Origin of the sequence: Paenibacillus sp. ClWae2A (genome assembly GCF_032452295.1) — a bacterium.
Lineage (GTDB): Bacteria > Bacillota > Bacilli > Paenibacillales > Paenibacillaceae > Paenibacillus.
Window position 1 is genome coordinate 115,344 of record NZ_JAULSQ010000010.1, and the last position, 92,476, is coordinate 207,819.

The following is a 92,476-nucleotide window of genomic DNA, read 5'->3' on the forward strand; positions in this document are numbered from 1 at the left end:
ATTAGCGAAGATGGGCGCGTGCTTAGTGTATCTGGCGGTACGGCGGTGATGAAGGATCGGGATGGCTATCGCAATATTCCAAAAGACTGGATTCAGGGCTGGGGTCAGGGCCTGGCACTCGCTTTTCTGTCCGATATGTTGAGATAGGGAGGGAACCCAATTGTCCAAACCAACGAAAGGCTCCTTTACACTACCGGGAGAATCCGGTTATGAGGCATTGACGCTGGAACTTGCCGATCGCTGGGGTGCCGATGTGATCCGTGACAGTGACGGTACAAAGTTGTCCGATGAGATTATCAATGCCGGATACGGCATCTATTCAACCATTTGCATTATTCGGGATCATAATGAGTGGGCATCCCGTAATCTGGATAAGCTGCAGCAATGTTTTCTCATTACGAATCCGAAGGTCGCTGTACAAGATTATGTATCCATCTATCTGATGGAGGACTTTTTTGCAGAACAATTTAAAGTGAATGATTCCAAAGAGGCATTTAAATATTGGCAAGTTTATGATCGAACGACTGGGAAAGAGGTACCTAGAGGACAGTGGAATTATGAAAGGGAATCAGGCAATGTTGTCATTACCGGCGTTGCTCCTTGGCATAAATACACGGTGAGTTTCATGGTCTATCGGATATGGGAAGAGATCTCCATGTACAATCATACGACGAATAACTGGGACAAAGAGCACCTGATGCAGATTGACCCGATCTATACGGACACACAAACGTATCTGCTGGATTGGATGGAAAAGTGGTGCCAAGACCACCCGGAAACAACGGTTGTACGTTTTACGTCCCTATTTTATAACTTCGCCTGGATCTGGGGCAGTGATGAGCGGAATCGCCATCTGTTCTCGGATTGGGGTTCATATGATTTTACGGTGAGTTCGAGAGCGCTGGATCTGTTTGCTCAAAAATATGGGTATTCACTCTCAGCCGAGGACTTTGTGAATGGTGGTAAATATCAGGTCACTCATATGCCTGCGGATCAGCGCAAACTGGACTGGATGGCATTTATCAATGATTTTGTCATTGAATTCGGTAAAAAGTTGATTGATATTGTGCACAAACATAACAAGCTGGCGTATGTCTTCTATGATGACAGTTGGGTGGGCATGGAGCCGTACAATGACCGCTTTGAGGAGTTTGGATTCGACGGCATGATCAAATGTGTGTTCTCCGGTTATGAGGCAAGAATGTGCTCAGGCGTTAAGGCTGATACCCATGAGATTCGCTTGCATCCCTATTTGTTCCCAGTTGGCTTAGGCGGGCTTCCTACCTTCAAGGAGGGCGGAGATCCTACCCTGGATGCGAAGAAATATTGGATTAATATCCGGCGTGCGCTGCTGCGTGAGTCGATTGACCGGATTGGACTGGGTGGATATTTGCATCTGGTTGAGCCTTACCCGGACTTTGTGGATTATATCGAGAAGATCGCCCATGAATTCAGGGAAATGAAAGAGCTGCATCAAGAGGGAAAACCGTATCAGATCAAGACAAAGGTAGCCGTTCTGCATAGCTGGGGCAAGTTAAGATCGTGGACCTTGTCCGGCCATTTTCATGAAACACATATGCATGATCTGATTCATGTGAATGAGGCATTAGCCGGGTTGCCTGTTGACGTACAGTTTATTGATTTTGATGATATTCGTCAGGGCGCATTGAAGGATGTAGATGTCGTCATCAATGCCGGCTCTGCAGGTTCTGCCTGGAGTGGTGGAGTGCATTGGAGTGACCACCAATGTGTAGACATCCTGACCCAATGGGTGTACGAAGGCGGTACATTTATGGGTATCAACCAGCCTTCAGCGGCCCACGGGTACGACAGCTTTTTCAGAATGGCACATGTGCTTGGGGTAGATGAGGATACAGGTGCAAGGGTAGTTCATGGAAAATGGTCGTATGAGGCTCACGATGAGCATAGTTTGGTGCCTGAGGGAGCCAACATACTTCCAAAAAATAACATTTATCTTACTGATGGATCAGCAGCTGTAGTGAGTGAAACGGATGGTCAGATCACACTGTCCACACATGCTTTTGGAAAAGGAAAAGGGATCTATCTGCCTTCCTTCGAATTCAGCTGGGAAAATACAAGACTACTTCTGAATTTGATCCGTTTTGCGGGCAATGAATTCCATGAAACAAAGTACATCACGGATAACTTGTATACGGAGTGCGCCTACTACCCTGAGAGCAACATATTGGTTGTGATCAATAATAGCGATCAGGTTCAGTCCACGACGATCAATACAGAGCATGGAAAACAGACCATGGAATTAGACCCGTATGATACGGTGATCACCAAAATTGGTTTAACAAAATCGGTATCCCCATAGAATGATGACTCGATAGACCGTATTCCTTAACCAGGAAGCGGTCTATTTTATTTATGAGTTGAATCAATTTCATTAACGTATATATTGCGGATCTTACAGAATCCCTGAACGAGAAAGCCCAATTCTTTAGATGTGGGATGAAAGTGAGGTCGGATACGGAGTATCACTATTGTGATGCTTCAAGTATCCGAAATGTCTGCCTTCTTAATTTTTTGGATGAAAGACAAAGACCACAAAGTCAGTCGTGAAATCGTTAATTTCGCAGTCGAAAATAAGACTTCTGTCATTCGCTTAGAGCAACTAACGAATATTAGGCAGACGACAAGAACAAGTCGTAAAAACGAAAAGAATCTACACACATGGTCATTCTACCGTTTGGCACAATTCATTGAATACAAAGCAAACATGGCAGGGATCAAAGTGGAATATGTGAACCCTGCATATTCAAGTCAAACCTGTCCAGAATGTTCAAAAAAGAACAAGGCGCAAGATAGAAGATATACGTGCCCATGTGGATTCAAGAGACATCGTGATATCGTTGGGGCGATGAATATTCGCTACGCAACTGTGATTGGCGGTAACAGTCAATCAGCCTAAGATGCTATATGCACTGTCTTAGGAGGGGTAATGGCATACCCTAATCTTAGCATCTGTCCAAAGCAGAAATGAAATGAGGACGTTAAGCTTAGCTAAGAATCCCAATCATTTTAGTGATCTTGCCCCTTTAGGGGTGGGAGTGTCAAAAGCGATCTGCTCTTGAATATTCAAAAGCTGTTAAAAGAAAAAAATGTAGAGCACTATTTGCTGGAAGTCATCCAATCCAACGAATCTGCAGTTCAGCTGTACAGTAAACAAAACTTCAAAATTCAAAGGGAATTTTCATGTTTCCAGTTGCAAAAAGATAAATTCATACCGCAAACGACCTGCACGGTGGAATGTGTGGAGAGAATCGATTTGGAGCAGTTTAAGGAATTTTGGGATGTGGAGCCCTCCTGGCAAAATTCAATTGATTCCATCTACGCTGTACCGGAGGCTTTTATCTATGTGGTTGCACGTCAGGATCACAGCATTATTGGCTATGGCATTATAGATAAAAAAACAGGTGATGTTCCACAGCTTGCAGTGAACCAAAATTACCGGGGCGTAGGTGTTGCAAGCAGCATACTGACAGAGATGGTCCAACGCACAGAATCACCTAGACTCAGTGTCCTCAATGTGGAATCTCATCTAAAACCGATGGAAGATTTCCTCCTGGTCAAATCAGGTTTTACGTATCATGTCGGCCAGTACGAAATGCTCTTGAAATTATAACGTGATCGCCGTTTCGACGTAGGATCAGATCGGGTTCAAACAAAAGTTGAATTAAAGGCCTCCGGAAATCCTGGATTGCAGTATCCAACCTTTCCCTTACTCGTTATAATAATATTGATATATGACATGGTTAGAGGAGACAAAGACATAACATGAGCCGCAAGACGTATTGTAAGCGTATTCAGTTTCTGGATGATTGGAGTCTCAAAACCAAGTTGTACATATTGTTCATTTTTTGTGTGCTGGTCCCGGTCCTGGTCACGAATACCGTGTTTTACCTAAGCATCAAAGGTAACATTGAGGAGAAGGAGCATAGCCGATTCAATGAAATGCAGCAAAGGATCAAGTTCAACCTGCGGAACAGTATAGATAATAGCTTGTATGTGTCCAATTTTCTCTATACCGATGGAACGCTGAACCGGTTCATGGAGTCCAAGTATCGCGATCAGGAAGACTATTATTCTGCCTACTATGATATGCTTAGCAACAACAATCTGGTTAGGTACTACTACAGCTACCAGCAGGTGAATCAAATTACGTTTTATGTTGGCAATGATACCTTCGTCAATGGAGGAAACTTCATTAAGCTGGATGATGAGGTGAAGAAAAGTGAATGGTATCAAGCGCTGATGAACACGAGCGACCATATCATGATCTATTCGTATTTTGACAAACAGCAGGCGGAGATGTCGCAAAGTCAGGGAGGACGCAAAGTAAGCATTATTCGTAAGCTGGATTACTTTGGGGAGCAGCAGGTTGAAAAGGTGTTAAAGGTAGATCTGGACTACGCTTTCATCAACAAATCGCTTAAAAATGAGGGAGCAAATGGGAAGGTGTATGTCGTTTCGGATGGCAGGGTCATTTTCTCGAACGATTCAAAAATGAACCAGACGCGCAAGCCATTTAATCTAATTGCGAACAGTCCAATTGACCCTGTTCAATCCATGCAATCGATTCCCGTCGTATCCGAGGATTGGCAGATTGTCGTCAGCACGGAGAAATTGGACGTTCTGTCGGAGATTGTTAATTCCAAGATTAATTTGACTTTGCTGATCATTCTTAATCTGTTGGTGCCCACACTGCTGATCTGGTTGATATCCAGATCACTGGTCATCAGAGTTGATCGAATAGCGAAGCATCTGGATCAAGTGAAGCATGAGAAATTTGAGGTGATATCGGGACCTGTAGGCAAGGACGAGATCGGCAGCCTGACCCATAGTTATAACATGATGGTCATCAAGATCAAGAACCTGATTGAGATTGTGTTTAAGGGTCAGGTGGAGCGGCAAGCCCTTGAGCTCTCCAAAAAGCAGGCGGAGCTTAAAGCCCTTCAGAGTCAGGTGAATCCCCATTTTATGTTCAACACACTGGAAACGATCCGTATGCGGAGCTTGATCAAGGACGAGCTTGAAACCTCCGATGTCATTCATAGACTGGCACTGCTGTTACGTCAGACGATCAATTGGGGCGATGATCTGATTACAATTGCAGAGGAAATCAATTTTGTGGAGAGTTATCTGAGTATCCAGCAGTACCGCTTTGGCGAAAAGCTGCAATTTGCAATCAGGATCACAGACGAATCCATTTCTGCCATGATGATACCGAAGCTAACCGTTCTCACCTTTGTGGAGAATGCTTGTATCCATGGCATTGAGGGGACATCGAATGATGGGGTCGTGGAGGTATTATTCGAAATTCGAAGTAATGAACTGTACATTTCCATTCGAGATACTGGAGTCGGTATGGATCAGGACAAGCTGGCCTCGCTCCGCAAAATGATGCAAGACCCGAGTATGGATCGGATGAGCGAGCTTAGCAGCATTGGTATGATGAATGCATATATTCGGCTGCGGATGTATTTTGATGATTTCGTTCAGGTGCACATATTCAGTGAAAAGGGGAAGGGAACAACGATTGGCATTCAAATTCCTCTTATGCAGGCATCTCAAGAATAAGGAGCGAGGATATGATCAACGTGCTGATTGTGGACGATGAGCCATTTATTCGCCAAGGACTTCTATTGCTAATTGATTGGGAGTCTTACGGTTTCCAGATTTGCGGCCAGGCTTCAAATGGCATGCAGGCATTGGAGTGCATACGCGATATGCAGCCCGATCTGGTGATTTCCGACATCAAGATGCCGGAAATGGACGGAATGCAGCTTGCCAAAACCTTGTATGAGCAATATAGCGGTGACATCAAGCTGATTCTTCTGAGTGGATTCTATGAGTTCGGATATGCCAAGCAGGCAATTAAATATCAAGTGGATGATTATATTCTCAAGCCTATTGTGAAGACCGAACTGGTTCAGGTGCTTGAGGAGTTCAGGGATGCATTCAATGCGCGAATGGAAGAGAAGCGATATCAGCAAAAAAAGGATCGAATGATTATGGCCCAGCATATGCAGTCGATCTTGCTTGGGGTGGCCGAGGAGGAAGCTGTTACGAGTCTGCAACCCTACTATCAAGATGCCGGCATACTGCGTTGTATCCTGATTGAGGCGGAAGGCGGTCCAGAACAGGGAACGGATTGGTGCGCTCGGGTTGAGGCATGGGTGGGCAAGCCCTTTCCGGGACAAATTTTGAAGCCGTTCACAGGTGATAAAAATGCGGTTCTGCTCATTGTTACGGACCTGATGATGAACCGTGAGGCAGTGACCTTGGAGCAATATTTGACTCGATTACATGCCGAGCTGAGCCACGGTCAAGAGTCAGCTATTGCTTGTTATGTCGGGAAGGAAGTACATGGGTTGGAGACGCTGCACGAGTCTTATCAATCCTGCGGCATAATGAAAAGCTTACGTTTCTTCACCACTTGTATGCCCATTTATTACTTTGAACTTATGGATACGACCTTATTTGTTAATCGGCCGGGACAGTTCGAAAAACAATTGTTTGATGGGTTAGTCAAGTCTATTGAGGAACAGCAAACGGATGAGTTATACAGTCATGCAAAGGCAATTTTTCAATTTTTTTTGGATGAGCGAATCGAGCCTGGTATGGTCCGTATCCACTTGCATTATTTGGCATACACTTTGCTGGATCTCGTGAATAACGATACGGTTACTCCAGATTCCGGGCTGATGGAATCGACTTTTCTGAAGGTGAACTACGCGATGTTATCCATGGAGGAAAACATCGAACATTTATGCGAGTTTTCGCTCATGTGCGCAGAGAAACTGAAGGAGCAGCAAAAGTCGAATGCAATGGGCGTATTAGCCAAAATTGAGGCTTTCATTCACGAGCATTACAGAGAAAATATCAGCCTAAAATTGCTGGGAGAGCAGTTTTACATGAACAGTGCGTATCTGGGTCAGATTTTCAAAAAGCATTACTCGATCAGCTTCAGTGATTATTTGAATCAATTGCGTATTGAGGAAGCCGCCCGGCTGTTGCGCAGAACAGATCAAAGAGTATACGAAATTGCAACAATGGTGGGATATCGGGACTCTGATTATTTTATTAGCCGGTTCGAGAAACTCATGGGGGAGACTCCTGCACAATATCGTAAAAGTGCCCATGCTGCGTACTCTCTTGATTAACATCCTGCACTCCTTGACGGAGCGGCGGGATATTTTTTTTCGCAGATGCTGGAATTAGTGGGATTCCATCTATAGTTTATCCCGTTGAGAGGGGCATGGAAGCATGATAATTTTAAGTCAGCCTTTGGAAAGCGCTTTCCAAAAAGCTTCTGTCAATATAATCGATGGAGGGGTCATGATGAAAAAGGATGCTAGAAAAAGAATCAAGTATAGTGCTCTGTTAGCTTTAATACTGGTCATCGCACTCACTGGATGTACACCGGGATCGTCCTCGAAAGGGGAAAAGACAGCAGATGGAAGGGAATTGAAACAATTTTCCGCATTTTTTGCTGTACCGGGGAAAATTGCGCCTGACGATAATCGGGTGCTAAAAGCTATTGAGGAGAAAACAGGCGTCAGAGTCACGATGGACTGGCTTACGGGCCAAACAGCCAAAGAGCGGATTGGTGTACTCATTGCAGGCGGCGAATATCCCGATTTTATCGATGGGAGTGATGGTACTCAGCAACTGGTAGCAGCAGGGGCGTTAGTACCACTGGAGGATTACATCGATAAATATCCCAACATCAAAAATTACCTGGGCGAAGACTGGAAGAAGATGAAAAATACGACGGATGGACATATCTACTTCATTCCTCAATTCGGCAATATACAAGAAAAGTCGATGAAAGTATCCCATGACGGAGAAGCGTTCTGGATTCAGAAGGCCGTACTGGAGTGGGATAATTATCCGACAATCAAAACGCTTGACCAATACTTCGACTTGATTGAACGGTATAAAGCAGCTCACCCGACTGTTGATGGTCAGCCAACAATTGGATTTGAAATTATCTCCTATGACTGGCGTTATTTCGCACTGGAGAACCCTCCGCTCTTCATGGCTGGTTATCCGAACGAAGGCGCAGCCATCGTTGATAAAGAAACGCTAACGGCTAAAAACTACAATACCATTCCTGAAGCGAAGGCATATTTCAAGAAGATCAATGAGGTATATCATCAAGGTCTGGTCGATAACGAAACTTTTACAGCAAACTATGATCAATATATATCTAAAATTTCAACCGGACGTGTGCTGGGCATGGTGGATCAAGGATGGCAGTTCCTTGACGCCGAGGCATCACTCGTGAAGCAAAAATTGTATGACAAAACCTATGTACCGTTGTCCATTACACTCTCCGAGGATGTTAAAGGGCGCTATCAGAACAATCCAATCCTTAACGTAAATGGTGGCTTGGCCATTACAAAGAGCTGCGAGGATATCGAGGGAGCACTTCAATATATTAATGATTTGCTGGACCCTGAGATGGAGGTATTGAGAACCTGGGGACAGGAAGGCGTGGATTATCAAGTCGATGACAAAGGCGTGTTCTCCAGAAATGAAGAGCAACGTGCGAATTCCAAAGATCCGGACTGGGTACTGGCAAACACGGGAAGCCCGTTGGTCTATTTCCCGCATCATGAAGGCATGACCGCTGACGGGAAGAATGCTCTCGATCCTAAGGAGCAGCCTGAGGAGTACCTTGCCACATTGAATGACATCGACAAAAAAGTGCTGAAGGCTTATGGATATACGAAATTTACCGACTTCCTTGAGCCTGCGGAGGAAAATGAGCCGTGGTTCCCAATCTATACCTATAATTTCGAACCAAATAAACCGGAGACCATCGCCAGACAGAAAATGGACGATGTAAAACGCAAATGGCTGCCAAAAGTGATTATGACTTCACCAGCTGAATTTGATAAGGCTTGGGAAGAATATCAAGCCACACTAAAGGAAAGCGCAGATATTAAAGCGTATGAAGATGCGTTGACGGAAGAAGTCCGCAGACGTATGGAACTGTGGGGATAAGGGCCTGTCACACAGAAAGGCTATGGGGAACCCCGTAGCCTTTCTTACACGCTAGATTCCGAGATTGGATAGGAATGAAATCGATTCATCCAGACTGGGTGATATAGATAAACTCGTAAGCAAGGAGAGAAAAAACATGGCCAAAAAGGAGTTGCAGCCTTCGTTAAAAACCAGCCATATCCCAGCGGGAACAAGCTGGATCGGGTACAACCTGTCCAGAATGAAAAGTCAGCGACAATTAATGTGGATGTCATTTCCGTTTATTGCGTTTATCGCTATTTTTGCGTATGGACCATTATGGGGCTGGTTGATGGCGTTTCAGAATTATAGACCTGGCATTGGTTTTATGGAGCAAGATTGGGTGGGGCTGGATCATTTTCGAACGTTATTCACGGACCCTACATTTTTACGTGTCATTCGCAATACGCTGGCGATGAGCTTGATCAGTCTGTTTCTGGGATTTGTCGGCTCGATTGGTCTGGCGCTCTTATTAAATGAACTGCGGATGATATTGTTCAAACGTGTGGTACAGACGGTTTCCTACCTTCCACATTTCCTGTCGTGGATCATCGTAACAGGTATCGTTGCGAATGTATTGTCAACGGAAACAGGAATTGTGAATGTGCTGTTGACAAAATTGGGCCTGATTGATGCACCGATCAATTTTTTTGCTGAACCAAAATACTTCTGGGGTATTGTGGGTCTGTCCAGCATGTGGAAGGAAATTGGCTGGGGTACGATTATTTATCTGGCGGCCATGGCGTCGATTAATCCGAGCTTGTACGAGGCAGCTTCCATCGACGGAGCCGGGCGGTTTCGTAAAATGTTCAATGTCACGCTTCCAAGCATCAAACCAACGATTATTATCCTGCTTATCATCAACGTTGGTAACGTACTGAACGCAGGTTTTGAGATTCAATATTTGCTGGGAAACGGACTTGTGCAGGATGTATCCGAGACGATCGACATTTTTGTTTTGAAATACGGGATTAATCTTGGTAACTACTCACTTGCCACCGCAGCAGGCATTTTCAAAAGTGTGGTCAGTCTGGTGCTCATATTTATCGCCAACGGGATTGCCAAGTCTCTTGGTGAAGAGCGATTGATATGATAAGGGGGCAGAGCTGTGAAGCGATTTAGTAGAAAACGAAACTTGGGAGACTCTATTTTTTCCATCACCAATGGCATATTTATGTTGCTTGTCATGGTTGTTACGTTATATCCTTTTTTAAACACCATTGCCGTATCTTTCAATAACGGGCTGGATACGATCCGCGGGGGGATCTATCTCTGGCCGAGGGAATGGACGCTGCAAAATTACGTCTCCGTATTCCAGAATCCGAATCTGACACAAGCCGCATTTATTTCGGTTGCCAGAACTGTGGTCGGAACGGTAGTACAGCTGTTCTGTACAGCTATGCTTGCCTATGTACTGAGCCGCAAGGAGTATATGTTTAACAAATTAGTCACGACGCTGTTCGTAATGACGATGTATTTCAGCGGAGGCTTAATTCCGGGATACATGCTAATCAAACAAGTGGGGCTGCTGAACAACTTCTGGGTATACATTATTCCAGGTTTGATCGGGGTGTTCAACATGATCGTCATTCGTACCTACATTCAGGGGCTGTCGGAGGGATTGATTGAATCCGCGAAGATGGATGGAGCCGGAGATTTTCGGATTTTCATGCGTATCGTGCTTCCCTTATCCAAGCCGGTTCTGGCTACGGTTGCACTGTTTATTGCTGTAGGTCAGTGGAACTCCTGGTTTGACTCCATGTTGTACACGGCAGGAAATCGGAATTTGACCACCTTACAGTATGAACTGATGAAATTGTTATCCTCTGCGACCTCACAGGGGGGAACCGTCAACGTGGATTCATTTAAAAATGTAACCAACATGGTGACGCCTGTATCCATTCGGGCAGCGATCACGGTTGTGACGGCCATGCCGATCGTTTTACTGTATCCGTTCTTGCAAAAATACTTTGTGACTGGACTCACCATTGGAGGGGTAAAAGAATGAAAAATGCAAATCAAAGCGAACAATGCACGTTTAACAATCCGATTATGCCCGGGTTTTATCCAGATCCGTCCGTATGCCGGGTGGGTGAGGATTTTTATCTAGTGACATCGACATTTGCCTATTTTCCTGGCGTTCCAATCTTTCAGAGCCGTGATCTTGTAAATTGGAAACAGATTGGCAATGTGCTGGACCGTCCTTCGCAATTAAATCTTCAGGGAGCAGGCCATTCACAGGGGATATTCGCTCCAACGCTTCGGTATCATGAAGGCACTTTCTATATGATTACAACCAATGTATCACATGGCGGCAATTTTGTTGTAACCGCTACCGACCCGGCTGGGCCATGGTCTGATCCTTATTTTATTGAAGGTGCAGAAGGCATAGACCCTACAATTTTCTTCGATGATGGCAAAGCATATTACCTTGGTACACGTCCTTGCTCTGAGGGAGTTCGTTATAATGGCAATTGGGAAGTTTGGCTGAGGGAGCTTGATCTGGGCAGTATGAAGCTGGTGGGAGACAGCTACGTTCTGTGGCGCGGGGCGATGGTGGATGTTATCTGGCCGGAAGGACCGCATCTGTATAAGATCGATGAATATTACTATTTATTGATTGCAGAGGGAGGCACAGGGCCAAACCATGCCGTGACCATTGCTCGTAGCAAAAGTTTGACCGAAGGATACGTTGGGAATCCGAATAATCCAATCATTACACATCGCCATTTGGGTAAACGTTACCCTGTTGTTAATGTAGGACATGCCGACTTGGTGCAGGCTGCGAACGGTCAATGGTTCATGGTCATGCTTGCTTCACGTCCATATGGAGGAAGCTTTAGCAATCTGGGGCGGGAGACGTTCCTTGCTTCTGTTGTTTGGGAGGACGGATGGCCTGTTGTTAATGAGGGCCGCGGAATCCTGGAGGAGCAGGGCACGTTGGATTTGAAGCCTGCTCCGGTAGAGCCGCAACTGCGTTTTGATCATTTTGACAGCGATCGTCTGGGCTTGCAGTGGATGTTTCTGCGCAATCCCCAGGAAGACCTGTATTCATTAACCGAGCGAAAAGGATATCTGCGACTGAAGCTGAAACCGCAAACATTGAAGGAAAAAGAAAATTCCAGCTTTGTTTGTCTGCGTCAAAGGCATATGGATTATGTCGCAGCTACAGCGATGGAATTTGTGCCCGGGAATGCCAACGAAACGGCTGGTCTTGTCGTCATTCAGAATGATCTGTATCACGTACGGATTGAGCGTGCTCTGGCCGAGAATCAGCAGGTGCTGCGTGTGCTGACCTGTATAGATGGTCAGGATACCCACATTGCGCAAATCGCGCTGGAGGGTGATGTATCGCGAGTGTATATCAAACTGGCGGCGACAGGTCAGCAACTAAACTTCTATTACAGCACGGATGGAAGTCAGTATCATTTGGTTGCAGAACAGGTGGATACAAGCAGCTTGAGCACCGAAGTAGCCGGCGGCTTTGTTGGCTGCTGTATCGGGATGTTTAGCAGCAGCAACGGGACTTCATCTGATCAGGTAGCGGACTTTGACTGGTTCGAATATGGTTCATACTAACGTAAATAAAAAGGGAAGCTCAATCCAGCAGCGATGCTAAGGGTTGAGCTTTTTTCTAGTCCGTTTATCTTATTATGAAGCATCCCCACAGGTATTGACCCGGTTTACATCCAAAATTTCGTTCACATGATGTTCTTCGAAACGGTCTAGCAGAGCGTCCAAACCATATTCTAGCTTGTGCTCAAGCTCCTCCAGGTAAATGGGGAGGACTGCGTAGAAGTGCACAGTCTGTCCATCTTCCATGTCGAGTGTCAGGAAATCCTCATCGGCCTCAAGCGGAGGCAGCAAGATAAAGGCACACATGTCTGTGTTATTGGAAAATGGCATTGCCGGATCACCATTCGGCACCGTATGCCCCCAACTTAGCCAGGTATCGTAGTCATGCGGCAAACGAGCCATCGTTTTTAACCAGCGTATTGGCCAGTAGTTGTCCGACTCCTCCAATTCCTCCTCTAATAGTGGCCAATCCGGCGGCAAACAAATCATCAGCTCTGCGTACTCATAGTCCTGTGCATCTTCAGGCGTGTTCATAGGCAAGGCGCTCATGCCTGTGGTGTACAATGTGTAATAATTTCGTTCTGGTGTTGGACGAATCATATGGACATCGATATGAACCTTGTCCGAGAGCAACTCATGGAATACAGACTCGGCTTCACCGAGATATTGGTCAGCATGTTTCTCGATTCGCTCCAGCCATTCGTCTTTTGCATAAGAAGTAGACTGCCACTCACGATTCATATCCTTATGACGAAAGATAGGAACGCCCGAGGGTGAATATTCGGATGGTTTGGACATGCTTACAGCTCCCCTGCACAGTATAATGTACTTGCTTTTTCATCTTATCATATCATGTGAGTTGAAGTCTGAACCTCGTTCTATGGTATGATATGAGCATGTTGACGAGTTCGATTGAAGGGGCATAGCGTATGAATCAGAGCATACAACAGTTTAAAGCGGATTTTTTCAAAGCGTTGGCACACCCGATGCGGATTCAGATTCTGGAGCTGCTGAGTGAAGGAGCCAAGAACGTGAATGAACTGCAAAGCATTCTGGGATCGGAAGGTTCTGCCGTTTCACAGCAACTGGCTGTATTGCGCAGCAAAAACGTTGTCCACGGAATCAAAGAAGGGACAACCGTCACCTATTCACTGCGTGATCCGCTGATTAAGGACCTGCTGGCAGTCACCAAACAGATTTTTGACAATCATCTGGTTGATGCCATTTCCATGCTGGAAGATATTCGTAAAGAGTCCTGACACAATAAACAAGAGCAACTGGGGTAATCACCGGAGGTTCTTGTTTTTTGTGTTAGGTGCCCGTTGGAATTGTGCGTAATCCGATTGACAGGACGTATGCAGGGGAGTAGTCTTTTAAATATATTCAAATATTCAAATATATGAAGAAAAGAAGGTTTTTGTACATGAGATGGATGGGGAGATATGCAGGGTATAATGCTGCCGCTTTTCGCAAGGATCTGTTATCGGGACTGATTGTAGGTATCATTGCGATTCCACTCGGTATGGCGTTTGCCATCGCTTCCGGGGTCAAACCGGAGTATGGATTGTATACCACAGTAATCGCAGGGATTCTGATTTCTTTGCTGGGTGGGTCCAAGTTCCAGATTGGCGGGCCAACGGGGGCATTCATTCCAATCCTCTTTGCCATTGTGATGCAGTATGGATATGAAAATCTGCTGATCGCCGGAATGATGGCTGGTTTGATGCTTGTACTTATGGGCGTATTCAAGCTTGGGGCGTTAATCAAGTTTATTCCAAGGCCAGTGACTATCGGTTTTACGGCGGGGATCGCCGTCATTATTTTTAGCGGACAAATTACGAACTTTCTGGGACTTCGAGGTATCGAGAAGCACGAGGATTTCTGGTCCAATATGAAAGAAATCGGGATGCATATCTCGACGATCAATATATACAGTGTGCTTACAGCTGGAATCTGTCTGGCTGTTCTTCTGCTTGTGCCCAAGTTTGCACCAAAGGTGCCTGCATCATTAGTGGGGCTGGTTCTTTCGACGGTAGTCGCAACATTCTTTTTTGAAGGGCAGGTGGCTACGATCGGTTCGTCCTTTGGCGCCATACCTAACTCTTTGCCTCAGTTTCATATGCCTGAGATCACTTGGGAACGTATCGGGAACTTGCTGCAACCTGCTTTTGTTATTGCCATGCTGGGTGGAATTGAATCGCTGCTATCCGCAGTTGTTGCCGATGGCATGACTGGAAGTCGGCATAACAGCAATCGAGAGTTGATTGGGCAGGGGATTGCTAATATAGTGACGCCGTTATTTGGTGGTATTCCTGCAACAGGAGCGATTGCACGTACAGCAACGAATATCAAATCCGGCGCAGTATCGCCATGGTCTGGTGTGATTCACGGTGTAGTGGTTTTGCTAGTACTTGTTCTCTTTGCGCCATATGCATCCCACATTCCTCTTGCCAGTATGGCTCCCGTTCTGATGCTGGTTGCCTGGAATATGAGTGAACGGAGATCCTTCATGCATGTCATGAAAACCAAAACGAGCGATTCACTCGTTCTGCTTATTACCTTTTTGCTGACCGTATTTACAAGTTTAACAACGGCTGTAGAGGTTGGGTTGATTCTGGCTGTCCTTTTATTTGTTAAACGCATGAGTGAGATGTTGAAGGTTGCCAAAGTGTTGCCCGATCCCGATCATAAACATGAGAAAGTCATGGCGCACATGGTTCGGGAAGGACATGACTGTCCGCAAATAAGCCTGTATACAATTGAAGGGCCACTTTTTTTCGGCGCAGCGGATATGTTCGAGAAGTCGGTCATGGATTCGATTCATCGGCGACCAGGCACTCTGCTGTTGCGCATGGGCAAGGTGCCTTTTATGGATACAACAGGTGAATCCAATCTGGCCCGTGTTGTCAAACATATGGAGAGATCCGGGGGCAGGGTTTTACTTTCAGGCATTCAGGCGCAACCGTTGGAGATGCTGAAGAGAACAGGATTGATTGAACGAATTGGTCTTGATCATATGTTTGAGCACACGGGTGAAGCCATCAATTATGCATTAGGGCATCTGGATGATCAGAAATGTAGGGGGTGCAAACATTTTGCCTTTCGTGAATGTGCTGCATTGTCGAGCGCTGGCACCGATCCAGAGCGTAATAACCTGCTGAAATCTGGAAAGCGGACCAATGCAAATAACCCTATCTAATCAGCAAAAGAGATCGTGTTAAAATGAACCTTGAATATGAATATAGCCTGATGGATGGACACTTTGAAAAAAGTGTCCATCCATCAGGCTAATTTCAGACGTGGGAGCAGGGTGCGCCCACGTCTTTTTTTATTTTTCATAAGATTAAGTAATAGACGGTCTAGATATCATTCCAATAAATTCCTATGTACGATATATTAAGAATATATTAATAGAGAAGGAAGGGAATAATGTGTTCTACCGAAAATGGTTTACCGTTTGCCTGACAATTGCGTTGGTGATGTCTTCCCTAGTATTCATTGAACCTACGTATGCTGATGAAGGACCTATCGTGGATGAAAGGTACGAACCGAACGAGGATGGTAGTATTTTTATTGAAGGTGTAGGTATTAATTCTCGAAACGAAATGGTCCGACTCGAAGTGAGTACAGGCGACTTTATTGAAGTTGGACATCGTAAAGAGTTTAAAAGTGTCACTTTATTTGAGGAAACGGTTAAGGCTAATAAAAATGGATATTTTAGTGTGACTACCTCGCCTATAGATCCTGCGCTGGTACAGCGTAATCAAATTACAATCTCTTTTTATGATGAGAGAGGAAAAGAGTCTAGTGTTTCACCACAATATCCTCTGCCCATGCCTAATCTGGATAAAAGTGCCTTATATGAAGATCCGGATATTATAAAAGAAGGCCCGTATGACAAGTATAAAGACGGTTACACTCCACCGGTTAAGAAAGAAATAGATTATACACAGTATGGTGTAGGTACAGCAGCACCCAAAGTAACTACAGCAAAGCAGATTAAACAAATCGTAAAACCTGTATCCGTAGCAGCAAGTAATACACATGTTATTGCTTTGGCAGCTGATGGTACCCTGTATGGCTGGGGAGATAATCTACATAACGAAATTAAAGATAGCGCTTATCCAGTACTGCCTGTGACAAAAATAAATAAGCTCTCGAATGTAAAGAAAGTAGGCGCCGGGGAACGGTTTTCACTGTATTTAACCAAGCAAGGCGAATTGTATGGTTGGGGAGATTTGAACTATTTAGGCGTCAAAATGAAAACAGGCACCCCTCAAAAAATTACACTTGTACCCGAGACAATAAAGGATTTAAGTGTTTATGGCAAAGGTGTCGTACTGTTGACAAATTCGGGGAATGTGTACCAGCTTGGAGGAGCCGGCGGTACAGGCATGAAACTCTTAAAGAATCATCACCGGAAAATTGCTATTAGAGATGTAGTGGATGTGACCATTGGTGATCTTGATCGTGCATACGCCGTTAAGAAGGATGGTACAGTCTGGTACTGGAACACCAATATGAAGGAGAAAGAAACTATAGCTACACAAATGCAGGGATTTAAAGACATTAAACAAATCTCTTCGGCTGGAGCTAACGGTCCTTACCTGATTGCCCTTGATAAAAAGGGGAACTTGTGGGCTTGGGGCAGTAATTCTTCACGCCAATTAGGCTTCAATGTTACCCAGAAGTTATATAAACCACTCATGATTAACAGGGGACCTATCCGACTTAGTGGTGAAGAAATGACCTACCCACGAGAAGATTTGGTGTACAAAACCATTTCCGCCGCGGATGATGGAGCATTGGTGGTCACTAACCAAAATGAAATGTTATTCATGGGATATGGTGCTGGGACAGTCAAATTTGCGAGTACGAAGGAAGCCCAAGACTCTTACAAGAACGTAACGCTCATTGAAACAAGTTATCAGAACATGTACTGGGTATCGAGTGGCAAGTTGTGGGCTGCAGGGTACCATAATGACTACGGTCAGCTCGGTTTCGGTGTTAAGTTGAATTAAATATCATTTCACAGTGAAGGAGCATACATATGTCCATTCAACCGACAGCTTTACGTTCAGTGCTTAACCCCAGGTACCTGGAGTCTGCATTGAGTGATCAGTATGACATTGGAACATGGGAAGAATGTTTGTTTTGGCTTAGAGGATTGAATGATACCTACCGGGTTCGCACGTCTAGTGGCATGTATATTCTCCGTATCTATCGTACTGAAATCACGGAGGCAGATGTTAAGTATGAGCTATCGTTATTGTCTCAACTGAAGAACGTTCTAACTTCTGCGGAACATACCGACATTGGAGAATACATCGAGAAGAAAGATCATACGGGATATACGGTGTTGGAGGCTGCGGAAGGCAAGCGGGTTGCTGTGATGTTTCGGTATATTGAGGGTACGGAGAACAACCTGGAGGATGAGGAGTCTTGTTACGCCTTTGGTCAATCTGCCGCTGAATTGCATAAGGCTATGGATCAGGTGATCGTGGGGCTTCCACGCTATGAGCTTGATTTGAAATTTCTCATCGACGAACCCCTTGAGCGAATTATCCACTATATCGGTGAGAACAATGCAGCAGCAGCATTTCTCCATACGTTTGCCACAACATTAAAAGAACGCATCGTTGCCATCTCCAGACAAGACCTGGACTTTGGTCTGTGCCATGGCGATATGCATGGGAATAACAATGTGTTTCAACAGGAACATCAGTTCATCCATTATGACTTCGAGTGGGCAGCGAAAAGCTGGCGTGCTTACGATCTGGCCCAAGTGAAGGTGCGAAAGAGACAGTCTGAAGATCAAAAGGCAGTATTATGGAAAGCACTCATGGCAGGTTATCGTTCAGTCAGAAGCTTCTCTGCCGAGGATGAACAGGCGGTTGATCTCTTTATTGTTGCTCGCCGATTCTGGGTGATGGGACTAGATGTTGCTTTTATTGAGAGTGATACGGGTGCGCTGGACTATGGTTCGGATTGGCTGGATAGTTTCGTGGAAGAATTCCGGGATATGGGTATTGTTGGTTAATCATTCAATGAAAAATAGAATATAGTCATCATCATCATCATGCCGCCAATCTGGCGGCTTTTTTGGTTTGAATAGAAATTACATATTTGTGCAGTAATACGTTTACTCGGCGAGTTCAATAGACTTGTCATTGAACTTGTACCCAACACCCCGAATTGTACGGATATAGTGTGGCTTGGCCGGATTTTTCTCCAGCTTCTTCCGCAGATTATAGATATGTACCATGACTGTATGTGTATCGCCCATATGTACATCATCCCAGAGCAGCGAGAAAAGCTGTTCATTTTTGTATACGCGATTAGGGTTTTTCGCTAGGTGGAACAGTAATTTGAATTCCTTGGCCGACAAAGCAATGGGTTTGTCACCTACGAGCACACGGTGGGTGGCTGGGTCGATGAGTAGTTGATCAAATACCAGTGTTTCATCCATCTGTTCCTCTGGCTTCTGTGGCATGTTGTTTCTCCGAATATGGGCCTTGACTCGTGCAATCAGCTCAATCGGACTAAATGGTTTGGAGATAAAGTCGTCCCCTCCCAGCCCAAGTCCGATGACTTTGTCTGTGGCTTCGTCCTTACAACTTACGAACAAAATAGGTACATTACTCGTTTTGCGAATCTCACTACAGATCTGGAAGCCATCCATCCCGGGCAACAGCACATCCAGCAGTACAAGATCCGGTGAGTGCTCCTCTGCGGCTCGAAGTGCTTCCACGCCAGTATAGGCAGACACGGTCTGAAAACCTTCCCGTTTCAAAGACATCGTCAATAATTCATTGATTTCATGGTCATCATCGACAATCAAAATCGTATTTTTCAAAGACATACGGCGTTCATTCTCCTTATGTTTATCGCTTTAGTCAAAGTCCGTATCCTTCCAATCGTTCGTCGAAATATGCAGAATCGTCATCCATGCTTTCTGTTTCAAGTATCGCATGTGGACCGGGATAAGTCGATTGGGTACACAAAATTTGATATGAAATTGAGGTTAACTTGAATTTCAATTTATGGTCTTGAGGATTAAGCTCCTTCTATAATTAATGATATTAAAACTTGTGCGTTCCAAGTTGATTTACTGGGGGGAGATAGTACTCGTGAATGGTATTGGGGGGAAACGCCTGAAATGGGTGTTGTGGAGTGTGGCAATGCTTGGTGCACTGGTAATCAGTGGGTGTTCATCCGACGCTGCGCCAGACCAGATCAGAGAAAAGACGCTTGGAAGCTCATCGAATGAAGTCATCGTCGGAGCGGTATGGCCTTTTGAAAAACAGAATGAACAATTCCGTGAAGGGCTTCAGTTGGCGCTGGAGCAGATTAACAAGGAGGGTGTTCTGGGAGGCAAGGAAATTAAATTGCTGGAGATGGACGATGGGGCTTCCACGACAAAGGGTATGGCCATCGCGCAGCAATTCGCCGATAATCCCTCCGTCAGTGCGGTCATTGGACATCGGGGATCTTCCGTAACCGTACCAGCTTCACGCATATATGCCAATGCTGGCATTCTACTGTTGTCCCCGGCATCGACATCGCCAAAATTGACCGATGTGAGCAGTCCTTATATTTTCAGGAATATACCGAATGATAATCAGATCGGGCAATCACTTGCCCTGTATGCTGCGGGCACGAAGCATCAGAATATTGCAATCTACTATACCGATGACGAGTATGGTAGAGGGCTCGCGAATGCGTTTGAACAACAGGTTACGTTATCCGGGCAGAATGTAGTTGACCGTGTATCCGGTTATAAGGACGGAGCAGATATGATGCGGATCGTGAATAAATGGGAGACCCTGGACACCGATCTGATCATGGTCGCGACAAGGGCGGACGAAGGAATTACGTTTGTCAAAGCGCTCCGCGCGGCGGGTATGAACACCCAAGTCATTGGTGGGGATGCGCTTGACTCTGCTGAATTTGCACAAGGTGGCGGGTCCGTAGAAGGGGTTATCGTGGCTTCCGTATATGATGACCAGGGGCAATCGACCATCAATCAGGATTTCCGATCCCTATACATTCAAGAATATGGAAAGGCGCCAGACAAATGGGCAGCACAGGCTTATGATTCCCTGAAACTGCTCGCTGCTGGTATAGATGAAGCAGGCTCCCGAAGTCCGAAGGATATAGCAGAAGCTTTATCCAACCTGACGTCCTGGGAAGGGGTGACGGGTGAACACTTCTTCGATGCCCGGGGCGATGTTCAGGGAATGAGCATTGTGATGAAGAAGTTACAGCAGGGCAAGTTTCAGACCTTGAATGAGACACCCGTTTCGGGTTCATCACGAGATTCAGCGAAGGGTTCAAGACAGGGAGGACAGGATGAATAAACAGGTTTTTCGAAAAGTAGCCCTTGAGCGGCTGTCTTCTCCTGAACAGCTGGATAATCTGGTACGTGTCACCTCTCCTCGTGGTTGGTTGATGCTCATCGGAGCAGGTTTAATTCTGGCAGCTGCGCTGTATTGGGGAATATTTGGCACCATGACCACGAAGGCAGAAGGACAAGGTGTATTGATTCGGCCGGGCGGTCTAAAAACAGTACACACCTCTTCAGAAGGCGCAATCTCCGATATTGCAGTGGTGGAGAATGATACAGTTCAGCAAGGAGAGGTGATTGGTCGGATCGAGCAACCGGCATTGCTGGACCAGATCAGGCAAACGAAGCTCGCCATCGTCAATCTGCAAAGCGCTTCGTCCCAAAGCAAGTCAGGGTCTGCAGCGGAGCTGAGAAAGTTAAAACAGCAGCAGGAGCAGCAGTTACTTAACTATGAGTACCAGACTCGAGTGGTCAGTCCTTACACAGGAAAGGTTACCGAGGTGTTAGTTAAGAATGGAACGTATGTGGATGAAGGAACGGAGATGTTCCGGATGGAGACCTACGGGTCTCAGACGGATGAATTAATAGGGGTTATGTATGTGCCGGTGAATCAAGGAAAGCAGTTACTTCCGGGCATGGAAGTACGTGTCTCGCCGAGTACCGTTAACCGTGAAGAATATGGCTCCATGATTGGGCAGGTCGTTTCGGTGTCTGAATTCCCGGTAACGGTACAGGAGTTACAGTCTACGCTGGGTAACGAGGGTCTTGTGGAGCAGATGGCCTCACAAGGTCTCTCGCTGGAGGTGCGCGTTAATCTCTCACCTAACTCGGAGTTGTCGAGTGGGTATAACTGGACAACCAGACAAGGTCCACCTGTGCGTCTGAATAGCGGAATGACGGTGGAAGGGACCATTACGGTTCATTCGCAGCGACCGATCGCAACCGTCATTCCCTATTTCAAATGATGAGTCAATATAGTCTAACAGGCACAGGGAGGAGGATGGAGTAGTGGCCCCAAGAAGAGTGAAAACGCCGACGGTATTACAAATGGAAGCTGTAGAATGCGGAGCTGCCTCACTGTCGATCGTACTTTCCTATTACAAAAGCTTCATTCCACTGGAAGAGCTTCGCATGTCCTGTGGTGTGTCCCGTGATGGTAGTAAAGCGAACAATATTCTCAAGGCAGCAAGGCAATATGGAATGGAAGCCAAAGGATACCGCAAAAATCCGGAGGATCTGAGAAAAATGCCATGGCCAGTCATTATCCACTGGAACTTCAATCACTTTCTTGTATTGGAAGGCATTCAGAAGGATCGTGTGTTCCTCAATGATCCGGTTACGGGTCCGCGGGAGATAACCTTTGAGGAATTGGATCAGTCGTTCACGGGTGTAGTACTGACGATGAAGCCTGCGGAGGGTTATGTTCCACAGGGCCAAACATCGAGTCTGCTTAGCTCTCTCTCCAGTCGTATCAAAGGCTCGGAGAAGGCGCTGATCTATGCGATCATAGCAGGCTTGTTTCTGGTTCTGCCGGGTCTGGTCATTCCGGTATTCAGCAAAATCTTTATTGATCAGGTCTTACTTGGTCATCTGAACAATTGGTTATTCCCGCTGCTGATTGGTATGGGAATAACGGCGCTGCTGCGTGGATTTCTAACGTGGTTGCAGCGTTATTATCTGCTCAGGCTGGAGATGAAGCTGGCTTTAAGCTCATCCAGTCGTTTTTTCTGGCATGTACTCCGGCTGCCCATTGAATTTTTCTCCCAACGGCATAGTGGAGACATCGCATCAAGGGTCGCTATTAATGACCGGGTCGCGCAGCTATTGTCTGGACAGTTAGCTGTCGCGGCACTAAATTGTGTCATGATCCTGTTTTATCTGCTCCTGATGTTGCAGTACAGTGTATTGCTGACCATGGTCACGGTTGGGGTATCCCTGCTTAATCTTCTATTCATGCAATTTATCACACGTAAGCGCAACGATCAGAATCTGCGCCTGTTGCAGGAAAGCGGCAAGATGCAGGGTGTCTCCATGAATGGACTTCAAGTTATTGAAACGTTGAAGTCCAATAGTTCTGAGACTGATTTTTTCGTCAAATGGTCAGGTTATCAGGCAAAACTATTGCAATCCAATCAACAATTTGGCGTATCAAATCAGTTCCTGATGTCTGTTCCCGCACTGTTAACCAGTCTGGGAGCTGTTTCCGTGTTGTTTTTTGGTGGTTTTCAAGTCATGGACGGGGCGCTGACCATTGGTTCGCTGGTTGCTTTTCAAAGTCTTGCAGCAAGCTTCAGTCAGCCTGTGAATGAGATGGTCATGCTGGCCGGAACGATTCAGGAAGCAGGGGGAAGCATGAAACGTCTGGATGACGTGCTGCAATATCCGGTGGATCGTCAAATTCAATCGGATTTGGATGAAGCAGACGAACAGAAGGATACCGCCAAGTTATCCGGTCAGGTGCAGATCAGTAATCTGACATACGGATATAGCAAGCTGGAAGCACCATTGATCGACCAGTTTAATCTGTCCATTCAGCCAGGCATGAAGGTAGCTTTGGTTGGCGGTTCGGGCAGTGGGAAATCCACGATCGCGAAACTGATTGCCGGAATCTATGAACCATGGGAAGGCGAGATTCGATTTGATGATCTGCGCCGTAATGAGATATCAAGGCATCGGATGGGCAATTCTCTGGCCGTTGTGGATCAGGAGATTGTGCTGCTTGAAGGTACGATCAAGGAAAATATTACATTCTGGGATGCGACGATTCCAGAGACGGATATCGTTCGTGCAGCCAAAGATGCCGTAATTCATGACCATATTGCAGAACGTAGCGGTGGGTATGACCACATGATTTCAGAGAATGGCGGTAACTTCAGCGGTGGACAGCGGCAGCGCCTGGAAATAGCCAGAGCCCTTTCGGGCAATCCGTCAATTCTGATCCTGGATGAGGCGACGAGTGCACTTGATCCGGCAACAGAGAAGTTGGTCGATGACAGTCTCCGGCGCAGAGGTCTGACCTGTATTACGGTGGCTCATCGTTTGAGCACCATCCGGGATGCCGATGAGATCATTGTATTGGAACGCGGGAAAATTATTGAACGGGGAACGCATACGTTTTTGATGGAGCAAAACGGATATTACACCCGTCTCATTCAGAGTCAGTAATAGGGGTGCAGAAGGGGGTGGAATAGTGGCAGAGCCAATTAGGCCGGATATGGCTTCATTTTTTGCAAAGGTTGGAACGGGTCACGATGTGGAAGGAAATAACCCTATTTTGATCACGGATGAGAACAGTGTATGGTATGTCGCCTCCGGTTACGTCGATGTATTCGCCGTAGTCATGGAAGGAGAGAACGCTGGAACAAGACATAAACGCCGTTATATGTTCAGTCTGGATGAGGGTGCGCTCTTGTTCGGATTTGACAATGATCAGATGCTGGAACGTATGGGATTGTTGCTGACAGCGTCGGTCGGTACGAAAGTGTTCCGGATGGACAGGTCGCTCTTCTTGAACGAAAGAGCGAACGAGCAATGGGATAACGATTGGCTGGCGTCCAAGGTAGATCAGTGGATTGGCAGCTGGTCTACAGCACTGAATGTACGGAATTCACCGCTGGAATTCACGCTGTTGGAACCCGGAGAAGAACAGAGCCTGGTCCCTGATCAGACCTGGAGACCCATGCGTACTGTGTGGATTAAGGTGAAGGATGGCTTGGTATTGTGGGGGAAAGAACATGCCGTTACTACAGAAGATGCCGATTACATACCCGTAACATCCTCGGGCTGGCTGGAAACGCAACAAGCGGCTGTGGTCGATGTAAAAGTAACGCAGTCCTGGTTACCCACAGATTCGTCACTTCACGGGTTATATGCCTTTCATCGATTAATTGTCAGCAGGCTGGCAGTTGTCGTTGCCAAGGAACGCTTGCAGGAACAGGAACGCTTGCAACAGCGTACGGAGCATGATGATTCCCTTATGGACCATGCGCTCAAAAAGCTGATCGCCGTTACCGGACCCGATGAGCAGCAAGTCGTTTCCTTTTATTCTAACGATCCGCTCTACCCTGTAGGAAAGGTCGTTGGAGACTATGCTGGCATCGTGATGAAGCCTGTTACACGGAAATTAAAAAGCCAATCGAAGCGTTCACCTGTTCAGGAGATGGCGGAAGCTTCCGGTGTACGTTCCCGCCAGGTTGCACTTAAAGGGGAATGGTGGGAAGCAGACAATGGACCGCTTGTTGGATATCTGGAGACTTCAGGAGAGCCGATTGCGCTGATTCCGTCAGGGGCTAATTCCTACCGATGGGAGAATCCATTGCACGGGGAAAAAGGAATCGTCAATGCGGAAATGGCGGCTATCATACAGCCGATGGCATACATGTTTTATCGGCCTTTTCCTGCCCGGGAGCTTGGCATCAAAGACCTGCTTCAGTTTGGTGCTCACCACTCGGTTCGTCGGGATCTCGTGATGGTGATTCTGTTGGGGGCGCTGGCTGGATTACTGGGCATTATGGTACCGCTCGCCAGCGGTATTCTGGTGGATACCATTATTCCGGAGTCTTATCGAGGGCCGTTGGTACAGATGGCCTTTATCCTTATCGCAGTGGTTTTATCGATTGCCTTGTTCCGACTCGCAGGTTCACTTGCCGCTCTGCGTATGGAAGGACGGGTGGAGAATGCGGTTCAGGCTGCCATCTGGGATCGATTGCTGAATTTGCCGGTTTCGTTCTTCCGAAACTATTCAGCCGGGGATCTGGCTTCCAGAGCGGGAAGTATCAATGCGATCCGACAGCTGTTATCCGGTGCAGTAATCAGTTCGCTGCTGACAGGCGTGTTCTCCATTTTCCAATTTGTATTATTGTTCCGGTATAGTCCTGTTCTTGCCTTGGTGGCGGGTGGTCTTGTCCTCATCTCCATGTCATTTACCATTGCGATTGGCTTGTTACAGGTACGTTACCAGCGTCGATTGTTGGAACTTCAGGGACAGATTGCCGGAACAGTACTTCAGCTATTGAACGGAATGAGCAAATTTCGGATGGCAGCAGCCGAGAATCGGGCATTTTTCTTGTGGGCCAGGGCATTCGCAGAGCAGAAAAAGTGGTCCTATAAGGTCCGCATGCTGGATAACTTCTCCGGTGTGTTCCAATCCTTTTTCCCTTTGCTGACATCAATGGTGCTGTTCTATCTTGTGGTATCTACCCATTCGGCAATGTCTGCAGGACAGTTTATCGCATTCTTCGCTGCATTCACCAGCTTCCTCATGGCCATGCTCGGTATGGCTACAGCACTTTTATCCGTGGTGAACATTGTTCCATTATATGAACGGGCGAAACCCATCCTCAAAACGTTACCTGAAATCCATGATCAGTTGGAAGATCCAGGTGAGGTAAGCGGGGCAATCGAGATTCGTCATATCCAGTTCCGGTATGAAGAGGATCAGGCGCTTGTGTTGAATGATCTGTCGATGGATATCAAATCAGGACAATATGTAGCCTTTGTCGGTGCATCGGGTTGTGGAAAGTCGACGCTGATGCGACTGTTGCTTGGTTTTGAACAGCCCCAGAGCGGCTCTATTTATTTCGATGGTCAGGATCTGCGTTCCCTCGATATTAGTTTGCTTCGCAGTCAGTTCGGCGTGGTGTTGCAAAATAGTAAACTGATGTCCGGTGATATTTTCACGAACATCACAGGAACGTCAGATCTGACGATTCAGGATGCTTGGGAGGCCGCAGCCATGGCTGGATTCGATGATGACATCCGCAGTATGCCCATGGGCATGCACACCGTAATTTCCGAAGGTGGGGGTACGCTGTCTGGTGGGCAACGGCAGCGATTAATGATTGCCAGAGCGATTGCCAAACGGCCGAAGATCCTCTTTTTCGACGAAGCCACGAGTGCATTGGATAATCGGACACAGCGTATTGTGAGCGAAAGTCTCGGCAAGCTTCAGGTGACACGGATTGTAATTGCACACCGGCTCAGTACGATTACACAGGCGGATCACATCTATGTATTTGATAAAGGAAGAATCATTCAGTCCGGCACCTATCAGGAGCTGATGGAGCAGAACGGGCTCTTCGCAGAACTTGCCAGCCGTCAGCTAGCGTAGATTTGAACTAAACTTGAAGTAACCTTGAGCGTTGCTTGAAACTGGGCTGTTATGCTGAATAAGGTAAGAAACCAAATCGATCTATTGGAGGAATCATTACATGAGTTGGACAGAAGAGCAGATTAAAGAAACGGTTAACGCAGTTATGGCTAAAGCAAGTTCGGATGCAGCATTCCGCGCATTGGCTGTAAGCGACATCTACGCAGCAATTCAGCAAGAAACGGGTCAAGAAGTACCACGGGAGTTCAAAATCAATGTAGTGGATGGAACAGGTTACCACGCAACGATTGTATTGCCAGAAGCACGCGGCGAGGCGGATGAGTTGACAGAAACCGAGCTGGAGTCTGTTGCTGGTGGCAGCAAGGATGGAGCAACTGATTTCTTCAATGGCGTTGGTAGTATTGCCGAGGATGCTGCAAGAACAGCCATCCGTGTTGGAGAGAATGTTGGTAATTCTTACGCGAAATAGTTCTTATCCATACTTATATTAAATGCAGTGAATAAGTTGGAGTGTGATCCGCCTAACCAGGTAGGGTCGCACTCCAAATTGCTTAACACGAGCCTGGAAGTCCGCTGTCTGATCAGGAATTTAGTGCAGCAGTCACTATGGCTAAAATGACGAACAAGAGGGTGCCTGTGTGTCAAGGAAGACAGCTTTCTCATTGAAATGGATCAAATCGTTCTGGATGATTTTGTTCTGTATGGTATCTGGAATTGCGGCAGGATTATACGTTCCTGAGTTGGCTCATGCGGTATCACGTTTTGGCGATCTGTATCTGTCCTTTCTGAAGATGTGTGTCATTCCCATTATGATGACCGCTATCATCTCCAGCATCGGCAGTCTGTTGATCCAGAGTGGAGCGATGAAGATGATCGTTCGCATGTGCTTGGTATATACCTTGGCGTTGGTATTCTGTGGTCTGCTGGGTCTCAGTCTTGGGGGGATCGGTCGCCCGGGTGCGGGGTTGCCAGAAGAATCCAAGCATGTACTTGGAGCTATTGTATACGATCTGAGCGCCGATACCAGTTCCTTGTCCGATGAGAAACCGCAAGGGGTATTTTCATTTTTGCTTAATATGATCCCATCCAATATATTCACAGCGCTGACGGAAAACAATACGCTGCAAATCTTGTTTTTTTCCGTGATCGTTGGGGTGGCAGTCGGCATGATGCGGACATCGCAGGGAGAAGATGTGCTGAAGATTGCTGATGTATTGTTTGGGGCGTTTCAAAAGGTGATCTCCTGGTCCATGTACGCATTGCCTTTTGCACTCTTCTGTATGATGGCAGGGCAGTTCGCGACGCTAAATATGGATATTTTACCCGCCATGATGAAGTTGATCATGATGTTTTACATTTCCAGCGTGATTCTGATTGTTCTATCTCTTGTGATAATGGCTGTGACCTTGCGGAAACCTGTCCGGGTCATCCTGTCTGCATTGAAGGATACGTTAATTCTGGCATTCGGTACACGTAATAGTATTGCCACCGTTCCGACCTGTATGGATGCGTTGAGTATGAAGCTTCAGCAAGATTCACGTATCGTTCAATTGGTCGTACCCCTGGGAATGATCATGTGCCGATACAGTATGGTACTCGTGTATACGCTGGGCATCACCTTTACCGTGCAATTGTACGAATTCGACTTCACGTTGTCGCAGTGGATCGTGGTGCTTGCAGGGGCAGTGGTGATATCCATTGCGGGTGCGGGCTCCCCGGGTGTCGTCTCTATTGGCATGATCGCGATTATTGCGGGGATGCTTGGTCTGCCTTCCGAGGTCACCATCATTCTGCTCCTGGCTATGAATCCGATTATTGATCCCATCATTACGGCTGCAAATGTATCGATTCAATGTCTAACAACTTCACTATTATCAGCCAGAAAGGAAAACTATGATCACTATCAAACGGTTAACGCGCCAGGACAGGTTGAAGTATAAATCGTTCATGTTTCAGTGGTTATACAAACAAGTAGAGCAGAGCTTGAATGATCCGCTTGAATCAGACCGATTCATAATGATGGGGGCAGAGTCTGACGGTGTCCCGGTGGGTCTGCTTGTGCTTGAACAGCGGGGTGGAGACAGACATGCAGTCTTGCAGTGTATCTTTGTATCGAAGCCATGGCGCAGGCAAAAAATCGCTACACTCCTGCTCCGGGAAGCACGAAGCTTATGTGTGGAGAAACAGCTGGCTACGCTCTCCTTGAGCTATTACTCCGACAAGTCTTCTACGGATGCAATCGAATCCTTATTACATAAGGAAGGTTGGACACAGCCGCAATGTGAATCGGTTGTTTTCCATATTCATCTTCACAGTGGGATTGCTCAGACAGCTTGGCTAAGGGAACGCGCTATCCCGCAGGGGCTGGAGTTATTTCTCTGGGTAGATCGCGAGGAAGGACAACTCAGACAATCCATTGAAGCAGGAGGGCTTGATTTCCCTTCATTTCTGTCTCCGTTCAAAACGTTTGCTCCCCCGGAACCAAGCAACAGCTTCGGTATTCAATCCACACAAGGAATTCAGGGATGGTCGATGACGTATCGACTGGACGAAGACACGATTTTGTATGATGTACTATATATTGCGCCGGAATATCAACAATTTGGTCTGGCTTTTCAGATGCTGGGCAGATCCATCCGTGTTCAAACGGAGGCAGGTATCCCTCATGCGATGTTCACGGTTAACCAGAGTACACCGGTCATGATGAAGCTTGCCCGGCAGTGGCTTGCACCTTATTCCTGGAAGACGAGTGAGAAGCGAAGCAGTTATATTCGATTGGAATAAGGAGAGGAGGACGAATATGACAGACAGAGAGAACACCAACACGAAGGATCGTATCGTGATTACAGGAATGGGCGTATTATGCGCACTCGGCGATCACCCGCAGATGGTATATGAGCGTATGTTTGGTGCTGAGACCGGAATTCGGGAAGTCACCCGCTTCAACACGGATAAGTTGCAGAGTTCACTTGCAGGCCAGTTGGAGGATTCCATCCGAGAGGCGGCACTCTCGGGCACAGCGGAACTATCCATGGATTTGTGTGCACGGTATGCCATTGCTGCTGCAAAAAAAGCGTTAATTGATAGTGGCCTTTCAATAGCACATACGGATAACCTGAAGCAACACGACAGTGCAAATGAAACAGGCGGACAGCCAACCGTTGCTCCTGCGCGGATTGGACTCACGCTGGGTACGTGTAACGGTGGAGTTCTATCTTTGGAAGAACAGTGGAACCTGTCTGAGTTGGACGTCGATCATACGTCCCGGTATCCATTTTATCAGCAGGGCGATGATGCAGCGCAAGTTCTGGGTGTGGAAGGTCCGGTCGCAACGTTAAATACGGCATGTGCTGCGAGTGGCAATGCCATAGGCTATGCAAGTGATCTCATTCGCTGGGGGTATGCCGATGTGATGCTCGCTGGTGGATCTGACCCATTGTCGCATAGTGTATATGCCGGATTTAATGTACTCCGTGCACTTAATTCCCGTCCCTCTTCACCCTTCAGCACCCAATACGGATTGAATCTGGGAGAAGGTGCAGCCTTCGTGGTACTGGAGAGACTGGATGCTGCACTTGAACGTGGCGCTACGATTTATGCTGAATTATGTGCCTATGGATTGAGCAACGATGCCCATCATATGACGGCTTCTCACCCGGAAGGTGCAGGCATACAACGAGCAGTGGAGATGGCGATCAGCCTTGCCGGAGTATCCAAAACGGATATTGAATATGTCAACGCACATGGGACAGGGACACAGGCGAATGATCGTGCTGAAATTAGCGGCCTGCGGGGGAGTTTCGGGCCTAATATGACGACTCCCGTCAGCTCAAGCAAGGCCTATTTCGGTCATACACTGGGCACTTCTGCTGCATTGGAACTGGTTACCTCGCTCTACGCCATCAGGCAAGGATACGTTCCTGCTACGCTTCATTTCGAAGAACCGCGTGAAGGCTGCGAGGAAGTGGATATCATTCAACATTCAATGCGCCCGATGCGCCCCAAATATATGATCTGCAACAATTCGGGCTTCGGAGGACACAACGTTTCACTTGTGCTACGTACGAATGGAATCGAAGAAGAACGTTATTCGGGCGTGCAGAATCCTGAACGTGAAAATTCACTTGAAGGGCATCAGGGCAAGACAGTCCCCAGACGACGTGTTGTCATTACTGGAGTAGGTGCCGTCAGCAAAGGGGATATCCTAATGGGGAATGTACTCACGGCTTTTGGTAAGGACGCCGATCAGATGACGACCACTTCCTTATTCTCGTTAAAAGATTACGATAAGAGCAAATATGAGCGCAGAATGAATCAGCTCACACAAAATACAATTGGTGCAGTCCTTGCGGCGGTGGAGGATGCAGCAATGAGCGAGTCTCAGCGGGAATATACTGGCTTTATTTATGGCACAGCACGAGGAAGTACGAGCAGTATTTCAAACTTTCTGGAATCTGTATTTGTCAAAGGCCCGGAGTATGCAAGTACGATCTATTTCCCGCACACGGTCATTAATTCCATCGCTGGTCAGACGGCTGAGAAATTGCAATTTAAGGGATTCAATAGCTCCTTCAGCACAGGAGGCAATGAAGGGCTGACTGCGGCGCTGTATGCAACGGGCAAGATCCGAGAGGGAGCCCTGACGTCTTGTCTGATTGGTGCTGGAGATGAACGATCCCAGCTTGCGGAGGATATCGACCGTGCCAAAGGATTGCATGATAGCCGTTACGATATGACGGAAGGCAGTGTTTGTATGGTGCTCAGTGATCTGGAAGAAGCTATTCAGTCCCGATCCGGGATCTATGCGGAATTGAGAGGACTCGGTGCTGCTTCTGGAACAACGCAGGACACTGCAAAGCTGGGGGAGGCGTTGATCCGGGCTGTTACCGATGCACTCCATGAAGCTGGAACAGATATGGGGCAGATGGATCTCATTTTACTCAACTCAGTGGGACGTCCCGGTGAATTGGAGTTAGAGCAGAGCGCCATATCTTCGATGTGGAAAGGTGAAGCTGCACAATCCGTGCCGATCATTACCCTTAATGCCTGCGCTGGCTATGGAGAATCATACAGTTCGATGTTACATCTCGCAGCGGCTGCTGAGCTTGTGAGCCCGGGAGCCATGAATGAATGTGCCAAAGGAACTTACGCCCATCTGGGCCTGCCTGAGCGCAGTTCTGCATATCGTCATATTTTGACCATCAGCTCTACAGTGAATCGAAGTTATTCTGCTGCAGTTATCAGTAGCGTCGCTGAATGAAGATTGTTAATTGAGAAATTATAGGAGGCTTACACATATGACAGTTAATTACGAGGTAGAGATGGATGAGATCAAACAGACGATCAAACAAACGTTATTAATTGATCGGCTCAAACTGGAGGACATCACCGCAGAGGAAATTACAGATGACATGATTTTATTCGGTGAAGAACTGGGACTGGACTCTGTGGAGGCGTTCGAGGTTATGGTTGGTATGGAAGAAGTGTATGGCGTGATGGTGGAGGACCTTCCCGCGACAGAGCTACAGATTCATCTGAAAAATGTGCAGTCTATTGCGGAACTGATTATGGTCAGAAAGACCAAAGGAACACGAAGCCAATGACCTTTCGTGATCACGTCGTTGTGGTTACAGGCGTAACAAGGGGCATAGGCCGGGCCATAGCGCTGAGATTTATTGCGGAAGGAGCCATTGTGGCAGGCATCTATGTCAGGGATGACGCCGCGGCGGATGAGCTAACTGCAGAGGTAAAGGCAGCTGGTGGGCGGATGCTGTTGTTTAAAGGTTCGGTCGCGGACCAGGGTTTTGTAGCGGATGTGATGAGAAAGGTATTTGATACATTTGGCCGCATAGATGCCTTGATCAATAATGCCGGAAGAGTGAGCGACCAGATGGTGCTACGGATGGAGGAGCGGCAGTGGAATGAGGTGCTGGACACCAATTATGTTGGCGCCTGTTATTGTTCACAGGAAGTAGTCAGTTATATGCTGCTTCAGGACAGGGGGAGCATCATCAACTTGGTGTCAGTGAGCGGCATATATGGCAGGGAAGGCCAGTGCAATTATGCAGCTTCCAAAGGCGCTTTGATGGGTCTGACGAAGTTGTATGCCCGCCAGTATGCCGCACAAAACATTCAGGTCAGTGCCATCGCACCCGGTATGATTGATACCGAGATGACGGGGGAAGTGCCGCAAGAGAAGCTTAATGATTTTCTACGTAACACCCTGACCGGAAGACAAGGGTCTGCGGAAGAGGTGGCTGAAGCGGTGATATATCTCGCAGGACCTGCGGCTTGTTATCATACCGGACAGACGTTAAAGCTGGATGGTGGATTTTTGCGTTAAGTTTGAATTTGATATTGAGATCAGAGGGAGGGAAATTGGTGAAAACAGCATATGTGCATCATGCAGAGAGTGTAGCTGTGCAGATGATGGTTTTATATTTGTTACAGCGTGGCCTGCAGGTTACAGCAAGCTTCGCCACATCAGAACAAGCAGAGCAATTTCATTCCGATCTGTCTGTGCACGAGCAGAATAACTGCCGGACTCTCGTTGCGCCGAATCTGGAGATGAAGGAAATTGAATTCGCACTGTCAGCAGCTGCCGAGCATATGCAAGGACTCGACTTCTATATTCATGGCAGTAGCTGGGTAGATGAACAGTCTGAACTCCAAAGTGATCCGGCTGCTTTTGCTCTAACCAGTCATCGTCAGTTGAGTGAACTCTTTCTATATACTCGTGCAGCAGGTAATATCATGGCTCGTAAACAGAGTGGGCAGATGATTGTACCCATGCTGGCAGATATGCTGCATTATAGTGGATTTCCTTCTTCCCCGGTGTATAACCAGGGTGCCATGGCTTATGTCAAAAGCTTCGCCAAAGAAATGACACCTTTTCGGGTTCCGGTCAATACGTTGACGTTTGGCTACTACCGAGCGGAGAACCACAGGGGTACCGGACGAAGTCGCAGGAAGATCTACGATTTGTTTACCTTAAAACCTTCTGTGCCAGAGTTGGAAGAGCTTGTACAGGGTCTAGGTCTGTTACTCGATTATGGTCAGGGAATGAGTGGTCAAAATATAACGTGGGGTTACGGTATTCCGTCTGTGCTCTGATATGGTCTGAGACAATACGGCTTCAGTAATCTTCGAAAGAGGCAGAAGATGGGATATCAACAGAATAAAAACGATGCGGAGCAGGAGAACCGCCAGTCCGATGAACTGCTGGAAGAAGAATTGGAAGAGGTTGTCGGTGGGCTTGCAACCGTTTCAATTGCGCGTTGCAAAGTCTGCCACATTCGAATTGCGGTGTACGAGATGAGCGTATGTGCAGCTTGTTTTCGCAAAACCCAGGTTCCACTTGCAGGAGAAGGAGGCTAACCATGATCAGGAGATATGGTCGGCTGACCTTCTTGTTGTTGTTCATGTTAATTATAGGACTCATGATCTCGGCTTGTACAAGTGTATCGCGAGAAGTTGCACCAAAAAAAATAAGTCCGCAGACTGAAATGGCTCAGGCTCCAGCAGCAGATACGGACGTCGCAGCAGCTAAGGGAAGTGAGCCAAGAGTCTATACTGCTGAAGAATTGGAAGGATATCCGGAGGATATTCGGGATATTTTGATTAGGGGCAAGCTGCGGATTGGATTGAAGGTGGAGGACAGCTATCCGTTTTTTTACACCGATGAAGAAGGGGTACTGCGCGGGAGCGATGTTGAGCTTGCCAACGACATCGCTCTTAAACTTGGGGTGAAATCGGAATATATCCGAACAGCTGATTCTTTTGATGAGGTGATTGATCAAGTGTCTTCCGGGGAGGTGGATGTCGGCATATCCAAATTGAGCATCACCCTGGAGCGGGCGAAGCGAGTACTGTTCTCCAATGCGTATCTGCATTTCAAACAAGCACTGCTGATTAACCGCCTTCAACTTGCGGAACTTGGCAAACAAGGTGAATTTACCGATGTGCTAACGCTTCTTCAGCAACGCGGAACACAGATCGGCATTGTGCGAGGTACGTCTTACGTAGGCTTTACACGCGAGCTTTTTCCCACGCAAGAACAGACTGCCTACAAGAATACTTCCGAATTATTTGATCATGTGCGGCAAGGCGAAGTGATCGCTGCTGTCTATGATGCTTTTGAGATCTCACGTTATTTGAATCAGAATCCTGCCTACTCCCTTGACCTTCAATATGTGCAGCTGGAGGATCAGGATGACGATATTGCCATCGCCGTTGATCCGCGCCGCATGCATCTCCACCAGTGGATTAACACGTATCTTCACATGCAGGAAAAGAACATTCAGCGCTGGCTTGAAAACTATGGCATCTGAACAATAGGGTTGTGCTATGATACATGGATGAGCCATATAGTACACTTTTTAATTCAATAAAAGGGAGGAAATCAGCGGTGGGACTTCCATGAAAAAACATATACCCTATCTGTATTTCATCATTCCGATTGTTCTGTTTTTTCTGATTCTCACTGTACTGATTTTGTTCCAATTGCCCCCTAGTCCCAATAAGCAGGAAGTTCAGGATGGACATCTGTCCCTGACTGATAAATCCCTAATCACTGACGAAGGGAGCCAGTTGGATGGTGTGTGGGCATTCTATTGGGAGCAATTACTGGAGCCCAAGGATTTTGCAAGCGGCCATACGGGTCCGGTAAGTTACGTTAATGTTCCAGAATCTTGGGGGAATTACGAGATCAATGGGCGCAAGCTTGGTAATACGGGATTTGCCACGTATCGTCTGGTGGTGGATTTACCTGAGCAAGATATAGAGCTGGGATTACTAACCTCAGGGATAACTTCCGCACACCGATTGTGGATTAATGGCAAACTTGTATCGGAAAGTGGGATTGTGGGTCGAACGTTAAAGGAATCTTCTTCATATAAGGTGCCTGCTCTGATCCGAATGGAGGCAGGGCAGACCCAAGCTGATATTATCATTCAAGTTTCGAACTATACACATCGAAAAGCGGGACTGTTTGGCTCTCTAACGATTGGTGAATATAATCAACTGAATCAATCCATGAAATACAAATTGGTATCCGAGAGCATGATTATTGGCTGCATGTTGATTATGGGGCTCTACCATATCCTGTTGTACACACTGCTACGCAAAAATCGGGAGTCTCTGTATTTTGGTCTGATCTGTATTCTGCTGGCCATGAAGAACAGCTCTGATTCCCAGTACATTTTATCAGAGCTTATTCCGGGAATGAGTGGTGATACGTTCCTCAAAATTGAGTATTTAGGCTTCTTGGGCAGCTCCCCACTTGCTCTACTTTTTTGTTACTCCATTTTCCCCAACGAAATGTCCAAACGATTGCGTGATATATTTTGGATTCCAGGGTTGCTGTTCACTTTATTTATCCTGTTCACACCTGCTCAGGTATACACGAAGTTTGCGTTGTTCATGCAGGCATACGCCATTTTGATCGGGTTTGTGATCATTCAATATGTGGTCCGAGCTGCTATGAAAAATGTTGCTGGTGCGCGCTGGATGCTGGCAGGTACCGTAGTATTCTTCATTACTGTAGTGAATGATATCTTAATGAATAACGGTATGATTCGAACAGGAATCTACTTCTCGTACGGTCTTCTCTTTCTTATTCTCTGTCTGTCGATTGTTGTATCAACCCGATTTTCCAATGCCATGAAAACCAATGAACGCTTGTCTTCGCGTCTGCTTGATTTGGATCGGGTTAAAGATGAGTTTCTCGCTAATACCTCTCACGAGCTTCGTACACCGCTCAACGGAATTATCGGGCTTACCCAGTCGTTGCTATATAGCATGAATGACCGATTGGAAGATAGTCAACGAATGCACCTGAACATGATCGTTTCAAGTGGCCAGCGTATGTCTTTTCTGATTAACGATATTCTGGATTATGCACTTCTTAAGAATAACGATATGCGTCTGCATCGAACCCAAATAAATCTGCACCAATTGGTCGAGGTAGTCCTCACCGTGGTTAAGCCGCTCATTACAGGCAGGGATCTCATATTACACAATCGAATTGATCCTCATTTTCCACCGATTGAAGCAGATGAGAATCGAATGCAGCAAATTTTATTTAATCTGATCGGCAATGCGATCAAGTACACGCCATCAGGTTATATTGTGATTCGTGCACAGGTTGTGCAGGGTGATGTGGAAATTCAGGTAGAGGATACGGGGATTGGCATACCGGAGGATAAATTTGCAATCATTTTCAATCCATTCGAGAAGCTTGAATCCATTGATAACACGGGTACCGGACTTGGACTGAAAATCACCAAGCAACTTGTCGAGCTGCATGGAGGAGTGATTAAAGTACAGTCAAAAGTGAATCAGGGCTCCCTGTTCTCGTTCACGGTCGGGCAGCATAAGAAGAAGAATGCTTCATCTGCGCTACCGGATAAGCAAAACAATGAATTTATTCAGAACGGTGTAAACACCTTTAGCTCTGTTACAGAAGTTAAGATAGCCAGTTCACATCATGTTAATGTCGAAGTCAGTTCCGAGAAAGAATCGGAGTTACAACCTTATCACGTGTTGATTGTGGACGATGAACCCGTTAACCTGCAAGTGGTGATTCAGCAGCTTGCACCACTGGCATGTGTGTTTGAAATTGCGAACAGTGGTACTGAAGCACTCGCGCGTTTGAATGAATTGCAGGATATCGATCTGGTGATTACGGATATGATGATGGTCGGCATGTCGGGATATGAACTATGCGGATTGATCAGGGAGCGTTACAGCCTGATTGAGTTACCTATTCTGATTATGACAGCGAGCAATCGAGATGACACGATTACAGCTTGTTTTGCTGCTGGAGCCAATGATTATATTTCAAAACCGATTGGACGTAATGAACTCATAAGCCGTGTACGTACACTGTTGTTATTAAAAAGGTCTGCTCAAGAGTTAAGTCTGAATGCACAGGAACTTGCAGAGCTGAATCAGCAGTTATCCGAGTTGAATATCAACCTGGAGCATCGTATTCAGGATCGTACGGTAGAGCTGGAGCAGAAAAATAAGGATCTGGGCCGTCTGGAATTGTCACGCAGACGATTGCTGAGTGATATATCACATGAACTCCGCACACCGATGACAGCAATTCAGGGTTATGTGGAGGCGATTGTATCCGGGTTGGTGGATAACGAAGAGGACCAAAAAGTATATCTGCAAATGGTCTTAGTGAAGGCTCTGGGGTTGAATCGTCTGATTCACGATCTATTCGAGCTGTCCCGTCTGGAATCTGGCAAGACTGAAATGATCTTAATCATGATGAGCTTACAGGAATTAATGGATACCATTCAGGACAAATTCAGGCTGGACATTACGCGTGCTGATCTGAGCTATGAGTTTCAGGTCAACATTCCTACTGCTCAGCGAAGGGATTATCAAGTCGTGATCGATATGGATCGTATTACCCAGGTGTTGACGAATCTGGTGTTTAACGCAATTCAGCATACAGGTGCAGATGGGATGATCCGTCTCCATTGTTCCATTGAGGAATGGGAAAGTGACGGTGATTCGCCGGGACAACTCACCATTCGTGTGGAGGACACTGGAGCAGGTATTATGGAAGAGTCACTTCCCTTTGTATTTGATCGCTTTTTCCGTGAGAAACATGATCGGCATGTGGTTCAGGGTAGTGGTATTGGACTTGCGATTGCGAAGGAAATCATCCAATATCATGATGGGAACATTTACGTAGAAAGTGCGGTCGGAAAAGGGAGTTCCTTTTATTTCACGCTACCTCTGTATGTTTTGGATTAGGGGATGACAAGGATCTCGATGATTAAGTCGGAAATGATTGAGTTCCACAGGAAAACGAGTACTCAGGGTTCACCCCGGTACTCGTTTTTTATTATGCTTGGAACACTTTGGGAGCCAGTTTTAAGTGTCAATTCGATGATGATGAAGAAGCGGCAGCAGCCGATGCTGCGGCAGTTGCGGCCATGGCTGCTTGTTGAGCGATGATAATATTTGTGATACTGGTTGAGATTGCTGTCGTAAGCACACCGTTCCGCAGATTCTCCACATGTTGAATGGCTATCAACGCGGATGAGAACAAGAGCAACTCCTGTTTATCGATCGACCAGGCACCGAAGCCTTGTTGAGTCCGTAACCAGTCATTTGTTTCCGCGACTTCATCCACTAACGAGTCTCTGTCTGAAGGCAGTAGAGAAAGTATTCCGAGAGAGGCTAACGTATACGTTTTGTCCATTCGAAAATTCCTTTTGCGAAAAGCTTCATTTAAAGCAATCACACGAGCCCCTGCATCCGGGGTATCCTCTCCAAGAACCAGGACCTGTGTTAACGCCTGCACACTATTTCTGGAAGAGAACTCTGGTTTTAATTCCCCATAAAGTTGTTCCATACGTGCCACACCAGTGTCCACCTCGAGATCGGAAAGGGCTAACATGGCAGCGAAAATGTAGTCATCCTGTCCAGTGAGGAAACGATGCTCTGCTTTCATGCCATCATAAAATGATTTGGCCCGCTCCACCGTAGGTTGAAACTGGTCAGGTGATGTCTGAGTAGCGATCTGATAGGCGGCAATAACCAGATAATCGGAGTTGCGGAATTTGATCTCTTTCATTAAGTCATAGACATGCAAGGTGTCTGCCAGTCTCGTCTCTTCATCCGTTGTAAGGGAGAGCATGGCAGCAATGCTAATGGCCGAATTACCTCTGAATGCAGAGAAGAGTTTTGTGTTTTGCTTAATCAACTCATGGCTTTGACGAATAGCTTCCCCATCGGCTGTTTTATTCTCCGCTGCATAGAGCAGGGCAGCCAGACGTTGCATCATCGCGTGTTGCCATTTGAACGACTTCTTGATGATCTGGGTGTTGGAAACAAATAATTCAACTCGTTCCGTATGTTGTTGTTGCATAGGCACACCTCCATACTCACTTTTATTTTACAGTACCCTATTTCATGATTAGATTACCTTCACGCTGTAGCATGACCTCTTCCAACGCCTTGAATCTGCTGGATTCGGGGTCTACGTCACTGACAGACAAACGTACCTTCTTTAAGTTAGGCAGATTCAATAACAGACTTGGATCGGAGAACGATGTTTTACATAAATCCAATATCTCCAGGCCGGTTAGGGTAGAAATGAAATCCCATGACTTGGGTTTAAGTTTGGTCACATCAAGGTTTTCAATGTTTGCATATCCGAAAGTCAGACTTTTCAGCTTCGTAAATTCCTTTAACGGCTCAAACGTTGTAATGGATTTGATATCCTGAAGAACCAGGGTTTCCAGATCGTAGGCCGTACCGGGAGGAGTAAACCATTTATACTTGAGATGACTCTCTATGTATGAAGCTGCTCCGTCTACGATGGCATATTTTGATTTGGCGTAATCCACTTTTTACCTCCATTTAAGAAAATATAGAGTAGACTATCAATCTATTATTACCCTTTTATTTAAGGGGGGTCACTTCCATAAATAAGAGAGTCTAGTTGTTGAATATAAAAAAGACCGCAATCAGCGGTCGTAGGTTAGATTGATCGGTGATATAGGACTAATCTAATTGAAAGAAATTGTGTAGGCTACGTTAGGGTATGCCGTCGTCGATCCTGGAACACGTTCTACGACAGTGATCAGCGTACCCGGATTGTAGTAGGCTGACCCGCCATTGTAAGTATTGTTGCTTACGATAACTGTACCGAGGTCGAGTGTCGTATTATTGTAGTTCCAGTAGTAGCGCAGTTGAAGGGTATTGGCTGCATTTGTCGTAATTTTCACGCTGGTACCAGTCGTTTTAGCGTTAGGAAGAATATAGGCGTATCCTTGCCCGGCCGAAAGCGCATGGGAATAGGTGCTTCCATAACTTACGATGGCGGGATTAGCGGAAGCGGTCAGGCTAAACAGAAGGGAGATACCTAGAATAAGTGCAAAAAATGTGCTAATGCGTCTTTTCATAGAATGCCCATCCTCTCAAAATAAAGTGTTTTTATAGTTTAACTCAATGTAAACCAAAAACCTTTTCGAAACGGATTGGAGCCCCTCCTTATTCAGTTTATGTTAGCGCTAACATTCCTAACGACTATAATATATACCAATAAAATACAGATGTAAATAGTGGATCAGATTAGATGATTAGGAATATTAAATGAATTAAAGCAATCATTCCCATAGGGTAGATGAATGATCTGGAGAACCCATTTTTAAATTCATTTCGAGGGTGCTTTTCGAAAAAGAAGTGTAATAGGATATGTATGATGAAAAAGATATCCAGCACCCAAAATGTAATGGTCTGATACGAGCTAAAAAGCAGAGAGAGGATGATCGTATACATTGGCAAGTGAATCCAAGTGAAATACCTGTAGGCTTTATCATCTTCCATATCTTTTAACACCATAAACAATTTCCACTCGGACCGCCGGATGGCATCCATTTCGTGCAATAGAAATAATGATAAATTAAACAAAAATAAGACTAATAAAAAGTCAGGCATGTAAAGCCTCCCATTTTTCAATTTTATACAAGCAGTTCAATAGCGACAAGTCACATACGGTATTGCAACCTAAATATACAATACGTGAGTTGTCCTTTGGGGGTTCCAGCAACCTCCCTGTAGTGTCATGTATTAGAAAAGTCTCTTTCACTTTCCCTACACAACGGTGCCAAGCATTGTTGAATGAGTTGTCTGCCATATTCATTAAGCGGTTATCCTATACCTATATGTGTAGTGAGTCCGTTTCCTCACATTCCTTGTTGTATTTCTGCGGCACATCTCGTACAATTTGGTGAAGCAATTCTGCATTGCGTTAATGTGAAAATTAAAGATTACATCAGGAAGCTGTACACAAGAAAAGGGGAGAATCGTTTGGAATCAAAGCAACTATCTAGAGGGCTAAAGCCCCGCCATGTAGAGCTGATTGCACTCGGAGGTACAATCGGCGTTGGTTTGTTCATGGGATCGGCAAGTACGATCAAATGGGCAGGTCCATCCGTGCTGCTGGCTTATTTATTGGCTGGTATCGTTATCTTTTTTGTCATGCGTATTATGGGTGAAATGTTGATTCAGGAGCCGGTAACCGGTTCGTTTGCTACATTTGCTCACAAATATATTGGTCCGCTTGCCGGATTCCTGACCGCTTGGAGCTATTGGTTCCTGTGGGTTACGGTGGGTATGGCGGAAGTTACGGCGATTGGCATCTATGTCGGGTATTGGTTCCCGGATATTCCGCAGTGGCTCCCGGCACTTGCTGGGGTGCTGATCATTGCAGCAGCGAATCTGGCGGCGGTGAAGTTCTATGGGGAATTTGAATTCTGGTTTGCGATGATCAAGGTGACGGCTATTGTGGCGATGATCGTGATCGGAACCGGGCTCATCTTCTTCGGCTGGGGGAACGGAGGACAGCCAATCGGGCTGTCGAATCTGTTTAGCCATGGCGGATTCTTTCCTGGAGGGATCAAAGGTTTCCTCTTTGCGCTGTGTATCGTAACGGCTGCGTATCAAGGGGTGGAGATGGTCGGTATTACAGCAGGCGAAGCGGAGAATCCGAAACACACTTTGCGTAAAGCGATCAAAAATATCGTGTGGCGTATTCTTATTTTCTACGTTGGTGCCATATTTGTTATCGTAACCCTGTACCCTTGGAACGAGGTAGGCGAGACGGGAAGCCCGTTCGTGCTCACCTTTGCCAAAGTTGGTATTGTGGCTGCAGCGGGGATCATTAACTTTGTGGTGCTGACGGCGGCCATGTCGGGATGTAACAGCGGGATCTACAGTGCGGGACGGATGTTATACACGCTGGCTGAGAATGGGCAGGCACCAGCCTTTTTCAAAAAGCTGTCCAAAGGCGGGGTTCCCCGCAACAGTATAGTCATTACAATCTCCTTGCTGCTGATTGGGGTTGTGCTGAACTACCTGATGCCGGACTCCAAATTGTTCCTGTACATATACAGTGCAAGCGTTCTTCCGGGTATGGTTCCGTGGTTTGCGCTGGCGTTCAGTCAGTTCCGATTCAGAAAGCGTTGGGGCAACGAGATGGCGGATCATAACTTCAAGTCCAAATGGTTCCCGATCAGCAATTACATCATTATTGTGTATCTGATCCTCGTCATTATCGGTATGGCGTTTAACCCGGATACGCGCTTGCCTCTGATTGTTGGTGCTACGTTTATGGCAATCGTGGTGGCTGGATATTTTGCATTTGGCATCGGAAAAAGACAACGGATAGATGGCGGCGAAAATCGCTAGTTTCGTACTCCAAAGTCAATTTATAACGTAATTTCATACGTGCATTCCTTGAAATGATTGGAGAACCTGAGGGTGATTCAGCGACATTCAGGGAGTGCATTTTTTTATTCGAAAAAATCATGCTTGAATCTCCTGTAACTGGAGGTTTTATGATTGGAGGTATAAGAGCCGCCGCGCGACACAATTCAAATTAAATTGCGGCAGACAAGGGAGGCGTTAAGCATATGAGGACAATAGAATGGATTTATCTTATTTTCAACCTGCTTATATTCGTGGGGGGAATCGGGATCGGGAGACAGAATCAACATTTTCGGAAAATGGTATGGGGTGGATTTGTCATATCGGGTGTGCTGTTGATCATCCATGGTGTGGTCGAAGGACTTCGTTGGCCGATGATTCCGGCGTATCTGCTCACGTTGGTTCTACTGGTTGTGTTATTTACAAAGGCAAGACGCCAGCGACAGTCAGGTGTAACCTCGCTTAACAGTAAACGTTCCGGGACATCTGCTTCAAGATCATCTGTGGTGGGGAAATTCGGACGTGTTCGAATTATCGCAACGTCTCTTCTGGTTTTGGTATACGCTATTGTGAGCATTGGCTTGCCGCTGCTGTTCCCGGTGTTTTCGTTTGCCAAGCCAGCAGGTCCTTATGGAATTGGAACGGTATCCTACGATTGGATAGATAACAGCCGGGAGGAGTTGCTGACGAGTGACGCCGGAGATAAACGGGAGCTGATGGTACAGATCTGGTATCCAACGAATCCAGACGTAGAGGGCGCAACAGCTCCTTATGTTAGTAAGCCGTATATCTATGCGACAGCCTTCAATGAAGTGCTGAAACTGCCAAAGCTTTTATTTTCCAGTCTGAGTCAGGTCAAAACACATGCGATACAGGAAGCTCAGTTGTCTGATGCCGAAGCCAAGTATCCGGTTGTTCTTTTCTCTCATGGTCTGCATGGCTATGAAAATCAGAATACGTTTCAGGTCGAGCAGCTGGTGAGTCAAGGATACATCGTGGTGGGCATTAATCACACGTATAACAGTCTGGTGTCCGTATTCCCGGATGGACGTGTGGCACAGTTTGAATCTGAAGGGAAAGAAGGCTTTGAGCAGCTGCAATTCAGTTACATGGACAAGTTGAATGAGACATGGGTGAAGGATGCACAGTTTGTACTGGATGAGGTAGAGAAGTTGGGAACGGGAGATCCGAGCGGACGCTTTACAGGACATATGGATCTGGACAACATCGGTATGTTTGGGCATTCATTTGGCGGAGCAACGACAGTACAGATGTTAATGGATGATCCGCGTGTGAAAGCAGGCATGAATATGGACGGTGTATTGTTTGGCGAGAAACGTATTCCTGCGGAAGGCGTGGGCAAGCCGTTCCTGATGATGAGTGCAGACTCAACCGTTGCAGGCACAAGTGTGATGAGTGACGAGGAAATTGCTGCGATGGGCACGACCCGTCCGGAAGCGGAGAAATATTACGAGGAAGTGTACGAGCGCTATGAGCCGGTAACCGCAGGAGGGAACTTCTGGATGGAGCTGACCAACACCAAACATCTGAGTTTCTCCGACCTCTACCTGATCTCTCCACTGCTCGAATGGACACAGGGTGTAGATGCGCGGGGAGCGCAACAGTTGGTCAACGATACAACGATTGATTTCTTCAACCACTACTTGAAAGGGCAAACGCTCCATATGGACAAGGAAGTGGGAGAACATGAGTCCTATTCGTTAAAAAAAGGCTAAACGTATAAATGGAAGGAGACTGAAATTCAGTCTTCTTCCATTTGTTTTAAACGTAACCGCATGCCCTCCTGCAGCAGGTTAATGCCATCTACAATCTGGCTCCATTCGGGATTCATCACCTTGCACAGCTTGTTAAAACGCAGAATGCGATCCGTCACGGAGTTCAGCATATATCGGGCCTGTTTGCGAAAAAATACTTCAGGTGTTTCGACATGCTCAGCGCTGGCATACATCAACACAAAGTCCCACACCATACTTTGCACAGCAGGGCTATCGATAGCCCAACGCTTGTCCAGAGCTTCGGTAGTGCGAATGCGAATAGCCTCCATTTTTTTCACCCAGACGTTCGCTTCGACTTGTGGCTGATTCGCCATAATGAAGAATGGAAGCTCCAGCCGAGCCAGATCGGCCCAATAGGCCGGATCATTGATCAGTTCCTGAATTTCCTTCCAGGCCAGTGTTTGCTGAGCCGTCAGTTTGGTATCTTTCATCATGTATTTATCGAAAAAGTGCAGAAACGACACTCTCCAATCCTGCGGAATGCTGTCCAGCAGATGGGATTCATCCATCTTGGCAGCAACAAATTGTTTTCGCCTGCTTGCATTGGCCGATAGCGATTCTACCAGATTGGAGATATACGTGAGAGATTGTTCGGAATGTAAGGAAGTTTCTTCTTCATGCTGCTTGGCTTGCTGCAAAACGGAGAGCATGGAATTCATCGTGTCGATCTGGGTTTCCAAGGCTTCAATCTGCAGATCCAACGCCTGTGCTACCGCCAGTTCACCAGACATGAGCTTTCGAATATCCGGTATGCTGAAATTCAGATAACGTAGTGTTGTAATGAGTTCGAGTTGCCACAAGTCTTGCGTTGTATAGAGTCGATGCCCGCCTTCCGTATGACTGGAGGGTTGTAACAGTTCAATTTCATCGTAATAACGGATCGTTTTCACCGTGGAGCCGATCAGTTTGGCTGCTTCACCGATGGAATAGGGTTCTTTATTTGCTTTCAACGAGATCACCTCATGTTCTATTATACAATCTCCAGTTAGGGGAGATTCAATATGTGACAGTTGTCTGGGAATCCGGTTAGCTTAGTTTAAATAACGCCCAACTCGGTTACAAAGGAAAGAGTGCAACTTTTATAAAACAACTTCTGATAATAAATTTAACATTTACATGATAACGAAGAGCACAGAAATAACCTGAAGAAACCAAGTGTTCGCCTTTATCACCGGATTTTCCCCTTAAATAAGGGAGAGAAAAAAATCTGGGGATAACAGCGATCGGAAGGTTATTCTGTGATCGTAGTGGTCACTGTAAATAACCGAGGAGGAATTGAACATGGATAATCAAGATCAGCACACCATGCAAGATCCAACGACACAATATCCGAAGGCTACACCGGAGTGGAAACAGCAGCAGGATGAGCCGGGACTTCAGCGTGAGATGACTCCTGTTCCTGATGCGGGTGAGAAAAGTTATAAAGGCAGCGGACGTTTAACAGGACGCAAAGCGGTTGTGACCGGAGCCGATAGCGGAATTGGCCGGGCGGCTGCGATTGCGTTTGCCCGTGAAGGTGCAGATGTTGTTCTGGCCTATCTGCCGGAAGAGGAAGCAGATGCGCAGGAAGTTGTGAAGCTGATTGAGGAAGCCGGGCGCAAAGCGATCACAATGCCAGGTGACCTTAAGGATGAGAAATACTGTGAAGAACTCATTGAATCTGCGGTAAAAGAGCTTGGCGGGATTGATATTCTTGCTAACGTGGCAGGTAAACAACAGTTTGTAGAGCAGATTGCGGATCTGACCACCGAGCAATTCGATGCGACGTTCAAAACAAATGTCTATTCCATGTTCTGGCTCTGCAAAGCAGCTGTGAAACACATGAAGCCGGGCAGCTCCATTATCAACACATCATCGATTCAGGCGTACAAACCTTCGCCAATCCTGCTGGATTATGCCACAACAAAGGCATCGATTAACACGTTCAGCAAAGCGCTGGCGCAACAGGTGGGTAGCAAAGGAATTCGTGTCAACGTTGTTGCACCAGGCCCGGTATGGACACCACTTCAGGTCGTGGGTGGACAACCAGTCGAGAAGCTGGCCGATTTTGGCTCCAATACACCACTTGGTAGAGCAGGACAACCTGCAGAGATGGCTCCGGCATTTGTGTTCCTGGCAAGCCAGGAATCCAGCTATGTGAGCGGCGAGACACTGAATGCTAACGGCGGTACGGTTAGTCCATAAAAGTTAAATATAAATGGCCTATGAATCATAGGTCAGTCATCATAAACTAGTTAAGCAAAACACTCCATTCCCGATGAAGGTGAATGGAGTGTTTTATTGTTATGTTATTTTTTATGAAAATAAAATTACTTCTGATCTGGTTTCGGGTCCAGAATGGCATAACTGCCTAGCGTGGCTAATTGTGCTGTATTCAGAAGCGCTTCATCCACTGCAGCAAGGGCTTCACCGGCAGCTGTCATCAGGTCATCAGAGTCAACAGGTGAGGCAAAACGGAGAATGACCCGGTTCTCTCCTTTTTTGAGTTCATTCTCAGCCTTGGTTTTGTACTCATTAAGGGATGCGACTTCGAGATCATTCTGCACATAATAATCATTGGCATCGCTCTCGCCATTAAACATCGCGAGCTCGGAATCAAGCCAGTAATCCTTATCCGCTATTGTTTTCTGACTTGCAGCAGTCTCATCGTTGGCATTGTACAAGAAGTAGGGGATGCCGGAGTTTGTCAGGTTGTTGGTGGCATCCACATGGAACCATTCGTTCCCGATTTTGACCTTGTTCCATGCATGTGGAACACCGCTGGAAGCGCCCGTTACAACGATGCTTTCCAATCCCGAGAGATCGGAGAGCAATTTGTAAACGGAAGCATAGCTGGCACATACCCCGACACCTTTGACCAGAATACCGTATGTGGTAAACGAGTCATTGAACTGCGGATCGACATTTTTGAAGTTGTTTTGCTCCGCATTTTCCAGCGCTGCATCGTCATACTTCGCATTATCGTTCAGGTAATCGTAGATGGCTTTCCGTTTCTCGTCTTCGTTCATGCCATCCTTGATAATGGAAGCCACTACTTCGTTTGCTTTGGCAATAATCTCATCTTGCTTCTTCTGGATACCACTAGCCGATTCATTGTAATGAATGGAAAGCGTAAGCGTACCATAGTTGTATTCAAAACCTTCCACACCAAGAATCAATGGATTCTGGTACATCACTTTCAGAACAACATCCGAGAGTGTCGTGAAATTTTGAGCTTCGGGGAAAGCTTTTAACGAAATTTTATCTTGTGCCGCAATCATATTTTTGGCTAAAACTTCTTCCAATGCGGAATCTGCATTGATCATTGCATCGCCTGTAGCAGGCTGAGGTACGGTTTCCTGATTACCTTGTTCTACATTTTGCTGTGTATTGGATTTCTGTTCATCTACCAGGTTGTCTTCTTCAGCTTCAGGAGCTGGAGCAGGTGTTTCATTGGAAGTTTCTTCAGAAGCCATATCTGAAGAATTATCAGAAGTATCATCGGAAGCCTCAGTAGATAGAGGATCAGTTGCATCTTCTGACGTTCCCGTATCGGTTGAGGACTCTGTAGTTGTAGATTCCACCGCCGGTTCTTCTTCTTTTTCCGTTGCAGACGCAGGTGCATCATGATTGTTGATGATCGTTGGCACGTCAGGTGCAGGGACGTAAGGTGTGTCATTCTTTGGTTCTACCAGTCCGTTGCTAGAATCGGCTACGGTTTGCTGAGCAAGTCTGTCCAAGTCTGCTTGGGTCACATTCTCTACGCGCACGTAGCTTTTCAGAGCTGTTCCTTTAATATGAAAAGGAATATTCGTTTCATTGAACTCTGAAATCTCTACGCTTTCGGTATCATAAACAATGGTTTCACGGGCTAGAGATCCGTCATTGTACTCAACTGTTGCTTTCTGAGGAAGTACATCTATATTCTTTAATTTCTCCCTATACAATTGTTCTTTCAGAGATGTTGGCAACTGGGAAGCAAGCGGAGCTGTAGGGACACCTCTGCTAAAATTGGATTCTTTGCCTCCGCCGATTGCAGTGACGTAATATTCTCCTCGTATACCATGGTTCTGAGTGGTAGTTATCATTTCATTATAAGTACCTAGCCCGCCTTTTCCGTCTCTCAAAAAATCATTGAAAGACGTCTCTGTTGTTACCGCAATATCTAAAGGCAGACTATTACTGAAAGCGTCCTCTGCGCCAGTTAGAGGTACATTTGTATCAAAGTTGGTTAGGTCAGAACGTTTATAAATTTTATATTCTGTGGCACCTTCAACCTTGTCCCACACCAACTTGAACCTTCTATCTCTGTCAATCTCGTATCTTAGGTTGGGAACAGGTAACTCTGACTTCACCGTAAACGGAATGATAATGGGTTCATCGAGCAGCGTTAGCTTCTCAGCATCCGGATCATAGTTCAGGCGAATGTAGTAGATTGGGGCACCGCCCCAAGAACTTTGATCCTTGTTCATCATGGAGTCTGAACTTAAAACACCCCACCCAAGAGGCTTAATAGAAACACTATTGTCGTTTGTCTCTGGAATGGCATATACATCGCTTGCTTTGAGTGCTTTAATATCGGTATGTACACTAATAATGTCACTAGCTCGCAGGTTGTTTTTACGTAAATCTGCTTTAAACTTGAACGTAAATTCTTCATCCTGAGCTACGTTGTACATCGGCATGATCGTTTGTTCCGATTCAGAGCCGTATTTCTGTTTCAAACTTAAAATGGTAGAACCCTCTACTACTTCTGTAGGATTATTCTCGGACGGACTGCTTTCCTGCTCAGTACTCTGGCATCCAGCCAGTAACAGGGTGAGCGCAAACATAATGAAAAATAGACGTTTCATGATACACCGCTTTCTTGTTTTTCTGAGTTGCTCTAATGCTACGTTTCTACACACCGAAAGATTATCAAATTTGGTTAAAACCCATACTCGAACCTCTTAACGGCCAAACCTCCTATTAATTTCCTAATATCCTTTGCTAGTTTATGGTCATATTGACGCATTGTCAAGGTGAGAGGGTAGGGTTTAAGTCCTGTAGAACAATAGAACAGATGTAATTCTGTAGCGTGGGTTCCATGTTAAAATACAAGAGTTACTACATATTTATATATAAGCGGAACATTTGAATAGACTGGAGTGGCTCAGATGACAGCAGAACAGATTGTCAGAACCTTTTTTGAAGAGGTCCGATCAGGCCGAAATCCTGATTATGCAAGCAGCGTGATGGGGGAACAGGTACTGGCTCATCAAGTGATATCTGAAGATGAGGTCACGGTGACCCGAACACCTTCCGATTATGCGGATCATGTGCGAGAGATGATTGAAGTATACGGGGAGTTTTCACTCGAAATTCTGGAGTTGCTGACGCAAGGTGATAAAGTTTATGTGCGCTGGAGACAAACGGGTACCCATATTGGCGAAGTGGACGGATACAGTCCAACCAACCTCCCGGTGATTGAAATTGCCAGTGCAGTATACCGAGTGGAAAACGAACAAATTGCAGAGTATTGGATACAGATCGACAGGTTGGGCATCGAAAAACAATTGGAACGTAATCGGAGCTGAGTTTCTCAGCTCTTTTTTAGTTTTCAGTTCTTTGTAAGCGTTACCGTGTTATAATGAACAAAGTTGTATACAAGTTAACTAAAACGTTTTCTGTCTTTTGACTCCATTATCTGAAAGTGAGGTTCAGTGATGATTAAAGCAACGGAAGATAATCAATATGTTGAACTAACCAGCCCGACAAGTTTACCGAAGGCATCCGGATTCCTTTGGAATGAAAAGATGATGATTCATGTGAATTGCCGGGGGTACGCTGTGGCCCAATTCATGCAGCCCGAACCTGCCAAATATTCGTATGCGCCCAACCTGGAAGCGAAGACGTTTATGCAACCGGAGCAGCCATACTATGCCCACCATCCGGGACGGTTTATCTACATTAAAGATGAAGTAAGCGGCGAAATCTTCTCAGCCCCGTATGAACCCGTTCGCAAGCAAGCAGATAGCTATACGTTCGCTGTTGGCAAACACGATATTCACTGGAAAGTGATTCAGGATGACATTTGCATCGAGATGTCCCTGCGTCTGCCGAAGGAAGATGTCATGGAGCTGTGGCGTGTGAAGGTAACCAATCTGTCTTCAAGAAAACGCAAGCTGAGTATCTACCCGTATTTTACAGTGGGCTATATGTCCTGGATGAACCAATCCGGTTCATATGTGGAAGATTTGCAGGGCATTGTCTGCTCGGCGGTTACACCGTATCAGAAATATCAGGATTATAGCAAAATCAAAAATTACAGCGACAAAACCTATCTGCTTGCAGATCACCAACCGACCGCCTGGGAAGTGAATCATGAGAGCTTTGAAGGCGAAGGCGGACTACATAATCCTTCCGCCCTTCAGTCAGAGACGCTCGCAGGTGGAGATGCGCGTTATGAGACACCTGTGGCTGTATTGCAATACAGAGTAGAGCTGGAAGCGGGAGCGGAGCAGGCGTATCGATTTATCTTTGGTCCGGCTCATGATGAGACAGAGATTGAGGGCATTCGTCAGCATTATTTTGTGAAGCAGAATAAGGATGGACAGGATGGTTTCGTCGCAGCCGAACAGGAGTATGCTGAGTATATTGCGGAAGGGCAAGGAAACATCCAGATTGAGACACCGGACAGCTGGCTAGATAATGTCGTGAATCACTGGCTGCCTCGCCAGATGTACTATCATGGCAAAACCAATCGTCTGACAACCGATCCGCAGACGCGGAATTATTTGCAAGACAACATGGGCATGAGTTATATTCAGCCGCAGATTGCGCGGGCTGCGTTCTTGACCGCTTTGTCTCAGCAGCATATAAGCGGTGCGATGCCAGACGGCATTATTTTGCACCCGGACGCAGAACTGAAATATATTAACCAGGTTCCTCATACCGATCACTGTATCTGGCTTCCGGTCTGTATAAAGACCTATCTAGATGAAACGAATGACTACAGCATTTTGGAGGAACAGGTTGCTTTTACAGACAGTGAACAAAAGGTTTCCGTACTGGAGCATATGAATCTTGCGATGCGCTGGTTGATCCATGAGCGTGATGCGCGTGGGTTGAACTATATCAATCAGGGTGACTGGTGTGATCCGATGAACATGGTGGGGTACAAAGGCAAAGGCGTATCCGGCTGGTTAACCATTGCGTCGGCATATGCGTTCAATGTGTGGGCAGATATTGGTGAACAGGCAGGGCATGCCGAGGTCGCAGCGGAATTCCGTCAGGAAGCCAACCAGACCAATGCGGTAGCCAATGAGTATCTGTGGGATGGGGACTGGTATGCGCGCGGAATTACGGATGATAACGTTGTGTTCGGTGTAAGCAAAGACGTGGAAGGGCGCATCTATATCAATCCTCAGAGCTGGGCACTTATGAGCGGTGCTGCGGATCAGGAGAAACAGGAGAAGTTAATCCGTGCCGTAGAGGAGCAATTGGAGACGCCATATGGGGTCGAGAAGCTCGCGCCGTCTTTCACAGCTATGCGGGAAGATGTAGGTCGTGTCACGCAGAAACATCCGGGAAGTGCGGAGAATGGTGCAGTGTACAATCACGCGGCGGCGTTCTATATTTATGCGTTGTATCTGGCGGGCGAGAAGGAGAAGGCGTATCGTCTGTTGCGTAAAATGATTCCTGGCCCCGATGCCGAGGATATCCTCCAGCGGGGTCAACTACCCGTATTTATCCCGAATTATTATCGCGGAGCCTATCGTCAATTCCCACGTACAGCCGGGCGCTCCAGTCATCTGTTCAACACCGGCACGGTGCCGTGGGTGTATCGCTGCCTGATCGACGGATTGTTTGGACTGCAAGGTCATGCACAAGGACTTCAAGTGCGTCCGCAACTACCTGAAGACTGGAACGAGGTATCGGTCACACGTTTGTTCCGCGGAGCTGAGCTGAATGTAAACATGAAGAAGGATGCTTCTGTCGAGCAGATTGAGGTGCATGTTGACGGTCAACGGATTGCAGGTGACATCGTCAAGAATATACAAGCCGGTATGAAATATGAGGTGCTGGTGAAGTTGCCATTGTAGAAAAGCGCAAGGATTACTGCTGAACGATGTGAAGAGTTTTGGACGATCACGAAGCCGAATTAAAAACTGCCTTTCCTTTATAAGAGGAGGGCAGTTTTTGGTTTCAGCATGGTCAGGACTCATTCCATTTTTTGACTCTGTACCAATAGCTATAAATCTCTGAATAACCCAGCTTGGCGTAAAGCTTCAAGGCAGGTGCATTATTCGCAACCACTTGCAGGAAACTGGATGTAGCACCTTGTTTTTTTGCCCAATGCAATAAATGCAGGATCATCTGTTCAGCAAGTCCCTGATTCCGGAAGTTAGCGTCTGTAATGATATCATACAACCCAACATAGCCACGCTCGATTACACCGAACCCACAAGCGACGACTTGCCCGTCGATCAACAGCGAGATGAAACCTGCTTGTGTGCGGATATTATGTAACATTAATTCCGTCGTTTCCCGTTGCAGATCATTCACCTTGTTCAGTCGGCAAAAGTGATCCAGCCAAGCTGTGGTCAATTGTTCGTCGATCTGTACAGCTTGGTGCACAGGCTCTTTGATATGTTCCAGACTCCGAGTCTGGATGTAGGTGAGATCGACAATGTCATACCCTTTGTCTTGCAAAAGTTGGTCGAGATGATCCGGCTGAATAAACGGTGTGATTTTGAATACGGTATTTAACTGATTGAAAGCATAGATATGCTCACATTCCTCAATCTTTTCATGCACATCCAGAGTGGAGTAGTGGATCGGTTGAACGGAGTTGGCACGTTTGGTATATCCTTTGGCGAAACGCAGTACCCAGCCGTCATATAATAAGGTGGACAAGGGTTGCCAGTGATTAAGGGATAGTTCTTCAATGGTTTTGTGTTCTGAATCTATTGTATGAGTCATATCAAACCTCCGATTTCATAATTAAATAATAATACATAATAATGTATAAAAATACAATGAGGATATTATATCTCCGAAGAGTATGCATTATAGCCGGGGATGGTATACAATTTGATTTGGTTGAATGAATAACTTCAGAAGCGGAGCGCATTATGTTAACTATAGAATTAAATAATCAAAGCATTAACTGTCATATCGAATATGGCAAACGCAAGAAAGTTTCCATCACGATGGACTTGCCTTATATGGTAACAATCAAAGCACCCAATGGTACCAGTGAAGACATGATCCGGCAACTTGTAGAGCAGCACGGGGATGTGATTTTGAAGAAATCTGCTCTGATGCAGCGGGCGCTCGATGGTCCTCAAGCCAAGGAATACGAAGATGAGGGCAAAGGGAAGTTTTTGCTTTTTGGTAAGGAACACGCATTGCATGAATTAATTCCTGTAGAGGGTCTGACAGAAGAAGAGCTACGAGCAAATTTGAAGAAGTTTTATTTTGCCGAGTGTAAACGCATGATTGGGGAGCGCATCGGACGTTATCAGCAGGAGTTGAAGGTGAAGCCGAAGTCGGTAGAGATCGTAGATTCTCCCACCAAGTGGGGCAGTTGCAGCTGGGACAAAAAGCTGACGTTCAATTATCGCCTGGCGATGGCGCCACTGGAAGTGATCGATTATGTCATCATTCATGAACTTTGCCATATTCACCACATGAATCATGATCGCTCTTTCTGGCGGCGGATCGGCAGTATCATGCCGGATTACAAAACAAAAGAAGATTATCTGATGCGAAATGGTCGGGCCATGACACTATAATAATAAGCTTAAGCCTTCACTTGGACGCGCCATACCCCTCTATTATTATTCGTAAAATCCGCGAAGGTCCCACTGTAGCAGTGAGTGACCTCGCGGATTTTTGTTATGTCTGATCAGGAGTGGATTACTTGAACGCCGTAATGTTTGAAAAAATGAGTAACCGCATCCATGTCCATTCGATCATCGAACAGATGCTCAGGATAATAGATGCCTGGAGCCATAGGCTTGTCCGTTGGCATCATCAGTATCTTCTCGGCTTGCACCGCAGCGCCGAGTGCAGTCATGTGGGTCTGACCGAGTGGGTCAGAGACCGTCATCGTTCGTTCAACCTTGTTCCCTTTTGCATCCAGCCCTTTCAATTGAATGACCAGATGATGTGCACTCCCAGTTCCCGGATTATAGAGCAATTTCCGCCGGAATGGCTGGAAACGTTCACCACTGATCATCTTCCATACTCCGGTCTTGACCAATCCGGCGAGTGCATAGGTAGATACTTTACTATCGAATGCAATGCGGAAGCCGGTTGAATCAATATGACTGGTATTAGGTAATGTGACGTGATCGGGTGTATCCAATCTGTAACATGGAGTCGTATACCCGTTCGGGAAATGAACTTTGATCGGATCTGTCATGGGATAGACGAGTCGATGTGTATTGGATTCGGTTATCTGAAAAGGAATACTCATCCGGTCCATGAAGGCTGCCGAATCAGGGCCGGCCTTATCCCGCAGCGACCATAGGGCATGAATGTTTACTTCGACATGTTGCAGAGAGTTAGAAAGTATCATGGCAAAGAGTGACGCCGTTCCTGCCATCCATCCAGAGGACAGCACTACCGGAGCATGAAGCTCTTCCTGCTCTATTGTACGGATCGCTTGATTGAACACCTCAGTCCAGCGTGTTATATCGATGAGGGGAATTTTTCTCCGTACGGCCGACACCAGTAACCGATCATCCAGATCGTTCACTGCATTTATGATTAACGATATATTCTCTCCTGCGTGAATCAGTGGATCGTCTGCATTGGTATCAACAACAACCGTTTGGACACGATTGGATTGAAAAGGTGCTGCTTTACCTGCAGAACGGCCTCCCAGTACCAATTCCAGATCAGGATGCCTGTCATGCAAAATACGGGCAAGCTGTGCACCTACAGCACCATAGCCTCCAGCGATGAGAACTCTTTTTCTATTCATTCGATAAACCTCCGTTGATATGTTTATGCACTTATATGTTTAAACTATTGAACATATAGGAGTGAAGAAAAGGAATGCAGTACGCCAACGCGGTACGCGCTAGCTCTGACATTCCACTTCCACGAGATGAACGAGCTGTTTGAGTAATTCGATCGCATCGTTGAACTCCAGCTTGTAATACATCTCCGTACCTTTTTTCTGAACCGATAACAGCCCGGATTGACGCAATATTTTCAAGTGATGAGAGACCGTAGGGCGTGACATGGGGACATGCTCTGCAATCTGTGATACGTTCATGCTCTCTTGATCAATGAGCAGCGATATGATTCGCTGGCGAACGGGATCTCCCAGGCTTTGAAGATAAGGACTTAGATTCTCGAAAATATCAATAACTTTTTGGTTACCCATCGACTCGTTCATGGCTCACTCCGTTATAATGTTTAATTGTTTAAACGTATTATAAGGCTTAGTTCACTTGAAAATCAAATTTTACATTGCAAGTTGCAGGAAAATAGCTGTTCCGCTTGTCCATTTGAAGTACAATATAAGCAAATATGCCCGTACCACGAATCCATTGATAGTATCCGTGGTGGAAGGAGTCCAAGATGGCTGAGAGTAACCATTATTCGGTGCTGGTAGATGAATATATCTCGGAGTTTGCACCTGATGTACAGGTGAGATTACAGGCAATAAGACAGATTATTCGTGAAGCGGCTCCGAACGCCGAAGAGAAGATCAGTTACAAGATGCCTACGTATGCACAGCATGGGAATTTGGTTCATTTTGCCGCTTACCAGCATCATATTGGGTTTTACCCTGCTCCCAGGGGAATTCAAGCTTTCCAGGAGGAACTCTCCAAGTATAAAGGGGGAAAGGGGTCTGTCCAGTTTCCGCTGGACCAGCCATTGCCCGAGGATCTCATCAGCCGGATTGTGGCGTTTCGGGTGAAAGAAAACGTTGAAAAAGCCCGGGAGAAGAAGCAGAAGAAGTAGTAAATGGTAAAAACGGATCTCACAGCTCAGTTGGCAAGATTGAAGCGGTTATCGCTGATTTTGAACAGCAACATGAGCCAATCATATACATTAAACATGTAGATTACGATCAGAGCTAACCTTGTTTGAGGACGCAACAGGTTCGGTGAACACAGCGGAGACGTATGAGATGCCGGATCTGGACATTCAGGATTTTGTTGGTTCGATTTTGAATTGGTCTAATTGTATTGAAGTTTTATATGTGGATGAGTATAAAGAAATGTATCGTATCTAGCGTGGTTTACATGTGACGCCGGAGATTTGAGTATGGTATAATAAGAGCAGATTAGACGTAAAATGCAAAGAGAGCCGTGCTGGTAACACGACTCCTCCGAGCAATAGCCGCTTTTAAGGGCGGTGGGCTTCGCTTAGAAAGATGATCAACAATAGACCGCATCCTTTTGCGAGGGGGGCGGTCTATTTGTGTGTATTGGACAGAATAGCAACGATGAGCAAACCAAAGGTAAGCATCAACATAATTGCTTCAAATACTGTCACAAGGCATTCCTCCCTTCGTGGCAAGGTAGCCGACCGACCCTTTTAAGCCTATTCTATTGCTTTGTTGATTATAGCATATTTTGTAAGAAGCCAAGTTGTTAGAAGCTGTTTATATGTAACTCGTTCATTAGCTGAAGGGCATCCCGAAACCCTTGTAAATAAATCTCTCTTTCCAGAAGTGTTTGCATAGAGAGTTGAGTATCTTCATATAGAAAAAGGATTTGATTCAGTTGCTCCGGTAAAGCTTGGCGAATATTCTGAAAGTATTGATCAGATTCTTTAGATAGTTGGGTATAATCAGGCTGCGTGTGAGACAAATTGTTGTATAATAACTCTAAGCGCGTTCGGATTAACGGTTCTGCTAAAGATTCCAAGGATTCTTTCACTATGTACACCTCTTTTTGAGTATTTGTAGATATTAAGTTTCCATTCGAACACTACAGTGTGCATTATGTTTATTCGAATATACAACTTGTAGTGTGCTTTGTCAACATCACAGTGTGCATTTTAGTTTGGAGGAGAATTCGTATGATCAAGGTTCATTTATCTCGTATTATGGGTGAGAAAAGAATTAATATTGCTGAATTATCCCGACTAACCGGATTACATAGAAATGGGATTGCCAAATTATATAATGAAGAAACCGATGGTGTGAAGTTTGATACGCTGAATCGAATATGTGAGGCTTTGGATTGTGAGATCCAGGATATCCTTGAGTTTATCAAGGACGAGAAGTGATCTTCAACAATTAGCTAAGGCCATATACTTTTAAAAAATTTTACATATAGACCGTTACCTTATCGAAGGGACGGTCTTTTTCTGTTTGTATACACATGCTGATCTGCACCGATTGCAAGCGTTACTCCCTTTCAGCGATTTTTCAGCCAGAGCGATTATAATACTCACGGAATCCTGTAATGGAAAAGGAGTTTTGGCATGTCTAAGGTGCTGCATAAATCGTTTTATCTCATTTTGCTCGTGTTTGTTGCGGTATTTATTGCTTCGTCCTTATTGGTTCGGGCACAGTACAACTACGCCTTGTATGGGGACAATCCCATTTTGGGCATGCAGCAGTGGAGTATTTTTCTCCCGGTCATTCTTTTGCTTCTTGGTTCAGGTGTCGGGTTATATGCTCTGTGTCTGAAACTGAACAAATACAGCCCGAAGGTTGTTATTCCGATGGTGCTGTTATGTTCTCTGGTCATTCAGATCATCATCATTTTCGTATTTCCGAGAGTGCCTACCGATGATTCGCAGACCGTTCTTTCACTGGCCATGAACATGCTGTATGACCAAGACTACTCCTCGTTTGAAACGGGTGGTTATCTGCACATGTTCCCGTTTAACTACTCGATCGTGTTGTACTTGAAAACGCTGCTGTACCTGTTCCCGGATAACTATCTGGTCATCAAGTTATTTAATATTTTGTTTTCAACGTTAACAACGTTCATGATTTATCTTATCTACAAACAAGTGAACGACAGATCCACGGAACGTGATTACGGTGTGTTAATCTTTGCAGCCACGTACCTGCCTTCCTTATTCCTGAACAACCTGATCTATAACGATGTGATTGCTACAGCATTTCTGACATCTTGTTTATACTTTGTTATTCGTTTTGTACGTGAAAAGTCTTGGAAAACAATCGTCATTGCCGCCGTGTTGCTCGCGATGGGAAATTACTTCCGAAGCATTGGTGTGATCGTGCTAATCGCTGCCATCATAACTATCCTGCTGAATATGCGGAGCATCGGAATGAAGAAAGTCATCATTTCCATCGGTGTGCTGGCTATGTTGTTTAATGTACCGACCTGGACTCAGAATGCGGTTCTTCAATCCTCCGGTGCTGTGAGCGAACCTGTTGGAGAGAATTCTGCACCAGTCTATATGTGGCTGAATATGGGGATTAATCTGGAGCGTTTTGGCTTCTGGGACAATATGGAGAGTTATCAGGTCTATCAGAGGCAGGCCAACTACAATAAGGCTGAGAGCGAAGCATTGTTCAAACAAGAGATCGGCAACAAGCTGTCTGAAGCAAGTGCGAGTGACTTGGTGCAGATGTATTACAAAAAGATCATATGGACCTGGACCGAAGGGACATACCAGATGGACCGCTACGGAATCGGCAATGAAAGTTCCATCGGTGCAGGAAGAGGAAGGGGAAGGGGAGGTGGAATCGCAGGCTCCTATAGTTACACCAATGCGATAACAGAACTGTTGCAAGGGGAGTCGGCTTATCGGACAGGTTTGCTCTGGATTGTATATGTGATGAATTTTTTGATGTACTGTTTTATTTTCATCCGGTTGGTTGGTGGAATTCGTCGTAAACGGTATGATGAAGTCTCCTTAATCCTGGTGATTCTCGGATTCATCGGATTTTATATTCTGTGGGAGATTAAGTCCAGATACATCTACCCTGTATATCCGTTGTTGGTTGTGCTGTCCTATATGGGGTTCAAAGATACGTATGACTTCATATTCCATCGTAAAGGTACCTTGGAGAAATATTCTCTGAGAAAGAGGTGATCATATGCGAAAAAATAAATACTTCACATCGGTTACAATACTCTTGCTGATGGGATGTTTTGTTATGCTGACGGCCTGTGATGTTATAACCGCCCAGAATATAACCAACACCGGTTCTGTGCAAGGCATGAATGGATTCGGCATGCCGAATGGCGGTGGCCTGGGCATGAATGGAGGAACGCCTAGAGGTGGAAGGGGCGGCACGGGTATGTATGAGCGTACAGGCAGTCCAGACATGACGAAGGGGATGATGAATGCCGACATTACAGGTAGAGTCATCTCCGTAAATGGAAACACAGTTACGCTGGCGTTACTTGAGGTGCAGGACACCTCATCCCCAAGCATGGAATGGAAGGATACCGGATTGGAGATGAAATTGAAAATAAGTGATGATGTTGCTATCACTGAAGGCATGGGGACGCCGCGCTCGGGCAATTCCAGCTCACGTGCAAATTCGTCCATTCAAGTGTCTGATCTTCAAAAAGAAAACATCGTGATGGTGTGGTATAAGGACAACACCGAGACGGTCGAACGGATGATGGTTGTCCAGTAAAAAATGATGGGAATATCGTCATTGTGTAATTGCTTACACTTGGCTTATCGGCTATTATGGAAACAACTGGCTTTTTGAAGGGAGTGAGCGTCATGAAACGACGGTCTAAGAGGGTATGTTCTATTACTACAATGAAGGTAAGAATGAACTGAATAATTCCGGCAGACTATCCGACGAACGTTGAAACACATTTTGTTTCCCAGTCCGGTCTGAGATCTGCCGATAAATAGGGATATAACTGCTCATTTTTCTGGCGTATGCGAGGTTTATTTGCTTGTGCAAATAAGCCCCCATTCAGAATTTTTTAAAGCCGCAGGCATAGCCTGCGGCTTTTTGCGCGCAAAAATAGGCATTCGTTGGCTACGAGCAATCCACATGAAATGATCAAAAAAGGAGAAATGCCCATGTTAAAATTAAAATATTTATTCCAACATAATGACCTTGCCGAGATGATCCTGAAGAATTGGAGTTATGATCCCGAGTCGCTGGACATGTTTCAGTATTATCGCATATCCTCCAATGCCGTGTATCCGTTCAGAGAACAGGGGGAAGTGCGATTGCTTCGATTTGCCCCGATAGAGGAAAAAAATCAAGTCAACCTCAGCGCTGAACTGGAGTTCCTCCGTTATCTTCGAATTAATCAGTATGGAGCCATGGAGGCTGTACCCGCCAATTCAGGAACAGAACTTGTAGAGGCGCACACGCCATGGGGAACGTACTATGCTTCTGTATTCAAGCGAGTACCTGGATCGCAGTTAGGAAGCATCGATTTGAATGACCCCATCCTTTACAGCTATGGTCAGGCATTAGGTGAGCTGCACCAGCTATCGCGTACATTCACGCCTGAACAGGAGGAGAAGCGGCGCTGGGCCTATACGGATGTGTTGAATTGGGTACAAGAGAACCTGAAGGAATTTCCTGCGGAGACGGCTGCACTCAGTGAGATGGAATTTCTCCGAACATATTTTGCAGCTTGGCCGATGAACAAGCAAAATTTCGGACTCATTCACTACGATTTTGAACCGGATAATGTATTCTATGACGAAGGTAGCCAGTCTTGTTATGCCATTGATTTTGATGACTCGATGTATCACTGGTACGCGATGGATGTGGAGCAGAGCCTGGATAGTCTTCGTGAGGAAATAGAGCCTGATCAATGGGAGCAGAAGAAGCAATTGTTCCTGAACGGGTACTGGTCCAAGGCGGGAGAACGTTATGATCTGGAGAGCATGTTCCCCGCATGTCGCCGGTTTGCCAACCTATATGGATATGTGCGTGTGCTTCGGTCTGCTTCAGAACAGTGGTTACATGAGCCGGAATGGATGAGTGGATTAAGAGCAAGATTAAGCAGGAAGATGACGGAACAAGCAGAGCAATTCGGAAAGGTAGTTGACAGCTAAGATTTGTTCCAATTCACCCCAGGCTAGTCAAGAACCATAAGCACTGAAGTTTTGAAAGAATCATTCACGTGAATTGGTCCCGCGGTCAGGTGCAGATCCTTTGTATCGATCACGGGGCTTTTCATTTTGTTCGAACATTACCGAATAATGAAACGGAAGTGGAAATCTTGTAGAAAGGTTGGATGGGACTTTCATTCTTTCCACGCTAAAAATGGTATTTTGATGTCGAATTATACAAAAAAATGTTAAAAAAACAAATAAAATAGTTATTGATTAAATGTGGGTGGGATGATAAGTTGTAATTAACTTATTTTAGGATAAATTATATATAAAGGAGAATTAGATGGGAAATGTATGTGTTGATCTACATCCTTTAACAGAGCATCAACAAAGAATATGGTACATGGAAATGTTATATCCGAAATCAGATGTATGGATGATTACATCCAAGATGAGCATACCGGAACCGATCGATTTCACCTTGTTAGAGCGGTCGATTAACAGGGTTTTGAAGAATAACGAACTGCTTCGAACTCGGATTCTACTGGATCAAGGTGAGAATAAACAATACATCCAACCTTATGAGTACAGATCATTCAAGCATATTCATGAAGATCCAGCCTTGACGGGTGTGACATGGACTGAGTATGTGGGTAACCATCCGATTCATGTACACAGTGAAGATCTATGTCAGTTTTATACGTATGAGGGTCATGGACAATACGGATACATCATTCAGGTTCACCATATCATCTGTGATGGCCTGGGATTATTCCAGTTGACGAATGAAATTACGGCAACCTATCATGCCGAACTGAAAGATGGTAATGCAAGCAGGATTGAATCTACGATTCACGATTATGAATACTATATAAATAGTGAACAACAATATCTCGCTTCCAAACGCTATGAGAAAGATCAGGCCTTTTGGAGAGAGAAGTTTCATACGATTCCCGAATTTATGGAACTGAAAGCGCACAATCCCCTTATTACTCACACCGCAGCCAGAAGAAAAACGATGAATATGGATCACTCCATGTATGTACGTTTGAAAGATTTCTGTCGTCAGAAGAATGTCAGCGTATTTACCTTTTTTCTCTCTACCCTAGCTATTCTGCTGAATAAACTCACTCACCAAACCGATTTGGTCGTTGGAACCAACTACGCGAACCGAACTAGTAAAACAGATAAAGACATGATTGGCATGTTTGTCACAACCATACCTGTCAGGATCGGGGTAGAAACCTCTGAAACCGTGTTAACCTTGCTGCAACGCATTTCCAATGAACAAAAAGAAATATTGCGTCATCAGAAATATCCGTATAATCAGCTGATCCGTGATCTGAGAGAGTCGCTCTCCTTACCGGAACTGAACAGACTGTTCGGCATATCACTGGTCTATCGTCCAGAACGCTTTGACAAGATGCAAGGACATGATGTCTATATGGACAACAAGTTTAATGGACATGAGACGAATGATCTGCTTATCAATATTATTGAAAAAATCAATGAGGATCGTATCATATTTCAGATGGATTATCGGACCCAGTTGTTCAGTGAATCGTTCATGGACAATCTGCTCGATCAGTTTCTTACGGTTACGGAAGCCATTCTGGAGCATTCTGAACAAAGAATTGAACAGATCAGCATTGTAAGCGAAGCCGATAAACAATCGATGCTAACCGAGTTTAATGATACCGGGGCGTCTTATCCTAGCGACAAAACGGTCATCCAGTTGTTTGAAGAACAGGCAGCTGCTATCCCTCAACATACAGCACTTATCCTGGGGGATAAGGAGATGAACTATGAACAATTGAATGCCAGAGCTAACGGCTTGGCTACGACATTGATCAGCAGAGGAATCAAGCAGCGAGAACTGGTAGGCATTATTGCAACCCACAGTATGGAGATGGTTATCGCAATTCTGGCTGTTATGAAAGCCGGGTGTGCTTATATTCCGATTGACCCCGAGTATCCAGATGAACGAATTCAGCATATTTTGCAAGATTCTCAGGTAAGGTTTGTCCTGGTTAACGAGCATATCACTTTGCCGGACAGTCTAGAAGTCATTCATATTCTTGAAGATAATGAGGGGTATATACCAACAGGTAATCTGAACTTGACCATAGATATGAAGGATCTGGCTTATGTAATCTACACATCAGGGTCAACTGGAGCACCGAAGGGTGTATTGGTGGAGCATAAGGGATTGACGAACTATATATGGTGGGCGAGTCAGACCTATGTTACTGACGGTAAAACGACTTTTTCCCTGTATTCATCCATCGCTTTTGACCTGACCATTACCTCCATCTTTACGCCGTTAATTACGGGTAACACGATGATTATCTACAACTCGTCTCATAACAAGGCGTTGATTGCAGATGTTGTTCTGGATCCGCGAGTGGATCTGGTCAAGCTGACTCCGGCGCACCTGCAATTGATTCATGACATGAACATTATGGACAGATCCAATGTCCGGACATTTATTGTAGGTGGCGATAATTTAAGTGCTTCGCTGGCTGCCAATATTACCCGGCAAAGTAAGCATGATGTGACCATTTTCAATGAATATGGACCGACAGAGACAGTGGTGGGCTGTATGATCTATGCTTACAATCCTCATGTTGACCAAACGGAGTATGTGCCTATCGGCAAGCCCATTCAGAACACATCCATATATGTACTTGATCAATCACTGCAATACGTTCCAGTCGGTGTTCAGGGCGAGTTATTGGTTGGGGGAGACGGAGTGACCAGAGGCTATCTGAACCAACCCGAATTGACGGGCAGAAAATACGTCGAACACCCGGATCGTCCAGGCGAGCGATTGTACCGAACTGGGGATCTATGCCGGTTAAGAGAAGACGGTCAGATGGAATACCTCGGAAGAATGGACGACCAAGTGAAGATTCGCGGGTATCGAATTGAACTGGGTGAGGTCAAGGCAGCTTTCTTGAAAATCAAAGGAGTTCGGGATGCCGCTGTAAGCGTCAAGACGGATCAGCAATCCCGTCAGTTATGTACTCATTACGTCAGCGATGCACATGTGACCCGGAGGATGATTCGGGATACCTTGGTATCTCTGTTGCCGGAGTATATGGTTCCCACACATCTGATCAAGGTGTCTTCCATTCCACTTACGATTAACGGCAAGATTGATTACTTGGCGTTATCGATAGAGAAGCCACAATCGGATGAAGAAAATGTGTATGTGGCGCCTAGTTCTAGCATGGAACAGACGATATCTGCCATCTGGTCTGAGATTCTTGGCCTGGAAGAGGTGGGTGTGACGGACCATTTCTATGAACGGGGTGGTGATTCACTTAAGTTGATTCAGATCTATACCAGACTATCCGAGATAGGTTTTAATTTTTCGATTAACGATATGTTTAATTTCCCTACAATCCAATCCTTAAGTTCACATCTGGATCAGGTCATAGAAGGAAAGGAAGGCATGACGAGCATGGAACAAAACACAATAAAGAGATCCAAAGTGGATGTATTGAACGGAATTATGGACAAGCCGATCTTCCTGTCAACAGATATTCCCAGAGTTGATCCGGCGCTCAAAGGTGTAATGTCATTCAATCAGGAATCCCTGTGGCTGGTTGAACAGTTCGAGGGAAAGAGCACCAAATATAACATTCCCGGACATGTCATTTTTGAAGGCGCATTCTCGGAAGAGGCATACGTCTATGCATTGAATCAGATCGTACAGCGGCATGATGTATTGAGAACGTATTTTGTTGTAGAGAACAATACACCAGTGCAGCGAATCAGACCTTACGAGCCTTTTGGCATAGAGGTCCAGCATACGCTGAGGGATGATTCCCAAGCCAGTCTGAAGCGTGTAATTGAAGAAGAATCCAAACACCAGTTCAACCTGGAAACCGGGCCGATGTATTATTTTGGATTGTATCAGATCCATGCACATCAATATTTTGCCTATTTTAATTTTCATCACATTATCTTCGATGGCTGGTCTCAGGATATCCTGATGGCTGAACTGGGGTCATACTATAATGCTTATCTGAGGGGAGAAAATGCAGCAACTGAGAGTTTGAGTATCCAATATTCCGACTATTCACATTGGCAAAAAGGAAAATGGATGACTGAAGAATTTCCGACAGTTCTAGATTATTGGCGCAACCAGTTGGGAAGTACCGTCAACCGGTCGGTAAAAGTATTGCCCTATGACCGTGAGCCTTCGCTGAACAACGTGGATACCGGAGATATACTGCTTGCAGAAATTCCGATACAAACCATTGAAATGATCAAAAAGGCCGGTATGAAAAACAATGCCAGTCTGTACATCACCATGCTCACCGCCTACAAAATGCTGCTGTACTTTTACTCGGGTGAAATCGAGATCGTCGTAGGAACCCCCGTAGCAAACCGGAATCGTGCCGAAGTGCAGCGATTGATCGGATATTTCTCCAACAGCCTTGCCTTGAAGACGGTCATGGACCCGGAACAATCCATAGATGCCCAGATTATTTCGGTTAGAAATACGGTATTTGAAGCGTTTGATCATCAGGAGATGCCTTTCGGCAAGCTGATTGAACTGCTGAACCCGGATCGTGCTTCGGGACTGACCCCTTTCTTCCAGACGTGGTTTGTACTTGATGTCAAAAATACGTACAACATCGAAGGGCTAAGTATTGCTCAAAATGAAATTTTGTGGGGACACAGCGGCAAGAGCAAGTGGGATCTGACATTAAATCTCATCGAGGCTGATCATGTAATGAATGCAGTGGTGGAATACAAAACAGAGTTGTTTGGCAAATCCACCATGAAGAGATTCCTGCATGATTATATGGCTGTAGTAGAGCTGATTGCGGCTGACTCCTCGCGGAGTCTTCAAGCTGTACGTCATGATTGGGAGGTGATGGCCCACGAGTACAAGATGGTGTTGCTGAATAGCAGTAAGAGCAAAAAGAAATTCAACAAAATCAAATCTTAGGAGGATTAACTATGAAGAAGAAATTTGATAAAGGTGCGCAGATGGTCATCCAGAAAGAAATTGTGAAGCAATCGTTCCTGGAGGAAGGTCAGGAACTGCCGTTGGTGATCAAACCCAATGTAGCCGGTCTGGATCTGAATCAATGGTATCTCAACAATAAGGACATGGTAGAAGAGAAAATTTTGGAATATGGTGGCGTCCTGTTCAGAGGTTTTGATACTACCACACCAGAGAGCTTTTATGGGTTCATTGATGTAAGCTGCCCCGAACCGCTCAGTTATAAAGAAGGAGCGACACCGAGAACCCAAGTACAGGGCAAGGTGTATACGTCAACGGAATTTCCCAACGAGGAGACTATTGCACCGCATAATGAATTGTCCTACGTCATGACATGGCCCAAAAAAATCTGGTTCTCCAGTATCGTTGTTGCTGATGAAGGAGGAGAAACGCCTATTGTTGATGTACGGAAAGTATATAACCTCATTGATTCGGACATTCGGGATGTTTTTGCTGAGAAAGGCTGGATGTTGGTTCGAAACTACGGAACCGGATTCGGGCAGACCTGGCAGTATGTTTTCCATACGGACTCCAAGGACGAGGTCGAGCAATATTGCCTGGACAACAACATGACTTGCCAATGGAATGAGGATGGAACATTGACAACGAAGCAGGTGAGACCGGCCATTACGATCCACCCCGATACAAATGAGAACCTGTGGTTTAATCATATTGCCTTCTGGCATAGCAGTAGCTTGAACGAGGAAGTTCGCAACTTGATGCTCGAAGAATTTGGAGAGAGCGGCTTGCCATACCAGACGTATTATGGAGATGGAACTTCAATTGATGCTGATGTGGCTGCACATATTCGTCAGGCTTATGCCGATGCCACGATCGCCTTTCCATGGCAAGAGGGAGATATTCTTATGCTGGACAATATGTTGGTGGCGCATGCACGAAACCCGTATCAGGGAGATCGAAAAGTACTCGTAGCCATGGGAGAACCCGTGAGTCGTGAAGCCTCAATTTCGTCGTAAGGAAATTACACTAAATAAATTGAATTTAATATTTACACGATAACGGAGAGGACAGAAATAATGTGAAGAAGCGAAGCGTTCGCCTTTATCCCCGGATTTTCCCTTTAAAGAAGGGAATCAAAAAATCTGGGGATAACAGCGATCGGAAGGTTATTCTGTCATCGAAGTGGCAAGTGTAACATTCTTTAGTTCACTTTATATAGAACTGAAAATACATTAGAAATGCAGGAGGATTGAACATGGAAAATGTAATGCTGGGTTATCCCCTTTCACCACAACAGAAACGACTGCATGAACTGAATAATAACCGATTAACATCACTGGTCCCAAGTGTAATTGCTGTTAACATCGAAGGTGAGTGCTCCAATGATCAGATTGAATTAGCCGTGAAGAGAATAGCCGAGAAATACAGCACACTCCGCACTTCCATAGAAGCCGATCCCAATTATGGGGTCCATCTTCAGAAAGTAGATTCGGAGACCAGAAGCCGATTCCGTACTGCATATTCCGATGAACCTATTCAAGAGCAGGATATCCAAGGATTGATCCGAAAGGAGTTGGACACATGGACAGGTGATTATTCGCTGGAAGCCATTAACGTGGATCTGTCCGAACGTTCCAAAGTGTTGATTCTCGCTTTTGATCCACATTTCTCGGATATTGAACCTGCCGTTATTCTAGCGGATTTATCACAATTAATTGTGGCTGAGGTGGACCCTGAACTTTTGGAAGAAGAGGTACCGTATTATGCTGTATCCGAGTGGTTGAATGACCTGTTGACCAATGATGAGCACGCGGAGGAAAGAAGTTTTTGGAACAATAAACGGTTTGATCATGTGGATAAACAATTGTCCATGGTATCCGGTAGCGGAACTACGAGTATTACGATAGCAAGTTTCCCTGTGGAAGGGTCAACAGAATTGTGGGCTGAACTTGAGAAGGTAGCGGAGAAGTCTGGAAGTACAATAGATAACGTTGCGCTCGCCTGTTGGAATCTGACTTTGCATCTGCTGGGCGAGGATAAGGAACTAACGGTTGGCGTACATACGCGTGGCCGACAAGATGAGGATTTGGAGAAGGTTGTCGGTGCATTGAATCGATACGTACCTCTGTACTCGGGCTTGAAAGAGGACGACACGCTGACTCAGTTTTTCCAAAGAACGACGAGTGAAGCGAAAGATAGTGCAGAATATGCAGATTATTTTGACTTCAAAATGTTTAGCAAATCGGATTCGAGTCAATCTGTGTTCTCCTATGGATTCGAGAGTCGGGATGCATCATCCGTGGTGGAATCGGGTGGTCACACGTTCCGGGTTGTGTATCAGTCGGAACAGATTGAACCGGTTCATCTTGGACTCAATATGCAGAAATACCCTGAACGTAGAGATATCGTTCTTCGATACAACGAGGAAATGTATACTCCGACAGAGATTGGCTACGTAGCCGATATATTCACACATATTTGCAACAAGGCCTATATGAATCTGGATGAACCCGTATCGTTCAATATCCTCCCTGATCATCTGACATTTACATTGCAATCGATTCTTCAAGGAGAGGTTCGGGATTATGCGACCTCGACATTGGTGGAGATGCTGGACGAACAAGCCTTGAAGACACCAGATCAGATTGCGATTGTGTCTGGTAACAACCTGCTTACGTTCCGGGAAATCCATGAGAAGTCCAAACAGCTTGCCCACTATCTGCATCGGACAAGAAGTGTCGGGCATGGAGATGTAGTCGGGGTAAGCGTGGAGAGATCTCCTGAGCTGGTCGTAGCCCTTCTGTCGGTGCTTCGAGCAGGGGCGGCGTATGTACCACTTGATCCGGATTATCCGAATGAGCGGTTGTCCTATATCTGTGAGAATGCCCGCATTGAAACAGTGCTGTTGTTGAATAAAAACAATGAACGGCTCAATTCCCTTTTTGCCAATCCTGTATTTCTTGAAGAAGAAGGTGAGGCAATTGAAAATGAGCCCACGGACGCACCGGCAATCGGAGTAGATGCCAGAGACATCGCCTATATCCTCTATACTTCCGGTTCCACAGGCAGACCCAAAGGGGTCAAAGTGTCACATCAGGCCATCAGCAACCATATGCATTGGATGAACAATGAATTTCCACTGAGCGGGGAAGACGCTGTATTACAGAAAACATCGATTAATTTCGATGCATCGGTATGGGAGTTCTATGCACCGCTCACTACGGGAGCAAGGCTAGTTCTTGCTGAGCCGGACATGCATGCTGATCCCGATTATCTGCTCGATATTATTCATAAGGAACGAATTACGACATTACAGGTTGTACCTACCATGCTTCAGGCATTGGTGGAAAAAGAAACCCTCTCTTCAGCACCGTTAAAAAGGGTGTTCAGCGGCGGAGAGAGACTGGGAATTCCGCTCCAGAAGGCTTTCTTTGCTAGATCCAACGCTCAGTTGATTAACTTGTACGGCCCAACTGAGGCGAGTATTGATACGACGTATCATATCTGTGACAAGGATAACGTTCATGAGACGATCGGCAGACCCATTCATAATACGAATCTGCTCGTGCTGGACTCGAACCTGAATCTTGTCCCGCCAGGTGTTGCCGGAGAGTTATATATCAGTGGAAAGAGCCTGGCAGATGGATATGTGGATGAACATCTAAATGATCAGGCTTTCCTGACACATGCTTATACGCCGGACAAGGTGATGTACAAAACCGGTGACAGGGTTCGTTATTTCCCGGATGGTCATATCGAATACATTGGCAGGGTTGACCGGCAGGTGAAGTTAAGAGGGTACCGGATCGAACTCGGTGAGATCGAGAAGGTTCTAAATGAACACCCTCATGTGCGACTTGCAGCGGCGAAGTTGTTAGAGAAGACAGAATCATTACTGGCTGCCTATGTAGAACTGGATACCGCTGGAGAGATTCAGGATGTTCAACAGTGGATTTCATCCGCACTTCCCGAATATATGATTCCGAACGTCATCCAGGTGCTGGAGCATTTACCGCTGCTGAGCAATGGGAAAATTGATTATCATGCCCTGCCGGACGTGGATGTGAGTTCCGGGGCGGAATATGCCGCACCAACGACAACCGTTGAGCAGATTGTTGCCCAGATCTGGAGAGCGGTATTGAAGCGGGAGCAGATTAGTATTGATGAGAATTTCTTTGCACTCGGAGGACATTCGCTTATCGCAACGCAGGTCATCTCTGGAATCAGACAACAGGTAGGTGTTAATCTACCGCTACGTAAAATATTTGATGCCCCTACCATTCGTGAATTGTCCGAAGTGATTGAGAATCTGTTATTGGAAGCGAATGGTTATTCTGCGGAGGGTAATTAAGTGAAAAAATCCGGTGCAGTAATAAACAAAAGCGAACTGATTGATCGAATATTAAGTCAGATGAATGTGACCAATACAGTACAGCGCACTTCTCGCGACATCAATCGCTTTCCGCTGTCTTTTGCTCAGAAGAGGTTGTGGCTTCAGCAGCAGATTGAGCCAGCAAGTACGGCATATAACATGATTTTTGCCAATGAGATTATGGGAGAGTTCGATAAGTCTGCATTTGAACAAGCCATCGGACTGCTGGTGGAGAGGCAAGAGGTACTACAAGTTCGGATGGATGCAGAGGAAGGCATACCGTATCAATATATTCAGGAAGACCAACCGGATTATCAATGGATTGATGTATCGATGTATCCGGGCGATCAGGCTGAAAGGCAGATTGTGGATGGAATTGAAAGGGCCGATGGCCCTTTTGATTTTACCCGGGATCGATTGTGCAGATTCAAATTGTTTAAACTGAACGATCACCGCCACATTTTTGTTCTGATGATGCATCATATCATCTCGGATGGTCAGTCGATCGAGATCATACGAAGAGACCTGTTATCTTATTATGAACATTTCCGCGGAGTGGGCCCATTGCCGGCATATAACCCATCCGCGACCCAATATATAGATTACGCAGTATGGCAGAATCAATTACTGGCAAGTAAGGAGTTTGCCAATCAGAAAAGGTACTGGCTCGATCAACTGAAAGGACACTCCTACACGCTCACTTTGCCATACGATTATGAGCGTCCGCAGAAGCGGAGTGAAGAGGGGATTTCCGTATACTTCACGATTCCGGCACCTCTTACGACCAGATTAAGAGAGATTTCGGAGCAGCATCATTCCACGCTATTTATGGTGATGTATACCTGTTTTGCGATTTTGTTACGCAAATATTCGGGTGAAACGGATCTGATGATCGGTACGCCTGTCTCCAATCGGCCACAGTCCGATTTGGAGAAGGTTGTTGGTTTCTTTGTCAATACACTTGTACTGCGAAGCCGTATCGATGATCAGCAATCATTTCTGGAGCATCTGGACGCTTCCAAAAATACAATCCTTGATGCATTCGACCATCAGGATGTACCGATTGATCTGTTGTTCGATGATCTGATTCAATCCAGAAATACGGGATATTCGCCATTGTTTCAGGTCATGTTCAGTCTGGCGAAGGCGGGAGATTTCGAACAAACAGAACAACAGGCTGTGTTTAGGGAGATCAAGCTGAAGCAGACCAACACATCCAAATTCGACATGTCCCTGGATTTGACGGAAGATCGGGATGTGATTAAGGGGACGTTTGAATGTAGTCGGGATCTGTTCCATGTGAGTACGATTGAACGCTGGGCCAGTAATTTTATAGCGTTGCTTGAACATATTGTGGATCATCCAGGGAAGCCAATCGCAGGGGTTGGAGCCGTTAGTGATGAAGAACGACAGAAAGTTCTATATGAATGGAACGATACCGTAATGGATTACCCTGATCATATCTGTGTACATCACCTGTTCGAAGCATCCGTATCCCGAGTCCCGGATCAAGTGGCTGTGGTGTATGGGGGAGAACAATTATCTTATCGCGATCTGGACCGTCAAGCGAATCAATTGGCTCATCTTCTGATCGAAAAGGGAATTGGACCTGACAAGGCGGTAGCCATTGGCATAGAACGTTCGCTGCATTTGCCCATTGCCCTTCTTGCCGTGTTAAAAGCGGGAGGAGCTATCGTGCCTCTGGATCTGGATGCACCTGTGGAGCGAAATCGTCATATGTTAACAGATTCGGGAGCGTCCATCTGCCTCATCAATACAAATACGTTGCCGATTCCGGATGATGTTGCCCTTCTGATCGACGTATCTCAACCTGAAATATATATGGACAAGCCGATTACAGTTCCACAGTCACAAGTGGGGCCTGATCATTTGGTAGCTATTTATTATACGTCAGGCACTACAGGGAAACCGAAAGGGGTATCTGTGCGGCACCAGGGGTGGGTGAACCGTATCTGCTGGATGCAGCATCAATTCAAGCTGGAATCCTATGAAACGGTACTTCAAAAAACAACCCTTACCTTTGATGATGTCGGTCTTGAATACTTCTGGACATGGATGGCAGGGGCAAGGGTTGCACTGTTGGAGCCAGGATTTCATCGTGATCCATATGCAATCATTCAAGCTTTGAAGCAATATGAAGTGGCCATCGTCTTTTTTGTTCCAAGTATGTTGAAGATGATTTTGGAGCGAATTGGTGGGGCGGATCTGGAGCAGTTAGCGTCATTACGGGAAGTATTCTCTAGTGGAGAGGCATTGAAGCCCGAGATGGTTGCAGCGTTCCACAACCATCTTCCCGAGCGTAATTTGCATAACAGTTACGGGGTAACCGAGGTTTCCATTGATTCAACCATTCATATGAATGTGCAGTTGGAAGGTCACCGCGCTCGAAGAAATATATCCATTGGTCGGCCAATCGGGAACAACTTCATCTACGTGCTGGATGAAATGCAGAATCCGGTGCCCATCGGCGTTCATGGTCACTTGTATATTGGTGGAGTTGGGCTGGCGAGGGGGTACTATGGAGATCCTTTAAAGACCGAACAGGCTTTCTTTGCGAACCCGTTTACGGATGGAAGGATATACCGGACGGGCGACATTGCTTATTACGACGCCACTGGCAAGTTATACATTGTCGGTCGAATAGACAACCAATTGAAGATCAGAGGCATGCGTGTAGAATTGGGGGAAATCACGGATGTAATCTCCAGACACGCTGATATTCAGGAGTGTGCGATGCTGGCTGAGAGATGGGGAGAGGATGAAGAACTGTCACTGAGTGCTTATATTCAACTGGCTCCATCTTCTGAGGTTCTCAGTACGGACCTTCGCAACTTCTGCCGAACCCTGCTGCCAAGTCACATGATTCCCTCACGTTTCATTACGATTGATCGTATTCCTCTGAACAGTAACGGTAAGTTGGACAAGGCAGCGCTGAAGCAGCTGGACTGTGGCACATTGAAGGATTATATCGCTGCTCCGCAGGATGAGCTGGAAGAAAAGGTCATGCAGATCTTTATGGATATCCTTGGTGTGGACACCATCCATCTTCATGAAAGCTTTTTCGATCAGGGTGGACATTCGATCAAAGCCGTCCGTTTAATGGATGTTCTGAACAGAACATTTCATACCGAGCTATCCGTGATCACCTTGTTTGATTACTCCACCGTGACCGAGATTGCAGATATCATTCGCGAGGGAAACCTGCCCCAAGATCAATCGGTTGTTGTGTTGAAAGAAGGTGGTCGTGTTGATGACTCTCCACTGTTTCTCCTTCCGACGGGTGGCGGCAACCTGATCAATTATTATGAGTTGGTTAGCCAACTGGAAGGCCTGAATATATACGGATTTGTGCCAAAAGGATATGAAAACGACGAAGAACCGCTCTATACCGTCCAAGAACTGGCTCAGTATTATTATGGTGTTCTTACGCAATTGAATCCGCTAGGCCCGTACCGATTGCTGGGTTGGTCCTTTGGTGGCAATGTGGCATTTGAGATGGCACGGATCATCGAAGATGCGGGACAACAGCTGGAGTGGCTGATTATTCTGGATGCACCTGCCCGAAGCCATAAGCGGGATGTTCGTCCAATAAACAAGATGGAGGCTCTTGCCGAATTAGCAAACAACAACGGATATGAGTTCAAGCGCAATGCAGACTATGAGGACCAGTTAAAAGAAGCCATGAATCACTTCCCAGGTGAAAACACGCTTAGACATCTCAAAGTGCGTCTGGCCAATGAAGTGGCCTTTGATAACTACTATTCAGCAGAACCGATTCAGTCCGATATCCATCTGTTGTATGCAACCGCTCAGGATGAAATAAGTCCAGTTCCCTTAACGGATGCACAGGTTTGGCACGCCAAGACGACAGGTACATGCATTGCAACTCCTATTCCAGGTCATCATGAGAATCTGATCGACTACAATCATGCTGTGAATGTGGCCCAATATGTGAATCAAATGGTGAAGGGATGGATCAGATGACTTTTGAAACGATGGAATCCAATGTGAGAAGTTATTGCAGACATTTCCCGGCCGTATTTGATAAAGCCAAGGATGATCAACTCTATACCGTGGACGGTCGTCCGTATATTGATTTTTTTGCAGGTGCTGGTGCGCTTAACTATGGACATAACAATGAATATATCAAAAACGAAATTATGGCCTACATCGAATCGGACCGAATTATGCATGGGCTCGATATGTACACGCAGGCGAAGCTTGATTTTATTGAATATTTCTCTGAATCTGTACTGAAGAAAAAAGGGATGGAATACAAGCTTCAATTCTGTGGCCCTACCGGGACTAATGCGGTAGAGGCTGCGTTGAAGCTGGCACGCAAATATACGGGGCGTACGGGTGTGTTTTCTTTCATGGGTGGTTATCATGGCATGTCCCTGGGGAGTCTGGCCGTGACCAGTAATCGGGACAGCCGACAGGGTGCGGGCAGAGCATTGGACGGTGTAACCTTTATTCCGTTTCCGAATGAACATAATCATTATTTTGATAGTGCTGCCTACATCGAGTATATATTGGAAGACACCCACTCTGGTATTGAGAAGCCGGCTGCCATCATATTCGAGACTGTACAAGCAGAGGGCGGTATCTATGTCGCGGAGACTTCATGGTTGAAGAAAATCAGGGCTATCTGTGATCGATACGATATTTTGTTAATATGCGATGACGTACAGGTAGGATGCGGCAGAACCGGTCCGTTTTTCTCCTATGAGCGAGCGGAAATACTACCTGATCTGGTCGTTCTCTCTAAATCCATTAGCGGGTATGGATTGCCGATGTCCTTGCTGTTAATGAAACCTCATCTCGATATCTGGAACCCGGGCGAACATAATGGAACCTTTCGCGGGAACCAGTTGGCCTTTATCGCTGCCAAAGCAGCACTGGAATACAGGGAACAAGTGTCCCTGGAGGAGCAGGTGTATGCGAAAGAGACCATGTTGAAGAAGATATGGAGTGAGGAAATATTGAAGCAGTACCCCAACATTGATATTCGGGGAATTGGTCTGATCTGGGGGCTGGATTTCTCCAAATTCGAACCGGATATTGCGGAAGAGGTACAGAAGGCTTGTTATGAGCGTGGACTTATTGTAGAGCGAGTAGGCAGACATGATAGTGTGGTTAAGGTTATGCCTCCATTGAACATCTCCAATCACAATCTGCGAAGAGGAATCGATATCCTCAGGGAAAGCATTGCTTCGGTGCTGACGTTGCAAGAGGAGAAGGTTGTACAGAAGATTTAACTCGGATTGAACCAAGCGGAGCAGGAATGACTTCGCTTGTCTTCATTCTTCATAGCAGCATGAAAGAGATGTGGAATGAGATTTAGGTTCGACGTAGGCGGAGGTGGGCCATGGAGATTTTCAAAAACAAGAACTTCAGTTTGATGTTTTTTGGCAGAATCTTGACCAACATTGGAGATAGCTTATATGCGGTATCCGCCATGTGGCTGGTCTACAATCTGGGAGGATCCTCATTTTATACAGGACTCGCGGGTTTTTTGTCCATTTTGCCGAAAATTATTCAACTGTTATCCGGACCGATGATAGATCGGATCCCGATTCGAGGGATTCTGGTATATAGTCAGTTAATTCAGGCCGCATTGTTATTAATTGTCCCTATTGCTGCGTACTATGATTTTCTGAGTGTCGGTCTGGTATTAGTGATCACCCCTATTCTGAACATATGTAATACCTGGGTGTACCCTGTTCAGATGTCAGCACTGCCAAGAGTATTGGAGAAACACCAACTCACGCAGGGCAATTCCCTGTTCTCCATCGCTTATCAGGGGATTGATGTGGCTTGTAATGCCATCTCCGGGATACTCATTGTTGCGCTGGGTGCGGTGTCTTTGTATTTTTGGAATGCCATCGGTTTCTTCATAGGTGCGTTATTATTCTCCCAATTGCGGATTGCTCCTTATATCATGGAATCGAAAATGAAGAAGGAACAGGATACATATGATGAGACTATTGAACAGGTGAATGGGAGTACACCGTCAGGAATGCGTTTGTTTTTTAGGAATTACACGGATGATTTAGTGAGTGGAATCAGGCTGCTTACACGGACGGCATTGGCCAAATTACTCTTTGGCATTATGGTTATTAATGCTGCGGGAGGAGCGACTTTTAGTGTACTTCCCATATATAGTGATGAGATCGGTGGAGCCGATATCTACGGGTTGATGCTGATGGCACAGGCGCTCGGCAGCGTCATTGGTGCAACATGTGCACCGTATCTCAGACTGGAAAATGTACGTTTGGGTCTATTGTATTCTGTGGCATACATCATATCAGGAATTGCCTGGATCGGGTGCATATTTACCCCGTGGAGCTGGTTGAGCATTCTGGTATATGGACTGGCCTGGGTTCCTGGCGGAGCCGTTAACGTCATCATTAATACCGTTGTTCAGAAGGGGGTACCGCAGCAATATTTGGGTTTGGTGTTCTCCGCGACGATGGCGTTAAGCGGCATAGCCATGCCAATCGGCAGTCTGATCGGTGGTACGTTGGGAGTCTGGCTACACAGTTCTACAGTAATCACCTTAAGTGGAATTACCGTTGTTCTGGTAGGTGTATACTGGATGCTTGATCGCGTATCCCGCAACCTGCCCAAGACGGAGCAACTGGATGAAGGATATTTCAATTTCACACCACGCGGCGGCACGGCTCGCTCGAATACCGAGATGGGGGCTTAACGCTGACATAGCGTAATGAGCCTGTCGTTTATCTCTAAATTTCAGATGTGAAAAAATTAAAAAAGGCACCTCCAGAAAGGGCGTGAGGATAACAAATGGTTATCCCGTGCCTGTTCCGTGAGGTGCCCTATTCAAGTTCATTTATGTTAAACGCTATCTGAGGTGGCATTACAGGTTAATTGTTGTTACTGGCGGAGCGTGTGAAGGAGGGCGTTTAAATAAGCGAAAGAAATTGGTGATTCATTTGTGAAAAAAAAGAGCACAGGTTACCCCGCTGATTCGGGACAGCTTATGCTCTTTCTACATATGTATCTACTCTTTTAGTCAAGACTCAGGTCGAAATCAGGCTCACACATATAATCTATTGGGTACAGATCATCTCGTGCCGAGATTAATGCACGGAAATGCAGATCCCTGATACCGTGCTCAGTTGCGCTTCCATCGGCGTGATTGGAGACAAGTTCAGCTATCACAAACACATCTTCTGCGAGGTTACATTTAAAAAGAACATTCTTCGGATGAATGACTTCCTCCAGGTAACTGTATGTCATCACATGAAATGTTTGTCCACGCCAGTTTGTCTTGATCACTTTATAGGACTGTGTGCGAACCAGATCCAGATAACGTTCCAGCTGGAACGTATGCTCAAATTGCGTAATGTAACCTTTTTTGTCCACATCAATCGTAAACTCTACATCATAGCTCACATGCATTTCATCTTTATAAGTTCCCTTCATGACTTTCATGGCGTCAAAGTGTGATCCGAATCCCGGATCTTCTACATAGGGAATGGTAACGAGTTCAGGATCAACATGATCTGTAATTTGGCTGTTACTGGAAGGTGGGGTGTAATACTTCGATGGCTGAAGATCAATCGATCCAATCATACTTCCAGGAAAACCAGGGCTGCAAGATATTCGCATAGTCATCTCCTTCGTTGTTGGTCAGTAGTTAGACGAATGAGTAAGAAGAAAGTTGCACCAGAATAAGGAAATGAACCCGGTAGTTCTATCTCCCAACATCGAGCCGGAACGAGTGGTAGGTAGTTTTCTTCTCTTATGAACAGGAGTACTGGCACTATTTCCAATCTACCTACTCTTTTGATACAGTAACTGTAGGACATATCGGAGGTATATATCATATATGGAAAATGTTTTCATGAATGTGTCATGGAAAGTCATGCTCCATACCGCTCTCGGAGAGGAGTCCATCTAATGAATGTGAATGATAATGTGATTGAACAGCAGTCTCTTACCTTTGTGGGAATCAAACGAACGTTCTCTTGTGTGGATGGTGAGAATTTAAGAGAAATTCCTAAGATGTGGCAGGATGCTTTGGCAGACGGAATTGAGGAACGGTTAAACGGGTTCAATAACGGAGCTATTCCCGGTTTGGTAGGCATCTGTGTAGATCAGCGAGAGCTGAAGGACAATCAAATGGAGTATTGGATTGCTACCTCTCACTCAGGTGAAGTGCCTGAAGGTTTGGTGTCCATCGAACTTCCCGCGTCCCATTGGGTTGTATTTGAAGCGGATGAATTAAAGCCGGAGGCGATACAACGGTTGTGGCACCATATTATGACAGAGTGGTTTCCTTCCACTTCACATCAGCATGCAGGGATTCCGGAACTTGAAGTGTACAGAGGTCACGGCACACCTCCCCAGGTCTGGATACCTGTAAAATCTGTGTAAGCAAAATTGAATTAGGAGGTCTGCGATGTTATCCAATAAAGTAATTGATCATTGCAAGAAGCAAGGCTGGTGGCATGAAGATGTTCCAGCATCATACGAAGAAGCATTACGGAAGCTTGAGATTGATCTTCAGTCGGATTTTGCACAATTTTATCTACATGCAGAGGATGGACCGACTTTCTACAGCAGGCATCAGGAGTTGTATCAGATCTGCTGGTTTATGGAGAACACCGTATATATGGAAGACATGAATGTAGCACAGCTTACACTGGGACTTCCCGAGGCGTATATTCCACTGGACAGTTTTGAAGGTGAAGGTGGATTTTTCTACAACCGTCAGACAGGAGAAGTGGTGCTGGTGGAACTGGGGGAGTCCATCGAACGGTTTCTTAATGGCGAGAGTGAGCCGCAGTGGGCTGATTTCAATGCTTTTCTGGAGTGGTATTTCGTCCTGGAGGAGGAGACGGTGCAATGAAAGATCTAACACCGGAACATGCCGAACTGGAGCGACAAATTGTAGAATCTGAAGCAGTATGGACTGGCGAAGCCGTGGGCTGAGATATCGTTAAGTACGCGGAGTTCGGATAGAAATACGAGTCCGTTAATGGATCTGGGCATGATCTGCATGAGACTTGAACAGCATGACGAGGCGTATTTGTATCTGCATCAGGCGTATGAGTTCGGCAAAGAGCGGGCATTCCAGGGAAGCCCAAGGGACGTATTGAACTATTATAAGGAAGAGCGGGCTAAGCGCAAGTAGAGTGATTCAGACCATACCATGAAACGAAAAGGGTACCCCGGTTTGGCCAAACATGACCACAGGAGTACCCTTTCGAGTTGAATATTCGTTTATTACAGGATGTTCGACTTCATCTAATCCGAAATGTTACGCGTATAGTATTCAATAATATCCTTACGACGGATAATACCGAGGAAGACACGATCGACATCCACCACGGGCACAAAATTTTGGTCTGCTGCAAGTGTCAGCATATCCTCCATTTCAGCCTGAATGAATACACATTCATTATATACCCGATTGTTAATCTCATGGACCTGAACCTGATCCATCGTATCAAAAGTCAATCCGGGTGTATTTCGCATTTTCCATAACAAATCGCCTTCGGACAGGGTAGCAACATATTTTCCATCCTGGTCAATCACGGGAATGGCGGTGTAGTGTTGCGATTCCAATTGCTCAATAGCATCTTTCATGGAAGCGGTAGACTTGATATAGGCCACTTCGGCTTTGGGGAGTAAAAAATAGCTGATTTCCATCATCGGGCTCCTTTTCAGCCTTTTGCATAGCAAAAAAGCTTTAGTATGTAATCTCACTCTTCTTATTTAAACATATTATGTGAGCTTTCGGCTATTTTTAATGATAAATTCGTCAGATTTGTTTCATTGTTTAAATGGCTCTGGATATCTATAGTGTATATTAGAGGTGATGTAACCATGAAATCCAAACGTAAATTAATGTACGGACTGCTGCCCATCTTGTTTGCAGGTGGAATCGGAATGTATCTATACATGCAAAATAACAAAGAAGCAGAAGCGAAGCCCCAGACTACCGTGAATCAATACATAGAGCATCTGCAAAAAAAAGAATTTGACCAGTTGTACACCTTGATGGCACCTGCTTCGCTGCAAGAGTCGGGCATGAACAAGGAACAATTTGTTGAGAAATACAATGCGATCTATTCGGGTATGGAAGTATCCACCGTCAAGGCGGAGGTTAAACCTAAGGATGTTGCCGAAACGGCTTCCGATGGCAGTAAGACCGATGCAGAGAAACAAGATCCGGATACGTATGAGGTGGATTACAACCTGCAACTGACAACTTTTTTGGGAGAAGTCAGTGAGACGCATACATTGAAACTGGTCCGGCAGGAGCTTGAGGACGGCGGCAAAAACTGGCAAATTAACTGGCAGCCTTCGCTGATTCTGAATGACATGGTTAAGGGCAGTAAGGTACGAGTGAGGACACTGTTCCCGGATCGTGGAGACATTGTGGATCGTGATGGTTTGCCGCTCGCTACCAAGGGCACGATGAATGAATGGGGTATTGTACCGGAGAAACTTGGGGACAATCCGGACCAGATGATTACCCGAATCGCGAGCCATTATCAGGTTTCGGAAGATGCCATTCACAAGGCGCTTGCGCAGACATGGGTGAAGCCAGAGTATTTTGTCCCGATTGGTTCAACGGAGGAGTTTGACGTGCCAGAATCTTTAAGCGGGGTTACGATGCAAAGCAAGGAAATCCGTTATTATCCACTCGGCGAGGCGGCTGCGCACCTGATTGGTTACGTGCGCAAAGCTACTAAGGAAGATCTGGATAAGGATACGGAAGGATATTATCGCGCAGAAGATTGGATTGGCAAAGCGGGTTTGGAGCAGTCCATGGAGAAGCAGCTGCGTGGTGAACGTGGTGGTCTGATCGAAATCACCGATGAATCCGGTAACTCCCGTTCTGAGCTTATTCGCAAGGATGCTGTAGATGGACAGAATGTTCAGTTGACGATTAGCTCCAAACAGCAAAAGAAATTATATCAGACATTATCCAGCGGTGGAGACGCCGGTGCAATGGTTCTGATGAATCCGACGGACGGCAACCTTTTAGCGTTGGTCAGTGCGCCTTCCTATAACCCGAACAAAATGGTCACAGGACTTACTCAGGCAGAGTGGGATGCTTATTCGGCGAATGAGAAGCTTCCTTTTATCAACAGAGTCACTACCCGATACGCACCAGGATCAACCTTCAAAGCGATTACAGCCGCAGCGGGACTGATGGAGAAGGTGACCACAGCGGACAAAACCCATGATATCTCTGGCTTGCAATGGCGTAAAGATGAGAGTTGGGGCGGTTATTATGTCAAGCGTGTGAAGAGTTTATCGCCGGTTAATATGGTCGATGCTCTGGTGTACTCGGACAATATTTACTTTGCCATGGAAGCGATCGAGATGGGCAGCGCCAAGTTTATTGATGGGATCCAGAAATTTGGTTTTGGCGATAACTTTGGACTGGATGAACTGTATTTGAAGCCAAGCCAATATGCCAATGAAGCACATCTGGATCTGTCTTCTGAGGTGTTACTCGCTGATACGTCCTACGGGCAAGGGGAGATGTTAATGTCCCCGATTCATCTGGCATCGTCATTTACACCTTTTATTAATGAGGGGAAATTGGTGAAGCCTGTCCTGATCGAAGGAAAAGAAAGCACTGACCCTGAGGTAATCATTACTCCGGAAGCCGCAAATACGGTTAAGGATGCTTTGGGAGAAGTTGTTTCCCGGCAGGGAGGCACCGCCCACACCTTGAATTCAATCCCTGGAGGACTCGCGGGCAAGACGGGAACAGCGGAACTGAAAGCGAAGAAGGGAGAGAAGGGTCAGGAAAACGGATTTTTCGTAGTATTTGATACCGACTCTCCGACCTTCCTGTTATCCGCTGTAATTGAAGAGGTGAACGGCCGAGGTGGAAGCCACTATGTCGTGGATAAATTAAAGCCTTTTTTGGAAAAGTTGGAGATTACGCAGTAACTCCGATTTAATATAGCCTCGCAAGCATAATATAAAGACCCGGTCACCATGTGTTATGGTTCTCACATGTGACCGGGTCTTTTTTGTTTCATTTTATTCAATATGGAATCATTTATTTCCGAGCAGTAATCATGAAGCGTGCCGAGTTGGTACGAATGCCCTTCTCGTCGTGATTTTCTATCACAAACTGCTGGAATTGCTCGAAGTCAGTGTCTACCTTTCCGAAATCAGGAATGATGGGTGCATGGGTTAGGAGAAACATTAAATCTTCGGGTGTAGCGTAATGCTCCACCACATTATATTCACGGGCCTGAATGTCATGGAAACCTGCTTTTTGAAGTTCATGTTTGTATCGTTCCATCAATGTGCCTGGTTGAATGCCAAGGCTCTGTCCACGGCCAAAAGCTTCTGAAATGTTGAATTTATCATGTTCGCTGACCTGCTGGGTTAGAAATATCCCACCCTCAGCAAGAACCCTAAATACTTCTGAAACAGAGAATCCAGAGTGTCTGGAAGATACCACATTAAAGAAGTGATCTGGAAAATGCAGTTTTTCTGCGTCCATATGAAGAAAGCGTACATTGGAATGACCGCCCGTAGCCTGAAGATTATGCTGTGCGGTCTCAATCATTCCTTGAGCGAGATCAATTCCCACCAGCAATAAAGCTTCTTCCGCAATGGACAGAATAGCTTCTCCACCACCTGTTCCAATATCCAGCAACAGATCGGACGATCGCGTATGGCGAACAACTTCCTCATAGAAGTTCCATCCGATTTTCTCCGAGACCACGTTCATGGAGCTGAAGTTCCAGCCGTTCTTCCGGCCTACACGTTCATAAAATTCAGCGTAATCTATTTTGTTTTTCATTTTCATATTCCTCCAATGTGAGTTTGTTTGAACAGGACAAGAGAGTTGTGCCAAATCGTTCTAGTGTAGATGGTCGAATAGGATCAAATGGGCAGACGTGTCCCTTGATAGCTGGTACGCGTTTTGACCCAGCCCGACGACTAATTACTTCGAACAATACGGAGCAACATCCGTGTCACCTCACAAGTTGGAATGTCTCCATTATATTCAATTGACAGCGTATACGCGAGGTGTTATTTTGAGGTGAAATCTATTCTATGAGTTTGAGGTGATCCAGGGTGGCTATTCGTGCTAAGCAGATTTTTGTCAATTTACCTGTTCAAGATTTGAAGAAATCCATTGAGTTTTTTACCAAAGTGGGATTTGAGTTTAACGCCAATTTTACGGACGAGTCTGCTACTTGTATGATCATTGGGGAGAATATTTACGCCATGCTTCTGGTGGAGGAACGTTTCCAATCCTTCATCTCGAAAAAAATCTCCAATGCTGCCGATACAACCGAAGTCATCGTTGCCCTGTCTGTAGATAGCCGGGAGCAGGTGGATGTGATTGTACAAGCTGCCCTCGATGCAGGAGGGAAGCCATCCAACGAACCACAGGATCATGGATTTATGTACGGATGGAGTTTTCAGGATCTGGATGATCATCTGTGGGAAGTTTCCTATATGGATCTAAGTGCTTTTCCTTCGGAGTGATAAAATGAAAATAACTAGAGCCTTCCTAGATTATAGGAAGGTTCTTTTGCATCCAATATGATTCGTTTAAACGTGATATCTATAGAATATATGGTGTAATATTCCTTTTTGCTATATGATAATTATCGATTCATGTTGGTGTTTTTTAGCAATTGATGCGATAGACGAACCTCAGGAAAAGCGAAGTATACATATGTTCTTAAGTGGAGGGATCAGGGTGTATTGTCATGTATGTGGGACCAAAAACAGTCCAGCGGATAACACGTGCAGAAAGTGTAGTACCAAATTGAAAGAAACAAGCTCTACAGAGGAACAGATCTGGGCAGAAACAGCCATAGACTTGGATAAAGGAACGCGAAAAGCACTTGATTCGTTGTCCCGTCAGCAGCAACCTGCTTCCAAACAGGGAAATACAGGTCAAGGTCTTGCATTTAGCTGGATTATTCCCTTACTTCTGGCAGTAGTTGTAGGAGCTTTGCTAACGTATTATTACAAGCAGGAAACAGGTATCAATGCAGAGGTCAAATCACTGCACCAACAGGCGGAACAGGCTGCACTAGAGGGGAAATATAAAGAGGCTCTTCAACTGCTGGACAGCGCTCTAACGAAACGACCTAACTATGATGCACTTATACAGGATCGGCAAATTACGGCGAAAGCGTTCAACTTGATGAATCAGTTGGATGAGGCATCCACAAGTTTGAAGACAGGAAAGCTGTCCGCAGGAGATAAGACCATTCAGGCTGTAGCCAAGGCGCTGATGGAGCTGGAAGAACCTGTTTTTGCCAAAGTGCGTGCCGTATTAAATAACAGAAAGGTAACGCTGGCCATATTGAAGGTGAAAAAGGAAATCGACAGTTTGACGACAATAGAGGCACTAGCCGAAAAGTTGGACACCGTATCAAACTTGAAAGGCAAGGAAGCGGAGACGGTAGAGAAGCAAATTGTCGACAAGCTCGCAAGCATAAGTTATAAAGAGGCGGAACAGCAAGTAAAGCAAAAGAATTTCACAACTGCTTTACAAACGGTCGACCAGGGATTGTCCTATGCACCGGAAAATGAAAAACTGACTTCGTATCGTGAACGGGTGCTCAGTGAAAAAAAGGCATTTGAAAAAGCGGAAGCGGATCGCATTCAACTGGCGGAGCAACAGGCTGCAGAAGAAGATCTGATGAATCGAACGGCGGCAGTAAGTGTCGTGAACGTTGATGCGACGCTTGATATGTACGGGGATCTTTATATTAGCGGTTCATTGATCAATAATGCAACTCGTCCGATCTCTTCCGTCACAGTTTTGATTGATATTTATGATATAGACGGTATATACCTGGGCCAAACTTATGCAGATGTGTATCCAAGCTGGCTGGATGTGGGGGAAGAAGGTTTCTTTGAAACCTATTATTATGGTGTGTACGAGGAAGCGGAAATCTCTGTTGTGAATGCAACGTGGTATCTCGAATAGGAGGACAGGTTGGAATGGCCAAACGAACATGGGGTACGATCATATCCAGTGCTATTATCATTGGTGCTGGAGCAGGAGGCGTGTTCTGGATACACCAGCATTCAGCAGATCAGTTGCAGGATGGGCCCAGACTGGCAGTTGTTGCCGCGAAGGAAACGGAAAATGCGGCAGCGACGGCAGCATCCAAGCAGCCTGTGAAGAAGACACGCAAACAGATTATAGAAGAAAGTCAGAAGAAAGTCGTAACGATCGAGAGTAGCAGCGGATTGGGCTCTGGCTTTCTCTACAATGATCTGGGAGATGTCGTGACCAATGCGCATGTGGTGGAGGGTGCGAAGGAAGTAACCATTCGGACCTTGAACCATGAGGAATATAAGGGAACGGTTATTGGTATTGGGGAAGAAACAGACGTAGCTGTGGTCAGGGTGCCTGATTTAAAAAAAGTTAAGCCGCTAATCATCGCTAAATCCAAAGCCGAGACCGGAGACGAGATTCTGGCATTGGGTAGTCCACTTGGGCTAGAGAACACCGTAACGACCGGGATCATCAGTGGATTGGGGCGTAGCTTTGAAATAGCGCCTTACATCTATAGTAACCTCTATCAGATCTCGGCACCAATAACCCATGGCAACAGTGGTGGACCACTCATTAGTGCGGAGACTGGTGAAGTGATCGGCATCAATTCGGCGGTCGTGGAGCAGGAGGGGGGAATAGGATTCAGCATCCCTATGACTAGTGTGCTCAAGCAGGTGCAGGCGTGGTCCAAAAATCCTTCTGGCACATCGTCGGTGCGGACGGCTGGAGGTAGTCACTTGGGTTCAGTCACTAAGACATTGCAAGCAGAAGGAATTGTAACGGACTTTTATACAAGCCTTAATCTGAGTGATTATGTCACAGCTTATGCACTGCTCGGAAGCGAGTGGCAGAATGCTACAACATATGCCAAGTTCAGAGAAGGATATCTGAATACAAGTGAAGTGACCATCAGTGAGGTTTCCTCAGTCAACAAAGGGGATGACGAGATGGAAGTGAAGGCAATGATTACAGCAAATGAACGCAAGGGTGGGGAATATATACTATCGCAATATCGGGTCGAGTATCAGTTGGGTTATGAGAATGGTCAACTGAAAATATTGCATGGTAAAGGTAAAAAAGTGAAATGATTGTGGAGAGAGAGGAGGGAGAGTTGGCCTATGTGCCAATTCTCCTTTTTGATTGCTTATATTGGATGCATCTGTTAAAATACAGAACGAATGTTCAGTATGCATGGGACGGAGTGAAATGGAATGAATATGAATAAAAAGCAACTTCAAACCGAGCAGACCAAGAAGAAACTTGCGGATGCTTCCAAAGCCCTTTTTGTACAAAAAGGTTATAAAGCAACGTCCATTGAGGATATTGTAGCTGCGACGGGTAGCAGCAAAGGCAATATATATTACCATTTTAAAAGTAAGGAAGGTCTGTTCCTCTATCTAATCGATGAGTGGGATCGGGAGTGGGAAGAGAGCTGGGCGGCCAAAGAACATCTCTATCGCACCTCCACGGAGAAGATATACGGACTGGCTGAACAACTCGTCATGGATGACATGAATCACCCGCTGACAAAGGCGGCTGATGAGTTCTTCACAGGGGAAAAGAAAGAAAATGATATTGAAGAGCGGATATCCTTAATGTTTGAGCGGCATATTCAATTTAATAAACAAATGATAGAACAAGGGATTGAGAGCGGTGAGTTCAAAGCAGACAATGTAGAACATCTCGCACTGATATTGGAAAGTACCATTATTGGTCTTAGTCAGATGTCACGGGGGATGGAGCCTGATCAGGCTCTTGCGTTATACCGCCAGGCTGCCAGTGTATTCTTACATGGGATTGCAAAAGATAAAGCTTAAGCAACATTTTGACAACTACGGAGGATGGAATCATGGCATTACTAACACGGAACAGGGGCGCACTGCTGCTGTTAATGTTTAATATTTTTCTCGTTTTTACAGGTATTGGTCTGGTTGTGCCGATCATGCCTGCGTATATGGATCTACTGCATATCACCGGATTCACAGTTGGATTGCTGGTCGCGGCATTTTCCTTCACCCAGTTTCTGTTCTCCCCGCTTGCGGGTCGATGGTCGGATACGTGGGGACGTAAAAAAATTATCGTTGGCGGGATGCTGATCTTTGCCGTATCGGAGTTTATGTTTGGTGCGGTCAATGCACCAGTCTTGCTCTTCGCAGCCCGGATGCTTGGTGGTATTGGTGCGGCGATGATCTTCCCGGCGGTTATGGCTTACACCGCAGATATTACAACAGAGGAAGAACGCGGCAAAGGTATGGGATTGATTAATGCAGCGATTACAACCGGATTTATCATCGGCCCGGGAATTGGTGGATACATCGCAGACTTTGGCATTCGAATTCCGTTCTACGCCGCAGGGGTTGCCGGTTTGTTGGCATCCATCATTACATTGATTATTTTGCCGGAATCCACGCGAAGCACAGGAGAGCAAAGTAAACCTGTGGCTGGTGCAGAGAAGGTCAAAGCTCCGGGTATGGTATCCCAATTGCTCAATTCGTATCGAGAGCCGTACTTTTTCAGCTTGATTATCGTGTTTGTTATGGCATTTGGTCTGGCGAACTATGAGACAGTATTTTCACTATTTGTGGATCACAAATTTGGCTTCACGACCAAAGACATTGCATTCATCATTACATTTGGTTCCATTGCGGGTGCGGTTGTGCAAGTATCCCTGATCGGTTGGTTGCTCAATCGGTTTGGTGAAAAGATGGTCATTTCAGTCTGTCTGTTATTTGTAGCCGTATTTGTACTGTTGACCTTGTTTGTAAGTACGTACTGGATGATTCTTGTCGTTACGTTTATCGTCTTTCTGGGTATGGACATTTTGCGTCCGGCGATCAGTACACAGATGTCCAAACTGGCACAGGAACAACAGGGCTTTGTGGCCGGATTGAACTCGGCGTATACCAGTTTGGGGAATATCGCAGGTCCGATCGTAGCTGGAGCATTGTTCGATGTGAATATTAACTATCCTTATGTTTCAGCAGCAGCCGTTTTGGCGATCTGTTTCCTGTTATCCCTACGGGTACTCAGAGGCGGCAAAACGGTGAAACAACCGAAGGCTGAAATGTAATTGTGCGGAAAAGACGTAGGAGTATCGATTTTTGGTATAATAAGAAATGCTGGAAGTGAATTAGATGGGCTGGGTTGCATAACAAGTTACCGAGGACGGTCATTTTTAAGCATATACAGGATTATTGGAGTGATTACATGAGCAATGCAAAAGGAAAAGGCGGCACCGGCCGTGGTACGGGTAAAAAAGGCTGGAACCGTTGGCAAGCCGCTGCTAACCGGGCGAAAAGTGCCCCGAAGCCTTATAAAAGTAAAGGCACAAAGAAGAAGGACGATACCGAAACTTCAAGTGGCAAGCCCGAGTAAGTATGGCTTGACGATGCCAGAGGAGAGAGCTGCCTGACTAACGGGTGGGTCTCTTTTTGCTTGAAAAGATAAAAAATTAAATTGACAGTATTGTAGATATGGTAATAATATAGAGCTTACGCAAATTAGATGGTAGTGCTACTATATAGAGAAAGGAGCATCAGCATGCCTGTTAATATGGATGAAAATCCACTTGGACTGATTCTGTCACGGACGTATCTGGCATACAAAAAAACAACAACCAGAAATCTGAGTGAACAGGATATTACGCCGGAACAATTTGCAGTCTTGAATGAATTGAGCAAGGCTGGAAGCCATATATCACAGAAAAAACTGGCTGAATTAACCGTGCGGGACCAGACAACGGTAGGCAAAATTATAGACAAGTTGATTCGCAAAGGTCTGGTGACAAGAGAAGAAGATCCACAGGACCGCAGAGCGGTTTTGCTTTGTTTGACGGCGGAAGGACTGGAAATGAATAACGTTCTGACACCAAAGGCAAAACAGCAAGAGCAAGAGGCACTCGCCAAGTGTTCCCCTGAAGAGCTTGAAGCATTCATGAATGTGATGAATCGCATCTATGAAAAGATGAAATAAATTTTTTTGACCAAATATGTGCATGTGCATATATATGTAGTGCAATTATTTTAATTTTAATTAACGGGAGTCGTGAACGAATGAAAAGCTTCAAAGATTTTCTTAAAGTGCCACAGACAAAAGTAGGGCTGGTTTTTGCATTGATTGTTCCGCTGTTATTTGTTGTGATCTGGATGACGGGTTATCATCAAGCTACGGAGAGAGTAGATCAGCTTCAAGTAGCGCTGGTGAACGAAGACGGGACACAGGGAACAGAGGTGCAGAAGCAGATTGAAACGCTCGCGCCTTTCCATGTCAATGTACTGGGTTCTGCCGAGGAAGCTGATCAACAGATGAATGCAGGTAACTATGCGATGGTTATTGTTATTCCGGAAGGATTCACTGACGAGATTGAAGGAGGTACAGAGGCGAGCTTGTCCTTTTATATTAATCAGGGAAATGCTGATGTAGCCAAATCCATTGTGGAACACGCGGCGACTGGAATGACTGCACAAATGGGTCAAGGGATTTTGGAGTCCAAGGTTCAAGTGACACTTAACAAGGATAGTATCAACAACGATGAACTGAGTGCAGCTATTGGACAAGCGATGGCGAAGATGAATGAAGGTCCTGTGAAGGCCGAAATTAACAAAACGAACAGCGTGAGTGATTTTGCAACATCAATGCTGCCCATGATCCTGGGTTTTATCACCTATATTGCTTCGATGACCATGAACATTCAGTTCAATATTACGTCGAATATGATGAAGCGTACCCATTCCAAATGGGAAATCTTCTGGGGCCGGCAAATGCTGTTATTGTGTATAGCTGTGATCGTTCCTCTGATTGTGGATACAGTAGCTCTTCAGTTCACGGATGTTGCGAGCTCCTTCGGCGCGTTGTATCTGTATCATGTGCTGGTAAGTCTGGCATGTATCTGTTTTACACAAATGAGTTTTGCCCTGTTTGGCAATGCAGGCCCTCTATTTAATGTAGCGATGGTTCCACTCCAGTTGATGACAGCAGGAAATATCATCCCAGCCGAGATGCTGGCGCCATTCTACCGTTATATCGGGAACTTTCTGCCCGCTTCTAATGGGGTACAGGGATTTATGCGTTTGATCTATAGTGGAGAAGCAGTAGGGGGATACATGGTTCATCTTCTGTTGATCTCGATTATTACGTGGGGGATTACGGTGCTACGAGTTGGCATGCAAAAAGCAGGTAATGGACAAATGACGATGACGCCTCCAGCATCAGCACAGGCACAACATTAAGAGTTTCCTTCTATATATAATGTAATAACACACAAGAAAGTGGTTCACGTATAGTTATATTCGTGCATCACTTTTTTTGTTTATCTTCTATAATATCTCTACTTATACTCGTGTTAATTTACAGTGCACCCCAGTAATCTTGCATGACGTTGATAAACGGACAACCTAAATTGAGCATAATAATGAAGCTAAAATATATCAGAGGGGATGTAACCCTAATAAGTTTAAAACAATTAGACATGTATTACGTTGTATGAATGGATTTAGGCTATAAAAAACTTTACAACTGAGATAGGGGAGAGCTACGCAATATAGGTAGTTGATTTGTAGTAATGAATTTTATTAAATTAAGTATTGTAATTAATATCTATGCGTGATATATTATTAGTCCGGCCAAGAAAACACGGTTTAATACTGGTGCGGCAAGCGAATGAAATAAGCTTCGAAAGAAACTTAAAAAAAAGAGCTTGCAAAGTTGGTTCGGACATGATATTATATAAGAGTTGCTGAAGAGAACGAAATTCGGTAACAAAACAAGTTTGATCTTTGAAAACTGAACAACGAGTGAGTAAACATTCTGCTTGCAGAATGAACGCGAAAGTTTGAAACAAGCCTTGGCTTGGATCGACTGGAGCACAAATGAGATTTTTAATCTCGTCAGATTCAAAATGAGCTTATCGCTCTTTTCAATACTTTATTGGAGAGTTTGATCCTGGCTCAGGACGAACGCTGGCGGCAT

The 92,476-nt window shown here is 45.7% G+C and carries 72 protein-coding genes and 2 pseudogenes (1 of these 74 running past the window's edge); 58 read left to right on the forward strand and 16 right to left on the reverse strand.

The genetic code is table 11. The features are described 5' to 3' along the window. The 10 genes and pseudogenes from QVE09_RS23965 to QVE09_RS24010 form a co-directional block, all read left to right on the forward strand. Nucleotides 1-147, forward strand: partial view of a glycoside hydrolase family 88/105 protein gene (locus QVE09_RS23965; RefSeq protein WP_315938833.1) — the 3' portion only. Its footprint begins 873 nt before the window's first position; the window shows 147 of its 1,020 coding nt (coding positions 874-1,020); its start codon lies off the left edge, out of view; it ends in the stop codon at nucleotides 145-147. Between the two features lie 13 nt (nucleotides 148-160). Then, nucleotides 161-2,341, forward strand: a complete 2,181-nt coding sequence (gnpA, locus tag QVE09_RS23970) for a 1,3-beta-galactosyl-N-acetylhexosamine phosphorylase (RefSeq protein ID WP_315938834.1) — start codon at nucleotides 161-163, stop codon at nucleotides 2,339-2,341. Nucleotides 2,342-2,554: 213 nt separating this feature from the next. Continuing rightward, a pseudogene (locus QVE09_RS23975) lies at nucleotides 2,555-2,938 on the forward strand (RNA-guided endonuclease TnpB family protein); the annotation flags it as partial. A gap of 159 nt (nucleotides 2,939-3,097) precedes the next feature. Beyond that, nucleotides 3,098-3,652, forward strand: a complete 555-nt coding sequence (locus QVE09_RS23980; protein WP_315938835.1) for a GNAT family N-acetyltransferase — start codon at nucleotides 3,098-3,100, stop codon at nucleotides 3,650-3,652. Between the two features lie 152 nt (nucleotides 3,653-3,804). Further along, nucleotides 3,805-5,607, forward strand: a complete 1,803-nt coding sequence (locus QVE09_RS23985; RefSeq protein WP_315938836.1) for a cache domain-containing sensor histidine kinase — start codon at nucleotides 3,805-3,807, stop codon at nucleotides 5,605-5,607. Nucleotides 5,608-5,618: 11 nt separating this feature from the next. Then, on the forward strand, nucleotides 5,619-7,193 hold the full coding sequence (locus QVE09_RS23990; RefSeq protein ID WP_315938837.1) for a response regulator: 1,575 nt from the start codon (nucleotides 5,619-5,621) through the stop codon (nucleotides 7,191-7,193). Nucleotides 7,194-7,368: 175 nt separating this feature from the next. After that, nucleotides 7,369-9,042 (forward strand): extracellular solute-binding protein, encoded by a 1,674-nt coding sequence (locus QVE09_RS23995; RefSeq protein ID WP_315938838.1) that lies wholly within the window; start codon nucleotides 7,369-7,371, stop codon nucleotides 9,040-9,042. Between the two features lie 136 nt (nucleotides 9,043-9,178). Next, nucleotides 9,179-10,153: an ABC transporter permease gene (locus QVE09_RS24000; RefSeq protein ID WP_074093559.1), complete on the forward strand. Its 975-nt coding sequence runs from the start codon at nucleotides 9,179-9,181 to the stop codon at nucleotides 10,151-10,153. A 15-nt stretch (nucleotides 10,154-10,168) separates the two neighbouring features. Continuing rightward, nucleotides 10,169-11,068, forward strand: a complete 900-nt coding sequence (locus QVE09_RS24005) for a carbohydrate ABC transporter permease (protein ID WP_315938839.1) — start codon at nucleotides 10,169-10,171, stop codon at nucleotides 11,066-11,068. After that, on the forward strand, nucleotides 11,065-12,639 hold the full coding sequence (locus QVE09_RS24010; protein ID WP_315938840.1) for a glycoside hydrolase family 43 protein: 1,575 nt from the start codon (nucleotides 11,065-11,067) through the stop codon (nucleotides 12,637-12,639). The genes QVE09_RS24005 and QVE09_RS24010 overlap by 4 nt, the downstream gene beginning before the upstream one ends. A gap of 72 nt (nucleotides 12,640-12,711) precedes the next feature. On the opposite strand, the gene QVE09_RS24015 is transcribed toward QVE09_RS24010, so the two are convergent. Further along, nucleotides 12,712-13,434: a suppressor of fused domain protein gene (locus QVE09_RS24015; RefSeq protein ID WP_315938841.1), complete on the reverse strand. Its 723-nt coding sequence runs from the start codon at nucleotides 13,432-13,434 to the stop codon at nucleotides 12,712-12,714. 131 nt (nucleotides 13,435-13,565) lie between these two features. Here QVE09_RS24015 and QVE09_RS24020 point away from each other — a divergent pair, with 131 nt between their 5' ends. From QVE09_RS24020 to QVE09_RS24035, 4 genes are all read left to right on the forward strand, one after another. After that, nucleotides 13,566-13,895, forward strand: a complete 330-nt coding sequence (locus QVE09_RS24020) for an ArsR/SmtB family transcription factor (protein ID WP_017690603.1) — start codon at nucleotides 13,566-13,568, stop codon at nucleotides 13,893-13,895. 164 nt (nucleotides 13,896-14,059) lie between these two features. Continuing rightward, entirely contained in the window at nucleotides 14,060-15,835 is a 1,776-nt protein-coding gene (locus tag QVE09_RS24025) for a SulP family inorganic anion transporter (RefSeq protein WP_315938842.1), read from the forward strand. A 232-nt stretch (nucleotides 15,836-16,067) separates the two neighbouring features. After that, the gene (locus QVE09_RS24030; RefSeq protein ID WP_315938843.1) at nucleotides 16,068-17,657 is read left to right on the forward strand and encodes an RCC1 domain-containing protein; all 1,590 of its coding nucleotides are present in this window, start codon (nucleotides 16,068-16,070) and stop codon (nucleotides 17,655-17,657) included. Nucleotides 17,658-17,686: 29 nt separating this feature from the next. After that, nucleotides 17,687-18,676, forward strand: a complete 990-nt coding sequence (locus QVE09_RS24035; RefSeq protein ID WP_315938844.1) for a phosphotransferase — start codon at nucleotides 17,687-17,689, stop codon at nucleotides 18,674-18,676. A gap of 102 nt (nucleotides 18,677-18,778) precedes the next feature. On the opposite strand, the gene QVE09_RS24040 is transcribed toward QVE09_RS24035, so the two are convergent. Next, nucleotides 18,779-19,498, reverse strand: a complete 720-nt coding sequence (locus QVE09_RS24040) for a response regulator transcription factor (RefSeq protein ID WP_315938845.1) — start codon at nucleotides 19,496-19,498, stop codon at nucleotides 18,779-18,781. A gap of 268 nt (nucleotides 19,499-19,766) precedes the next feature. Here QVE09_RS24040 and QVE09_RS24045 point away from each other — a divergent pair, with 268 nt between their 5' ends. The 14 genes from QVE09_RS24045 (at nucleotide 19,767) to QVE09_RS24110 (ending at nucleotide 38,864) form a co-directional block, all read left to right on the forward strand. After that, nucleotides 19,767-20,996, forward strand: coding sequence for an ABC transporter substrate-binding protein (locus QVE09_RS24045; protein ID WP_315938846.1), 1,230 nt, complete (start codon nucleotides 19,767-19,769; stop codon nucleotides 20,994-20,996). Next, complete coding sequence (locus tag QVE09_RS24050) at nucleotides 20,989-21,948, forward strand: NHLP bacteriocin system secretion protein (protein ID WP_315938847.1); 960 nt, start codon at nucleotides 20,989-20,991, stop codon at nucleotides 21,946-21,948. The genes QVE09_RS24045 and QVE09_RS24050 overlap by 8 nt, the downstream gene beginning before the upstream one ends. Before the next feature lie 43 nt (nucleotides 21,949-21,991). Next, nucleotides 21,992-24,148: an NHLP family bacteriocin export ABC transporter peptidase/permease/ATPase subunit gene (locus QVE09_RS24055; RefSeq protein WP_315938848.1), complete on the forward strand. Its 2,157-nt coding sequence runs from the start codon at nucleotides 21,992-21,994 to the stop codon at nucleotides 24,146-24,148. A gap of 25 nt (nucleotides 24,149-24,173) precedes the next feature. Continuing rightward, nucleotides 24,174-27,092, forward strand: a complete 2,919-nt coding sequence (locus QVE09_RS24060) for an NHLP bacteriocin export ABC transporter permease/ATPase subunit (RefSeq protein WP_315938849.1) — start codon at nucleotides 24,174-24,176, stop codon at nucleotides 27,090-27,092. Nucleotides 27,093-27,192: 100 nt separating this feature from the next. Beyond that, nucleotides 27,193-27,561 (forward strand): hypothetical protein, encoded by a 369-nt coding sequence (locus QVE09_RS24065; protein ID WP_315938850.1) that lies wholly within the window; start codon nucleotides 27,193-27,195, stop codon nucleotides 27,559-27,561. 169 nt (nucleotides 27,562-27,730) lie between these two features. Further along, nucleotides 27,731-29,032 (forward strand): dicarboxylate/amino acid:cation symporter, encoded by a 1,302-nt coding sequence (locus QVE09_RS24070; protein WP_315938851.1) that lies wholly within the window; start codon nucleotides 27,731-27,733, stop codon nucleotides 29,030-29,032. Between the two features lie 7 nt (nucleotides 29,033-29,039). Next, nucleotides 29,040-29,876: a GNAT family N-acetyltransferase gene (locus tag QVE09_RS24075; protein WP_315938852.1), complete on the forward strand. Its 837-nt coding sequence runs from the start codon at nucleotides 29,040-29,042 to the stop codon at nucleotides 29,874-29,876. Between the two features lie 16 nt (nucleotides 29,877-29,892). After that, a complete protein-coding gene (locus QVE09_RS24080; RefSeq protein WP_315938853.1) occupies nucleotides 29,893-32,352 on the forward strand; it encodes a beta-ketoacyl synthase N-terminal-like domain-containing protein in 2,460 nt (819 codons plus the stop codon). Between the two features lie 37 nt (nucleotides 32,353-32,389). Continuing rightward, a complete protein-coding gene (locus QVE09_RS24085; RefSeq protein WP_315938854.1) occupies nucleotides 32,390-32,695 on the forward strand; it encodes a phosphopantetheine-binding protein in 306 nt (101 codons plus the stop codon). Next, nucleotides 32,692-33,435 (forward strand): SDR family oxidoreductase, encoded by a 744-nt coding sequence (locus QVE09_RS24090; protein ID WP_315938855.1) that lies wholly within the window; start codon nucleotides 32,692-32,694, stop codon nucleotides 33,433-33,435. The genes QVE09_RS24085 and QVE09_RS24090 overlap by 4 nt, the downstream gene beginning before the upstream one ends. Nucleotides 33,436-33,473: 38 nt before the next feature. Beyond that, entirely contained in the window at nucleotides 33,474-34,205 is a 732-nt protein-coding gene (locus tag QVE09_RS24095; RefSeq protein WP_315938856.1) for an SDR family oxidoreductase, read from the forward strand. A gap of 48 nt (nucleotides 34,206-34,253) precedes the next feature. Next, nucleotides 34,254-34,469 carry a hypothetical protein gene (locus QVE09_RS24100; protein WP_315938857.1) on the forward strand — a complete coding sequence of 72 codons (216 nt, stop codon included), beginning with the start codon at nucleotides 34,254-34,256 and terminating at the stop codon, nucleotides 34,467-34,469. A 2-nt stretch (nucleotides 34,470-34,471) separates the two neighbouring features. Next, nucleotides 34,472-35,422 carry a substrate-binding periplasmic protein gene (locus tag QVE09_RS24105; RefSeq protein ID WP_315938858.1) on the forward strand — a complete coding sequence of 317 codons (951 nt, stop codon included), beginning with the start codon at nucleotides 34,472-34,474 and terminating at the stop codon, nucleotides 35,420-35,422. Between the two features lie 88 nt (nucleotides 35,423-35,510). Beyond that, nucleotides 35,511-38,864 (forward strand): ATP-binding protein, encoded by a 3,354-nt coding sequence (locus tag QVE09_RS24110; RefSeq protein ID WP_315938859.1) that lies wholly within the window; start codon nucleotides 35,511-35,513, stop codon nucleotides 38,862-38,864. A 127-nt stretch (nucleotides 38,865-38,991) separates the two neighbouring features. Here QVE09_RS24110 and QVE09_RS24115 read toward each other — a convergent pair whose 3' ends face one another. From QVE09_RS24115 to QVE09_RS24130, 4 genes are all read right to left on the reverse strand, one after another. Continuing rightward, nucleotides 38,992-39,984, reverse strand: coding sequence for a DUF4003 family protein (locus tag QVE09_RS24115; RefSeq protein WP_315938860.1), 993 nt, complete (start codon nucleotides 39,982-39,984; stop codon nucleotides 38,992-38,994). Between the two features lie 37 nt (nucleotides 39,985-40,021). Then, nucleotides 40,022-40,465, reverse strand: coding sequence for a hypothetical protein (locus QVE09_RS24120; RefSeq protein WP_315938861.1), 444 nt, complete (start codon nucleotides 40,463-40,465; stop codon nucleotides 40,022-40,024). 162 nt (nucleotides 40,466-40,627) lie between these two features. Continuing rightward, nucleotides 40,628-41,023 (reverse strand): hypothetical protein, encoded by a 396-nt coding sequence (locus QVE09_RS24125; protein WP_036606000.1) that lies wholly within the window; start codon nucleotides 41,021-41,023, stop codon nucleotides 40,628-40,630. 169 nt (nucleotides 41,024-41,192) lie between these two features. Then, nucleotides 41,193-41,558, reverse strand: coding sequence for a DUF6713 family protein (locus QVE09_RS24130; protein WP_315938862.1), 366 nt, complete (start codon nucleotides 41,556-41,558; stop codon nucleotides 41,193-41,195). Between the two features lie 372 nt (nucleotides 41,559-41,930). On the opposite strand from QVE09_RS24130, the gene QVE09_RS24135 reads away from it, so the two are divergent. Further along, on the forward strand, nucleotides 41,931-43,310 hold the full coding sequence (locus QVE09_RS24135; protein ID WP_315938863.1) for an amino acid permease: 1,380 nt from the start codon (nucleotides 41,931-41,933) through the stop codon (nucleotides 43,308-43,310). 224 nt (nucleotides 43,311-43,534) lie between these two features. Continuing rightward, nucleotides 43,535-45,064, forward strand: a complete 1,530-nt coding sequence (locus tag QVE09_RS24140) for an alpha/beta hydrolase family protein (protein WP_315938864.1) — start codon at nucleotides 43,535-43,537, stop codon at nucleotides 45,062-45,064. 26 nt (nucleotides 45,065-45,090) lie between these two features. Here the strand turns inward: QVE09_RS24140 and QVE09_RS24145 are convergent, their stop codons facing one another. After that, nucleotides 45,091-46,074, reverse strand: a complete 984-nt coding sequence (locus QVE09_RS24145; RefSeq protein ID WP_315938865.1) for a MerR family transcriptional regulator — start codon at nucleotides 46,072-46,074, stop codon at nucleotides 45,091-45,093. Between the two features lie 331 nt (nucleotides 46,075-46,405). On the opposite strand from QVE09_RS24145, the gene QVE09_RS24150 reads away from it, so the two are divergent. Further along, the gene (locus QVE09_RS24150; protein ID WP_315938866.1) at nucleotides 46,406-47,308 is read left to right on the forward strand and encodes an SDR family oxidoreductase; all 903 of its coding nucleotides are present in this window, start codon (nucleotides 46,406-46,408) and stop codon (nucleotides 47,306-47,308) included. A 125-nt stretch (nucleotides 47,309-47,433) separates the two neighbouring features. Here QVE09_RS24150 and QVE09_RS24155 read toward each other — a convergent pair whose 3' ends face one another. Then, the gene (locus tag QVE09_RS24155) at nucleotides 47,434-49,956 is read right to left on the reverse strand and encodes a transglutaminase domain-containing protein (RefSeq protein WP_315938867.1); all 2,523 of its coding nucleotides are present in this window, start codon (nucleotides 49,954-49,956) and stop codon (nucleotides 47,434-47,436) included. Nucleotides 49,957-50,259: 303 nt separating this feature from the next. On the opposite strand from QVE09_RS24155, the gene QVE09_RS24160 reads away from it, so the two are divergent. Together QVE09_RS24160 and QVE09_RS24165 are read left to right on the forward strand one after the other, a co-directional pair. Beyond that, nucleotides 50,260-50,679: an ester cyclase gene (locus QVE09_RS24160; RefSeq protein WP_315938868.1), complete on the forward strand. Its 420-nt coding sequence runs from the start codon at nucleotides 50,260-50,262 to the stop codon at nucleotides 50,677-50,679. Nucleotides 50,680-50,808: 129 nt separating this feature from the next. Continuing rightward, nucleotides 50,809-53,187 (forward strand): GH36-type glycosyl hydrolase domain-containing protein, encoded by a 2,379-nt coding sequence (locus QVE09_RS24165; RefSeq protein WP_315938869.1) that lies wholly within the window; start codon nucleotides 50,809-50,811, stop codon nucleotides 53,185-53,187. 112 nt (nucleotides 53,188-53,299) lie between these two features. Here the strand turns inward: QVE09_RS24165 and QVE09_RS24170 are convergent, their stop codons facing one another. Beyond that, nucleotides 53,300-54,067: a GNAT family N-acetyltransferase gene (locus tag QVE09_RS24170; RefSeq protein ID WP_315938870.1), complete on the reverse strand. Its 768-nt coding sequence runs from the start codon at nucleotides 54,065-54,067 to the stop codon at nucleotides 53,300-53,302. 152 nt (nucleotides 54,068-54,219) lie between these two features. Here QVE09_RS24170 and QVE09_RS24175 point away from each other — a divergent pair, with 152 nt between their 5' ends. After that, nucleotides 54,220-54,882, forward strand: coding sequence for a M48 family metallopeptidase (locus QVE09_RS24175; RefSeq protein ID WP_315938871.1), 663 nt, complete (start codon nucleotides 54,220-54,222; stop codon nucleotides 54,880-54,882). 113 nt (nucleotides 54,883-54,995) lie between these two features. Here the strand turns inward: QVE09_RS24175 and QVE09_RS24180 are convergent, their stop codons facing one another. Together QVE09_RS24180 and QVE09_RS24185 are read right to left on the reverse strand one after the other, a co-directional pair. Continuing rightward, the gene (locus QVE09_RS24180; protein ID WP_315938872.1) at nucleotides 54,996-56,078 is read right to left on the reverse strand and encodes a saccharopine dehydrogenase; all 1,083 of its coding nucleotides are present in this window, start codon (nucleotides 56,076-56,078) and stop codon (nucleotides 54,996-54,998) included. Nucleotides 56,079-56,177: 99 nt separating this feature from the next. Next, the gene (locus QVE09_RS24185) at nucleotides 56,178-56,498 is read right to left on the reverse strand and encodes an ArsR/SmtB family transcription factor (RefSeq protein WP_315938873.1); all 321 of its coding nucleotides are present in this window, start codon (nucleotides 56,496-56,498) and stop codon (nucleotides 56,178-56,180) included. A gap of 185 nt (nucleotides 56,499-56,683) precedes the next feature. On the opposite strand from QVE09_RS24185, the gene QVE09_RS24190 reads away from it, so the two are divergent. Both QVE09_RS24190 and QVE09_RS24195 read left to right on the forward strand, forming a co-directional pair. Beyond that, the gene (locus tag QVE09_RS24190; protein ID WP_315938874.1) at nucleotides 56,684-57,070 is read left to right on the forward strand and encodes an iron chaperone; all 387 of its coding nucleotides are present in this window, start codon (nucleotides 56,684-56,686) and stop codon (nucleotides 57,068-57,070) included. Nucleotides 57,071-57,182: 112 nt separating this feature from the next. After that, a pseudogene (locus tag QVE09_RS24195) lies at nucleotides 57,183-57,344 on the forward strand (cysteine hydrolase); the annotation flags it as partial. A 182-nt stretch (nucleotides 57,345-57,526) separates the two neighbouring features. On the opposite strand, the gene QVE09_RS31565 reads toward QVE09_RS24195, so the two are convergent. Further along, the gene (locus tag QVE09_RS31565; protein WP_367399886.1) at nucleotides 57,527-57,607 is read right to left on the reverse strand and encodes a putative holin-like toxin; all 81 of its coding nucleotides are present in this window, start codon (nucleotides 57,605-57,607) and stop codon (nucleotides 57,527-57,529) included. A 98-nt stretch (nucleotides 57,608-57,705) separates the two neighbouring features. Further along, nucleotides 57,706-57,993, reverse strand: coding sequence for a DUF6809 family protein (locus QVE09_RS24200; RefSeq protein ID WP_253430347.1), 288 nt, complete (start codon nucleotides 57,991-57,993; stop codon nucleotides 57,706-57,708). Nucleotides 57,994-58,135: 142 nt separating this feature from the next. On the opposite strand from QVE09_RS24200, the gene QVE09_RS24205 reads away from it, so the two are divergent. From QVE09_RS24205 to QVE09_RS24250, 10 genes are all read left to right on the forward strand, one after another. Next, nucleotides 58,136-58,345: a helix-turn-helix domain-containing protein gene (locus QVE09_RS24205; RefSeq protein WP_315938875.1), complete on the forward strand. Its 210-nt coding sequence runs from the start codon at nucleotides 58,136-58,138 to the stop codon at nucleotides 58,343-58,345. Nucleotides 58,346-58,543: 198 nt separating this feature from the next. Next, nucleotides 58,544-60,133 (forward strand): ArnT family glycosyltransferase, encoded by a 1,590-nt coding sequence (locus tag QVE09_RS24210; protein ID WP_315938876.1) that lies wholly within the window; start codon nucleotides 58,544-58,546, stop codon nucleotides 60,131-60,133. Nucleotides 60,134-60,137: 4 nt separating this feature from the next. Continuing rightward, nucleotides 60,138-60,686: a hypothetical protein gene (locus QVE09_RS24215; RefSeq protein WP_315938877.1), complete on the forward strand. Its 549-nt coding sequence runs from the start codon at nucleotides 60,138-60,140 to the stop codon at nucleotides 60,684-60,686. Between the two features lie 404 nt (nucleotides 60,687-61,090). After that, on the forward strand, nucleotides 61,091-62,086 hold the full coding sequence (locus tag QVE09_RS24220; protein WP_315938878.1) for a phosphotransferase enzyme family protein: 996 nt from the start codon (nucleotides 61,091-61,093) through the stop codon (nucleotides 62,084-62,086). Between the two features lie 343 nt (nucleotides 62,087-62,429). Beyond that, entirely contained in the window at nucleotides 62,430-67,052 is a 4,623-nt protein-coding gene (locus QVE09_RS24225) for a non-ribosomal peptide synthetase (protein ID WP_315938879.1), read from the forward strand. 11 nt (nucleotides 67,053-67,063) lie between these two features. Further along, entirely contained in the window at nucleotides 67,064-68,086 is a 1,023-nt protein-coding gene (locus QVE09_RS24230) for a TauD/TfdA family dioxygenase (protein ID WP_315938880.1), read from the forward strand. A gap of 239 nt (nucleotides 68,087-68,325) precedes the next feature. Then, entirely contained in the window at nucleotides 68,326-71,421 is a 3,096-nt protein-coding gene (locus QVE09_RS24235) for a non-ribosomal peptide synthetase (protein ID WP_315938881.1), read from the forward strand. Next, nucleotides 71,422-75,447, forward strand: coding sequence for a non-ribosomal peptide synthetase (locus tag QVE09_RS24240; RefSeq protein ID WP_315938882.1), 4,026 nt, complete (start codon nucleotides 71,422-71,424; stop codon nucleotides 75,445-75,447). Further along, nucleotides 75,435-76,721 (forward strand): diaminobutyrate--2-oxoglutarate transaminase, encoded by a 1,287-nt coding sequence (ectB, locus tag QVE09_RS24245; RefSeq protein ID WP_397387089.1) that lies wholly within the window; start codon nucleotides 75,435-75,437, stop codon nucleotides 76,719-76,721. The genes QVE09_RS24240 and ectB overlap by 13 nt, the downstream gene beginning before the upstream one ends. 110 nt (nucleotides 76,722-76,831) lie before the next feature. After that, nucleotides 76,832-78,175: an MFS transporter gene (locus QVE09_RS24250; RefSeq protein WP_315938884.1), complete on the forward strand. Its 1,344-nt coding sequence runs from the start codon at nucleotides 76,832-76,834 to the stop codon at nucleotides 78,173-78,175. 320 nt (nucleotides 78,176-78,495) lie between these two features. On the opposite strand, the gene QVE09_RS24255 is transcribed toward QVE09_RS24250, so the two are convergent. Beyond that, entirely contained in the window at nucleotides 78,496-79,098 is a 603-nt protein-coding gene (locus tag QVE09_RS24255; RefSeq protein ID WP_315938885.1) for a hypothetical protein, read from the reverse strand. A gap of 291 nt (nucleotides 79,099-79,389) precedes the next feature. Here QVE09_RS24255 and QVE09_RS24260 point away from each other — a divergent pair, with 291 nt between their 5' ends. The 3 genes from QVE09_RS24260 (at nucleotide 79,390) to QVE09_RS24270 (ending at nucleotide 80,626) form a co-directional block, all read left to right on the forward strand. Beyond that, nucleotides 79,390-79,866, forward strand: coding sequence for a GyrI-like domain-containing protein (locus QVE09_RS24260; protein ID WP_315938886.1), 477 nt, complete (start codon nucleotides 79,390-79,392; stop codon nucleotides 79,864-79,866). Between the two features lie 25 nt (nucleotides 79,867-79,891). After that, nucleotides 79,892-80,341 (forward strand): hypothetical protein, encoded by a 450-nt coding sequence (locus QVE09_RS24265; RefSeq protein ID WP_315938887.1) that lies wholly within the window; start codon nucleotides 79,892-79,894, stop codon nucleotides 80,339-80,341. A gap of 129 nt (nucleotides 80,342-80,470) precedes the next feature. Further along, on the forward strand, nucleotides 80,471-80,626 hold the full coding sequence (locus QVE09_RS24270) for a hypothetical protein (RefSeq protein ID WP_315938888.1): 156 nt from the start codon (nucleotides 80,471-80,473) through the stop codon (nucleotides 80,624-80,626). Nucleotides 80,627-80,739: 113 nt separating this feature from the next. Here QVE09_RS24270 and QVE09_RS24275 read toward each other — a convergent pair whose 3' ends face one another. Next, nucleotides 80,740-81,144 carry a CBS domain-containing protein gene (locus QVE09_RS24275; protein ID WP_315938889.1) on the reverse strand — a complete coding sequence of 135 codons (405 nt, stop codon included), beginning with the start codon at nucleotides 81,142-81,144 and terminating at the stop codon, nucleotides 80,740-80,742. A 177-nt stretch (nucleotides 81,145-81,321) separates the two neighbouring features. Here QVE09_RS24275 and pbp4 point away from each other — a divergent pair, with 177 nt between their 5' ends. Beyond that, nucleotides 81,322-83,409 (forward strand): penicillin-binding protein PBP4(5), encoded by a 2,088-nt coding sequence (gene pbp4, locus QVE09_RS24280; protein WP_315938890.1) that lies wholly within the window; start codon nucleotides 81,322-81,324, stop codon nucleotides 83,407-83,409. Nucleotides 83,410-83,521: 112 nt separating this feature from the next. Here pbp4 and QVE09_RS24285 read toward each other — a convergent pair whose 3' ends face one another. Beyond that, a complete protein-coding gene (locus QVE09_RS24285; protein WP_315938891.1) occupies nucleotides 83,522-84,277 on the reverse strand; it encodes a class I SAM-dependent methyltransferase in 756 nt (251 codons plus the stop codon). Between the two features lie 278 nt (nucleotides 84,278-84,555). Between QVE09_RS24285 and QVE09_RS24290 the strand changes: the two genes are divergently transcribed. From QVE09_RS24290 to QVE09_RS24325, 8 genes are all read left to right on the forward strand, one after another. Beyond that, complete coding sequence (locus tag QVE09_RS24290; protein ID WP_315938892.1) at nucleotides 84,556-84,972, forward strand: VOC family protein; 417 nt, start codon at nucleotides 84,556-84,558, stop codon at nucleotides 84,970-84,972. Between the two features lie 286 nt (nucleotides 84,973-85,258). Continuing rightward, nucleotides 85,259-86,434, forward strand: coding sequence for an FxLYD domain-containing protein (locus QVE09_RS24295; protein WP_315938893.1), 1,176 nt, complete (start codon nucleotides 85,259-85,261; stop codon nucleotides 86,432-86,434). 14 nt (nucleotides 86,435-86,448) lie between these two features. Further along, entirely contained in the window at nucleotides 86,449-87,597 is a 1,149-nt protein-coding gene (locus tag QVE09_RS24300) for a S1C family serine protease (RefSeq protein ID WP_315938894.1), read from the forward strand. A gap of 129 nt (nucleotides 87,598-87,726) precedes the next feature. Next, nucleotides 87,727-88,326, forward strand: coding sequence for a TetR/AcrR family transcriptional regulator (locus QVE09_RS24305; RefSeq protein WP_315938899.1), 600 nt, complete (start codon nucleotides 87,727-87,729; stop codon nucleotides 88,324-88,326). A gap of 32 nt (nucleotides 88,327-88,358) precedes the next feature. Beyond that, nucleotides 88,359-89,579 carry an MFS transporter gene (locus QVE09_RS24310; RefSeq protein ID WP_315938895.1) on the forward strand — a complete coding sequence of 407 codons (1,221 nt, stop codon included), beginning with the start codon at nucleotides 88,359-88,361 and terminating at the stop codon, nucleotides 89,577-89,579. Nucleotides 89,580-89,716: 137 nt separating this feature from the next. Further along, nucleotides 89,717-89,884, forward strand: coding sequence for a DUF3934 family protein (locus QVE09_RS24315; RefSeq protein ID WP_074093608.1), 168 nt, complete (start codon nucleotides 89,717-89,719; stop codon nucleotides 89,882-89,884). A gap of 165 nt (nucleotides 89,885-90,049) precedes the next feature. Continuing rightward, nucleotides 90,050-90,481, forward strand: coding sequence for a MarR family winged helix-turn-helix transcriptional regulator (locus QVE09_RS24320; protein WP_315938896.1), 432 nt, complete (start codon nucleotides 90,050-90,052; stop codon nucleotides 90,479-90,481). An 80-nt stretch (nucleotides 90,482-90,561) separates the two neighbouring features. Continuing rightward, complete coding sequence (locus QVE09_RS24325) at nucleotides 90,562-91,737, forward strand: YhgE/Pip domain-containing protein (RefSeq protein WP_315938897.1); 1,176 nt, start codon at nucleotides 90,562-90,564, stop codon at nucleotides 91,735-91,737. Nucleotides 91,738-92,476 lie beyond the last annotated feature (739 nt).

Coding starts and splice junctions, on each gene's coding strand:
- QVE09_RS23985 (WP_315938836.1), top strand. CDS start 3,805: ATGAGCCGCAAGACGTATTGTAAGCGTATTCAGTTTCTGGATGATTGG.
- QVE09_RS23990 (WP_315938837.1), top strand. CDS start 5,619: ATGATCAACGTGCTGATTGTGGACGATGAGCCATTTATTCGCCAAGGA.
- QVE09_RS23995 (WP_315938838.1), top strand. CDS start 7,369: ATGATGAAAAAGGATGCTAGAAAAAGAATCAAGTATAGTGCTCTGTTA.
- QVE09_RS24000 (WP_074093559.1), top strand. CDS start 9,179: ATGGCCAAAAAGGAGTTGCAGCCTTCGTTAAAAACCAGCCATATCCCA.
- QVE09_RS24010 (WP_315938840.1), top strand. CDS start 11,065: ATGAAAAATGCAAATCAAAGCGAACAATGCACGTTTAACAATCCGATT.
- QVE09_RS24015 (WP_315938841.1), bottom strand. CDS start 13,434: ATGTCCAAACCATCCGAATATTCACCCTCGGGCGTTCCTATCTTTCGT.
- QVE09_RS24020 (WP_017690603.1), top strand. CDS start 13,566: ATGAATCAGAGCATACAACAGTTTAAAGCGGATTTTTTCAAAGCGTTG.
- QVE09_RS24025 (WP_315938842.1), top strand. CDS start 14,060: ATGAGATGGATGGGGAGATATGCAGGGTATAATGCTGCCGCTTTTCGC.
- QVE09_RS24035 (WP_315938844.1), top strand. CDS start 17,687: ATGTCCATTCAACCGACAGCTTTACGTTCAGTGCTTAACCCCAGGTAC.
- QVE09_RS24040 (WP_315938845.1), bottom strand. CDS start 19,498: ATGTCTTTGAAAAATACGATTTTGATTGTCGATGATGACCATGAAATC.
- QVE09_RS24050 (WP_315938847.1), top strand. CDS start 20,989: ATGAATAAACAGGTTTTTCGAAAAGTAGCCCTTGAGCGGCTGTCTTCT.
- QVE09_RS24065 (WP_315938850.1), top strand. CDS start 27,193: ATGAGTTGGACAGAAGAGCAGATTAAAGAAACGGTTAACGCAGTTATG.
- QVE09_RS24075 (WP_315938852.1), top strand. CDS start 29,040: ATGTTTCAGTGGTTATACAAACAAGTAGAGCAGAGCTTGAATGATCCG.
- QVE09_RS24080 (WP_315938853.1), top strand. CDS start 29,893: ATGACAGACAGAGAGAACACCAACACGAAGGATCGTATCGTGATTACA.
- QVE09_RS24085 (WP_315938854.1), top strand. CDS start 32,390: ATGACAGTTAATTACGAGGTAGAGATGGATGAGATCAAACAGACGATC.
- QVE09_RS24090 (WP_315938855.1), top strand. CDS start 32,692: ATGACCTTTCGTGATCACGTCGTTGTGGTTACAGGCGTAACAAGGGGC.
- QVE09_RS24100 (WP_315938857.1), top strand. CDS start 34,254: ATGGGATATCAACAGAATAAAAACGATGCGGAGCAGGAGAACCGCCAG.
- QVE09_RS24105 (WP_315938858.1), top strand. CDS start 34,472: ATGATCAGGAGATATGGTCGGCTGACCTTCTTGTTGTTGTTCATGTTA.
- QVE09_RS24110 (WP_315938859.1), top strand. CDS start 35,511: ATGAAAAAACATATACCCTATCTGTATTTCATCATTCCGATTGTTCTG.
- QVE09_RS24115 (WP_315938860.1), bottom strand. CDS start 39,984: ATGCAACAACAACATACGGAACGAGTTGAATTATTTGTTTCCAACACC.
- QVE09_RS24125 (WP_036606000.1), bottom strand. CDS start 41,023: ATGAAAAGACGCATTAGCACATTTTTTGCACTTATTCTAGGTATCTCC.
- QVE09_RS24130 (WP_315938862.1), bottom strand. CDS start 41,558: ATGCCTGACTTTTTATTAGTCTTATTTTTGTTTAATTTATCATTATTT.
- QVE09_RS24140 (WP_315938864.1), top strand. CDS start 43,535: ATGAGGACAATAGAATGGATTTATCTTATTTTCAACCTGCTTATATTC.
- QVE09_RS24150 (WP_315938866.1), top strand. CDS start 46,406: ATGGATAATCAAGATCAGCACACCATGCAAGATCCAACGACACAATAT.
- QVE09_RS24155 (WP_315938867.1), bottom strand. CDS start 49,956: ATGAAACGTCTATTTTTCATTATGTTTGCGCTCACCCTGTTACTGGCT.
- QVE09_RS24160 (WP_315938868.1), top strand. CDS start 50,260: ATGACAGCAGAACAGATTGTCAGAACCTTTTTTGAAGAGGTCCGATCA.
- QVE09_RS24165 (WP_315938869.1), top strand. CDS start 50,809: ATGATTAAAGCAACGGAAGATAATCAATATGTTGAACTAACCAGCCCG.
- QVE09_RS24170 (WP_315938870.1), bottom strand. CDS start 54,067: ATGACTCATACAATAGATTCAGAACACAAAACCATTGAAGAACTATCC.
- QVE09_RS24175 (WP_315938871.1), top strand. CDS start 54,220: ATGTTAACTATAGAATTAAATAATCAAAGCATTAACTGTCATATCGAA.
- QVE09_RS24180 (WP_315938872.1), bottom strand. CDS start 56,078: ATGAATAGAAAAAGAGTTCTCATCGCTGGAGGCTATGGTGCTGTAGGT.
- QVE09_RS24185 (WP_315938873.1), bottom strand. CDS start 56,498: ATGAACGAGTCGATGGGTAACCAAAAAGTTATTGATATTTTCGAGAAT.
- QVE09_RS24190 (WP_315938874.1), top strand. CDS start 56,684: ATGGCTGAGAGTAACCATTATTCGGTGCTGGTAGATGAATATATCTCG.
- QVE09_RS24205 (WP_315938875.1), top strand. CDS start 58,136: ATGATCAAGGTTCATTTATCTCGTATTATGGGTGAGAAAAGAATTAAT.
- QVE09_RS24210 (WP_315938876.1), top strand. CDS start 58,544: ATGTCTAAGGTGCTGCATAAATCGTTTTATCTCATTTTGCTCGTGTTT.
- QVE09_RS24215 (WP_315938877.1), top strand. CDS start 60,138: ATGCGAAAAAATAAATACTTCACATCGGTTACAATACTCTTGCTGATG.
- QVE09_RS24220 (WP_315938878.1), top strand. CDS start 61,091: ATGTTAAAATTAAAATATTTATTCCAACATAATGACCTTGCCGAGATG.
- QVE09_RS24225 (WP_315938879.1), top strand. CDS start 62,430: ATGGGAAATGTATGTGTTGATCTACATCCTTTAACAGAGCATCAACAA.
- QVE09_RS24230 (WP_315938880.1), top strand. CDS start 67,064: ATGAAGAAGAAATTTGATAAAGGTGCGCAGATGGTCATCCAGAAAGAA.
- QVE09_RS24235 (WP_315938881.1), top strand. CDS start 68,326: ATGGAAAATGTAATGCTGGGTTATCCCCTTTCACCACAACAGAAACGA.
- ectB (WP_397387089.1), top strand. CDS start 75,435: ATGGATCAGATGACTTTTGAAACGATGGAATCCAATGTGAGAAGTTAT.
- QVE09_RS24250 (WP_315938884.1), top strand. CDS start 76,832: ATGGAGATTTTCAAAAACAAGAACTTCAGTTTGATGTTTTTTGGCAGA.
- QVE09_RS24255 (WP_315938885.1), bottom strand. CDS start 79,098: ATGCGAATATCTTGCAGCCCTGGTTTTCCTGGAAGTATGATTGGATCG.
- QVE09_RS24260 (WP_315938886.1), top strand. CDS start 79,390: ATGAATGTGAATGATAATGTGATTGAACAGCAGTCTCTTACCTTTGTG.
- QVE09_RS24265 (WP_315938887.1), top strand. CDS start 79,892: ATGTTATCCAATAAAGTAATTGATCATTGCAAGAAGCAAGGCTGGTGG.
- QVE09_RS24270 (WP_315938888.1), top strand. CDS start 80,471: ATGGATCTGGGCATGATCTGCATGAGACTTGAACAGCATGACGAGGCG.
- QVE09_RS24275 (WP_315938889.1), bottom strand. CDS start 81,144: ATGGAAATCAGCTATTTTTTACTCCCCAAAGCCGAAGTGGCCTATATC.
- pbp4 (WP_315938890.1), top strand. CDS start 81,322: ATGAAATCCAAACGTAAATTAATGTACGGACTGCTGCCCATCTTGTTT.
- QVE09_RS24285 (WP_315938891.1), bottom strand. CDS start 84,277: ATGAAAAACAAAATAGATTACGCTGAATTTTATGAACGTGTAGGCCGG.
- QVE09_RS24300 (WP_315938894.1), top strand. CDS start 86,449: ATGGCCAAACGAACATGGGGTACGATCATATCCAGTGCTATTATCATT.
- QVE09_RS24305 (WP_315938899.1), top strand. CDS start 87,727: ATGAATAAAAAGCAACTTCAAACCGAGCAGACCAAGAAGAAACTTGCG.
- QVE09_RS24310 (WP_315938895.1), top strand. CDS start 88,359: ATGGCATTACTAACACGGAACAGGGGCGCACTGCTGCTGTTAATGTTT.
- QVE09_RS24315 (WP_074093608.1), top strand. CDS start 89,717: ATGAGCAATGCAAAAGGAAAAGGCGGCACCGGCCGTGGTACGGGTAAA.
- QVE09_RS24320 (WP_315938896.1), top strand. CDS start 90,050: ATGCCTGTTAATATGGATGAAAATCCACTTGGACTGATTCTGTCACGG.
- QVE09_RS24325 (WP_315938897.1), top strand. CDS start 90,562: ATGAAAAGCTTCAAAGATTTTCTTAAAGTGCCACAGACAAAAGTAGGG.